This window comes from Flavobacterium sp. CYK-55 (genome assembly GCF_018413465.1).
GTDB lineage: Bacteria > Bacteroidota > Bacteroidia > Flavobacteriales > Flavobacteriaceae > Flavobacterium.
Genome location: NZ_JAHCDK010000009.1, coordinates 1 through 115,343, shown reverse-complemented (window position 1 = coordinate 115,343; position 115,343 = coordinate 1). Strand labels below are relative to the sequence as shown.

At 36.8% G+C, this 115,343-nt stretch carries 122 protein-coding genes, 1 tRNA gene and 1 other RNA gene (1 of these 124 running past the window's edge); 48 read left to right on the top strand and 76 right to left on the bottom strand.

Annotated elements, in window-relative coordinates; all coding sequences use genetic code 11:
* From KIH23_RS10630 to pyrE, 3 genes are all read right to left on the bottom strand, one after another.
* Positions 1-154, bottom strand: partial view of an ATP-binding cassette domain-containing protein gene (locus KIH23_RS10630; RefSeq protein ID WP_213213469.1) — the 5' end (the start) only. 2,261 nt of this gene lie to the left of the window's left edge; only the first 154 of its 2,415 coding nucleotides appear in the window; the start codon lies at positions 152-154; the stop codon falls past the left edge of the window.
* Between the two features lie 240 nt (positions 155-394).
* Positions 395-787, bottom strand: coding sequence for an SRPBCC family protein (locus tag KIH23_RS10625; protein ID WP_213213468.1), 393 nt, complete (start codon positions 785-787; stop codon positions 395-397).
* A gap of 26 nt (positions 788-813) precedes the next feature.
* Entirely contained in the window at positions 814-1,461 is a 648-nt protein-coding gene (gene pyrE / locus KIH23_RS10620) for an orotate phosphoribosyltransferase (protein ID WP_213213467.1), read from the bottom strand.
* Between the two features lie 8 nt (positions 1,462-1,469).
* On the opposite strand from pyrE, the gene KIH23_RS10615 reads away from it, so the two are divergent.
* Positions 1,470-2,072 (top strand): NUDIX hydrolase, encoded by a 603-nt coding sequence (locus KIH23_RS10615; RefSeq protein WP_213213466.1) that lies wholly within the window; start codon positions 1,470-1,472, stop codon positions 2,070-2,072.
* A gap of 165 nt (positions 2,073-2,237) precedes the next feature.
* Here the strand turns inward: KIH23_RS10615 and coaD are convergent, their stop codons facing one another.
* From coaD to KIH23_RS10600, 3 genes are read right to left on the bottom strand one after another with little or no spacing between them, the layout of a single operon-like run.
* Entirely contained in the window at positions 2,238-2,690 is a 453-nt protein-coding gene (coaD, locus tag KIH23_RS10610) for a pantetheine-phosphate adenylyltransferase (protein ID WP_213213465.1), read from the bottom strand.
* Entirely contained in the window at positions 2,687-3,295 is a 609-nt protein-coding gene (locus KIH23_RS10605; RefSeq protein WP_213213464.1) for a hypothetical protein, read from the bottom strand. The genes coaD and KIH23_RS10605 overlap by 4 nt, the downstream gene beginning before the upstream one ends.
* Before the next feature lie 5 nt (positions 3,296-3,300).
* Positions 3,301-4,275: a D-alanine--D-alanine ligase gene (locus KIH23_RS10600; RefSeq protein WP_213213463.1), complete on the bottom strand. Its 975-nt coding sequence runs from the start codon at positions 4,273-4,275 to the stop codon at positions 3,301-3,303.
* A gap of 261 nt (positions 4,276-4,536) precedes the next feature.
* Between KIH23_RS10600 and KIH23_RS10595 the strand changes: the two genes are divergently transcribed.
* Both KIH23_RS10595 and KIH23_RS10590 read left to right on the top strand, forming a co-directional pair.
* Complete coding sequence (locus tag KIH23_RS10595; RefSeq protein WP_213213488.1) at positions 4,537-5,157, top strand: PASTA domain-containing protein; 621 nt, start codon at positions 4,537-4,539, stop codon at positions 5,155-5,157.
* Entirely contained in the window at positions 5,150-6,187 is a 1,038-nt protein-coding gene (locus KIH23_RS10590) for an RluA family pseudouridine synthase (RefSeq protein ID WP_213213462.1), read from the top strand. The genes KIH23_RS10595 and KIH23_RS10590 overlap by 8 nt, the downstream gene beginning before the upstream one ends.
* Positions 6,188-6,200: 13 nt before the next feature.
* Here KIH23_RS10590 and KIH23_RS10585 read toward each other — a convergent pair whose 3' ends face one another.
* The 9 genes from KIH23_RS10585 to panB form a co-directional block, all read right to left on the bottom strand.
* Complete coding sequence (locus tag KIH23_RS10585; protein ID WP_213213461.1) at positions 6,201-7,070, bottom strand: neutral zinc metallopeptidase; 870 nt, start codon at positions 7,068-7,070, stop codon at positions 6,201-6,203.
* A 17-nt stretch (positions 7,071-7,087) separates the two neighbouring features.
* Positions 7,088-11,137, bottom strand: a complete 4,050-nt coding sequence (locus KIH23_RS10580) for a PAS domain S-box protein (RefSeq protein WP_213213460.1) — start codon at positions 11,135-11,137, stop codon at positions 7,088-7,090.
* Between the two features lie 108 nt (positions 11,138-11,245).
* Positions 11,246-12,037: a hypothetical protein gene (locus KIH23_RS10575; RefSeq protein ID WP_213213459.1), complete on the bottom strand. Its 792-nt coding sequence runs from the start codon at positions 12,035-12,037 to the stop codon at positions 11,246-11,248.
* Positions 12,038-12,081: 44 nt separating this feature from the next.
* The gene (locus KIH23_RS10570; protein ID WP_213213458.1) at positions 12,082-13,404 is read right to left on the bottom strand and encodes an aldehyde dehydrogenase; all 1,323 of its coding nucleotides are present in this window, start codon (positions 13,402-13,404) and stop codon (positions 12,082-12,084) included.
* 10 nt (positions 13,405-13,414) lie between these two features.
* The gene (locus KIH23_RS10565; RefSeq protein ID WP_213213457.1) at positions 13,415-14,782 is read right to left on the bottom strand and encodes a DUF5723 family protein; all 1,368 of its coding nucleotides are present in this window, start codon (positions 14,780-14,782) and stop codon (positions 13,415-13,417) included.
* A gap of 71 nt (positions 14,783-14,853) precedes the next feature.
* Entirely contained in the window at positions 14,854-15,546 is a 693-nt protein-coding gene (locus tag KIH23_RS10560; protein ID WP_213213456.1) for an RluA family pseudouridine synthase, read from the bottom strand.
* Positions 15,547-15,664: 118 nt separating this feature from the next.
* Positions 15,665-15,748, bottom strand: a complete 84-nt coding sequence (locus tag KIH23_RS13830) for a hypothetical protein (RefSeq protein ID WP_317197036.1) — start codon at positions 15,746-15,748, stop codon at positions 15,665-15,667.
* A gap of 19 nt (positions 15,749-15,767) precedes the next feature.
* Positions 15,768-15,956, bottom strand: a complete 189-nt coding sequence (locus KIH23_RS13825; RefSeq protein WP_262897469.1) for a four helix bundle protein — start codon at positions 15,954-15,956, stop codon at positions 15,768-15,770.
* A gap of 61 nt (positions 15,957-16,017) precedes the next feature.
* Entirely contained in the window at positions 16,018-16,836 is an 819-nt protein-coding gene (panB, locus tag KIH23_RS10550) for a 3-methyl-2-oxobutanoate hydroxymethyltransferase (RefSeq protein ID WP_213213455.1), read from the bottom strand.
* Positions 16,837-16,931: 95 nt separating this feature from the next.
* Between panB and KIH23_RS10545 the strand changes: the two genes are divergently transcribed.
* From KIH23_RS10545 to KIH23_RS10525, 5 genes are all read left to right on the top strand, one after another.
* Positions 16,932-17,372 carry a nuclear transport factor 2 family protein gene (locus KIH23_RS10545; RefSeq protein WP_213213454.1) on the top strand — a complete coding sequence of 147 codons (441 nt, stop codon included), beginning with the start codon at positions 16,932-16,934 and terminating at the stop codon, positions 17,370-17,372.
* A gap of 601 nt (positions 17,373-17,973) precedes the next feature.
* The gene (locus KIH23_RS10540) at positions 17,974-19,089 is read left to right on the top strand and encodes an ATP-binding protein (protein ID WP_213213453.1); all 1,116 of its coding nucleotides are present in this window, start codon (positions 17,974-17,976) and stop codon (positions 19,087-19,089) included.
* Positions 19,079-19,765 carry a response regulator gene (locus KIH23_RS10535; RefSeq protein WP_213213452.1) on the top strand — a complete coding sequence of 229 codons (687 nt, stop codon included), beginning with the start codon at positions 19,079-19,081 and terminating at the stop codon, positions 19,763-19,765. The genes KIH23_RS10540 and KIH23_RS10535 overlap by 11 nt, the downstream gene beginning before the upstream one ends.
* 87 nt (positions 19,766-19,852) lie before the next feature.
* Entirely contained in the window at positions 19,853-21,790 is a 1,938-nt protein-coding gene (locus KIH23_RS10530; protein WP_213213451.1) for a KUP/HAK/KT family potassium transporter, read from the top strand.
* Between the two features lie 11 nt (positions 21,791-21,801).
* Positions 21,802-23,157: an outer membrane beta-barrel protein gene (locus KIH23_RS10525; protein WP_213213450.1), complete on the top strand. Its 1,356-nt coding sequence runs from the start codon at positions 21,802-21,804 to the stop codon at positions 23,155-23,157.
* A 184-nt stretch (positions 23,158-23,341) separates the two neighbouring features.
* On the opposite strand, the gene bla is transcribed toward KIH23_RS10525, so the two are convergent.
* From bla to KIH23_RS10510, 3 genes are all read right to left on the bottom strand, one after another.
* Complete coding sequence (gene bla / locus KIH23_RS10520) at positions 23,342-24,055, bottom strand: BlaB/IND/MUS family subclass B1 metallo-beta-lactamase (RefSeq protein ID WP_213213449.1); 714 nt, start codon at positions 24,053-24,055, stop codon at positions 23,342-23,344.
* Between the two features lie 11 nt (positions 24,056-24,066).
* On the bottom strand, positions 24,067-24,432 hold the full coding sequence (locus KIH23_RS10515; RefSeq protein WP_213213448.1) for a DUF2809 domain-containing protein: 366 nt from the start codon (positions 24,430-24,432) through the stop codon (positions 24,067-24,069).
* A gap of 81 nt (positions 24,433-24,513) precedes the next feature.
* Positions 24,514-25,941 (bottom strand): L-serine ammonia-lyase, encoded by a 1,428-nt coding sequence (locus KIH23_RS10510; RefSeq protein ID WP_213213447.1) that lies wholly within the window; start codon positions 25,939-25,941, stop codon positions 24,514-24,516.
* 410 nt (positions 25,942-26,351) lie between these two features.
* Between KIH23_RS10510 and dnaK the strand changes: the two genes are divergently transcribed.
* Together dnaK and KIH23_RS10500 are read left to right on the top strand one after the other, a co-directional pair.
* The gene (gene dnaK / locus KIH23_RS10505; RefSeq protein WP_213213446.1) at positions 26,352-28,238 is read left to right on the top strand and encodes a molecular chaperone DnaK; all 1,887 of its coding nucleotides are present in this window, start codon (positions 26,352-26,354) and stop codon (positions 28,236-28,238) included.
* Between the two features lie 115 nt (positions 28,239-28,353).
* Positions 28,354-28,944, top strand: a complete 591-nt coding sequence (locus KIH23_RS10500) for a hypothetical protein (RefSeq protein ID WP_213213445.1) — start codon at positions 28,354-28,356, stop codon at positions 28,942-28,944.
* Between the two features lie 199 nt (positions 28,945-29,143).
* Here KIH23_RS10500 and KIH23_RS10495 read toward each other — a convergent pair whose 3' ends face one another.
* A complete protein-coding gene (locus KIH23_RS10495; protein ID WP_213213444.1) occupies positions 29,144-30,190 on the bottom strand; it encodes a glutaminyl-peptide cyclotransferase in 1,047 nt (348 codons plus the stop codon).
* Positions 30,191-30,278: 88 nt separating this feature from the next.
* On the opposite strand from KIH23_RS10495, the gene ffs reads away from it, so the two are divergent.
* From ffs to KIH23_RS10480, 3 genes are all read left to right on the top strand, one after another.
* Positions 30,279-30,377, top strand: an RNA gene (gene ffs / locus KIH23_RS10490) — signal recognition particle sRNA small type.
* Between the two features lie 354 nt (positions 30,378-30,731).
* Positions 30,732-31,133: a hypothetical protein gene (locus KIH23_RS10485; RefSeq protein WP_213213443.1), complete on the top strand. Its 402-nt coding sequence runs from the start codon at positions 30,732-30,734 to the stop codon at positions 31,131-31,133.
* A 192-nt stretch (positions 31,134-31,325) separates the two neighbouring features.
* Positions 31,326-32,129 (top strand): SDR family oxidoreductase, encoded by an 804-nt coding sequence (locus tag KIH23_RS10480; protein WP_213213442.1) that lies wholly within the window; start codon positions 31,326-31,328, stop codon positions 32,127-32,129.
* A 2-nt stretch (positions 32,130-32,131) separates the two neighbouring features.
* Here KIH23_RS10480 and KIH23_RS10475 read toward each other — a convergent pair whose 3' ends face one another.
* From KIH23_RS10475 to KIH23_RS10465, 3 genes are all read right to left on the bottom strand, one after another.
* Positions 32,132-32,545, bottom strand: coding sequence for an arsenate reductase ArsC (locus KIH23_RS10475; RefSeq protein WP_213213441.1), 414 nt, complete (start codon positions 32,543-32,545; stop codon positions 32,132-32,134).
* 118 nt (positions 32,546-32,663) lie between these two features.
* Complete coding sequence (locus KIH23_RS10470) at positions 32,664-33,122, bottom strand: DUF6428 family protein (RefSeq protein WP_213213440.1); 459 nt, start codon at positions 33,120-33,122, stop codon at positions 32,664-32,666.
* 18 nt (positions 33,123-33,140) lie between these two features.
* Positions 33,141-33,473: an ArsR/SmtB family transcription factor gene (locus tag KIH23_RS10465; protein WP_213213439.1), complete on the bottom strand. Its 333-nt coding sequence runs from the start codon at positions 33,471-33,473 to the stop codon at positions 33,141-33,143.
* 332 nt (positions 33,474-33,805) lie between these two features.
* On the opposite strand from KIH23_RS10465, the gene fsa reads away from it, so the two are divergent.
* Positions 33,806-34,462, top strand: coding sequence for a fructose-6-phosphate aldolase (gene fsa / locus KIH23_RS10460; protein ID WP_213213438.1), 657 nt, complete (start codon positions 33,806-33,808; stop codon positions 34,460-34,462).
* 188 nt (positions 34,463-34,650) lie between these two features.
* On the opposite strand, the gene KIH23_RS10455 is transcribed toward fsa, so the two are convergent.
* Entirely contained in the window at positions 34,651-36,057 is a 1,407-nt protein-coding gene (locus KIH23_RS10455) for a TlpA family protein disulfide reductase (RefSeq protein WP_213213437.1), read from the bottom strand.
* Positions 36,058-36,209: 152 nt separating this feature from the next.
* On the opposite strand from KIH23_RS10455, the gene KIH23_RS10450 reads away from it, so the two are divergent.
* From KIH23_RS10450 to KIH23_RS10380, 15 genes are all read left to right on the top strand, one after another.
* Positions 36,210-37,829, top strand: coding sequence for an ABC-F family ATP-binding cassette domain-containing protein (locus KIH23_RS10450; protein ID WP_213213436.1), 1,620 nt, complete (start codon positions 36,210-36,212; stop codon positions 37,827-37,829).
* Positions 37,830-37,916: 87 nt separating this feature from the next.
* Complete coding sequence (gene pyrR / locus KIH23_RS10445) at positions 37,917-38,471, top strand: bifunctional pyr operon transcriptional regulator/uracil phosphoribosyltransferase PyrR (RefSeq protein ID WP_213213435.1); 555 nt, start codon at positions 37,917-37,919, stop codon at positions 38,469-38,471.
* Positions 38,468-39,394, top strand: coding sequence for an aspartate carbamoyltransferase catalytic subunit (locus tag KIH23_RS10440; RefSeq protein ID WP_213213434.1), 927 nt, complete (start codon positions 38,468-38,470; stop codon positions 39,392-39,394). The genes pyrR and KIH23_RS10440 overlap by 4 nt, the downstream gene beginning before the upstream one ends.
* Positions 39,395-39,457: 63 nt before the next feature.
* The gene (locus tag KIH23_RS10435) at positions 39,458-39,790 is read left to right on the top strand and encodes a ribonuclease Z (RefSeq protein ID WP_213213433.1); all 333 of its coding nucleotides are present in this window, start codon (positions 39,458-39,460) and stop codon (positions 39,788-39,790) included.
* A 7-nt stretch (positions 39,791-39,797) separates the two neighbouring features.
* A complete protein-coding gene (locus KIH23_RS10430; RefSeq protein ID WP_213213432.1) occupies positions 39,798-40,703 on the top strand; it encodes a ribonuclease Z in 906 nt (301 codons plus the stop codon).
* Between the two features lie 26 nt (positions 40,704-40,729).
* Entirely contained in the window at positions 40,730-41,374 is a 645-nt protein-coding gene (gene pdxH, locus KIH23_RS10425) for a pyridoxamine 5'-phosphate oxidase (protein ID WP_213213431.1), read from the top strand.
* A 244-nt stretch (positions 41,375-41,618) separates the two neighbouring features.
* Positions 41,619-42,122, top strand: a complete 504-nt coding sequence (locus KIH23_RS10420; RefSeq protein ID WP_213213430.1) for a CAP domain-containing protein — start codon at positions 41,619-41,621, stop codon at positions 42,120-42,122.
* Positions 42,123-42,415: 293 nt separating this feature from the next.
* Positions 42,416-44,248 (top strand): hypothetical protein, encoded by a 1,833-nt coding sequence (locus tag KIH23_RS10415; RefSeq protein WP_213213429.1) that lies wholly within the window; start codon positions 42,416-42,418, stop codon positions 44,246-44,248.
* A 105-nt stretch (positions 44,249-44,353) separates the two neighbouring features.
* Positions 44,354-46,846, top strand: a complete 2,493-nt coding sequence (locus KIH23_RS10410; protein ID WP_213213428.1) for an endonuclease — start codon at positions 44,354-44,356, stop codon at positions 46,844-46,846.
* A 229-nt stretch (positions 46,847-47,075) separates the two neighbouring features.
* The gene (locus KIH23_RS10405) at positions 47,076-48,194 is read left to right on the top strand and encodes a T9SS type A sorting domain-containing protein (protein ID WP_213213427.1); all 1,119 of its coding nucleotides are present in this window, start codon (positions 47,076-47,078) and stop codon (positions 48,192-48,194) included.
* Positions 48,195-48,395: 201 nt separating this feature from the next.
* Entirely contained in the window at positions 48,396-49,949 is a 1,554-nt protein-coding gene (locus KIH23_RS10400; protein WP_213213426.1) for a T9SS type A sorting domain-containing protein, read from the top strand.
* A 3-nt stretch (positions 49,950-49,952) separates the two neighbouring features.
* Complete coding sequence (locus KIH23_RS10395) at positions 49,953-51,662, top strand: metallophosphoesterase family protein (RefSeq protein ID WP_213213425.1); 1,710 nt, start codon at positions 49,953-49,955, stop codon at positions 51,660-51,662.
* Positions 51,663-51,673: 11 nt separating this feature from the next.
* Positions 51,674-53,287, top strand: coding sequence for a T9SS type A sorting domain-containing protein (locus KIH23_RS10390; protein ID WP_213213424.1), 1,614 nt, complete (start codon positions 51,674-51,676; stop codon positions 53,285-53,287).
* 76 nt (positions 53,288-53,363) lie between these two features.
* Positions 53,364-54,470 carry a DUF1566 domain-containing protein gene (locus KIH23_RS10385; RefSeq protein ID WP_213213423.1) on the top strand — a complete coding sequence of 369 codons (1,107 nt, stop codon included), beginning with the start codon at positions 53,364-53,366 and terminating at the stop codon, positions 54,468-54,470.
* Between the two features lie 19 nt (positions 54,471-54,489).
* Complete coding sequence (locus KIH23_RS10380; RefSeq protein WP_213213422.1) at positions 54,490-54,888, top strand: hypothetical protein; 399 nt, start codon at positions 54,490-54,492, stop codon at positions 54,886-54,888.
* Between the two features lies 1 nt (position 54,889).
* On the opposite strand, the gene KIH23_RS10375 is transcribed toward KIH23_RS10380, so the two are convergent.
* Positions 54,890-56,806 (bottom strand): amino acid permease, encoded by a 1,917-nt coding sequence (locus KIH23_RS10375; RefSeq protein WP_213213421.1) that lies wholly within the window; start codon positions 56,804-56,806, stop codon positions 54,890-54,892.
* A 184-nt stretch (positions 56,807-56,990) separates the two neighbouring features.
* Between KIH23_RS10375 and katG the strand changes: the two genes are divergently transcribed.
* From katG to KIH23_RS10320, 11 genes are all read left to right on the top strand, one after another.
* The gene (gene katG / locus KIH23_RS10370) at positions 56,991-59,174 is read left to right on the top strand and encodes a catalase/peroxidase HPI (protein ID WP_213213420.1); all 2,184 of its coding nucleotides are present in this window, start codon (positions 56,991-56,993) and stop codon (positions 59,172-59,174) included.
* Positions 59,175-59,329: 155 nt separating this feature from the next.
* The gene (locus KIH23_RS10365) at positions 59,330-59,968 is read left to right on the top strand and encodes a peroxiredoxin (RefSeq protein ID WP_213213419.1); all 639 of its coding nucleotides are present in this window, start codon (positions 59,330-59,332) and stop codon (positions 59,966-59,968) included.
* A gap of 12 nt (positions 59,969-59,980) precedes the next feature.
* The gene (locus KIH23_RS10360) at positions 59,981-60,289 is read left to right on the top strand and encodes a thioredoxin family protein (RefSeq protein ID WP_213213418.1); all 309 of its coding nucleotides are present in this window, start codon (positions 59,981-59,983) and stop codon (positions 60,287-60,289) included.
* A gap of 35 nt (positions 60,290-60,324) precedes the next feature.
* Complete coding sequence (locus tag KIH23_RS10355) at positions 60,325-60,582, top strand: DUF6952 family protein (protein ID WP_213213417.1); 258 nt, start codon at positions 60,325-60,327, stop codon at positions 60,580-60,582.
* A 136-nt stretch (positions 60,583-60,718) separates the two neighbouring features.
* On the top strand, positions 60,719-61,216 hold the full coding sequence (gene tpx / locus KIH23_RS10350; protein ID WP_213213416.1) for a thiol peroxidase: 498 nt from the start codon (positions 60,719-60,721) through the stop codon (positions 61,214-61,216).
* Positions 61,217-61,226: 10 nt separating this feature from the next.
* A complete protein-coding gene (locus KIH23_RS10345; RefSeq protein WP_213213415.1) occupies positions 61,227-61,601 on the top strand; it encodes a diacylglycerol kinase in 375 nt (124 codons plus the stop codon).
* An 11-nt stretch (positions 61,602-61,612) separates the two neighbouring features.
* A complete protein-coding gene (locus KIH23_RS10340) occupies positions 61,613-64,087 on the top strand; it encodes a DNA translocase FtsK (RefSeq protein WP_213213414.1) in 2,475 nt (824 codons plus the stop codon).
* 1 nt (position 64,088) lies between these two features.
* Positions 64,089-64,730: a LolA family protein gene (locus KIH23_RS10335; RefSeq protein WP_213213413.1), complete on the top strand. Its 642-nt coding sequence runs from the start codon at positions 64,089-64,091 to the stop codon at positions 64,728-64,730.
* Positions 64,731-64,734: 4 nt separating this feature from the next.
* The gene (locus KIH23_RS10330; RefSeq protein ID WP_213213412.1) at positions 64,735-66,174 is read left to right on the top strand and encodes an LptF/LptG family permease; all 1,440 of its coding nucleotides are present in this window, start codon (positions 64,735-64,737) and stop codon (positions 66,172-66,174) included.
* A gap of 5 nt (positions 66,175-66,179) precedes the next feature.
* Positions 66,180-67,313, top strand: coding sequence for a 3,4-dihydroxy-2-butanone-4-phosphate synthase (ribB, locus tag KIH23_RS10325; RefSeq protein ID WP_213213411.1), 1,134 nt, complete (start codon positions 66,180-66,182; stop codon positions 67,311-67,313).
* A gap of 158 nt (positions 67,314-67,471) precedes the next feature.
* A tRNA-Ser gene (locus tag KIH23_RS10320) sits at positions 67,472-67,556 on the top strand.
* Positions 67,557-67,990: 434 nt separating this feature from the next.
* Here KIH23_RS10320 and KIH23_RS10315 read toward each other — a convergent pair.
* The 6 genes from KIH23_RS10315 to KIH23_RS10290 all read right to left on the bottom strand — a co-directional run bounded on the left by KIH23_RS10315 (position 67,991) and on the right by KIH23_RS10290 (position 71,500).
* Entirely contained in the window at positions 67,991-68,314 is a 324-nt protein-coding gene (locus tag KIH23_RS10315; RefSeq protein ID WP_213213410.1) for a type II toxin-antitoxin system PemK/MazF family toxin, read from the bottom strand.
* Positions 68,305-68,550, bottom strand: coding sequence for an AbrB/MazE/SpoVT family DNA-binding domain-containing protein (locus KIH23_RS10310; protein ID WP_213213409.1), 246 nt, complete (start codon positions 68,548-68,550; stop codon positions 68,305-68,307). The genes KIH23_RS10315 and KIH23_RS10310 overlap by 10 nt, the downstream gene beginning before the upstream one ends.
* A 206-nt stretch (positions 68,551-68,756) precedes the next feature.
* Positions 68,757-69,272 carry a hypothetical protein gene (locus KIH23_RS10305; protein ID WP_213213408.1) on the bottom strand — a complete coding sequence of 172 codons (516 nt, stop codon included), beginning with the start codon at positions 69,270-69,272 and terminating at the stop codon, positions 68,757-68,759.
* Entirely contained in the window at positions 69,269-69,865 is a 597-nt protein-coding gene (locus KIH23_RS10300) for a GyrI-like domain-containing protein (protein WP_213213407.1), read from the bottom strand. The genes KIH23_RS10305 and KIH23_RS10300 overlap by 4 nt, the downstream gene beginning before the upstream one ends.
* A gap of 563 nt (positions 69,866-70,428) precedes the next feature.
* Complete coding sequence (locus KIH23_RS10295; protein ID WP_213213406.1) at positions 70,429-70,581, bottom strand: hypothetical protein; 153 nt, start codon at positions 70,579-70,581, stop codon at positions 70,429-70,431.
* Positions 70,574-71,500 (bottom strand): IS1595 family transposase, encoded by a 927-nt coding sequence (locus tag KIH23_RS10290; protein ID WP_213213405.1) that lies wholly within the window; start codon positions 71,498-71,500, stop codon positions 70,574-70,576. The genes KIH23_RS10295 and KIH23_RS10290 overlap by 8 nt, the downstream gene beginning before the upstream one ends.
* 290 nt (positions 71,501-71,790) lie before the next feature.
* Here KIH23_RS10290 and KIH23_RS10285 point away from each other — a divergent pair, with 290 nt between their 5' ends.
* Both KIH23_RS10285 and KIH23_RS10280 read left to right on the top strand, forming a co-directional pair.
* Positions 71,791-72,441, top strand: a complete 651-nt coding sequence (locus KIH23_RS10285; protein ID WP_213213404.1) for a hypothetical protein — start codon at positions 71,791-71,793, stop codon at positions 72,439-72,441.
* 81 nt (positions 72,442-72,522) lie between these two features.
* Complete coding sequence (locus KIH23_RS10280) at positions 72,523-73,593, top strand: XRE family transcriptional regulator (protein ID WP_213213403.1); 1,071 nt, start codon at positions 72,523-72,525, stop codon at positions 73,591-73,593.
* Positions 73,594-74,274: 681 nt separating this feature from the next.
* Here the strand turns inward: KIH23_RS10280 and KIH23_RS10275 are convergent.
* From KIH23_RS10275 to KIH23_RS10150, 26 genes are all read right to left on the bottom strand, one after another.
* Positions 74,275-74,541, bottom strand: coding sequence for a zinc ribbon domain-containing protein (locus tag KIH23_RS10275; protein WP_249684893.1), 267 nt, complete (start codon positions 74,539-74,541; stop codon positions 74,275-74,277).
* A gap of 210 nt (positions 74,542-74,751) precedes the next feature.
* Entirely contained in the window at positions 74,752-75,159 is a 408-nt protein-coding gene (locus KIH23_RS10270; protein WP_213213402.1) for a hypothetical protein, read from the bottom strand.
* 174 nt (positions 75,160-75,333) lie between these two features.
* Positions 75,334-75,846, bottom strand: coding sequence for a hypothetical protein (locus KIH23_RS10265; RefSeq protein ID WP_213213401.1), 513 nt, complete (start codon positions 75,844-75,846; stop codon positions 75,334-75,336).
* Positions 75,847-76,341: 495 nt separating this feature from the next.
* Positions 76,342-77,283 (bottom strand): DNA cytosine methyltransferase, encoded by a 942-nt coding sequence (locus KIH23_RS10260; protein WP_213213400.1) that lies wholly within the window; start codon positions 77,281-77,283, stop codon positions 76,342-76,344.
* 10 nt (positions 77,284-77,293) lie between these two features.
* Positions 77,294-78,367: a HindVP family restriction endonuclease gene (locus KIH23_RS10255; protein ID WP_213213399.1), complete on the bottom strand. Its 1,074-nt coding sequence runs from the start codon at positions 78,365-78,367 to the stop codon at positions 77,294-77,296.
* Positions 78,368-78,655: 288 nt separating this feature from the next.
* Positions 78,656-79,081 (bottom strand): type II toxin-antitoxin system VapC family toxin, encoded by a 426-nt coding sequence (locus KIH23_RS10250; RefSeq protein ID WP_213213398.1) that lies wholly within the window; start codon positions 79,079-79,081, stop codon positions 78,656-78,658.
* A 3-nt stretch (positions 79,082-79,084) separates the two neighbouring features.
* Positions 79,085-79,333, bottom strand: a complete 249-nt coding sequence (locus KIH23_RS10245) for a DUF6364 family protein (RefSeq protein WP_213213397.1) — start codon at positions 79,331-79,333, stop codon at positions 79,085-79,087.
* Positions 79,334-80,181: 848 nt separating this feature from the next.
* Positions 80,182-80,637, bottom strand: coding sequence for a DUF3368 domain-containing protein (locus tag KIH23_RS10240; RefSeq protein WP_213213396.1), 456 nt, complete (start codon positions 80,635-80,637; stop codon positions 80,182-80,184).
* A complete protein-coding gene (locus KIH23_RS10235) occupies positions 80,630-80,857 on the bottom strand; it encodes a UPF0175 family protein (RefSeq protein ID WP_213213395.1) in 228 nt (75 codons plus the stop codon). The genes KIH23_RS10240 and KIH23_RS10235 overlap by 8 nt, the downstream gene beginning before the upstream one ends.
* Positions 80,858-81,080: 223 nt before the next feature.
* Entirely contained in the window at positions 81,081-82,484 is a 1,404-nt protein-coding gene (locus KIH23_RS10230; RefSeq protein ID WP_213213394.1) for a T9SS type A sorting domain-containing protein, read from the bottom strand.
* A 240-nt stretch (positions 82,485-82,724) separates the two neighbouring features.
* Positions 82,725-84,680, bottom strand: coding sequence for a hypothetical protein (locus KIH23_RS10225; protein WP_213213393.1), 1,956 nt, complete (start codon positions 84,678-84,680; stop codon positions 82,725-82,727).
* A 182-nt stretch (positions 84,681-84,862) separates the two neighbouring features.
* Positions 84,863-85,318 (bottom strand): GNAT family N-acetyltransferase, encoded by a 456-nt coding sequence (locus KIH23_RS10220; RefSeq protein WP_213213392.1) that lies wholly within the window; start codon positions 85,316-85,318, stop codon positions 84,863-84,865.
* 175 nt (positions 85,319-85,493) lie between these two features.
* Positions 85,494-85,640: a hypothetical protein gene (locus KIH23_RS10215; protein WP_213213391.1), complete on the bottom strand. Its 147-nt coding sequence runs from the start codon at positions 85,638-85,640 to the stop codon at positions 85,494-85,496.
* On the bottom strand, positions 85,627-86,211 hold the full coding sequence (locus KIH23_RS10210; protein WP_213213390.1) for a zeta toxin family protein: 585 nt from the start codon (positions 86,209-86,211) through the stop codon (positions 85,627-85,629). The genes KIH23_RS10215 and KIH23_RS10210 overlap by 14 nt, the downstream gene beginning before the upstream one ends.
* Before the next feature lie 197 nt (positions 86,212-86,408).
* Positions 86,409-86,705 carry a type II toxin-antitoxin system RelE/ParE family toxin gene (locus tag KIH23_RS10205; RefSeq protein WP_213213389.1) on the bottom strand — a complete coding sequence of 99 codons (297 nt, stop codon included), beginning with the start codon at positions 86,703-86,705 and terminating at the stop codon, positions 86,409-86,411.
* Positions 86,687-86,923, bottom strand: a complete 237-nt coding sequence (locus KIH23_RS10200) for a hypothetical protein (RefSeq protein WP_213213388.1) — start codon at positions 86,921-86,923, stop codon at positions 86,687-86,689. The genes KIH23_RS10205 and KIH23_RS10200 overlap by 19 nt, the downstream gene beginning before the upstream one ends.
* A gap of 217 nt (positions 86,924-87,140) precedes the next feature.
* Positions 87,141-87,707: a hypothetical protein gene (locus KIH23_RS10195; RefSeq protein WP_213213387.1), complete on the bottom strand. Its 567-nt coding sequence runs from the start codon at positions 87,705-87,707 to the stop codon at positions 87,141-87,143.
* Positions 87,708-87,868: 161 nt separating this feature from the next.
* Positions 87,869-88,180, bottom strand: a complete 312-nt coding sequence (locus KIH23_RS10190) for a hypothetical protein (RefSeq protein ID WP_213213386.1) — start codon at positions 88,178-88,180, stop codon at positions 87,869-87,871.
* A 144-nt stretch (positions 88,181-88,324) separates the two neighbouring features.
* Positions 88,325-88,834, bottom strand: a complete 510-nt coding sequence (locus KIH23_RS10185) for a hypothetical protein (RefSeq protein ID WP_213213385.1) — start codon at positions 88,832-88,834, stop codon at positions 88,325-88,327.
* Positions 88,835-90,356: 1,522 nt separating this feature from the next.
* On the bottom strand, positions 90,357-90,767 hold the full coding sequence (locus tag KIH23_RS10180; protein ID WP_213213384.1) for a hypothetical protein: 411 nt from the start codon (positions 90,765-90,767) through the stop codon (positions 90,357-90,359).
* A gap of 96 nt (positions 90,768-90,863) precedes the next feature.
* Complete coding sequence (locus tag KIH23_RS10175; protein ID WP_213213383.1) at positions 90,864-91,040, bottom strand: hypothetical protein; 177 nt, start codon at positions 91,038-91,040, stop codon at positions 90,864-90,866.
* A gap of 197 nt (positions 91,041-91,237) precedes the next feature.
* Complete coding sequence (locus tag KIH23_RS10170; RefSeq protein ID WP_213213382.1) at positions 91,238-91,816, bottom strand: hypothetical protein; 579 nt, start codon at positions 91,814-91,816, stop codon at positions 91,238-91,240.
* A 158-nt stretch (positions 91,817-91,974) separates the two neighbouring features.
* Positions 91,975-92,742, bottom strand: coding sequence for a hypothetical protein (locus KIH23_RS10165; protein ID WP_213213381.1), 768 nt, complete (start codon positions 92,740-92,742; stop codon positions 91,975-91,977).
* Between the two features lie 156 nt (positions 92,743-92,898).
* A complete protein-coding gene (locus KIH23_RS10160) occupies positions 92,899-93,291 on the bottom strand; it encodes a VOC family protein (RefSeq protein ID WP_213213380.1) in 393 nt (130 codons plus the stop codon).
* Between the two features lie 164 nt (positions 93,292-93,455).
* A complete protein-coding gene (locus tag KIH23_RS10155; RefSeq protein WP_213213379.1) occupies positions 93,456-93,935 on the bottom strand; it encodes an ecotin family protein in 480 nt (159 codons plus the stop codon).
* 463 nt (positions 93,936-94,398) lie between these two features.
* The gene (locus KIH23_RS10150; RefSeq protein WP_213213378.1) at positions 94,399-94,950 is read right to left on the bottom strand and encodes a hypothetical protein; all 552 of its coding nucleotides are present in this window, start codon (positions 94,948-94,950) and stop codon (positions 94,399-94,401) included.
* A gap of 566 nt (positions 94,951-95,516) precedes the next feature.
* On the opposite strand from KIH23_RS10150, the gene KIH23_RS10145 reads away from it, so the two are divergent.
* On the top strand, positions 95,517-96,437 hold the full coding sequence (locus KIH23_RS10145; protein ID WP_213213377.1) for a hypothetical protein: 921 nt from the start codon (positions 95,517-95,519) through the stop codon (positions 96,435-96,437).
* 394 nt (positions 96,438-96,831) lie between these two features.
* Here KIH23_RS10145 and KIH23_RS10140 read toward each other — a convergent pair whose 3' ends face one another.
* Together KIH23_RS10140 and KIH23_RS10135 are read right to left on the bottom strand one after the other, a co-directional pair.
* Positions 96,832-96,981 (bottom strand): hypothetical protein, encoded by a 150-nt coding sequence (locus KIH23_RS10140; RefSeq protein ID WP_213213376.1) that lies wholly within the window; start codon positions 96,979-96,981, stop codon positions 96,832-96,834.
* Complete coding sequence (locus KIH23_RS10135; protein WP_213213375.1) at positions 96,968-97,912, bottom strand: IS1595 family transposase; 945 nt, start codon at positions 97,910-97,912, stop codon at positions 96,968-96,970. The genes KIH23_RS10140 and KIH23_RS10135 overlap by 14 nt, the downstream gene beginning before the upstream one ends.
* A 104-nt stretch (positions 97,913-98,016) precedes the next feature.
* Between KIH23_RS10135 and KIH23_RS10130 the strand changes: the two genes are divergently transcribed.
* From KIH23_RS10130 to KIH23_RS10115, 4 genes are all read left to right on the top strand, one after another.
* Entirely contained in the window at positions 98,017-98,250 is a 234-nt protein-coding gene (locus KIH23_RS10130; protein WP_166337930.1) for a hypothetical protein, read from the top strand.
* A 383-nt stretch (positions 98,251-98,633) separates the two neighbouring features.
* Complete coding sequence (locus KIH23_RS10125; protein WP_213213374.1) at positions 98,634-98,861, top strand: hypothetical protein; 228 nt, start codon at positions 98,634-98,636, stop codon at positions 98,859-98,861.
* Positions 98,862-98,877: 16 nt separating this feature from the next.
* On the top strand, positions 98,878-99,288 hold the full coding sequence (locus tag KIH23_RS10120; protein WP_213213373.1) for a protein-export chaperone SecB: 411 nt from the start codon (positions 98,878-98,880) through the stop codon (positions 99,286-99,288).
* Positions 99,289-99,294: 6 nt separating this feature from the next.
* Positions 99,295-99,870: a hypothetical protein gene (locus KIH23_RS10115; RefSeq protein WP_213213372.1), complete on the top strand. Its 576-nt coding sequence runs from the start codon at positions 99,295-99,297 to the stop codon at positions 99,868-99,870.
* An 8-nt stretch (positions 99,871-99,878) separates the two neighbouring features.
* On the opposite strand, the gene KIH23_RS10110 is transcribed toward KIH23_RS10115, so the two are convergent.
* The 18 genes from KIH23_RS10110 to KIH23_RS10025 all read right to left on the bottom strand — a co-directional run bounded on the left by KIH23_RS10110 (position 99,879) and on the right by KIH23_RS10025 (position 114,588).
* A complete protein-coding gene (locus tag KIH23_RS10110) occupies positions 99,879-100,886 on the bottom strand; it encodes a P63C domain-containing protein (protein WP_213213371.1) in 1,008 nt (335 codons plus the stop codon).
* Complete coding sequence (locus tag KIH23_RS10105; protein ID WP_213213370.1) at positions 100,886-101,788, bottom strand: IS1595 family transposase; 903 nt, start codon at positions 101,786-101,788, stop codon at positions 100,886-100,888. Before KIH23_RS10105 ends, KIH23_RS10110 begins: the two co-directional genes overlap by 1 nt.
* 161 nt (positions 101,789-101,949) lie before the next feature.
* Complete coding sequence (locus tag KIH23_RS10100) at positions 101,950-102,630, bottom strand: hypothetical protein (RefSeq protein ID WP_213213369.1); 681 nt, start codon at positions 102,628-102,630, stop codon at positions 101,950-101,952.
* Between the two features lie 170 nt (positions 102,631-102,800).
* A complete protein-coding gene (locus KIH23_RS10095) occupies positions 102,801-104,294 on the bottom strand; it encodes a hypothetical protein (protein WP_213213368.1) in 1,494 nt (497 codons plus the stop codon).
* 638 nt (positions 104,295-104,932) lie between these two features.
* Positions 104,933-105,529, bottom strand: a complete 597-nt coding sequence (locus KIH23_RS10090; RefSeq protein WP_213213367.1) for a hypothetical protein — start codon at positions 105,527-105,529, stop codon at positions 104,933-104,935.
* A 188-nt stretch (positions 105,530-105,717) separates the two neighbouring features.
* Positions 105,718-106,029, bottom strand: a complete 312-nt coding sequence (locus tag KIH23_RS10085; protein ID WP_213213366.1) for a hypothetical protein — start codon at positions 106,027-106,029, stop codon at positions 105,718-105,720.
* Positions 106,030-106,077: 48 nt separating this feature from the next.
* Positions 106,078-106,572 (bottom strand): hypothetical protein, encoded by a 495-nt coding sequence (locus KIH23_RS10080; RefSeq protein ID WP_213213365.1) that lies wholly within the window; start codon positions 106,570-106,572, stop codon positions 106,078-106,080.
* 203 nt (positions 106,573-106,775) lie between these two features.
* Positions 106,776-107,234, bottom strand: coding sequence for a hypothetical protein (locus KIH23_RS10075; RefSeq protein WP_213213364.1), 459 nt, complete (start codon positions 107,232-107,234; stop codon positions 106,776-106,778).
* 152 nt (positions 107,235-107,386) lie between these two features.
* Positions 107,387-108,043, bottom strand: a complete 657-nt coding sequence (locus KIH23_RS10070) for a hypothetical protein (RefSeq protein ID WP_213213363.1) — start codon at positions 108,041-108,043, stop codon at positions 107,387-107,389.
* 230 nt (positions 108,044-108,273) lie between these two features.
* The gene (locus KIH23_RS10065; protein ID WP_249684893.1) at positions 108,274-108,540 is read right to left on the bottom strand and encodes a zinc ribbon domain-containing protein; all 267 of its coding nucleotides are present in this window, start codon (positions 108,538-108,540) and stop codon (positions 108,274-108,276) included.
* Between the two features lie 676 nt (positions 108,541-109,216).
* Complete coding sequence (locus KIH23_RS10060; protein WP_213213362.1) at positions 109,217-109,519, bottom strand: hypothetical protein; 303 nt, start codon at positions 109,517-109,519, stop codon at positions 109,217-109,219.
* A gap of 731 nt (positions 109,520-110,250) precedes the next feature.
* The gene (locus KIH23_RS10055; protein ID WP_213213361.1) at positions 110,251-110,556 is read right to left on the bottom strand and encodes a hypothetical protein; all 306 of its coding nucleotides are present in this window, start codon (positions 110,554-110,556) and stop codon (positions 110,251-110,253) included.
* A gap of 194 nt (positions 110,557-110,750) precedes the next feature.
* Positions 110,751-111,254 carry a hypothetical protein gene (locus KIH23_RS10050; RefSeq protein ID WP_213213360.1) on the bottom strand — a complete coding sequence of 168 codons (504 nt, stop codon included), beginning with the start codon at positions 111,252-111,254 and terminating at the stop codon, positions 110,751-110,753.
* A 162-nt stretch (positions 111,255-111,416) separates the two neighbouring features.
* Positions 111,417-111,917 carry a hypothetical protein gene (locus KIH23_RS10045; protein ID WP_213213359.1) on the bottom strand — a complete coding sequence of 167 codons (501 nt, stop codon included), beginning with the start codon at positions 111,915-111,917 and terminating at the stop codon, positions 111,417-111,419.
* A gap of 171 nt (positions 111,918-112,088) precedes the next feature.
* Positions 112,089-112,523, bottom strand: a complete 435-nt coding sequence (locus KIH23_RS10040) for a hypothetical protein (RefSeq protein WP_213213358.1) — start codon at positions 112,521-112,523, stop codon at positions 112,089-112,091.
* Between the two features lie 175 nt (positions 112,524-112,698).
* Positions 112,699-113,208, bottom strand: a complete 510-nt coding sequence (locus KIH23_RS10035) for a hypothetical protein (protein WP_213213357.1) — start codon at positions 113,206-113,208, stop codon at positions 112,699-112,701.
* A gap of 630 nt (positions 113,209-113,838) precedes the next feature.
* A complete protein-coding gene (locus KIH23_RS10030) occupies positions 113,839-114,180 on the bottom strand; it encodes a hypothetical protein (RefSeq protein ID WP_213213356.1) in 342 nt (113 codons plus the stop codon).
* Between the two features lie 81 nt (positions 114,181-114,261).
* Entirely contained in the window at positions 114,262-114,588 is a 327-nt protein-coding gene (locus KIH23_RS10025) for a hypothetical protein (protein WP_213213355.1), read from the bottom strand.
* A gap of 473 nt (positions 114,589-115,061) precedes the next feature.
* Between KIH23_RS10025 and KIH23_RS13820 the strand changes: the two genes are divergently transcribed.
* Positions 115,062-115,184 (top strand): hypothetical protein, encoded by a 123-nt coding sequence (locus tag KIH23_RS13820; RefSeq protein ID WP_262897467.1) that lies wholly within the window; start codon positions 115,062-115,064, stop codon positions 115,182-115,184.
* The last annotated feature ends 159 nt before the right edge of the window (positions 115,185-115,343 follow it).

The following is a 115,343-nucleotide window of genomic DNA, read 5'->3' as shown; positions in this document are numbered from 1 at the left end:
TTTTGAGGTCAGTTAAACGAGTTCCTTTTTGGTCCAAAGGAATGTTTTCTTCAATATACTTCCGTGAGATGTTCTTCTCAAAGATATTGAATACTGTCTTGACGGCACTGATACCACAGTCGTTGTTTTTGAGTTGTTGGTCTGTTTTTGGCATAGATTCGGGGTTTATCTTGTCCAGTTTGTTATTGATTAATAAATCATTATCAGATTGTTAATCAAATAATTCTTAGGCAAGATTAATTATAAACACCTAGAGATGCAAAAAAATTCTGTTATAGAACCAAAAAAAACGATGAAACGTTGAAATGTGTCGGTAATCAATTGTAAAAAGTGGTGGTTTGCTCAAGTTTGCCCTAAATAATTTTGGGGTAACCCAAACTAAAAATTGATTCATTTACAACTTAGGCATGTTTTGCGCTAGGGTTTCTAAAAATTTGCTAATCGGCCCTTTGATCATCATAGCCATCATCGCATTGAATTCGCCTTCAAAAAATAACTGTACCGCTGCTTGTGCCGGAGCCAACTCATCAATCTGAGCAGTCAACGAAAACGGAAGTTTATCACTGGCAGCACCCAAAACAACTTTGTTGGGCGCTACTTGTTCTTTAAGACGCAATTTAATTTCAGGCATTCCTTTCAAGCCAAAAACAAAAGTGTCCTCGCCGAGCAATTCAAATTTAGCGATGTTATCAGGCATCAGTTTTTCAAAGTTTTTGACATCGGTCAATTGATCAAAAAGTTCTTGTGCTGATTTTTCTACAGTTACTTTTGGGCTTTCTAGGTTCATATTATTTGGTTCTTGAATTTTATAAATTATACTTCAACACCCCAGGTTTCGGGTGCGGAACTCCATTCTTGTAAAGTGGTTTGTTCTGCTTCGGTGATGTAATTTTTAGCTACGGCCAAATTGAGCAAATGTTGGTAATTACTCAAAGTATACAACTCAACATGCGCTTGTTCGAAGTTTTCACGCGCTTGCTCAAAACCATACGTAAAAATAGCCACCATTCCTTTGACATTGGCGCCGGCTTCTTTAATAGCTTGAACCGCCATGAGACTGCTGTTTCCGGTGCTGATGAGGTCTTCAACAATAACTACATTTTGTCCTTTTTGCAAAAAGCCTTCTACTTGATTTTGACGTCCGTGTTTTTTGGGTTCTGGCCGAACATACACAAACGGAAGCCCCATATATTCAGCCACGAGCATTCCAATGCCAATGGCTCCGGTAGCTACGCCCGCAATCACGTCGGGTTTGCCAAATTGTTTTTCGATGTTTTTAGAGAATTCTTCGCGGATATAATTTCTAATCGCCGGAAACGACAAGGTGAGTCTGTTGTCACAATAAATCGGCGACTTCCAGCCAGAAGCCCATGTAAAAGGATTTTTCGGATTCAATTTAATTGCATTTATTTGCAAAAGCAATTCGGCTGTTTTTTCGGCGGTTTCTTTATTAAAAATCATAGGTACAAATGTATAAAGTTTTTGTCAACGATAAACCTTTTTTCCTCACAAATCAGATTGTTAAAGAGACCGATTTTCAGCTCTTTTTATTAGAGAGTACTGATATTAAAAAGTTGGTCATCAAGATGTTTAACAACAAAATCAAAAAGTGTTATTTGTACCATCCTGATGAAAAGGTAATGTTCAAAAAACTCAAAGAAAAAATTCCCGTTCAGCGCGCCGGTGGCGGATTGGTGTATAATGCCAAGGGCGAAGTGCTCTTTATTTTGCGCAACGGAAAATGGGATTTACCCAAAGGCGGAAAAGAAAAACGCGAAAAAATGAAACACGCCGCCATGCGAGAGGTTGAAGAAGAAACCGGCGTCAACGGCCTAGTAATTAAACGAAAACTCGCCAAAACCTATCACATTTTTAAACGCAACGGAGTCTACAAACTCAAAATTACCCATTGGTTTGAAATGCACACTGACTACCAAGGAATCCCGGTAGGGCAGGCCGAAGAAGGCATCGAGCAAGTAGCTTGGCTCAATCCGGAGCAAATCAAAGAAGCGCTTAAAAACTCCTACGAAAACATCAAATTATTGTTTGAGAACCAGACAGTTCAATCGTAAATTGAACCTATAAAAACAAAGGTTGCCCGAATCAATACCGTGCAACCTTTTTTATTTTGGGCGTGCCCCTGCGGGTCGGGCTGTTCACTCATAGTCCTCGGCGCTCATGCTTCGCGCCTGCGGGCTAACCGTTGCCATCCCTCACGCAAACGTTTAGCAGAAAAATCACAACACAACCGAATCCGGCACCAACACGGTATAATCACCGCCGTTGCGAATCACATCACGCACAATGCTTGAACTGATGTACGAAGTTTTTGAAGCCGTGAGCAAAAACACCGTTTCAATCTTTGAGAGTTTGCGGTTGGTGTGTGCAATAGCCTTTTCAAACTCAAAATCTGCCGGATTTCGCAAACCGCGCAAAATAAAATCCGCCTTCATTTTTCGGCACAAATCAATGGTCAAACCTTCGTAGGTAATTACCGAAACTTTGGGCTCGTCTTTAAAGGCTTCTTCTATAAACTTTTTGCGCTGCTCCAGAGTAAACATATATTTTTTGTCAGCGTTGACACCAATAGCTACAATCACTTCATCAAACAACGAAACCCCGCGTTTAATGATGTCATAATGGCCTAGCGTAATTGGGTCAAACGAACCCGGGAAAATGGCTTTTTTCATTCCTTTCTTTTAATTTGATAAATTACATTGTCTTCGAACATTTTTTTCAAATCTTGATGAGCGAAAACTTTATGTTCAATGTAATTATTGTCAGTATCAATATCTTTTAACTGGTTATAATCAGAAGTTTCCATGCGATTAAGAAAAACACGCACACTATCGCCATCAATTTCGTCAACTTTGTAGGTTGTATAGGTTTCGTTGTGAACATAATAAACATCACCAGTTTTGGGTTGGCTAATGAATATCTTTTCTTCATTTTTTATCTGAATTCCGGTGTATATAGCTGCCGTCAATAAACCGAACAGAATAAAAGCACCGGTGAAATGCCATAAAGGTGTTTTTACAGAGTTTTTTTTTCGTTCGTTTATAATAAATTGTTTTATCTCGGGAGTTAGTTGTTTTTGTTTAAATGTCTTTTGACAATTGTTGCAATGCACAGAAACTGATTTGCGCATCGGAGCAGTAGGTATAAAAAATATTCTTACTATTCCACCTCTAACTGCATAAAAAAGCCCATCTGTTTTTTTACAATTGGGGCAGGGTAAGTCGTTAATATTTCCTTGTTGAATATTTTTTTGGTCAATGTTATATTGAACTAGCATCTCAGTTACTTTGTAAGTGCCAACTCAATGGCATTCGTAAACAAATCTTCCAAAGAAATTCCGGCGGCGCGCGCTTGCTGCGGAATCAAACTTTCGGTGGTCAAGCCCGGAATGGTATTCATCTCAAGCATATAAGGTTCATCGTTTACAATGATGAATTCGCTTCTGGAAAAGCCTTTCATTTTGAGAATTTCATAGGCACGTTTGGCCACCGCATTAACTTTTTCGGTGAGCTCGGGTGAAATTCTCGCGGGTGTGATTTCTTGTGATTTTCCCAAATACTTGGCTTCGTAGTCAAAGAAGTCATTTTCTGAAACAATTTCGGTCATGGGCAAAACGGTGATTTTTCCGTGGTAATTGATCACGCCCACCGAAACCTCGGTTCCGTTTAAGAAACTTTCAATGATGATTTCGCTGTCTTCTTTATAGGCTACTTCAATGGCAATGGGCAATTCGGCCTCGGTTTTTACTTTTGAAATACCAAAACTTGAACCCGATTTGTTGGGTTTTACAAAACAAGGCAAACCCACTTTGGCCACAATGGCTGCGGTATCAATGACGTCGCCTTTGTTGAGATAAAATGATTCGGCGCATTTAATGCCGTAGGGTTTGAGCACCGAAAGCAAATCGCGTTTGTTAAACGTAAGCGCTGCTTGATAATAATCGCATGAAGATTGCGGCAAACCAATCAAATCAAAATAGGCTTGCATGAGTCCGTCTTCGCCGGGCGTTCCGTGAATGGCGTTGAACACCGCATCAAAAGTAATTTTCTGGCCGTTGACCGTTACGGAAAAATCATTTTTATCAATGGCGAATTCTTGGTTTTGATCATTGACATATACCCATTTTTCTTTAAAAATGTGAATGCGGTAACCCACATACCGGCTTTTGTCGAGGTATTGATAAACTACGTTGCCACTTTTGAGCGAAATTTCAAATTCGCTGGAGTAGCCGCCCATGATGATGGCTATGTGCTTCATGCTTGTTTCAGATTTTGATGATGGTTTGTTTGTGGTTCTAAAGCCCTAGCCCGGATAGAGCCGATATCCTCGCAGCGCAGCGCAGAGATAAAGGCGAAAGCCGGAAATAGCTTCAGAAAAACCTAAACAAAAGTATTGTTTTTTTTGGTTTGAACATGATGCACAGGTAAATATTCGGCGTTGATTTTTGGTGGTAAAACATTCGATTTTTGCGCTCGTTGCCTAAGGTAATTTTATATCTTTGCCGCAAATCAATAGATGATGACTTTTAAGGAATATCTCAAAACGCGAACCTTTGCTATTCAAGCCGTCATTGGCGTTTCAATTATTTTGTTGTTGGGTTATTTGTTCATGCATTGGCTGACTTTTACCACCGATCACGGTCATGAAATTACGGTGCCCGATTTGCGCAAACTCAGCGAACAAGAAGTAGAAGACAAACTCGATGAGCTCAACTTAGAATACGTTTTGCTCGATACGGTTGATTACAATCCGGGGTTTCCGAAGTTTTCAGTGGTAGAACAAGACCCGACGGCCGGCTCTAAAGTTAAAGAAGGTCGAAAAATATACATCAAGATCAATTCAGGAACTTTTGTAATGGTCAAGATGCCCAACTTGATTGAAAAAACCTATCGTCAAGCCGTGCCAACGCTCAAAGCTTTGGGCTTGCAAGAAGGCAGTATTATTTATAAACCCTACCTCGGAAAAGATATGGTTTTAGAAATGCAACTCAACGGTAAAAAACTCAAACCGGGCGATCAGGTTTTAAAATCGTCTAAGATTGATTTGGTTTTGGGAGACGGAAATGTGGGCTTTGACGACACTCAGTTAGACAGCATTCCTGCTACAGAACCTACTACAGAACCTGTCACCAATGAATGATCAAAGCCTTGAACTAGAGGACGAATTATACGAGCATCTTCGGGTTGATGTGCCCAAAGGTCAAGAGCTCTTGCGCATTGATAAGTTTTTGATGCATTTTGTGCCCAATACCACGCGCAACAAGATTCAGCAAGCTGCGAACAACGGAGATATTTATGTAAATGATGTTCCGGTAAAATCAAACTACAAAGTCAAGCCTTTTGATGTGGTGCGTGTATTGTTGCCGCATCCGCCGTTTGAAAACCGCATTGATCCCGAAAACATTCCTTTGGATATTGTGTATGAAGATGATTCGCTTTTGGTGATCAACAAACCTGCGGGACTCGTCGTGCATCCGGGCCACGGAAACTACACCGGAACCTTGGTCAATGCACTAGCATATCATTTTCAGAACTTACCGCTCAACAGCAGTGAACGCCCGGGTTTGGTGCACCGAATTGACAAAAATACTTCGGGCTTGCTCGTGATTGCCAAAACCGATGCTGCGATGGCACATTTGGCGCGTCAGTTTGAGTTTAAAACTTCTGAACGAGAATATGTGGCCATGGTTTGGGGCAATGTCAAAGAAGACGAAGGGACCATTGAAGGCAATATTGCACGCCACGTAAAAGACCGTATGCAAATGGCCGTTTTTGCCGATCCGAATATAGGCAAGCCAGCCGTTACGCATTATAAAGTTCTGGAGCGATTTGGTTATGTGACTTTGGTTTCTTGTATTTTAGAAACCGGACGAACACATCAAATTCGCGTGCACATGAAGCACATCGGGCATACGCTTTTTAACGATGAACGCTACGGCGGAAACTTAATCCTTAAAGGAACCACTTTTGCCAAATACAAACAGTTTGTTGAGAATTGCTTCAAAATTACTCCGCGTCAGGCGTTGCATGCCAAGACTTTGGGCTTTACACATCCGGTAACCGGTGAGATGATGCGATTTGATACCGAACTCCCGGATGATATGAAATTGCTGATTGAAAAATGGCGCACTTATGCCACTGCGCGCGCTGATGAAAGCGAAGAAGAATGATTTTAGCTTTTGCTTAAAGCGATACGTTCAATAATTCTTGAAAAGTGTTTCCTTGTTGCATATCACCCGATTCAAATCCACGGGTAAACCATTTCATGCGTTGTTGTGAAGTTCCGTGGGTAAAACTGTCGGGCACCACTTGACCTTGCATGCGTTTTTGTATGGCATCGTCGCCTACTGCTTGCGCTGCACTCAATGCTTCTTCAATATCTCCGGCTTCAAGAACTTGATTGTATTTTTGGTCATAGTGCGTAAAAACACCTGCATAAAAATCTGCTTGAAGTTCTAATGCTACTGAGAGTTTATTGGCTTGGGCTTCAGATTTTTGTTGTTGTTGTTGATGTGTTTTGTCTGAGGTTCCGAGTAAGTTTTGCACATGATGTCCGACTTCATGGGCGATGACATAAGCAATGGCAAAATCTCCGCCTTGCGCACCAAACCGAGTTTTGAGTTCTTCAAAAAAAGCTAAATCCATGTAGAGTTTTTGATCTGCCGGGCAGTAAAACGGTCCCGATGCTGCTGTAGCTGAACCACAACCAGTTTGAACTGCATCGGTAAACAAAACCATTTTTGGCTTTTGATATTCTAAACCGTTTTCTTGAAAAATTTTTGACCAAACGTCTTCAGTATCCGCCAAAACGGTGGCGCAAAATTCGCCCATTTCTCGATCGGCTTGTGACAGTTCTTGTGCCGGACTACTGACAGCTTGATTTTCTTTTAACTGTTCTAATACCGGTGTGAGTTGTTGGGTATTTTCACCACCCAGTAAATTGATGAGCAAGATGATAATACCAATGATTCCGCCACCGACAGCTACTTTACCGCCAGAAACTCCACGGCGATCTTCCATGTTTTCGCTTTGTCTTCTTCCGATCCATTTCATATCACTGAATTTTAGAATTAAACTTTTACCCAATGGGCTATCAAAGCTTCTAAGGTGTCTTTGATGATGGGTTTTGAAGCATAATCATCCATGCCCGCTTCAAGACATCGTTCGCGTTCACCCACTACGGTTCCGGCAGTCAAAGCTATAATAGGTGTATGCTCTTTTTGAATTTTTCGAATTTTTTGGGTGGCCTCATAACCGTTCATCACGGGCATTTGTACATCCATCAAGACCAAATCAATGGTGTTTTTGGAGAATTTTTCTACAGCTTCTTGACCATTTTCGGCTTCGATGATGTTTACTTCATGCAAAATTTGTCTGATGAGTGTTTTGGCCAAAAGCATATTGATTTTATTGTCTTCGGCAATAAGTATTGTTACAGATGCTGCAATTGGACCAGTAGATTGCTCAGGAATTTGCAATGTTGGTATTGCGATTTTAACATCAGCGGAGTCTTGAGCAATTTCTAGCTCTAGTTCAAAAAAGAACTCGCTGCCCTGTCCTTGGTTACTGATGAGTTGCAATTGACTGCCCATCAGGCCAAGCAATTGGTTCGAGATCGATAATCCTAAACCAGTTCCTCCAAATTTTTTGGTGGTTGATAGATCTTCTTGTGAAAACGCTTCAAATATTTTTTCTTGATTTTCTTTGTGAATACCAATTCCGGTGTCTTTTACGGCTAGTCGTAAGTAAGCTTTGTGATTTGATATTTTTAGGGTTTGGATATTGAAGTTGATGCTGCCTTGTTCTGTAAATTTAATGGCGTTGCTCAGTAGGTTGACTAAAATTTGTTTTAGCCTGATGTAATCAATATTAACCAGTTCAGGAACTTCAGAATCAATACTTAAATTGAGTTCTAAGTTTTTATTGTTTGATTCGTGTTGCACCAATTCAACCACTTGATGCGCCAATTCAACTAGGTTATACTTTTCAATGTTGAGTTCAAGTTTGCCCGATTCAATTTTTGAGAAATCAAGAATATTGCTGATTACCTCCATCAGCAAATTGGCTGACTGGTTAATGGTTGTCATATATTGCTTTTGAATATCTTCAAGCTTGGTATTCATGAGCAAATCTGTAAATCCGATGATGCCATTGAGTGGTGTTCTGATTTCATGACTCATATTGGCCAAAAACTCAGATTTGGCTTTGTTGGCAGCTTCGGCAATTTCTTTTTCTTTGAGAATGTTCTCGGCCAATTTACGCTCTGTAATGTCAATGAAAATTCCACCGATAAATTCAATCTCACCGTCTTTTAAAATAGGTTCTCCGAATTCTTCAACCCAAACTGCATGCCCGTCTTTGTGGATGATGCGATAAGTAACATGAATTTTTTTCTGTTCATTAAACATTACACGCGCGGTTTCGGCCAAAATCGCTACATCTTCAGGATGAACAATATCTATATAATAGAGTTCATTGTCTAAAAACTTAGATTTTGGATAACCGGTTAGTTTTTCAATTTCATCGTTAAGATAAATTTTCGACCATTTCTCGTCAAAGCGAGACAAATAAACCGTTCCGGGTATGTTGTTGGCCAAAAGCCTAAATTTTTCTTCGCTTTGCTGAATCTCAATTTCATTTTCGTTGCGTTCAATTGAGGTGGCAATATTGGTGGCCAACATCTGTAAGATATTGATTTCATCATCTGACCAATCGCGCTCTCTTGAACAATCATCTAATCCAATAAACCCTCGAAAAGCATCTTTGATAAAAACCGGTAAAATTAAAATCGATTTAATTTCATTATCAATTAGGAGTTTCTTGAAAAAGCCTTCGTTGAGTTTTCGGGTGAACGAATTAAATGGTTTACGATTTTTGACCTGACTGGTGATTTCAATAATTTGTTCGTGGGTAAATGCGCGCAATGGTGTTATTTGAAGCGGTATGCCTTCGCGTCCCCATTTGTATTTTTGGTTGATGAGTTGTGTTTTTGGGTCGTTTTCGTAATAATATAGATGATCAGCTCCGGTTACTTTTCCGATGAGCGGGTAGGTTTCTTCAAAGATTTCATGTTGGTTACGACTTTGTAAAAATTTCTCTGTACAGACCACAATAGCCGAAAGTAGTTCACTTTTATAGGCCAATCTTCGCTCAACTTCTAATCTTCGTTGAGATTCTAACCCAATAACAATTAAATCACACAAAGTTCTTGCATAAGCAATGTCTTCGTTGTCCCAGTTTATATGTTCATTGGTTGATTCAAAGCAGAGTATTCCGCGCAATTGGCCATCAATAAAAACGGGCGTATCCAGCAAAGATTTGATTTGGTATTTTTCGTTGTAGTTTTGATTGAGTTCTTGCGTAATTGGATTTTTTGAAACGTTTTCGGCAATGATTTGTAACTCTTTTTCGATGGTTTCAAAGTAAACAGGATAATCGCTGCGCTTTAGGGTGAAACCTTTTTCAAACTTGTCTTTTGATTTTTCATACAGATTAACACATTTGATTTTTTCAGGAAAGTAATCCCAATAACTAATGCGATCTAATCCAACTGTTTCAGAAGCTGCCAAAAGTAATTCACGTAAAACATCGTCAAATGATTTTTGAGAAGAATAGCTTTGAACCATAAACTTCTGTAAAGAATGGTTGTATCGTTCAATTTTTTCTTGGCGTTTTACTTTTTCTAGTTCAATGTTTTTAAGTAGTGTAATATCTCGAGCAATGGCAGTATAACCAATGATTTTTCCGGTTGAATCTTTACGGGCATTAACTTTTTGTGAAATCCAGAATTCGGTTTTATTTTTTTTTATGGCCGGAAATTCAACAGTTTTATGGCCTTCAACCTCAAAATTGGTTTTCATAAAAAAGTCAACGACCATCTCGATGTAATCCGTTTGGATGAACTGACTGTAATGTTTGCCAATAATCTCTCGGGCATGATAGCCTAAGGCTTTTTCACAGAATTCATTGACAAAAGTAAAGTAACCTCTGGCATCAGTTTCAAAGATGATATCTGTAGCGGTTTGAACCAGAGTTTCGTATTGATCTTTGGCCATAAGTTGCTCGGTAATGTCTTGTCCAATACCGATAACTAGGTTGTCATTGAATTTTTTGTCTTTCCACTGAATGTATTTGTATTGACCGTTTCTGCATTTGAGTTTGCGCACATGCAATCTATTGTCAATATAATCATTGTGGTAATCAGCGCCAACAAAGTCGGGATCTTCGGTCAAGGTCCAAAAGCCAAAACCAAGCATTTCATGAGATTTATACCCCAAAATTTCTTCAACAGAATCGCTGCAAAATGAAACTTCACCTATTTTGTTGGTTGCAATGGTCAGGGTGTTTCCTTTGTGAACAATTTCACTGGTAAATCTCAGCTTGTCTTGCGTGTTAAGCTGGCTTATATACTGAATGTAGTGTATAAATAATATCACCACACAAAAACCAGCCAACACTATAATCAAGCTTGTCGGGACTTTTGAAAATGAATATAAACTCAATAAATAAAGCCCAATTGAGCCAACAAAAAAACAATATAACTTGATTTTTTTTAAAACCTGAAACGAAAAAAAGAAACCAATAACAAAGGCAATTACAGTAATAATATCATAATCAAGGGTGATGATGTTTTTGGCGATATAAGCAAAATAAGAAACAAAAAATAGGATAAAAAAAAGGTAGTTATTTCGGTTGAAAAAGGGGTTCTTTTTGGTCAAAATATACATTATTAACGAAAAAACACCCACACAGCAATTAATGATCAGCAAATGATTTGGTCTAATCAAAAACATTTTAAAAACAATTTCAAGAATGGGTAAAAGTATCCCTAAGAACAAAAAATACAACTGATATTCTTGATCAAAAGCCTCTAATTCTTGATAATTGTCAAGGTTTTTATTGTGGAATCTTTGATTGATTTTAAAAACGTTGAACAGCAAAAGCAAAATTAAAACGCACAAAATGGGAACAATGACCCAAAGAAAATTTTTGTCAAATCCGAGGTAATCTTCCCAAACTATATTTTTGGGAAGTAACCACCAACGATGCAGACACTTTACTGTTATTTGAACCAATTGAAATGCAGTTGGTAACCCGAAATCAAAATTAAATAACGGCATAGCTCAAGATTAGGTTAGTGCGTTGTTTTCGTAATAAAAATACTTCAGAAAAGTACTAAAAATTAACAGTTTCCTCAGGATTTTATCAACCTTTTTGAGCTATTTTATTCACAGGTCAATCCCATCATTTTGAACTACTTCTTCAAGTTCAATTGGGTCGCCTATGATTTCAGCATATAGAGTGTAGTGAAATGAGTATAAAAACGGAAGTGTAAAAAATATACCAATGCATAGCCCAAAAATACCCAGTATACTAAATATGCCTGCAATTATCATCAATGCAAAAATGATTAAGAATTGTTTTGCAACAATTTGTATGCTGGCCTCAATAGCTTCAACAGCAGGTTTGTTGTCAAAAATAATAATCGGAATGGTCAAAAGTGTAATGGCCGAAATGAAAAAACTCACAATAATTCCGATGAAATTCCAGTGGGCAAAAGTCAAGGCAGTAGATATAAAATTTGAAACCCCTGAAATTAAAGCGCCAGCCATCATAATTGAACCTGTTTTTTTGTGAAAATAAAATGAAAAAACAGTACTTAAACTCAATGAATCGTCTTTTGACGCATCTTGGGCCATTTTCAAAAAACCAGCTGATAGTGGATAAAAAAAGGCCGAAAAAGTAGTCAATGCCATCCAATAAATTGCAAGTCCAATTAGGTCAAGGTTTTGAATTTCTATTGGATTTTTAGCTTTGTCAGTAAATAGACTAATGCCAATTACCGCAAAAATTATAACCCCAAAAAAAACTACCAGAAGCAAACTAATTAGTAAGAGTCCGATTCCTGATGTCAAGGCCGTTTTTTTAAAATTTTCGAGCGATTTGTTAAATACCGAGCTGAAATCAAGCTCATAACCTTGGGCTTTTAATTCTTCAATGGTTCTTTTGGCTATGTACATAATTCAAATTATTTAAAATCAATTTTACAATTAATTTGTTGGGTTTACAAATGCTTGAGTAATTTTTTTATCCAGTTAAAGTTCTCCGGATAAGGCGCATACCGAATCGGAATGTCTAACCAAGTGGCTTTTTTGACGATGGGTTTTTTATGCGAAAAAGTTTCAAAACCCCAACGCCCATGATAGGCGCCCATGCCCGATGGTCCAATGCCGCCGAACGGAAGTTTTGTATTGGCAAAATGAATCAGTGTATCGTTGATACAACCACCGCCAAATGAATATTTGTTGAGGATAGATTGACTAAAACTTTTATCTGTTGTAAAAACATACAGCGCCAAGGGTTTTGTGTGTTTTGTTAGATAAAAATCAAGTTTTTCAGCGCTCTCATATTTTATGATTGGCAAAATCGGACCAAAAATTTCTTCCTGCATGAGCGGGCTATTTTGATTTGGTTGTGCTAATAAAGTAGGAGCTAGGAACAAATCGTCACTATCTGATTGTCCGCCATAAACAATTTCGGCATTTTGTAATAAACTAATCAGCCTGTCCCAATGTTTTCTGTTGATGATCCGACAAAAATCTCTGGATTCTTGCGGGTTTTTGCCATAAGCTTTGGTGATTTCTTTTTGAAGCAACACCAAGAAAGTATCAAAAACTGATTCGTGTACCAACAGATAATCTGGAGCCAAACACGTTTGTCCAGCGTTGATGAATTTCCCCCAGACAATTCGTTTGGCAGACACCACAAGTGATGCTGAAGCATCCACGATACAAGGATTTTTTCCGCCGAGTTCTAAAGTTGTCGGTGTAATATTTTTAGCGGCAGCTTGTGCCACCAAATGCCCTACACGCGTGCTTCCGGTAAAAAAGATATAATCCCATTTTTGATTCAGCAATTCTTGACCAACATTTGCATCGCCCAAAACAACTTGAGCTTGCTCAGAAGTAAAAATGCCAGAAATGATTTTATGCAACAGGCCGGATGTATTTGGGCTGAGTTCTGAAGGTTTTAAAACTACTTGATTTCCGGCAGCAATGGCTGATACAAGCGGAACCATCGCCAATTGAAACGGATAATTCCAAGGTGAAATAATTAAAACTTTTCCGTATGGCTCGTAAATGATTTGGTCGGTCGAAGGGAAATTCAATAGTGAAGGCCATACTTTTCGGGGTTTAGCCCAGCTATCAAGTTGACTAATAACAGTTCTGATTTCAGATTGAACAACTGAAATTTCAGTGAGTACTGTTTCAAAGCCTGGTTTTTTAAAATCTTTTTGAAGTGCTTCAATAATCGCTTTTTCAGATGTAGAAATTTCATCTGAAAGCTTTTTTAACACTCGTTTTCTCTGGGCTATCTCCCAAGTCATTCTGTATGTTTTACAAGAATCCCCAACGGAAACCAAAGTTCAAATCAAACTGCTTAGCATCGTTGCTCAAAGCTGTAATGAGCGATGATGAAGCCAAATAAAATCCGCCAACTCTAAAGCCAAACCCGAAGTTGCTGCCCGAAACTTCATTTTGTGAATACGGGATAAAAGTTTCAAAATAATTCCAACAGATTCTTGGAATGATGCTGAAGTTGTTTTGCGCCGTTACTTGATTGTTGCCTTCATTGTTGCTCATTTTTTGTTGTAAATGTCCGGTAACAAAGAATTTTCCGTATACCTTGAAATCACTGTAGATTGAAAAAGTTGCCGGGAGTTTTACATTAAAATCATTGTTCTTATTTTCGGTAATCAAATAACCACTGTTAATCAATACCTGCTCAACATCGCGCAAACTCTCAAGATTGCTAAAATCATTCAAGTCTAGGAATTGTCCCTGAGGAATATTGAGTTTGTATGAGTTAGAAGCGTTCTTAGTATCGCTAAACGACATACTGCCCATATTTTTGAATGCTAAACCAGCATTGATTTTATATTTCTTGGCATTGTTCGGGTCTTTCCATTGATAATTGAACCCGATGTCAGTTCCGACGCCACCGATTTTGCCGAAAATAGATTTGGTATAATCACTTTGGTTGGTAAAACTATTGGACAAATCTCCTGAATAAGCAAAATTTAGAGCTGCTTGTGTATCGGTCAAATAGGCATTGCTGTTGCTTGGATTAGCAGCATCGTATTGCGATACAATAGTCCCGTTAAAGGCATCAACACCAGCATTTGAATATGAACCCGGAAACAATATTTTAAAAGTCAAACCGGCGCTAATGCGATGTTGATCATTTTCAAACAAATTGCGTGCGGCCGACAAACCAACTTCGCCCCAAGAAATTCCATTGAAGCGTTGGTTGTTTTTGTTGTTGATCAGCGCTGTACCGGTTTGGGTAATATCGCTCGTATTAAATAAGGCCTGTCCTAAATTCGGATCCACATCAACCAATACAAATTTTACATTGCCTTTGGTAGATAAACCAAAGCCCCATTTGTTCCATTTCATGGCAAAACCCGGAAAGAGAATTTCGGCATCAATATTCATGTTGACTGATTTTCCGCTTTTGAAAATCATGTCTTCAAAATCAGTATCAGAATTCAAATCACTCATGCTGATGATATTGTTGGATACATTCACACTGAGTCCGTTGATGTTGACTTCGTATTTTTTAGACAAATTGACCAGCTCGGCTGGGTTGAGGTTGGTATTGAGTATACCGGTTCTGTTTGAAGTGCTTATGCCAATGAAGTGTTCTTGTGATAAACCAAGTACAGGCAGTGCCAACAAGATAGGAAAAAGCCATTTTTTCATAGTTTTATTTGTTTGGTTAGTAGATATTAGTGCTGTTTGGGTTCGCACTCGGGTAAATATACAATTTTATGCTAACTAACTGCATCCCACACCGGATTATTTGGCGGAGTGGCTTTGAGGGTAAACTCAACTTTAGAAACCGGGTGAGTCAGAATGAGTTGACGCGCGTGCAAATGAATTCCGCCATCTGGATTGCTGCGGTCAAAGCCGTATTTCAAATCACCTTTAATGGGGCAACCAATCGCTGCGAGTTGTGCTCTGATTTGGTGGTGACGGCCGGTGTGCAGTTGAATTTCGAGTACAAAATATGAATCAAGTTGCCGAATGATTTTGTAATCAAGATGCGCTTTTTTACTGCCGGGAACTTCTTTTATGTGTGCTTTTGATGTGTTGTTCTTAGGGTTTCTGGTTAAAAAGTGAACAAGCGAATCTTGGGTTTTGGGCGGCGCATTTTTGACCACGGCCCAATAGGTTTTTTGGGTTTCCCGCTGACTAAACATTTCATTGAGCCTGGTGAGTGCCTTGCTGGTTCGGGCAAAGACAACGATGCCGCTGGTTGGCCTATCTAATCTGTGCACCACACCCAAAAAAACTTCGCCGGGTTTGTTGTATTTGTCTTTGATGTATTCTTTGACAATTTCAGACAGTGGCTTATCGCCGGTTTGATCACCTTGTACAATATCGCCTACGCGTTTATTGATGACAATGATGTGGTTGTCTTCGTGGAGAATTTGGAGGTTGTCTTTTGTAGAAAGTATTTTCAATTTTGAGATTTTAGGACTGTAGGATTTTGAGATTATAAGATGATTTGATTTTATTAAGTTATTTAAGTGTGAGTTGAAAATTATACATCATTTTTGTGAGTATATCAATTTTGATTACTTACGAATCTAGACATTCAGAATTGATAAACTCAAGATCTGATGAGATGAGTAATTGTGTTTCAATTTCATAAGCAGAACCTATCGCAATTTCTATAAATCTACTAAAGTCTTTTTTTGGATTTTCTAGATGAACCTTCTGCTATATTTGAAGGAATTGATACAGCAGCTCTCCTCAACTGATTGACCAAACCAAATTTTTCTTCATGAGGAAAAACACTTGTCAATTTATAAATTTGAGTACAGAACTCTCTACTTTGTTTCCAAATCTCTAATTGCTTGAATTTGTGCATATAAATAAATTTTAGGCGAATACAATTTTAATTGGTCTTATAATCTTACAGTCTTACAGTCTTAGTATTGCTCTTTCTCGTTCGGAAAATCTTTCGCCTTTACATCAGCTACATATTGCCCAATCGCGCCGGTCATTTGCTCATATAAATTGAGGTAACGGCGCAAAAAGCGCGGACTAAATTCGTTGTTCATACCCAGCATATCGTGAATCACCAAAACCTGACCATCTACACCGCCACCGGCTCCAATGCCAATCACCGGAATCGAGATGCTTTGGGCTACTTTTTCGGCCAAATGTGCCGGAATTTTCTCAAGTACAATGGCAAAACAACCCAAACTCTCGAGCAATTTAGCATCTTCCATGAGTTGTTCGGCTTCGGCTTCTTCTTTGGCACGTACGGTATAAGTTCCGAATTTGTAAATCGATTGCGGGGTCAAACCCAAATGCCCCATCACCGGAATTCCGGCATTGAGGATTTTTTTGATGCTGTCTTTGATTTCGGCACCACCTTCCATTTTCACGGCATGCGCACCGCTTTCTTTCATGATTCTGATGGCCGAACGCAGCGCTTCTTTAGAATCTGATTGATAACTACCAAAAGGCAAATCAACCACCACGAGTGCTCTTTGAACTCCACGAATCACACTCGATGCGTGGTAAATCATCTGGTCGAGCGTAATAGGCAAAGTGGTTTCATGCCCAGCCATAACGTTGCTCGCAGAATCGCCCACAAGAATCACATCAACTCCGGCCACATCTACAATATGGGCCATGGTGAAATCATAAGCGGTGAGCATCGAGATTTTCTCGCCGTTTTCTTTCATTTCAATCAGCGATTTGGTCGTGATTCTTTTGTAATCTTTTTTGGCAACTGACATACTTTGCGATTTTAGTGGATGTAAAAGTAATAAAATCATACGGTAGTTAACCGGAGCTTGTTTTTTTATCTTTGTCTTTATTCAATTGAGTTGTTATGAAAAAGATATTATTCGCAGTTTTACTCATGGGCGCACTACAAGTCAACGCACAAGATTTTGACAAACAAGAAATTCGCAACACCATCGAGACTTTTTTTGAGGGTTTTCACCACCGCGATACTGTTTTGTTGCATCAGGTTTGTGCCGATAAGTTGATTTTGCAATCCATTGAAGAAAACGCCAACGGCAACAAACTGACCGAAGAACCGCAACAATTTTTTTACCGCTCCATTGCCTCAATGCCTCAGACACTTAAATACAACGAGCAAATTTTGGGTTATACCATACAGGTTGACGGCTCTATGGGCCACGCTTGGACACCTTATGAATTCTACTTAAACGGCAAACTCAGCCACAAAGGCGTGAATGCTTTTACGTTGTTTAAAGAAAAAGACCGCTGGAAGATTGTGTATATTATTGACACCAGAAGAAAATAGGTGATTCATTTTTAGAAGCCGGGAACCTGCTGTGCGCTTTATCTTTTTTGTTCGTTCCTCTCAAAAAAGGATGCCGCTTCCATCAGGGCTAGGAGTTTTGTGTTAACTGATAAAGTTTGTTTTCAAATAAACTTAAGATACCTCAAGTCCACCGGACTTGCTCCTCTTAATATCACCCGAGGCGCAGCCGAACTGAGCGAAGCTAAATATCAGGGCTAGGAGTTTTGTGTTAACTGATAAATGCAGCACAACATTTATGAGCACGGCAAAAACTACTCTAACTTAAAAACCTTTACGTCACTTTGTGTTAACTTCTTTGAACTTTGTGCTCCACTTCTAAACCTTGTACACCAAAACTTTCCTAACTTAAAAACCTTTGCGTCACTTTGCGTTAACTTCTGTAAACTTTGTGCTTCAAAGCCCTTTTAAACTTAAAAAAACATTGTGTTACTTTGTGTTAACTTCGTGTCATTTTGTGCTCCTCAACCAAAAACTTCACTCCCAAATTATCTTTATAAAATCTTTATATCCAACCCAAAAGTTCTTATAAAATACTTACATCGCTTACCTTACCTTTGTATCGTTATTCTGAAAGTAATTTATGAATACTTCTTTAAAGCCTACTTCGCACAAAAAACAATATCTGGTCAGTTGGCTTACCATCAGTATCATTGCTGCCTTGGGTTTGCTTACCCGCGATTTGTTTGATTATAAGGTTTTGGGTTATGTACTACTCGTGGCGGTATCTATTTTGGCCATTTTTCTCGACATGTGGCCGGTGCTTTTTGCGGCTTTATACAGCGCGCTGATTCTCGACTTTTTGTTCATCCAACCCTATTATACGCTACACATCAACAGCACCGAAGATTTTTTGTTGTTGCTTTTGTTTTTTGTGATTGCGCTGGTCAATGCCGTGCTGACTTTTAAAATCCGCAAAGCCGAACAATTGGCCCGGGTACGCGAAGCCAAAATCAGCACTATGAAACTCTATAATACTTTGCTCGATTCGCTTTCGCACGAACTCAGAACGCCCATTGCCACCATCATGGGCGGAATCGGGATGTTGCAAGAACAGACCGGTAAAATTAGCGAGGAGAACAAAAACAAACTTCTGTTTGAAATGGACAAAGCATCCATGCGACTCAATCATCAGGTAGAGAATTTGCTCAATATGTCGCGTTTAGAATCGGGTTATATTCAGCCGCATTATGATTGGTGCGATATGAGCGAGTTGGTCTACAACGTGCTCGATAGCTTAAAAGACGATTTGCCATTTCACCGGGTTCAAGTCAAAAAGAACGATTATTTGCCGTTGTTCAAACTCGATTATGGTTTGACTGAGCAAATTCTGTATAACTTGGTTTACAACGCATCGCTTTACACGCCTAAAGGAGCCGCGATTCAAATAGCCATTGAGTATATGCCCGAAGCCGATTTTGAATATCATCCGCAAAATCCCATGACTTGTCAGCTCACCATTGCCGATGACGGGCCGGGTTTTCAGCCTGATGAAATCGAACACGCTTTTGACAAGTTTTATCGACCTCAAAATGCAAAAACCGGCGGAACTGGTTTGGGTTTATCCATCGTCCGTGGTTTTACCGAAGCCCAAAACGGAACCATCACTTTGCAAAATGCTGAAGCAGGCGGAGCGGTTTTCACCGTTCAATTTCCGGCAGCGGTCATGCATCTCAAAGACATCAGCCATGAATCATAAATCGCTTATATTGATCATTGACGATGAGCCGCAAATTCGCAAGCTACTCGAAATTACCCTAGAATCTGAAGGTTATAAAACCCTTATGGCTGCCACTGCCCATGAAGGAATGGCTTTGGCCGCCGGACATCAGCCCGATATGATTTTGCTTGATTTAGGTTTGCCTGATTTAGATGGTCAAGAAGTGCTCAAACGCCTGCGCGAATGGTACGCAGCTCCGATCATTATGCTGACGGTCAAAAATACAGAGAGCGATATTGTCACTGCTCTAGACCACGGCGCCAATGATTACATGACCAAACCTTTTCGCACGCAAGAATTGTTGGCCAGAATTCGTACCGGTTTGCGCAATGTGGTGACTAAAACAGCGCAACCCTTGATTGTTTTTGGCGATTGCTCGATTGATGTGCAAGCGCGCGTGGTCAAAAAAGCAGAACAAATCATCAAACTCACCGCTACCGAATATGCGCTTTTGGTTTTGCTCGCTCAAAATGAAGGCAGCGTGCTCACGCATCAGTATTTACTCAAAGAAGTTTGGGGCAACGCTTATGCCGATCAAACCCAATATTTGCGGGTGTTTGTGGCTCAATTGCGCAAAAAAATTGAAGCCGATGCCAATCATCCCAAATACATTATTACCGAGTCGGGCATAGGCTACCGATTCAACACCGGATAATCATTAACTACATATCGCACTCACTATGCATTGCTTGTCATTACAGGCGATACAGACTTTTTATTTCTATTTTTTTAAACTCTTACCATGAAATCACCTGATTTATCAAAAGTTTCCGCGGCCTCATTGTTGGTGGCTTTGGGCATTATTTATGGCGACATCGGCACCAGCCCGTTGTATGTGATGAAGGCCATTGTTGGCGATCGCCCGATTACTGAATTACTCGTCTATGGCGGGGTTTCTTGCGTTTTTTGGACGCTCACTTTCCAGACCACATTTAAGTATATTTTCTTGACGCTTTCGGCCGACAATCATGGCGAAGGCGGTGTTTTCTCATTGTATGCGCTCGTCAAACGATTCGGCAAAGGCAAACTGGTCATTCCAACAATTCTCGGTGCAACCACTTTGCTAGCCGACGGCATCATCACACCACCGATTTCAGTGGCCTCAGCTGTTGAAGGCTTAGAAGTGCTCGTGCCGCATTTACCGACCATTCCGATTGTCATTGCCATTCTCTCGAGTTTGTTTTTCTTTCAGCGCTTCGGAACCCAAAAAGTAGGTTCGCTCTTCGGGCCGATTATGGCGCTTTGGTTCGGGATGTTGTTGGTTATGGGCGCGAGTCAAATTATCCATCACCCTGAGATTTTCAAGGCGCTCAATCCGGTTTATGCTTATGAATTACTCGTTGAATATCCAAAAGGTTTTTGGTTGCTCGGTGCTGTGTTTTTGTGTACCACCGGAGCCGAAGCTTTGTATTCAGATTTAGGTCATTGCGGCAAAAAGAACATCCGCATTACTTGGGTATATGTCAAAATTGCTTTGGTCGTAAACTATCTTGGTCAAGCCGCTTGGCTGATGACACAAGGTAATCCATCGTTGGGTGACCGCAATCCGTTTTACGCCATCATGCCCGAGTGGTTTTTGCTCACCGGAATCATCATTGCTACCATGGCCGCAATCATTGCCTCGCAAGCGCTCATCAGCGGTTCGTATACTTTGATCAACGAAGCCATTTCGCTCAACTTTTGGCCACGCGTTGCCCTCAAAAACCCGACGGACCTCAAAGGGCAAATCTACATTCCATCGATCAATACTATTTTGTGGGTGGGCTGCGTACTGATGATTTTATACTTTAAAAATTCAACTCATATGGAAGCTGCTTATGGCTTCTCCATCACGATTGCCATGATGATGACCAGTTTGCTTTTGGGTTATTATTTGGTGTTTATCAAGAAGATGAAAGCGCTCTGGGTTTCAATCATTATGCTGGTTTTTTGTGTCATTGAACTCTCGTTTTTTGCTGCGAATATTGTCAAAATCAAAGAACGTTGGATGTTCTTGTTTTTTGAATTGTTCATTTTTATGGTGATGTATGTTTGGTATTACGCGCGTAAAATCAACAACCGATTCATCAAATTCACCAATTTGGCCGAAGAAGTCCCGCTGTTGGAACAACTGAGTCAAGACCAGCAAATTCCCCTTTTTGCAACACATTTGATCTATTTATCCAAAGCCGACAAAAATTATGAAATCGAAGAAAAAATCATCAAATCAATTTTTGCCAAAAAGCCCAAACGCGCCGATGTTTATTGGTTTTTCCACATCAACCGCGTCAATGATCCGTATACACTGAATTATGAAGTAATTGAACTTTCAGACCGCGTTATCAAAATAGTGCTCAACATTGGATTCCGCGTACAACCGCGCGTTGAGTTGTACTTCAAAAAAATAGCTTCAGAATGGTCAGCACAGCGCGCACAACCTTTTGCACCGTCGGTAGATGCTACTTCGCGCTATCATTGCGAGCCCGATTATCAGTTTGTGATTCTTGAAAAATTCCTTTCGGTCGAGAATGAATTTGCTGTGCGCGATGGATTGCTTTTACGTGCTTATTATTGGCTCAAAGTACTATCTATTTCTGATACCAAAGCCTTCGGACTCGACAAAAGCGACGTCACCATTGAAGAATTACCCATTGTATATCAACCGATTACGCAACTCATTCTAGAAAAAAAATCAAACTAATCTCATCATTTATGAAAACTATTTTTATTTGGGCTTTTATTGCTTTTTCACTCATCAGCTCGGCACAAATTGATTCCACCCAAGTCAAGACGCCTTTTGCCGGCATGGATCAATCATGGCAAAATGGCTCTGACCGCAGAACTTCTCCACCGGTTTTGGCTACGAAATATTTTACCGGCAGTGTGATGATTGATGTCAATTATACGCATTCGTTCAACAACCCGAAAGACAACACCGTCGTAGGTTCCACAGCCTTGGCGCGCAACAATGAGTTTCAACTTTCAAGTGCTAATTTGGGCGGAGATTTTAATTATCAAAACGCGCGCGGTCGCATCATGATGCAATTCGGAACGCGTTCAACAGTGGTTCCGCGCAATGATTACAGCGTGTATCGCGGGCAATATCAACTCGACAATGTGTATCGATATTTGTCAGAAGCCTATGCGGGTTATCATTTTGATAAATGGCACGGCATCAATGTCGATGCGGGGATGTTTATGTCCTACATTGGTTTGAATTCGTATTATCAGGTTGAAAACTGGGAATATCAAGCCTCGTTTACCTCTGACAACACACCTTGGTTTTTCAACGGATTGCGCGTGCAAATCTTCCCGACCAACAAACTTAAAATTGAAGGTTGGCTCATCAACGGTTGGCAGAGTTACGGCAAATTCAACAGTATGCCCGGTTTGGGCGGCAACCTCACTTGGTGTCCGAACGAAGCCGTCAAATTGCTCACCAACGATTATTTCGGAACCGATGCCGCAGGCTTGCCCAACCGCAAACGCTTTCATTCTGACAACAGTTTGCAGGTGCGCTATTTCAATCAGCCCAATAGCAAAGGTTTGAGCAAAGCCGCTTTTTCAATTACAGCCGATGTTGGTTTTGAAACCGGCGATGGCGTGGGCGGCTTCAACGGAAATGCGCAAAACCCGTCACAATATTTTTTGAGTGGGATGGTCTATCACCGCATGTGGTTCAACCGCGATCGTATGGCTTGGACCATCGGCGGCGGCGCAATGACCAACCCCGGACGCTATTTGGTGTTGTATCCAACCGGCGATGCGAGCCCGCTGCCGAATCCTAATAACCCAACGCAAACCATCGGAACACATCCGTTTTCGGCCAACCCCGGCGATGAATTCAAAGGTTGGGATGCCTCGACCAATTTTGATTATATGCCCAATCAAAGCATTACTTTTCGGATTGAGTTCGCGCATCGCGAGGCCAATGTGCCGTATTTTGCCGGAAGCGGAGGCGTGACTTCACCGACAGGTTATACGACCACCCCTTTACCGTCTGAATGGAAACCCGATTTGGTCAAAGTTGAGAACCGATTAATTTTTGCAGTTTTGTTTAGAATTTAGAAGCTTATCCGGCTTTCCCTTACAAAAAAATCGCGTCAGACCACAACGGTAAAACGGGACAAGAGCTTCCTTCGGTCGCTTTGTCCCGTCACCTTTTGTAGGGTCTGACGCGATTTTGTTTTTCAGTACAATCCGGGCTAGGGCTTTCGACACCTATTCGGCATAAATCTAAAAATCTAGAACCTCAATTCTGTTCAAGCAATTTTAAGGTATGCTCTAGACTTTTATTATTCGTCCAGCTTTGATGGCCGGGAATGATGAATTGTCGCTGCGGGAATTTTTTGATGAGTTTCCGCATCGATTTCGGCCAGGCTTTTAGATCGGCATCGGCAATATTGCCCAAGCCAGCGCTTTGGGTACTTTTGACGAAACAGCCGCCGTATAAGACTTTATCCTGTTCAAACCAAATGATAATGTTGTCTTGCGTGTGGCCTTTTCCGGGATAGAATGTTTGGATTTTGTTGCCACCAACATTAAAAACCGTATCATTTTTGAAACTGAATTCCGCTTGTTTTTCATGATGCTTTTTACATAAATCGAGCGTTTGCTTTGAGGTATAGGTTCGAATCCCTTTCGAGCGGAAGTATTCGAGTCCGGCTGTGCGGTCGTCGTGGGAATGCGTCGCAATGCAAAGTACCGGTTTTGCGTGGTGACGCTTCAGAATCGAGTCGAGTAGCGGCTGGAATTGCGTTTCATCCCAAGGTGTATCAATCAAGACCACTCCATTGCCCGTTACCAGATACAAACCATTTGAAGGAAACGGTCTGCCGCCGATGTCTTTATAAGTCGTATAGACATAGAAGTTTCCCGTGAGATGTGTAATATCAAGTTTTTGGGAGAAGCCACTTTCAAAGCAACCCAGTAAAATAACGACCAACCAATATTTTATAATTCTCATTATCTAAAATCTTAAAATCTTACAGTCTTATAATCCAATAGGAAACCGATTCCAACGCCAACAGCATAGCAAACCAAATCACTCCACAGAAAACCCTGACCCAAGGCATAATGCCCCAAAGTCGTATTGCGTATTGACACGAGCCACGATGCATCCGACAATTGCTGCAGTTCGATTAAGTAGCAAATCACCAACGGCACTATGATTTTCTTTGAATGAACAAAATGGACGAAAAGCACACGACATCCAAAATACACCATCACGGCATATAAAACATCTCCGATAAACAAAGGGATAGAATCAATTTTTCGGGATAAAATCCCAATAAGCACTACAAATAAAGTGATTAAGAAATAAAAACTTCGATTGCGCCTCATAATTTATTCAGTAGGTTCAACAAAGTTCGATTACATATAAGATTCTCATTCAACATTTAACATACAGCATACAACATAAAACTAACAATCCGCCATGTTGACTGTAATAGCCAAGCCGCCCTCAGAGGTTTCTTTGTATTTTGAATTCATGTCTTGGGCCGTTTTCCACATGGTGTCAATGACTTTATCCAGCGGCACTTTGGCATTTTTGGCATCGGTTTCCATAGCGAGTTCAGCCGCGTTGATGGCTTTGATGGCGCCCATTGTATTGCGCTCAATACACGGAACTTGCACCAATCCGCCAATCGGATCACAGGTAAGCCCTAAGTGGTGTTCCATGGCAATTTCGGCGGCCATCAAAACTTGATCAGCAGTGCCGCCCATGACTTCGCATAAAGCAGCCGCAGCCATGGCTGATGATACGCCAATTTCGGCCTGGCAACCGCCCATAGCGGCTGAAATGGTAGAACCTTTTTTAAAGATGCTGCCAATTTCGCCGGCCACCATCAAAAATTGTTTGATTTCTTTTTCGCCGGCTTGGTGGTTTTCAATCACCATATAATACATGAGCACCGCCGGAATCACACCCGCACTTCCGTTGGTGGGCGCTGTTACTACTCGGCCCAAGGCTGCATTGACCTCGTTGACGGCCAAGGCAAAACACGAAACCCATTTGAGGATTTGGCGGAATTTAACTTCGGTTTTTCGAATGACTTCGAGCCATTCTTGCGGATTGTTATATGGCAATTCGCCGATGAGGTTTTGGTGCATATCAAAAGCGCGACGACGCACATTGAGCCCGCCGGGCAAAACGCCTTCGGTATGGCAACCAATATACATACATTCGAGCATGGTGTTCCAAACGCGCATGAGTTCTGAGCTGATTTCGGCTTCAGAGCGCATTGATTTTTCATTTTCTAAAACTATCTCAGAAATACTTTTGTTTTGGGTTTGGGTATATTTTAAAAGCTCGTCGGCATTTTGAATCGGAAACGGAAATGTGCGTTTGATTTCGACTTTCTTTTTGGCATTTGGACGGTCTTCTTTGACTACAAAACCGCCACCAATCGAGTAAAAGGTAGAGCTGTAGTTTTTTTCGTCTGAAAAATAAGCTGTAAATGTGAGCGCATTGGCATGAAACGGCAAAAAGTTTTTGTTGAATATGATGTTCTGTTCCGGGTTAAAATCAATATGGATTTCACCGCCCAAATGCAGTTGATGCTGGGTTTTGATGTGCGTAATAATGCCATCTATATTTTGCACCGGAATATATTCTGGGTCTTGACCGCTGAGTCCGAGCATGACGGCCAAATCTGTGGCGTGGCCTTTACCGGTGAGCGAAAGCGAGCCATACAAATCAACCTGAACTTTTTGGGTATGACTCAGTTGGTTTTGCTCGCGCAGTTCGCTCAAGAAACGTTCGGCGGCGCGCCAGGGCCCGAGGGTGTGTGAACTCGATGGTCCGACGCCAATTTTGAGCATGTCAAAAACTGAGATACATTCTTCCATAAAAAAGACGGTTTTGTTGGGTTGCGCTTGTGCGCCTTGTGCAAATATAATTGAATGCTTGAATAATGCGCAGAAACAATGTTGTGAAATTAAAGGATTTTGAATAGCGGTTTGGTTTTTTTGCTGATTTGATAATGCTTGAGCGTTGGCGTTGTGCGCGTTAGGGATGGCAGCCGGGTGCCGTGCACCGCGAACAGCCCGACCCGCAGCTGAAGGTTGTTGCTGTCAAATGGGTGGTTGGCGCGTAGGGGAACGCCCAAAAATGTCAAAAAAAATGACAGCTTGTCAGAGTTATGCATCAAAAACTGACAATCAAATAACGTCTGACCTCGTGGCATAAAGATTGACAACGGCGACTCAAGTTTTTAAAAAAACGAAACAAAAAGAACAAAAAATTAATACTATAAGAAATGGGTAAAATTATTGGAATTGACTTAGGAACCACCAACTCTTGTGTTTCTGTAATGGAAGGTAGCGAGGCAGTAGTGATTCCGAATTCAGAAGGAAAAAGAACCACACCGTCTATTATTGGTTTTGTAGAAGGTGGTGAAATTAAAGTGGGTGATCCGGCCAAAAGACAGGCAGTGACCAACCCAACCAAAACCATCGCATCAATCAAACGTTTTATGGGCCACAGTTTTGATGAAACCAAAGGTGAGGCAACGCGTGTTCCGTATAGCGTGGTTAAAGGCGACAACAACACACCGCGTGTAGATATTGACGGTCGTTTGTATACACCGCAAGAACTCTCTGCGATGACGTTGCAAAAAATGAAAAAAACGGCCGAAGACTATTTGGGTCAAAGCGTAACCGAAGCGGTCATTACCGTGCCGGCGTATTTTAACGATGCACAGCGTCAAGCTACTAAAGAAGCCGGAGAAATTGCAGGCTTAAAAGTGATGCGTATCATCAACGAGCCAACAGCTGCTGCGCTTGCTTATGGTTTGGACAAACAAGGTAAAGACCAAAAAATTGCTGTATACGATTTGGGTGGAGGTACGTTTGATATCTCAATCTTAGAATTGGGCGATGGTGTTTTTGAAGTATTGTCAACCAACGGTGACACGCACTTAGGGGGTGATGATTTTGACCAAACCGTTATTGATTGGTTGGCTGATGAATTCAAAGCCGAAGAGGGTATTGATTTGCGTCAAGATCCGATGTCGTTGCAACGTATTAAAGAAGCGGCTGAAAAAGCGAAGATTGAGTTGTCATCATCGGCTGAAACCGAAATCAACTTGCCTTATATTACGGCTACGGCTTCAGGACCCAAACACTTGGTGAAAAAATTGAGCCGTGCCAAATTTGAGCAATTGTCAGATGCACTCATCAAACGCTCGATGGAGCCGGTGGCTAAAGCTTTGCAAGATGCCGGTTTGTCAAAATCAGATATTGATGAAATCATCTTGGTAGGTGGTTCAACCCGTATGCCGCGTATTGCTGAAGAAGTTGAAAAGTTCTTTGGTAAAAAAGCTTCTAAAGGTGTAAACCCTGATGAGGTGGTAGCGATTGGTGCAGCCATTCAAGGTGGTGTATTGTCAGGCGATGTAAAAGATGTATTGCTTTTGGATGTAACGCCGCTTTCATTAGGTATTGAAACCATGGGCGGAGTGATGACCAAACTCATCGATGCCAACACGACCATTCCGACCAAAAAATCACAAGTATTCTCAACCGCTGTTGATTCGCAACCAAGCGTGGAGATTCACGTGTTGCAAGGTGAGCGCTCTATGGCCAATGACAACAAAACCATCGGACGTTTTCACTTAGACGGAATTCCGCCGGCCCCGAGAGGTGTTCCGCAAATTGAGGTAACTTTTGATATTGATGCCAATGGTATCATCAAAGTTTCGGCTACTGATAAAGGAACCGGAAAATCACATGACATTCGTATTGAAGCTTCTTCAGGATTGACTCCGGATGAAATTGAAAGAATGAAAAAAGAAGCCGAAGCCAATGCCGACAGCGATCGTATTGCGCGTGAAAAAGCCGAAAAACTCAACGAGGCGGATAGTATGATTTTCCAAACCGAGAATCAGCTTAAAGAATTAGGCGAGAAAATGCCCGCTGAGCACAAAGCATCGATTGAAGCGGCTTTAGAAGAGCTCAAAACAGCACACCAAAGCCAAGATTTAGCGGCGATTCAAAATGCATTAGACAAAATCAATGCGGCTTGGAAAACCGCTAGTGAGAATATGTATGCACAAGGCGCGCAAGGCGAACCGCAAGCAGCACAACCGCAGGCCGAAAACCAAGGTGATCAAGTGCAGGATGTAGATTACGAAGAAGTCAAGTAAGGCTTTTAGATTTATAAATACTAAAACCGGTTAAGAGATTATCCGGTTTTTTTATGATGCATCCCGAACCAGTGAAACTTTATTTTTTGTACTTTCCCGATTCAAAAATATTCTTATGAAAAAAGTATTGTTCTTCGTTTTGTGCGCTCTATTCGCACTTCCGCTGTCGGCACAGAAAAAAAAACCCGCCACAGCTAAATCAACGGCTGCCTTGGCCAAAGCTGAAAACTTGACGGTTGAGTTTATCAAAAATGAGCTTTATTTGTTTGTCAACGGAAAAGGGAAAAAAGACACCATCAAACTAAAATCGTATACCGAACCCGCCAAACCGGCCACGGCTTCGATTACCGCTTTTACGGCTAAAGGCGTCAAATTGCATTGCATTAGTTGGACCGAAAATACCTTGATACAAACCTCGGAACGCACCGAAGATAAAACAACGACCTATACCGAAATTTACAATTTAGCCAGCAAAGGCAAGGCGTTTTCAAATGCGCAAACCACCACCAAAATCAAAGAAATTCAGTATTTAGACAAACTCAAAAATGCCTCGCAAACCGTTGAGAAAAACCGCAGTGAAGGTTTGGCTTTTGCGTTGAACCCCAATGGCGATGTGAGTTTGAAAAACAAAAAAGAAGACAGAACGCTGATTTATAACGCATCGAGCAATATCTATCAGGACAGTAAAGATTTGAAGAAAAAGTAGTTGGGACACGCTGTGCTATAGACACGCTAACGCTCAGGACACGCTTTGCTACAGACACGGCTAACGCCTATAGATTGACAGATATTAAAATAAAAAAGAGGTTTCATAACGAAGCCTCTTTTTTAATTTATACGCAAACCATCTAAAGCCCGAAGGGCGTTTCTATAGCTCGCAGAGCGTGTCTGTAGCGCAGCGTGTCTTACTTCACCGTTATCTCAAAAATTTTATCCCAGTTTTTACCGGTTACAAAAATGGTTTTGGTTTTGGGGTTGTAGGCAATTCCGTTGAGCACTTCGGCTTCTTGGTTCTTGACTTGATTCCGCAAATCGGCTAAGTTCAAAACACCTTCAACCGCGCCGGTAGTTGGGTTGATCACCGCAATAGCATCTTTTTGCCAAATGTTGCCGTAGATTTTTCCGCCAATCCATTCGAGTTCGTTGATGCTTTTAATTTTGCTTGAATTAGTATAAACGTTGATGTAATCGGTCATCTTTTGCGTGGCCGGATCCATCTTCCAGATTTTTTCGGTTCCGTCTGATTGATAAATCATTTTGCCGTCATTGGTCATGCCCCAACCTTCAATCTTTTTGTCATAGGCAAATGATTTGAGTTGTTTGAGCGAGTTGGCATCGTAAATAAAACCAATGCCTGACTGCCAAGTCAACTGAAAAATCTGGTTGTTGATCACCGTAATACCTTCGCCAAAATATTGATTGTCCATATTGACTTGCTTGTAGATTTTGCCGGTTTTGTAGTCGTACTTTCTAAAATGCGACAAACCTTTTTGTCCGGTGCTCTCGAGCAAAGTATCGCGGTAAAATTCAAAACCTTCGGTAAAAGCCAATGTGTCGTGCGGATAAGTGCGCACCAATGAATAACTCAAAAGCTTGGGTTCAACGCCTGACATAAGCTCAACACGCGCGGTGGTTTCAGTATTTTCACCTTCAAAATAAATAGACGCTTTCAAGTTCTGGTAACCGAGTTTTCCGCCGCCCAAAGCCACCGACATTTTTTCGGAACCTTTTTTTGAACCTACTTTTATATCGTTGACATAATAAATAATACTGTCAATTTTTTTGTTTTGTGCATTGACAATCTCGAGCGATACTTGTTCGCCGGGCTGATAAGCCTCTTTAAAATTCTTGGTTTCAAATGAAAACAAACTTTCGTTGTTATTTTCTGAACCTTTACAGGCTACCAATAAAGCGCCTAACAAAATGGCTGGGAGCAGATTACGTTTTTTCATGAATTTAATTTAATCGCGAGCAAATATATTAATGATTTTTCAAGAGTTTTATTGCTTGCAAAAATATAAAAAGATTGTATATTTGCGGCGGCAAGTCCTACACGACCAGCTCCTGCAAAATCCTCCAGGATGGGAACATAGCAAAGGTATGCGGTTGTAGCGGTGCGATGTAGGTCGCTTGCCATTTTTTTATAAAAAAAAACAAAGGCTTCCTCAGGGAAGTTTTTTTATTTTTGGCAGGAGCTCATCCCGCTTTTCGCCTTTATCTTTTGCTTGCTCGCGCGCAAAAGGATATCGTCTTCAATCGGGGCTAGGGCAGTAGTTGAGATTTTAAGACTGTAGGACAATCAGACAGTAAGATTTTAAGAGAAAAGATGATTTGAAGATTTGAAGATTTGGAAATTTGAAAATTTGAAAATGAGATGATTCAACAAACAGAATGTTTCAACTAAACTTTTTAAACCTTTTCAACTTCCTAAACTTCCTTTCCAATCCACTACAAAAAATCCTATATTTACGCTCCGAATTCAAAAATAAAACTATGAAATCTATCCTAATCGCATTGCTGTTTACCGCAGCATCAACCATCGCTCAAACGGCTGATAAAGCCGCTTATCCTGAATTCAAAAAAGAGTTTGAAGCCTACCGCGATAATCCCGAAGTAGCCTCAGAAAACAGTACTTTAAAACCGGGTCCGTGTGGTCAGTACAATTTGCAGTATATGGTTACCACGCGTGGTGCTGAAGAACTCGTCAATACACCGCCACAAAAAAAGTTGTGTGCTGATATGAACCGTTTTGACAAAAGCAAAAACCCGAATGCACCTGCTGATTGGGAATATGAAATTAAACCCGTTGGCAGTAAATACTACACCATCACGGCCAGCAAAAAAGGCGCTGACGGAAAAGAAGTGTATTATTACGTTCGCAAAGAAGTTAAGTAGTTAAACAGCTGCTTTGTCTGTAGACCGCTGCGCTGTTAGACACGGCTGCGCTTATAGACCGTAAAAAGAATTTGAAAATGAGATAATTTGGAAATTTGGAAATTTGAAAATGAGATTATTCAACGAACAGAATGTTTCAACTAAACTTTTTAAACCTTTTACACTTCTTAAACTTTCATAAACAACCAAATTATGAGCAAAGTGGTTCTCATCACCGGCGCATCTTCCGGAATCGGTAAATCAATCGGTGCATTTTTGCACGAAAAAGGTTTTACCGTGTACGGCACCAGTCGCAAGCCTGAGCAAGTTTCAGGTTCGGTTTTCCCGTTGTTGGAACTTGATGTCACAAAGCCAGAATCCATAAGTGCTGCCGTGGCTTCGGTCATAGAGCGCTGCGGCCGATTAGATGTTTTGATCAACAACGCGGGTGTGGGCATTACCGGACCGCTTGAAGAAATCCCGACCCAAGAACTCAAAGCCCATTTTGATACTAATTTTTTTGGCCCGATTGAAGTAATGCGCGCCGTATTGCCGCAGATGCGCGCTCAAAAATCAGGGCTCATCATCAATATTACCTCGATTGCCGGATATATGGGCTTGCCGTATCGCAGCGCTTATTCGGCCTCTAAAGGCGCGTTGTATTTAATCACCGAAGCTTTGCGCATGGAAGTCAAAGCTTTTGGAATTCAAATTACCGATGTAGCCCCGGGTGATTTTGCCACCAATATTGCTGCCGGGCGCTATCATGCGCCGCTAGTGGCCGGTTCAGCCTATGAACAAAGCTACGGACAAACGCTGCAGATGATGAACGAGCATGTAGACCAAGGCAGCGATCCGCGTGAAATGGCCGTGGCTATTTATGAAATCATCCAGCAAAAACAACCCAAAGTGCATTACAAAGTGGGCGCTTTTATGCAGAAATTCTCTATTGTGCTCAAACGCATTTTGCCCGATACGGTTTATGAAAAACTACTCATGAACCATTATAAGCTATAATTTTAAAGGTTATTTTCTACAAAATTGCGGCAGTATTCTTTGATCTGATTCCGAACGGTTCTGAATTGATTTAAAATTTCATCTTCGGTTCCGGTGGCTTTGGCCGGATCCGCAAAATTGTGGTGAAGCTTGATGGCTTTACTTGGTATTATCGGACAACTTTCTCGGGCGTGATCGCAAACGGTAATAATCCAGTCAAAATTAATTTGAGCGTATTCATCTACATGATTTGAAGTATGCATAGAGATATCAACACCATCTTCAGCCATCACCAAAATAGCTTTCGGATTGACTCCGTGGGTTTGAATTCCGGCGCTGTAAATGTTGGCTTTGTTGCCCGCAAAATAACGAAGATAACCTTCGGCTATTTGACTTCGGCAACTGTTTCCGGTGCAGAGAACTAAAATATTTTTCATTTATACCAATAGCCAAATTATATTCATCAGACAAAATTTAGGGTCAAACCCAAAGATAAGTTGCAAGACAACCACCGCCATTGTGATGATGATTGCCTTTTTGTATTGCTGAAAAAACTTAACAACAAGCTGCATCTGGCGAACAACATGAAGTTTTAACTTTGGTTTCAGGCATTTGTTCGGCAGAAATTCCGCAATGATCTTGGGCCAAACAAGCCGTGTTTTTGGGTTGTAAGATAAATGTACCGCCCGCAAAATCTAAATCATAGCGACCGATGGTATCTGATTGATATTCGACTTCAACTGATGCGTCTTCAAGCGATAAAGCTTTTTCTGACAATGAAATAATGTCTTTCATTTTTTGTGGTTTGAGTCGATGATCAAAATCACGCGCGGTCCATAGTTGGAAGTTGATGATTTTTTCTTCGCGGATGGTTCCGCCGCAATCGATGAATTTTTTGGTAATCGCTCCAATTTCGGTAATGTGAAAATGTTCGGGAACCTTTGTTCCATCGGTCAATTCAAAATGAACTTGTTCAACTGAATCGAGTATTTGTTTTACTTGTGATAGTTTCATGATAATCTATAATTTATATTAACAACAATTATTTTTCTTTTGTTCGAGTTGCTGGCTTACGGCCGCAAAATAGTTCTGCAAAACTTCGAGCGCCGGCTCGTTGATGCAATAACAAATAGCGGTTCCTTCAATACTTCCTTTGATGAGGCCGGCTGTTTTGAGTTCTTTGAGGTGTTGCGAAACCGTAGGCTGGGCAAGGGGCAATACATTGACAATGTCACCGCAAATACAGGTGTTCACACTCATCAGATATTCAATAATGGCCACACGCGCCGGATGCGCTAAGGCTTTGGCCAATGCGGCTATTTGATTTTGACGTTCGGTAAAATGTTCGGTTTTGGACGCGCCCATGATTTGTATTTTAATATTGCAATATTACGATAAATAGAATAGCCGCTCGTTTTTTGAATGTTAAATTTTTGAATAAAACAGACAACGATTAATTTGAGACATTTTAAACACAGATATCTTTTTAAAAATCTGTTGGCAGCACGATACAATTGAGTATTTTTGTGGCGCGTTAAGGACAGCAGCGGATATCCTTTTGAGCGACGAGCGAAAAAGATAGCAGCGTATGGCCTGACCCGCAGCCCATCGAGTAGTTCGAGCATTTACCAAAACGAATGAGTGCCGAGATGGCGCAGGGAAACGCCCAAAAACAAAAGACTTTTAAAACTAAGCATATGAAATTTTTTATTGACACGGCCAATTTGAACGACATTCGCGAGGCAGAAGCGCTCGGAATTTTAGACGGAGTGACCACCAATCCGTCGCTGATGGCCAAAGAGGGAATTACCGGTAAAAACAATATTTTGAAGCATTATGTAGACATCTGTAATATTGTAACAGGCGATGTAAGCGCTGAAGTAATTGCGACTGATTTGGAAGGAATGATCCGCGAAGGCGAGGAATTGGCTGATTTGCACGAGCAAATTGTGGTGAAATTGCCGATGACCAAGGAAGGCGTAAAAGCATGTAAATATTTTTCAGATAAAGGCATCAAAACCAATGTAACTTTGGTGTTTTCGGCAGGTCAGGCTTTGTTGGCTGCCAAAGCCGGAGCTACTTATGTTTCGCCGTTTATTGGTCGTTTAGATGATGTGTCTACCGATGGTATGGCGCTCATTGAAGAAATCAGATTGATTTATGACAACTACGGTTTTGAAACCGAAATTTTGGCGGCATCGGTGCGTCATACGATGCATATTGTGAATTGTGCTAAGTTGGGTGCTGATGTGATGACCGGACCGCTTTCGGCGATTTTAGGTTTGCTCAAACATCCGCTGACTGATAATGGTTTGGCGCAGTTCTTGGCTGATTATGCCAAAGGAAATCAATAAGAATAATGATTGAAAATATAAAACGGCTTCCAGAAAAGGAGCCGTTTTTTTATTGAAGTTTAAAAAGTTTAAGAAGTTGAAAAGGTTTAAGAAGTTTAGTTGAAGCATTCTGTTATATGCATCTCATTTCCAAATTTTCAAATCATCTCATTTTCAAATTCTCTTTTGTCTAACAGCGCAGCGGTCTTTTAAAGTTCTTTCTCAAAATTTACATCAAACAAATTGGTAAATGCATTTTTGATTTTACCGTTTTGATCGAGCACAATGGTGCGATGCACTTTCATGATGGCCCATTTTGATTTAAGGTCTTCAAAGTTGGCGGCGCGCAGTTCAATAACGCCATTGAATTTGTTTTTTTCGAGCAGTGATTTCCAGCGCTTGTGGTCTTTGTCAAGGCAAATTCCGATGAATTGATAATCAGGATGGGCTGCTTTGAGCGTTGCTATTTTTTTGTGCACTGCGCTCATGTGTGATGACAAATGTTCTGTCCACAAAAACACCACACTTTTTTGTTTCGGGAAACTTTCAGGTAAAACCAATTTATCGTTTTGGTCAATCAAATCAACATTGGGCAGCGCGTTGCCTAATTTGAGCGTTTGAATGGCGTTGCCGATTTTGAGGATTTCGTTTTTCTTACTTTTATCTGTAGAATATTTGTGATAAGTATCTAAAAATATTTTGTTGTTGACCATGTTTTGATCTTCAAGCAAATAGGTAAAAGCAATGTTGTTTAAAACCGTGTTTTTGACTGTTTTATTTTTGATGAGCGTATCGGCAATATTGAGTTTGTTGATGTTGGTGCGTAAAGCCATATCTACCGGCGTATAGTGATTGTGGTAATGAATGGCCGAAACATTGTTGAGCATGTGTGTTAAGTAATTGACGAAAGGCGAATAAGTAGTCAGTTTTTCGTCGTTGAAGTTGATCTGCTTTCGATAGCTGTAGAAATCTTTGGGTAATTTTTCAACGATGTCTTCACCGGTTCTGAATTGATGTGCCATCGGATAGATTTCTTTTTTGGAATAATGAAAGAAATCAAGTGCGGCTTGGGCATACACATCAAAATCATCGCTCCATTTAATAGCTCCTTTCTTGGTTTGATAAAAGCGTTTTTTGGCTTGATAGGATGAATCTATATTTTTTTCAAAAGCCGGAATATCATAATCAAAAACGTCAAAAAGCTTTCCGCGGTCTTCTTCGTTTTTGACATACATTTCCATCAAAAAGTTGTTTTTTTGATCACCACGTCCACAGAAAATAATCGAGTTGTCAAAATCCTGAGCATTCATGCGCACCATGATGCTGTCGTTTTTATCAAAGTAAACGTATTGATATTCGGGTTCGTTTTTGAAGGTATATAAACCCGGAGCAAGTGAATCAAATTTAATAAAGAAACGATTGTTTTTGTCAATTTTGACGCTGTCAATCACTTCGTTGTCTTTGCAGAACAATACATACGGATTACTGGGATTGGTTACTTCTCCACCAAAATAGGCTGTAAAATTATCTTCTTTGAATTGCTTGTTGCATGAATACAGCAGAGCCACTAATGATGAAGAAACTAGTACTAAAGTATGTATTTTTTTCAGACGCATCTAATGAAAACTAGTCGACAAAAATATTTAGTTGGGCTGAGTTTTACTGTTAAGGCATCGTTAAATAAGAATCGTTTAATTTATTGGTCATAAGCCTAAGAAATGCCTAGATTTTTTTATACTTTTGCGCAAATTTTTTAAAACCAGAATTCATGTTAACAGTTAATAATTTATCGGTTCAATTCGGTAAAAGAGTTTTGTTTGACGAGGTAAATACAACCTTCTCACACGGAAACATCTACGGAGTGATCGGTGCCAACGGAGCCGGAAAATCTACTTTCCTCAAAATCATTTCAGGCGAGATGGATGCAACTTCAGGCCATGTTCACCTAGAGCCGGGAAAACGCATGTCCGTGCTCAACCAAAACCACAACATGTTTGATGAATTCACGGTTTTAGAAACGGTCATGATGGGCAACAAAGTCCTCTATGCCGTGAAAAAAGAAATGGACGCTTTGTATTTAGATTACAACGATTCAAACGCCGACAGAATTGGTGAACTTCAGGTGCAATTTGAAGAAATGAACGGATGGAACGCCGATTCAGAAGCGGCAGCCTTGTTATCAAACTTAGGCATTACCGAAGATTTGCACTATATGAACATGAGCGACTTAGATGGTAAGCTTAAAGTTCGCGTATTGTTAGCACAAGCTTTGTTCGGAAATCCGGATGTATTGATTATGGATGAGCCGACCAATGATTTGGATTTAGAAACTATTACTTGGCTTGAAAACTTTTTGGCCAATTATGAGAATACCGTGATTGTGGTATCGCACGACCGTCACTTTTTGGATGCGGTTTGTACACACATTTCAGATATTGACTTCGGAAAAATCAACCACTATTCTGGGAACTACACTTTTTGGTATGAATCCAGCCAACTAGCAGCCAAACAGCGCGCGCAACAAAACAAAAAAGCCGAAGAGAAAAAAGCCGAACTCGAAGAATTCATCCGTCGTTTTAGCGCCAACGTAGCCAAATCTAAGCAAGCTACCTCGCGTAAAAAAATGATTGAAAAACTCAACATAGCCGATATCAAACCGTCATCGCGCAGATATCCGGCCATTATTTTTGACCAAGAACGCGAAGCTGGTGATCAGATTTTGAACATTTCAGGATTGGCAGCATCTATTGAAGGTGATACTTTGTTTACCAACGTTGATTTGAATATGAACAAAGGCGACAAGATTGTTTTGTTTTCAAAAGACTCGCGTGCAACCACTGCTTTTTATGAAATCCTCAACGGAAGACAAACCGCCGATGCCGGAAAATTTGACTGGGGCATCACGACCAATCAAGCTTATTTGCCGGTAGAGAACCACGAATATTTCGAGAATGATTTATCGCTTGTAGATTGGTTGCGCCAATGGGCCAAAACCGAAGAAGAGCGCGAAGAAGTAAACATCCGCGGCTTTTTAGGCAAGATGATTTTCTCGGGCGAAGAAGCGCTCAAAACCGCACGCGTACTTTCGGGTGGTGAAAAAGTGCGTTGTATGTTATCGCGCATGATGATGGAGCGCGCCAATGTATTGATGTTGGATGAACCCACGAATCACCTCGATTTGGAATCCATCACGGCGTTCAATAACTCACTCAAAAACTTCAAAGGTTCGGTGATTTTTACCACGCATGACCACGAGTTTGCACAAACGGTCGGCAATAGAGTAGTAGAGCTTACGCCAACAGGGGTAATTGATCGCTACATGACTTTTGACGATTATTTAGATGATGATAAAATTCAAGAACTCAGAAAGAAAATGTATACCGTATAATATGAAGCTCCCGTTTTTTAGCGGGAGTTTTTATTTTAATTCGATGGATAAAAATTGTACTTTTACACGCGCAACAACACAACAACCATGAGTCAAAAACTTTTGCTCAGCCCGCGCGAGGTTAACATTATCTTGCATCGATTGGCCTGTCAGCTTATCGAGAATCACCTTGATTTTTCGCAGACAGTTTTGGTCGGGATTCAGCCACGCGGTATTTATTTGGCTGAGCGTCTCAAAAAATTATTGCAATCTGAATACGGAATCAAAAAGGTTCCTTTGGGGTATTTGGACATTACTTTTTTTAGAGATGATTTTCGTCAACATGCGCCATCTTTTGAGGCTAGTGAAACCCGCATTGATTTTTTGGTCGATGACAAAAAAGTAGTTTTTATTGATGATGTGTTGTACACCGGACGAAGCATTCGCTCGGCACTCACAGCTATTCAATCATTCGGGCGTCCGACTGCGATAGAACTTTTGGTGCTGATTGATCGTCGATTTAGTCGTCATTTGCCTATTCAACCTGATTATTATGGTCGTCAGGTAGATGCCATCAATGATGAAAAAGTGCGCGTTCATTGGCAAGAAGTGCAAAATGAAGATGCCGTTTACCTCATTTCTAAAAACAATCCGCAGCCATGAGTGAATTAAGTGTCCAACATTTATTGGGAATCAAGTATCTGCAACCTTCAGATATAGAACTTATTTTTGAAACGGCTGCTCACTTTAAAGAAGTCATCAATCGTCCGATTAAAAAAGTACCTTCATTACGTGATACCACTATTGCCAACATCTTTTTTGAAAACAGTACGCGTACAAAATTGTCGTTTGAACTCGCCCAGAAAAGGCTTTCGGCGGATGTGATTAGTTTTTCGGCGGCACAATCATCCGTTAAAAAAGGCGAAACATTAATCGATACGGTCAACAATATTTTGGCGATGAAAGTTGATATGGTTGTGATGCGACATGCACATCCGGGCGCCGCTTTGTTTTTGTCTCAAAACGTCAAAGCCAGTATCATCAATGCCGGTGACGGAGCGCACGAGCACCCAACGCAAGGTTTACTCGACAGTTTTACACTTAGAGAAAAACTCGGAGATTTGGCTGGGAAGAAAGTGGTCATTGTTGGCGATATTTTGCATTCAAGAGTGGCGTTGTCTAATATTTATGCATTGCAGATGTTGGGCGCTGAAGTTAAAGTTTGCGGACCCAAAACACTTATTCCGCGCTATGTTGCATCTTTAGGTGTTCAGGTAGAATCTGATCTACGAAAAGCACTCAATTGGTGTGATGCGGCCAATATGTTGCGTGTGCAAAATGAGCGTATGGATGTGAGTTATTTTCCGTCAACGCGTGAATACGTGCAGCGTTATGGTGTTGATAAGTCATTACTCGAATCACTCGACAAAGAAATTGTCATCATGCATCCGGGGCCGATTAATCGTGGGGTTGAAATTACTAGTGAAGTGGCCGATTCGCATCAGTCGGTGATTTTGGATCAGGTTGAAAATGGCGTCGCGATTCGCATGGCCGTGATCTATTTGTTGGCTGCTAAAATTCAGTGATTCACCTGTAAAAAATCCTCCGAAAAACTGTACCTTAGCCATCGATTTTAATTTCTATTTCTTATGAAAGTCGATCAAAAAGGCCACACTACAATCATCAAAGATACCCAGGGTGATTTGACTTCTTTTTTGGCCAAAGTAACGCACGAGCACAAAAGTTTTGAAAAGCAAAATATCATTCTTGATTTATTGGCTTACACCAATTTGGCAGTAGCCCGTGTGAATGATTTTGCCGATTTGTCCAAGTTGCATCTCAAAGGAAAAAAATCATTTGTTGTCGTGGCCGATTGCGATGATTTTAACGCCGTCAAAAATAAACTCACGGTCGTTCCTACTTTGCTCGAAGCGCATGATATGATTGAAATGGAAGAAATTGAGCGCGATTTAGGCTTTTAAAATGTCAATGAATCTAACCATATTGGGCTGTTATGCGGCCACCCCGCGCACGTTGACGCATCCGACTTCGCAAGTTTTAGAAATGCGCAATGAGCTTTTTTTGATCGATTGCGGCGAAGGAACACAAGTTGAATTGCGCAGACATAAAATCAAGTTTTCTAAAATCAACCATATTTTTATTTCGCATTTGCACGGTGACCATTTTTATGGATTGATTGGCTTGATATCCACTTTTATGTTGTTCAATCGCGTAAATGATTTGCACATCTACGGCCCAAAAGGCATTAAAGAAGTGATTGTGCTTCAGTTGCGGTTGTCGAATTCATGGGTGAGTTATGGTTTGTTTTTTCATGAATTAGAATCAAATCAAAGCGAATTGATTTTTGAAGATGATAAAGTTACAGTACATACTATTCCGCTCAAACATCGCGTGTATACCAACGGATTTTTATTCCGCGAAAAGCCCGCTGAACGCAAACTTAATTTTGAGGCGGTCAAAGAACATCGTATAGAGACTTGTTATTTTCAGAAAATCAAAAACGGTCATGATTTGACTTTAGACGACGGCACAGTATTGCGCAATGAGACTTTGACTTTTGATCCGCCGGCGCCCAAGAGCTATGCTTTTTGTTCAGATACGGTTTATGACGAAGATTTAATTACTTATGTAAAAGGTGTTGATGTGTTGTATCACGAATCAACTTTTTTGAACTCGGAAGAAGAATTAGGTGCTAAAACCATGCACAGTACGGCGGCTCAGGCGGCTCAAATAGCTCAAGCAGCGGGTGTAGGACAACTGGTTTTAGGGCATTATTCAACGCGTTATGAAAGTATTGAGCGTTTTAAAGATGAGGCGAAACCTATTTTTGAAAATGTTTTGTTGGGTGATGATGGCGTTTTTTTTGAATTTTAATTTTCTTTTGATCTAAATATTTTGTTATGAATGATTTGAGTGATTTTCGAAAATCGTATGAGAAAAGTGAATTGTTAGAGCACATGATTCCGGAAGATCCGATGAATTTGTTTCACCGATGGTTTTGTGAAGTCAAAGATTTCGGTGGAGTAGATGAAGTCAATGCAATGACGGTTTCAACAATCGGATTGGATGGTTTTCCGAAAGCGCGTGTGGTTTTGCTCAAACAATACAACGAAGAAGGTTTTATTTTTTATACCAACTATCATTCAGAAAAGGGTAGGGCTATAGCCAAAAATCCGCAGTTGTGTCTTTCTTTTTTCTGGCCATCCATAGAACGCCAAATCATTATAAAAGGAATGGCTGAGCCAACTTCAAAAGATGTTTCAGACAATTATTTCGCATCACGCCCTAAAGGAAGTCAGCTGGGCGCAGTGGTTTCAGATCAGTCTGAGGTGATTCCAAATCGGAATTATTTAGAAAATAAGTTGCATCAGCTTGAAATTGATACTGAAAACACAGAAGTGAATCGTCCGGAGCATTGGGGCGGATATTTAGTCAAGCCCATTTCGGTTGAATTCTGGCAAGGTCGACCGAATCGTTTGCATGACCGAATAAGATATAACTTACAAGATGAATATTCATGGGCGATTGACCGATTGGCACCTTAGAAATAGGCACAAATTTTTTATAAGATCACTTAGTTGGTCTTTTTTTATTCTTAAATTCAATTATTGTAAGAAAAATACATATTAAAAATTCAATATTGTGTATTTCATCGATTTTATTTGTTACTTAAACGATGTTTGATGTAGTATTGCTGAACCAAATCTAACGAACACGTTCTTAATAACAAAAAAACATATTTAAAGAAGTTTGCCCCACAATCTACTTTAAACTTAAAACCTACTAGTCATGAAAACATCTCTACTCAGAGCATTGGTGCCGGTGGCATTCATGTTCACAATGATTTCTTGCTCTTCAAACGATTCTGAAGATAGCTCTGCTGTTGCCAAACCTGAATTGGTTCAGAGCTATGACTACAATGTTGACGAATTAGAGTTAGCTGATTTAATCAATCAGCACCGCGTTAGCATAGGTTTAAACCCGCTTGAATTAATTAACCACGTTTCTTACAAATCTGAAGAACACACTCAGTATATGATTGCTAAAAAAGTAGTTAATCATGATTTATTTGCTGCCCGTTCTGAAAACATTATTGAAGTTTTAGGCGCTGTGAAAGTGAATGAAAATGTGGCTTACAATTTTATGTCTCCAGCTGGGGCACTCAACGCATGGCTAAGAAGCCCTGGGCACAAAGCCAACATTGAAGGCAGTTTCACACATTTTGGCATAGCCATCAAAGAAGATCCAACTACCGGTAGAAAATACTATACTAATATTTTCATTAAAAAATAAATTAAAATTGAGTTTAATTTAATTATGTTTTGTTTTGACACTAAAGCCACCTTCACGGGTGGTTTTTTTATTTTATCTCATTTTTAGAATTGAACTTGTTTGTTATTGGCATCTATACGAGCAGTTATATTGATTAATATAGTTAGTTGGATCATATTTAAAATCAATTGGAGTCTTGAGCTGTAACAAAGTTTACTATATCATTAAAATCGTCTGTTGTCATTTCAGTCTTTTTCTTTTATATCAATTCAATAAACTTAACTTTGGAATGTTTTTAATTTGTAAACCTAATTATGAAGTTTCATCGCTTGTTTTTTTTAGTTGTTATATCCATGATGTCTTTTCAAACTTTATGTGCGCAACAAAATAAAACACAGAAAGATACCGCCAAGGTATACAGAGCCATTGAGCAATATTCTAAAAAGCGAAAGTTTACCAGTTATTTGCATCGACTAATTTTTGAGCCATTGTCAAAGCCAAAAGTTAAATCAACCAGCAAACCAATCAAGAAACAAAACCTTAAAAAACTTGAAGGAAAAATAATTAGAAAGATATACATTAAAACCTTGGATCCATTTGGTTATTCAGTGAGTGATACAGCACAAAAGCCGCGTAAAAGAATACTCAAAGCAGGAAACGCTTTACACATGAAAACGCGTGATTTTGCTATTCATAATTTATTGATGATTAAAGAAAATGAACCGCTTGATTCTTTGCTTTTAAGAGAATCTGAGCGATTGATTCGTCGTCAAAGATATATTCGAAGTGTAGCTGTTATTGTGCAACGGGTTTCTAAAAAGTCGGATTCAGTTGATGTTTATATTAGAGCCCTTGATGCATGGAGTTTAGTTCCAGAAATGAATTTGACAACTTCAAAGTCTGTTTTTACCGTCAAAGAGCGAAATTTTTTAGGAACCGGACATGAGTTTTCTAATACTTATACCAAAGATTTAACAAGTAGTAATGATGGTTTTGGAGCAAGTTATACAGTTCCGAATATTAAAAATACTTTTATTACAACAACAGTTAAGTATGATCTTGATTTAAAACGAAATTATATCAAGTCAATCAATGTTGAAAGACCATTTTATTCACCTTTTGCTCGCTGGGCAGCCGGTGTATATTTAGATCAAAAGTTTGAGCGAATTTTACCAGTTGATACACCAACAGCTACAGAAGCTATAGGCTCAAAATATGAATCACAAGATGTATGGGCCGGTCACTCAACGCCCATATTTACTGAGAATACTGATCATAATAGGAATACAAACATCATTGCCACGGCGCGTTTTTTTAATAGGAAATATTCAGAAAAACCAGTGATCGGTCAAGATGTTTTAGGTGTATATTCGGCAGAGAAACTCTATTTATTTAGTCTTGGAATCTCTTCGCGAAAATACCTTCAAGAAAAGTATGTATTTAATTTTGATGTGGTTGAAGACATTGCCACCGGTTTTGTCTATTCAGTAACCAGCGGATTGCAAAATAAGAACGCTCAAGATCGGATTTATTTCGGAGCTAAAATTGCTTTCGGAAATTATTATAGTTTTGGTTATATAGCTACTGATTTTGAGTATGGTACATTTATTAATAAACACGTTACCGAACAGAGTGCCTATAATTTTAGTGTAACCTATTTTACGAATTTGATTGATTCAAGACGTTGGAAGTTTCGTCAGTTTGTTAGGCCGCGCGCAGTGATTGGAACCAAACGAATTGACTCAAATACCGATAGATTATCGCTCAACGGTGAAACTGGAATTTCAGGATTTAACAGCAATCAACTATACGGAACCAAAAAGCTATTGCTTACTTTTCAGATGCAAGGTTATTCGCCTTGGCAATTGGTTGGTTTTCGCTTGAACCCTTATTTGAGTTATACCATGGGAATGCTTGGACAAGCTGACACAGGGTTTAGTAGAAGTCAGTTGTTTTCTGAATTTGGTGTGGGGTTGATTATTAGTAATGATTATTGGGTGTTCAGTAATTTTCAGGTTTCATTTTCCTATTTTCCGACTTTACCCGATGATATGACAGCACCATTCAAAACAAATTCATTGCGCACGTATAATTTTGGATTGCAAGACTTTGAAATGAACAAACCTAATTTGGTTAATTATCAGTAGATATTTATGGACATTTATTTAGATAATCCAATAGGGTTAATGCTATTGGTAATTGTTTTTAACTAGACAATTTTTTTATTCTACTTTTACAGCGTTTTTTTTAATATGAATAGTAGTTACAGATTATATTTTAGTTTACTGTTTTTAGTATTACTATCACAGTTATCATGGTCTCAGATTCCTTCGGGTTATTATGATAGTGCTAATGGGCTTAGTGGTGAAACCTTGCGAACTGAACTTAAGACCATCATTAGTAATGGCCATATAAAATTGCCTTATACCAGTACCAGTTTTGATACTTGGGATGCGTATCAATATACTGATGTTCGACCTGCATCTCCAAACATTATTTGGGATATGTACAGCGATAGACCAAGTAGTTCACCAGCCTATACTTATACTTTGTTTACATCGCAATGCGGAACATCAGCAGCCGAAGGCGATTGTTATTCAAGAGAACATTGTTTTCCTAAGTCGTGGTGGGGTGGAGCTGATAATGCGACCAATCCACAGTATACTGATTTGCATCATTTATTTCCGGCAGATCAGTATGTGAACAACAAAAAAAATAATTATCCCATTGGCAAAGTAAACCCTACAGCCGTTTCTTGGACATCAACCAACGGAAGCAAAGTTGGTAATTGTGGAATTACAGGATATACGGGTTTTGTCTTTGAACCCATCGATGAATACAAGGGTGATTTTGCCCGAGCTTATTTGTATATTATTACTCGTTATAAGGATCAGGTTAGCAGTTGGGTGTCGGCTAATTCAACTATGCAAATAGCTGATTTAATAACCGGTAATCAGTATAAATCATGGTTTTTAAATATGCTCATAGATTGGAGTACCAACGACCCGGTTAGTGCCAAAGAGATATCCCGTAACAATGCAATATATTATCAAACGCCGCAACACAATCGAAATCCTTTTGTAGACCATCCTGAATATGTATCAGCTATTTGGGGTACACCTTTATCTGTATCTGCTCCTGTGGCTACAGCAGCTACAAGCGTTAGTTCTTCTGCTTTTACAGCAAATTGGAATACGGTTGCAAATGCTACTGATGGATATTTACTAGATGTGAGTACCCATCCAAATTTTTCGATTGCCAACCCTCAGTTTACCAATGATTTGCTTTTTTCTGAGTATGTTGAAGGCTCAGGCTCTAATAAGTATATTGAAATTTACAACGGAACAGGCGCTTCGGTAAACTTAAGTGATTATAGATTGCAACTTTTTCTCAACGGTGCCACAAATGCTTCTTTTTCAAATCAGTTGAGTGGGACATTACCACACGGTTCAACGGTTGTTTATAAAAACATCAATACCAATCTATATACAGGTCAGACAACAGGATTAAGCAATTTTGATTTTAATGGCGATGACGCAATTGCTTTGTACAAGATTTCTACAGCTTCGTATGTTGATATTTTTGGTAGAATTGGCGAAGACCCCGGAACTGCATGGACCAGTAGCACATTTACAACTTTAGATAAAACGCTCACCCGTTTGCCATCAATAACTTCAGGAATAACTGTTAATCCCACAACTGGTTTCCCAAGCTTATCAACCCAATGGCTAGTTTCGGATGTTGATGATGTTTCTGATTTGGGAACACATTCGTTCAATAATAACAATTTGATTGATTCATTTGTACCCGGTTATCAAGGAAAAGTTATATCAGGACAAGCGACCAACAATACAATCGTTTCAGGATTAGCTCCGAGTACTATTTATTATTATCGCTTACGTGCCAAGAATGGTTCAACAATCTCGGCCAATTCAAATATCATTGCAACATCATGCTCTTCATTGATTACACCAACTTTTGATCAAGTAGCTGTAAGTTGTTCTGGTTCGACTATAGCTGCTTTGCCAACCACATCTCTGAACGGCTTTAGCGGAACCTGGTCACCGCCAATTAATAATACTGTTACAACAACTTACACGTTTACGCCTAATGTTGGTCAATGCGCGAGTTCAACAACAATGACAATAACAATTGGCTGTGGCGCACTAGTGAATTTAAAAGTTGATATACAAGGTTACTATAATGTAAACACAAATTTAATGGACCCTGTTTTATTAAATCAAAATGTCAGTTCTAATAATACAGATGTTGCTCAGATTGAAGTTTCATTATTTAGTCCGATTAATTTTAGTAAAGTTGATACCTGTATTGCAACCTTAAAAACCGACGGAACCGCTGTTTGTACATTTAATACAGCACCTAGCGGATCTTATTATATTGTTATTGAAGGAAATAACTTTATCAGAACATGGAGTGCTAGTCCGCAATTGATTGGCAACACACCGTTAAATTATGATTTTACCGCTTCAAGTTCAATGGCATTTGGCAACAATATGGCAGAAGTTCAATCAGGAATTTGGGCTTTATATTCAGGAGATATCAACCAAGACTCAGTTATCGATTCAACTGATTATGTTTTATGGGAAACCAGATACAATGATTTCGCATTTGGTCAAGAAGATGCTGATATCAGTGGTGACGGTATAGTTGATTCAAGTGACTATGTTATTTGGGAAACCAACTACATGGATTTTATAATGGAAATAATTCCTGACGGGTTTTAATCAAAATATCTTCTTTTTTAATTTTCTTGAGGCCCTATTATATGCAGTTTTTGCCAATTTCTATCAAATAACCCTATTATATTTCTGTAAGATTATTTTTATAAGCAAAATTACTTCATCGAGCTTTTGCAGCACCACAACGAATAGGTAAACTTTTGTGTCAGCTATGTTTAATGCTTGACTTACGTTTGTCATGTAAATACTAGAAACCCCAAAACTACTACTTTACATGAAAAAACTATTTGCTTACATATTAGCCAGTGGCTTATCTTGTGCGATGAATGCACAAACAATTTCAATTCCTGATGCGAATTTTAAAAATCGCTTACTTGAGAATGGTCTTATTGACCTTGATGGTGACGGTGAAATTCAGCTTGAAGAAGCTCTGTACATTCAGTATCTCGATTTGTCAAATGCCAATATTCAATCGCTTGAAGGTATCCAGCAATTCATTAATCTAAGAGAACTCAATTGTGAAAACAACCAAATAGATCAGCTACCGCTTACTACTTTAGGTTATTTGAAGCGTTTGAATTGTAATAACAACAACATCAGTTCTCTTGATTTTGATACATCAACACTTCAGGAATTGCGTTGTGCGCACAATCAAATCTCTGCTGTAAATGTAGGCACGGGAACTTTAGAATTAGATTTGTCTTATAATCAAATTACTCAGCTTAATCTTCCCGCTACAGCAAATTATGCTTATTTAAATATCTCCGGAAATTTATATTCAACACTACAAATTCAGCAACTTAGGTTAGAAAATTTCTATTGTGAAGATACACAATTAACAGCATTAGACTTATCGCAAACTTTGCAATTGGGTGAGACTATTTCAATCAGAAACAATCCAAATTTACAGTCGCTTAATATTAAAAATAATCGATTTGATTTTTGTGATGTTATGGGCGGCGGATGCCATTTTTACTTGGCTTTAACCGGAAATCCTTCACTGACCAATGTTTGTTTAGATACTTTTGAACACGATGGAGTTAGCGGATTAAACGAACTCGATTTTTTTCAAACACAATACAACTTGGTGAATGTTAGCTTTAATGAAAATTGCGGCGGAAGCCCATCGCCGGAGCTTACCATTAATGATTTGACCAAAAATATTCAATGGTATCCTAATCCGGTGCAAAACATCTTAAATATTGAATCAAAAAATAACGCTTCATTATTTTCGGTTCAAGTATATAATTTAATGGGGCAAAAAGTATTAGTGCAAAACTTAAACATGTCTGATAAATCTACTATTGATTTTTCTTCATTAAACACGGGAACTTATTTGCTTGAAATTGTTTCTGAACAAGGAACTACAACTAGTAAAATCATCAAACTTTAAAAATACAAAACATTTTCGGGGGAAAATGGGAACCACTTCGGCAACGGGGTGGTTTTTTATTTTAAACCCTTTTAAAAAACAAAAGTCTATGAACAGAATTAACCGCTAGCTCTCTTAATTATGACCTTTAAACCGTTCTTTTTAAATCTGTTTTTTGTTCTTTTAACAACCCTCACAAAAGCGCAAGAAAAATCAATTATCTTGGGAAAACCCACCAACAATTCAGTAACTGCGAGTATTCTTTTTGATCAGAATGTTGATTTTTATCTTGAATACGGCACACAAAGTACCCAATACAATCTCGTAACCAATCAGCAATCAAATCTGGCCAACGTGCCTGACGAAATTGAGCTGAACAATCTCAATCCGAATACGCGTTATTTCTACCGAATGAAATACAAACCAACGAGTAGTTCAACTTTTTTCAATACTCCCGAATATACTTTTCATACCCAACGAGCGCCGGGTAGTAATTTTACCTTTACAATTGAAGCTGACGAACACTTATATGACATCAAAGGAAATCGCGATATGTATCAAGTTACCTTAGCCAATGAGCTGGCGGACCAACCTGATTTTATGCTTTCATTAGGCGATATTTTTGGCGATGATCATACGCCCACAACCACAACGAGCGCTGATATGGATGCCTTACACAAAGATTACCGACAATACTTGGGGCAAATATGTCATTCTGTTCCGTTTTATGTATGCCTCGGAAACCACGAAGGCGAAAATGATTATTATATGGCGCAAACACCACCCAACAATATAGCCGTTTGGGGCACTTTATGGCGTAAATATTATTATCCAAATCCGAGCCCAAATAGCTTTTATTCTGGGAATACGACTATTGAAAACTTTGGGATAGAAAGTCCTGAAAACTATTATGCTTGGCAATGGGGCGATGCTTTGTTTGTGGTTTTAGATGTTTACCGAACCTCTTCTTATACTACTTTGAGTGATAAACCGCAAAATTGGAATTGGACGCTGGGATATCAGCAATATCTCTGGATGCGCAATGTATTAGAGAATTCAACAGCCACCCACAAATTTGTTTTTGCGCATCACACCCGCGGACAAGGACGTGGAGGCATCGCAACAGCCACTCAATTTGAATGGGGCGGATATCAAGGCACCGGTAATAATTACCAGTTTGATGCCAACAGACCCGGTTGGGGCAAACCGATTCAGAAAGTTTTTGAAGATAGCGGAGTAGATATTTTCTTTCAAGGACATGATCATTTATTTGCCAAAGAAGTGCTCAATAATGTGGTTTATCAAGAAGTTCCGATGCCCAGCGACATCACTTATCAAATTGGGTATACTGCCAACGCCGACGCCTACACAGATGTGGTTTTAGACGGAACAGGACACATTCGCGTGCAAGTAACTCCTGATTGCGTAACCGTTGATTATGTTAAAGCCTATATACCGGGAACAACAGGTTCTGCTGGTCATACCAATGGTGAAATTGGTTATTCTTACAGCCTAGGCAATTGTGCGCTGGCCAACAACACTTTTGAATCAGAAAAAAATTGGACGGTTTATCCGAATCCGGCTAATAATTTCATCAACATATCAACAAATCAAAATACCCAAACGCATCTATATTCATTGTATAATATGGTCGGACAAAAAGTAGCTGCGTTCGATACCAATACATTTGAAACTTCACATTTGCCCAATGGCGTTTATTTCTTAAAAGCAGATGATACAAAGTTTGAAACCCAAAAAATAATCATCAAACATTAAGAAATGAGATTCATAAACTATTTTTTTCTTGGATTGGTGTTTACAAAATCGTTCGGACAAAATATCACACAATCTGAAATTTTAGGGTGCCCAACTGACAACAGCATTACGGTACAAGCTTTTTTTGATGCAGATGTAGAAATGCGCGTTCAATACGGACTCGCTTCAGGAGTTTACTCTTTTCAAACCAATTGGCAGCTTTTTTTGGCCAACGAACCTGCAGAATTAACCCTTCAAAACCTGTCATCTAATACTGCTTATTACTATCAGCTACAGTATCGATTGCCCGGAGGTTCAATTTTGAGCCAGCCTGAACACACCTTTCACACGCAGCGCGATGTGGATACAGGTTTTACTTTTGTGGTACAAGCCGATCCGCATTTAGACGAACAAAGCAATCCTGTTTTGTATCAAAGATGCTTACAAAATCAGCTCGAAGATCACCCGGATTTCATGATTGATTTAGGCGATTTTTTAATGACCGACAAACTCAAAAACTTGACTACCAATAGTATTCCGCACGACACTATTCCGTATAGATGTAAATTATTGAGAAGTTATTATGAAAAAATAGCACATTCAGTTCCGTTATATATTGCCCTAGGAAACCACGAAGGCGAATGTGGTTGGAACTTGAACAACACGCCCAACAACATTGCAGTTTGGAGCACATTGGAAAGAAAAAAATACTTTATGAATCCTTATCCGGATGGTGGTTTTTACACTGGCGATACTACCCAACACGACTATGTTGGACAACGCGAAAACTATTACGCCTGGCAATGGGGTAATGCTTTGTTTGTGGTTTTAGATCCTTATTGGTATACTTCGCCCAAACCAACGGCAACTACCGGTTGGCGCTGGACTTTAGGTGCTTCGCAATACAATTGGCTTAAAAATACTTTAGCCAACAGTACGGCCGAATATAAATTTGTTTTTTCACATCAAATGGTCGGAGGCGATGCTGACGGACGCGGCGGTATTGAATTTGCCAATTTATATGAATGGGGCGGACAAAACCTCGACGGAACCAATGGATGGGCAGCGAATCGCCCCACTTGGGATATGCCCATCAAAGATTTACTGACCCAAAATAAAGTCAATATTTTCTTTCACGGACACGATCATTTTTTCGGAAAACAAGAAAAAGACTGCCTTATTTATCAAGAAACACCGCAACCGAGTCATCCGAACTTTAACGGTGTTGCGTATGCCACTACTTACGGATATCTTGAAGGTCAAATTTTGCCCAATTCAGGACATATTCGCGTTACTGTTTCAGCAGCAGGCATCTTGGTTGAATATGTGCGAGCCTATTTACCTGAGAGCGAAAACAACATTCGTCACAACAAAGATGTATCAGCAAGTTATTTTATTCCTGCGGAGAATTGTTATACGCTTGGTACGCATCCGAGTATGATGTGGAATGCTGATTATCCAGAAGATATTGTATATCCGAATCCGTTTTCAACTGAAACGACCCTTGCTTTTTCACTTGAAAAACCAGCGTATGTATCGGTTGAAATTTATAACATCCATGGACAACTCATCAAAACGTTAATCCCGGCACACACCATCAATTCCGGAAATTACAAAGTGGTTTGGGACGGGCAAAATAATGACGGTAATCAAGCTGCCAACGGTGTTTATTTATATCAAATCAAACATGAATCAGGCAAAACTGAAAGCGGGAAAATCATCCTCAAACGATAAAAATATTTTTTATGAAAAAAGCAATTTTAATACTACTCGCCTTTGTTGGTTTGACAGCTCAAGCGCATGACTTGCATCCGGGGCAATTCCCTCTGCATCATTGGGCTAATCAGCAAAATAAAATAATAGCTGACGGAACTTTTTATATGCTCAAAAACGATTGTGTATATCTGGAAGATGCGCATTTGAATTTGGTTAAAATACCGCTTAAAAATCTTTCAAAAGAAGACCAACAATATGCATTGGCCAAAAACCACAGAGTGCAAGAATTAAATCAGAATCCTTTTGATGAAGCGCCTTCAAAAGAGAATCGCAGTCAAAACTTTTTAGTTGAGAAAATTCAATTCATCGGGTTTATTTCAGCCGCTTTTTTACTCTGTATGATGCTGTTTATCAATAGACAAAAAGCACGCTATTTAAAACCTCTTTTGATGGTGGCGCTAGCTACTTTAACTTTTGGATTTACGGCTCAATTAACCATAACCGACCCGGATTTTATCAATTCCGCTTTTGCACCGTTTTCATCTACGGTAAGTACCAGTTGGGACAACACCTATTTTTATGTACACTCCAAAGGAATACCCAATCACCCGATGATGGTTGGAATTTCAAATCACGGTTGGCAACAACAAGTTCCCATTCCTCAGTGTTATATCAACAACAATGCATGGAGCATTCCGCTCAATCCGGTGATGGCTGCTTCGCCAATTCCGATTGACGAAATACATTTTACCCGCGGAGCAATTGGAATTGCAGCCAATGGTGTTCCTATTTTTAATTATCACACCAATACAGGCGTTGATTCTTATCTTGATGGTCAACTTGACAACTATGGCGGACACTGTGGTCGGGGCGATGATTATCATTACCATATAGCGCCCTTGCATTTATATACTTTGGGTCAGACGCAGACTTCTTTGCCTTGTGCCTTTGGTTTTGATGGTTATGCGGTTTATGGAAGCGTTGAACCCGACGGAAGCCCAATGAATCCGCTGGATAGCAATCACGGTCATATCGGGACCAACGGCGTTTATCACTACCACGGAACTTCAACCGCTCCGTATATGATTGGTAATTTTGTAGGACAAGTAACTGAAGATGCTACGCATCAATTGATTCCGCAAGCAGCTGCTCATCCGGTGCGAAACGAAAATTGGACCCCGCTCAACGGAGCATTAATAACTACTTGCACACCCAACACAAACAACAACGGATATAATTTATCTTACACACTCAACGGAACTGCCGGTTATGCAACTAATTTTAGTTGGAACGGAACCAGTTATACTTTTAATTATGTAACTCCTTCAGGAACTACAACCACCAATTACAATGGTTTTTCACAATGCACAGTTCCTAACTTAGCACAAAGTACTTTTAGCCAAAGCCCGGAGCTTATCATCTCACCTAATCCTGCTCAAAATTGGGTGCAAATAGAACTTAAAAATAAACAGCTCAAAGCCGATATCCGCGAAGTTGTCATTTATAATGCGCAAGGCAAAAAAGTTTTTTCATCTCCTCGATTTACCTCACCAATCAATGTACAAGGGTTTTCAAACGGAATGTATTGGATAAAAATAGAAACCAACAGTAGTTCAATTACACAAAAATTAATGGTAGAATAAGACGATGAAAAAAATGCGATGGCTCTTATTTTGTGTTTGCTGGATAAAACTTAGCGGACAAACGGTTCAAAAAACAATGGCATTATTGCCTGATACCGGTCAGACCAACAACTATACTTCAACCTTTGGTGAAGACAGTGATTATAGTATTAATCCACCTCAATATGTTTTGAATAATGATGGAACACTGACCGATGTAAACACGGGTTTGATATGGGCCATACAAGACGGAGGCGAAATGACTTTTGAGTCAGCTCAGATGTATTGCGATCAACTCAACTTGGCCGGTTACACCGATTGGCGATTGCCCAGTCCGATTGAAGGTTTTTCGATTTTGAATCACCAACGAAACAATCCGGCGCTCGATACCAACTACTTTGCAACCACGAGTGCAGAATATTGGTGGACGAGTAAAACACAATTGGGTGATGCCAACAAAGTTTGGTGTACCAATGCCGGTGGAGGAATTGGCAACCATCCTAAATCTGAAACCATCAGTGCCGGTGGCAGTAAAAAATTTCACGTCAGAGCCGTGAGACAAACGAGTCCAACTATTGAGTTGACCGAGCGCTTTATGGATAACGCTGATGGAACGGTTACGGATTTATTGACGCAATTAACTTGGCAGAAAGCGCCCAATACTACCGGCATGACTTGGGAGCAAGCACTCAGTTATGCCGAACAATTAACCTTGGCGGGCAACAGTCAGTGGCGATTACCCAACATCAAAGAATTGCAATCGCTGCACGATCCGGAGTTGGTTAACCCAGCCATTGGAAGTGTTTTTAATAATGTAGGTGTTAGAAATTATTGGTCTTCGACAACTTTATCGAACCAAAATCTTAAAGCTTGGTATTGGAATACACAATTTGGAATCACAACCTATGATTTAAAAACCAACAGTAATTATGTGATCTGTGTTTCAGGTGAGTCTAGTCTGAACAATCAGAATCAAGATTTTAAAAGCTATACGATATACCCCAATCCGGCTGATGCTTATTTTCAGATTTATACGAACAAATCAACAGAGACTCATCGGTTTTCACTTTACAACTCATTGTGGCAAAAGGTTGCTGAATTTAGCTCTTATCATATGAACACTAGTCTTCTGCCTAATGGAATCTATTTTTTGAAAGTTGATGAAGGTACATTGATAACTCAAAAAATAATGATAAGTCATTAATCATTTAAATCAATTATTAATGAGAAAAAAACTTATTACCGGAAGTATTCAAAAAAGGCTATTAGTCAACTTGATATTTATGTACTTGATTTTAGCGTGTAATCAAAATCAGAAAAAAAGAGAGCTTGTATTGGATTGCTTTATTGAAAAACAAAAAAAAGACTTAGTACTTAATCAAAAACAAAAACAAACGCTCATCGCTAAAGAAATTGAGTTAGCAAATAAAGAAAGGCACTTGGTCAATGTGATTGAAGAATATCGGAAAAACTTATACCAAGAGATTTGTTCTGAAAAACCAAATGAAATATTAATCCAAGATTTAACAAGGCAAATTGCGGATGAACAATATCATTTGCAAATTATTTACAACTCAAGATTGTCTGAATTTATGAAAATGAAAGCTGCTAATAAAAACTAGATTAATGGTTCAGTTTACTATTCTTATAACTAAATCCAAAGTAAATACTGAGTCCGATCAATAGCCAAATGGTAAAATAAATCCAGTTCCATACGCTGAGTTCGGCCATCATGTATAAGCACGAAACCAAGCCCAAAAGCGGAATCAAAGATAAGTTTGATCGATAAGCCCAAAGCACCAATCCAACCAAAACAAACATAAAAATCCACATCGGAATTTTGTGCTGAAACAGTGCAAATCCGCTTTGGTATTTCTGATTTTCAGCAATCGGAAGTTCATCAACTAAAGTTTTATAGGTAGTTTCATCGTTGTGATAATCGCTCAATAATGCTTCAAGATCGGCATTTTCAGCATGCTTCGGATTTTTGGCAATCATAAAATCAGTCACCAATTTGGTTTGATTAGCATCGAGTGAAGTCACAATATCTTCGGGCGCATTGATTTGTTTTTCATTGGTCATAAAGTTCATCGTTGCTTGCTTGTTGTACGTAAAAGCAAAGACCAAACCGGCCATAAATAAAATAGGCGCTACAAACTTGGCATTGATGTAGGGCGTTTTGAATTTACCACGCGGAATATCGGGCTTGTTTTGCAATACCAAAACTCCGGCACAAACCAATACAAAAGCAAATAAAGTTCCGATGCTGCACAAATCAGTTACCATCGTTAAATTCAAGAATAAAGCCGGAACTGCTACCACAAAACCGGTAACAATAGTGGCGTATGAAGGCGTTTTATATTTCGGATGTACGCGTGCATAACGTTTGGGTAATAATCCGTCGCGGCTCATGCTCATCCAAATGCGTGGTTGTCCCATCTGAAAAACCAAAAGCACACTCGCCATCGCTACTACGGCGCTCACAGCTATGATTCCGGACATCCATTTGAGGTTGAGTTTATCAAAAACAAAAGCCAACGGATCGCCCACATTAAGGTCACTGTATGAAACCATTCCGGTCAATACAAGTGCGATAACAATGTATAAAATGGTACAAATAATAATCGCCCACATCATACCGCGCGGCAAATCGCGTTGCGGGTTTTTGCATTCTTCAGCAGTTGTTGAAATCGCATCAAAACCAATATAGGCAAAGAAAACCGCCGACACACCTTTGAGGACACCGCCAATTCCGTTGGGAGCAAAAGGATGCCAATTTTCGGTATCGACATAAAAAATCCCAACCGCAATCACCAAAAGAATAATGCACAATTTAACCACAACCATCAAGTTACTGGCGTTGCGTGATTCTTTCATACCGCGATAAACCAAAGCTGTGATGATGATGATGATGAGCAAAGCCGGTAAATCAGCCACCAAGTGAAACGAACCAATCGTCGGTGCCGAAGTCCAAGCTGTGTATGCATGTTGCAAGCCTTCATCTAAATTTTCAAAAACTTTTCCGCCTTGCATCAGCGCGGTGGCATCTTTAAAACCGTTGGATGCCGTAAGATAATCCATCTGGATATATTGTGGCAAATGAATGTTCATGCTTTCGAGCAAACCGGTAAAATAATCACTCCACGAAATGGCCACAGTAATGTTGCCAATGGCGTATTCCATAATCAGCGCCCAACCAATAATCCAAGCGATGATTTCGCCAAAAGCCACGTATGAATAGGTGTAAGCACTTCCTGAAACCGGAACCATCGAGGCAAATTCTGCATAAGCAAAGGCTGCAAAACCACAAGCCAAGGCCGTAAACAAAAACAAGAAAATTACCGCCGGACCGCCATCAGCACTGGCTTTACCAATGGTGCTAAAAATCCCCGCACCAATAATTGCGGCAATGCCAAAGGCAGTTAAATCGCGCGCTGTAAGATGTTTTCCGAGTGAATGATGTCCGTCAGACTCATTTTTTTCAACTTGTTTTAAAATATCGTGAACTGATTTTTTGCGGAATAAATTTGAAAACGACATGCTTTTCTTTTTATGAACAAACAAATATATGATTATTCGCTTACCATTGAAAAATCTGCTTAAGAATAACCTCAGACTATTTTAAAATAAAAACAAATAATTAAAAACAATAATTCAGATTGATTAAGAAACTACTTTTGAATCAATTCATTTTTAAAATTATTAACCTGAAAAACAATTCAATATGGAACATTCAAACGAAGCTAAATGCCCTTTTCACCACAAATCACCCAATACTGGAACAGGCAATCAAGATTGGTGGCCCAACCGATTAAACCTCAATATTCTTCGTCAGCACAGCCAGTTATCAAACCCAATGGATGCTGATTTTAATTATGCCGAAGCCTTTAAATCACTTGATTTAGCAGCTGTAAAAAAAGATATTTATGATTTGATGACCGATTCTCAAGATTGGTGGCCGGCTGATTACGGACATTACGGCCCGCTGTTTATCAGAATGACTTGGCACAGCGCCGGAACGTATAGAATATCTGATGGTCGCGGTGGCGGCGGAACCGGAAATCAACGTTTTGCACCCATCAACAGTTGGCCTGACAACGGAAACTTAGATAAAGCGAGAATGCTTCTTTGGCCTATTAAAAAAAAATACGGCAAGAAATTATCATGGGCTGATTTGATGATTTTGGCCGGAAACTGTGCGCTTGAATCTATGGGCTTCAAAACTTTTGGATTTGCGGGTGGGCGTGAAGACATCTGGGAACCAGAGCAAGATATTTATTGGGGAACTGAAACAGAATGGTTGGGAGACAAACGTTATGCCGGCGACAGAGAGCTTGAAGATCCGCTCGCAGCGGTTCAAATGGGATTGATTTATGTAAACCCTGAAGGCCCGAACGGTGTACCTGACCCGATAGCTTCTGCCAAAGATGTTCGAGAAACTTTTGCGCGCATGGCTATGAATGATGAAGAAACCGTTGCACTAATTGCTGGAGGTCATACCTTTGGCAAAGCGCACGGAGCCGGTGATGCAGCTTTAGTAGGTCGCGAACCTGAAGGTGCCGAAATAGAACATATGGGCATGGGTTGGATCAGCAAACACGGTTCCGGAAAAGGCGGCGATGCCATTACCAGCGGAATCGAAGGGGCATGGAAACCCAATCCAACTACTTGGGACAACGGCTATTTAGAAACTTTATTCAAATACGATTGGAAATTAGTCAAAAGCCCGGCGGGTGCTTTTCAGTGGATTCCCACAGATGAATCAGCAGCAACAACCGTTGAAGATGCTCATGACCCGAATAAAAAACATGCGCCGATTATGACTACGGCTGATTTGGCTTTGAAAATGGATCCGGCGTATGAAAAAATATCACGTCATTTTTTAGAGAATTTTGCAGCTTTTGAAGATGCTTTTGCCAGAGCTTGGTTCAAACTGACTCATCGAGATATGGGCCCACGCTCAAGATATTTAGGAAGTGAAGTTCCAAAAGAAGAACTTATTTGGCAAGATCCGATTCCGGCTGTTGACCATGAATTGATCAATCAAGAAGATCAGACAAAACTCAAAGCTGAAATACTTAAAAGTGGTTTGAGTGTTTCTGAATTGACAGCAACAGCTTGGGCTTCGGCGGCTTCTTTTAGAGGTTCTGACAAACGCGGCGGAGCCAACGGAGGTCGCATCAGATTAGAACCACAAATCAATTGGGAAGCCAACAATCCTGCAAGAACTAAAAAAGTGTTAGCTGTTTTGGAACAAATTCAAAAAGCTTTCAATCATCAACAATCGAATAAAAAAGTATCCATTGCTGATTTGATTATTTTGGCTGGAAATGCAGCCATTGAAAAAGCGGCTCATGACGGTGGATACCATGTTGTAGTTCCTTTTCATGCCGGAAGAACCGATGCATCTATCGAACAAACCGATATTGAATCATTCAAAGTTTTAGAACCCAAAGCGGATGGTTTCAGAAATTACAAAGCCACTTCATGTTATTCAACTACTGAAGCCTTATTGGTTGACAAAGCCCAATTGCTAGAATTAACCGCGCCAGAAATGACCGTTTTGGTGGGCGGATTACGCGTTTTGAATGCTAATTACAACCATTCAGCGCACGGAGTATTAACGCAAAATCCGGGTGTTTTGAGCAACGATTTCTTTGTTCATTTGTTGGATTTAAATACCCAATGGACAGCGACAGATGAAAAAGGCGAATACTTTGAAGGTAAAGACCGAAAAACACAAGTCAAAAAATGGACAGCAACCCGAGCTGACTTAATTTTTGGGTCGCATTCTGAACTCAGAGCCATCTCAGAAGTTTATGCCGAAAGCGGAAATGAAAATAAATTTATAAACGACTTTGTTTTAGCATGGAATAAAGTTATGAATTTAGATCGTTTTGAATTGTAAACCAGTTGCTTAATATTGATTATTTTAAAAAGCGTTTCAAATAAAAAGGAACGCTTTTTTTATGTTTAAAACTGACAAAAATCATATGGAAATTCTACAGTTAATGCTTAACTTCGCGCCGTAAAATTGATTAAACCTTTTTAAATTATATTACCATGTCATTAGTAGGAAAAAAATTCCCGAACATTACCGTAGACGCCATCTCTTTCATGGGCGATAACCTTAGAATTAATGTGCTAGATGAAGCCGTTGAAAACAAGAAAAAAGTAATTCTTTTTTGGTATCCCAAAGATTTTACTTTTGTTTGTCCGACTGAATTGCACGCATTTCAAGCTGCTTTGCAAGAGTTTGAAAAAAGAAATACTATGGTTATTGGCGCTTCATGTGATACCAATGAGGTACATTTTGCTTGGTTGAATACACCTAAAAATGCGGGAGGAATTGAAGGTGTAACTTATCCTATTTTAGCAGATACCAACAGAAATTTATCAACTGTTTTGGGTATTTTGGATATTGAATCTAGCGAATACAACGAAGAAACCGACAGTGTTATTCTAGAAGGTTCAAACGTAACTTTCCGCGCTACTTATTTGATTGACGAAGACGGAAAAATTTTCCACGAAAGTGTAAACGATATGCCACTTGGAAGAAACGTTAACGAATATTTGCGATTGATTGACGCCTACACACACGTACAAACCAAAGGTGAAGTTTGCCCGGCCAATTGGGAAGAAGGTAAAGATGCCATGAATGCTGATCGAAATAGCACGGCTCAATATTTATCATCACACTAAAAGATTTGCAAAATGTTTGTAGAACTCAATCAGGATAATTTAGCTGAAATAGTACAGCAGAATTCAAAAGTAGCTGTTCAATTCTCTGCTTCTTGGTGTGGCAATTGTCGTATTATGAAGCCCAAGTTTAAAAAACATGCAGATGAAAATCCAGACATGACTTTTGTGTTGGCTGATGCTGAACTTTATCCTCAATCAAGACAATTGGCGAATGTTTCAAATTTACCAACTTTTGCTATCTTTGATCAAGGTCAATTGGTTAATGAAGCGCAAACCAACAAAGCTGAAGTTCTAGAGGCTTTAATTAAAGAATTACAATAATTACCTGCCAAAAGCGTTAAAAAAATCAAAGTGCTATGAAATTGCCCATCATCAGACACCTCACTCAGTTCATTGAAGATAATGATCAAGATTATTTGGTTGAAACCATTGAAGTTCTTGAATCACTTACTGAAGTTTCTTCTTTAAGTGATGAAGAATTAGATGTATTAGGCGAGCTTATTTCAAATTTATACGGTGCTATTGAAGTTCATAAAATGATTCGTCAAGGAGCCGAAAAAAAAGAAGCGCTTAATTCCTTTATGAAAAGGGTCACAGGATCAATTGACAAATAACCTACACAATTATTGGGTAAGCCCGCAACGTATGCTGTAACAGGTTTATGTTGCGGGTTTTTTATTGTTTAAAGCCTCAAAAAAACACACCTATAAATCGAAATAATTTTTTACTTTTGAAACCTAAAATAAAGCCATGTCAACAATCACATTAGGAGGGAACCCTGTAAACACCTCTGGAGAAATTCCTAAAGCAGGAACCCAAGCCCCGAATTTTGAATTAGTAAAAAATGATTTATCAACGGTAACTCTGAGTGACTTTGCAGGAAGCCGGTTAATCCTCAACATTTTTCCGAGTATTGATACTGGAATTTGTGCAACTTCTGTTCGAAAATTCAATGAAATGGCTGCCGGTTTGAATAATACAAAAGTTTTGTGTATTTCTAGAGATTTGCCTTTTGCGCAGAAGCGTTTTTGCGGGACAGAAGGAATAGAAAACGCTATGACGCTTTCTGATTTTAAAAGCGGAAGTTTTGGTAAAAACTACGGATTAGAAATGACAGACGGAAACCTTAATGGTCTTCATGCACGTGCTGTAATTGTCTTAGATGAAAATGCACAAGTTATCTATACTGAATTGGTTCCTGAAATTGCTTCAGAGCCTAATTACAATTTGGCTATAGCTGTTTTATAAATTATTGATTATGGAATTTCAAAAAGACAATACTTTTTTTACAGGAAGACTCAAAAGTGTGGGTTTTGCGCTCAAAGGCATGATTAAACTTATCACAACCGAACACAGTATTATGGTGCAGACTTCAATTGGAGTTCTCATGATTATTGGTGGTTTTTATTTTGATATTTCAACAACAGAGTGGGTGATGCAAACGTTTGCAATTGGCATGGTACTTAGTATTGAAGGACTCAATACCGCTGTTGAAAAAATAGCTGACTTTATTCATCCCGAATATCACGAAAAAATAGGTTTTATCAAAGATATAGCTGCTGGTTCAGTTTTTTTTGCTGCACTCACGGCTATTGCTGTTGGTTGTTTGATATATATTCCTAAGTTTTTATAAGCTAAAATTAAATGGCTAAAACCAAAAAAGAAACACAGCCGGCTACCGAAAAAAAGCCATGGAAATTCAATAGAAAATACCAAATGCTGTTGGGTAGTGTTTTGGTTTTGTTTTCAATAGCCTTATTGGTTGCTTTTATTTCTTTTTTTATCCATGGTCATGAAGATCAGAGCACACTAAATATGCTTGCTGACCGAGGTGAAAAAGCTCATAATTGGTTGGGTAAATTTGGCGCTTTATTATCAGATGTCTTTATTTATAAAGGTTTTGGAGTTGCTTCATTTTTGTTTGTTAAATTATTTTTCTTGACCGGAGCTTTTATTGCTTTAGACATTTCGTTTAAAAAACTCAAAAATGTTTGGTTTTGGGATTTGTTTGCAATCATACTGATTTCGGTTCTTTTCGGATTTTTTGCCAATTCTTTGCCAGAACTGGGTGGAACTATTGGTTATGAAATGAATCTCTTTATTCAAGATTACATTGGCCGAATCGGAACATTATTGGTGTTGGTTTTGGGGATTGTAGTTTACTTGATTTTCAAAATAAAAATATCTCCAGAGGCAGTCAAGTCATTTTTTGAGCGCAACAAAAAAGAGATGGATGATGAATTTCAGAATGCTGCCGCGTTGAACCATAGTGATAAAACTTCAGAAACAACTGCATACAACCTTGAAGAATATGCTGTTGATGAAATTCCTGAACAGAACATTCAACCTGAGCCGGTAAAAGCATCCACTTTTGAAATCAACAAAGAATCACTCAAACCCACCATCGAACATCCCTCTGAAATTCACTTAGATCATCGCGCCAAGCCTATCATTATTGAAGAAGACGAAGAAGATATTCCTGAGCCGGTTCTGAAAACAGCTTCGGCAACCATCGTATCTGAAGACGAATCATTTGTGATAGAACAAGCGCCTGAAGAAGACATTATTGAAGAAAATCTAGCCGATAAACTCGTAGCTGATTTTGGTTTATTTGATCCAACACTAGAGCTTTCTAACTATAAATTTCCGACACTTGATTTGCTCAAAGAATATTCCGGAGGTGGTATTACCATCAACCAAGCCGAGCTTGAAGAAAATAAAAACACCATCGTTGAAACCCTGCGCAATTACAAAATTGAGATTGCTCAAATTAAAGCAACGGTAGGCCCGTCGGTAACTTTGTATGAAATTGTTCCTGAAGCGGGTATTAGAATTTCTAAAATCAAAAGTTTAGAAGATGATATAGCGTTGTCACTTTCGGCTTTAGGCATTCGGATCATCGCGCCGATTCCCGGAAAAGGAACCATAGGTATTGAAGTTCCGAACAAAAACCCTACAACCGTTTCAATGAAAACCGTGATTGGTTCAGCGAAGTTTCAAGAAGCCGAGATGGAATTGCCGATTGCTTTAGGAAAAACCATTTCTAATGAAACCTTTGTGGTTGATTTGGCCAAAATGCCACACTTGCTTATGGCGGGTGCTACCGGTCAAGGTAAATCCGTTGGTCTCAATGCCGTTTTGACGTCGTTGTTGTATAAAAAACATCCGGCCGAAGTAAAGTTTGTTTTGGTGGATCCTAAAAAAGTGGAACTTACCTTATTTAACAAAATCGAACGTCATTATTTGGCCAAGTTGCCTGATTCCGGTGATGCCATCATTACTGATAATACCAAGGTCATCAATACACTCAACTCATTGTGTGTTGAAATGGACAACCGTTATTCTTTGCTCAAAGATGCCATGGTGCGTAACATCAAAGAATACAACGAAAAGTTCAAATCGCGCAGATTGAATCCTGAAAACGGACATCGTTTCTTGCCTTATATTGTATTGGTGGTTGATGAGTTCGCCGATTTGATCATGACTGCAGGTAAAGAAGTTGAAACCCCGATTGCTCGTTTGGCTCAATTGGCGCGTGCCATCGGAATTCACTTGATCATTGCCACGCAACGTCCGTCGGTTAACGTAATTACGGGTATTATTAAAGCCAACTTTCCGGCGCGTATTGCTTTTAGAGTAACTTCAAAAATTGACTCACGTACTATTTTGGATACACAAGGTGCTGATCAGCTTATTGGTCGCGGAGATTTATTGTACACCAACGGCAATGACCTCATTCGTGTGCAATGTGCTTTTGTGGATACGCCAGAAGTTGAAAAAATCACAGAGTTTATAGGTTCGCAAAAAGGATATTCAGATGCCTATTTATTGCCGGAATTTGTGGGTGAAGACAGCGGAATCAATCTCGATTTTGATATTTCTGAAAGAGATTCACTTTTTAGAGAAGCCGCAGAAATTATCGTGACCTCACAACAAGGTTCAGCATCATTGCTGCAACGAAAACTAAAGTTAGGCTACAACCGCGCCGGCCGTCTTATTGACCAACTCGAAGCTGCGGGTATTGTTGGTCCGTTTGAAGGCAGCAAGGCCCGAAGTGTGAACATTACTGATTTAAGCGCGCTTGAACAATTTTTTAACAACGAACAAAACGATCATTAATATGAAAAAAGTTGCCTCAATTTTATTTGTCTATTTCATTTGCTTTTCGGCATGTGCTCAAGACAAAAAGGCAAAAGAATTACTCGATCAGGTAACTGCTAAGGTAAAAAGTTATGACAACATTGTTATTGACTTTAAATATGCGTTGAATAATCAAAAAGAAAACGTCAACCAAGAAAGCAAAGGAAATGTAGCTATGAAAGGCAATATGTATGTCTTAAATCTCATGGGTGTTACCAAGCTTTTTGACGGTAAAAAAGTCTACACTATTAATCCGGAAGATGAAGAAATTACCATTTCTAAACTCAACGAAAAAGATGAAAATGCTGTAACGCCATCAAAGATGCTTACCTTTTACAACAGCGGTTACAAATACACTTGGGACATTGTTCAGAATATAAAAGGGCGCAAAATACAATATGTTAAGTTAGTTCCGACTTCTTCTAAAGACAAACGAAAAGAAATTTTGCTCGGAATTGATCAACAAACTAAAAACATCTACACTGTTATTGAAGTTGGTAAAAACGGAACCAAAACTACACTTACAGTTCTTTCGTTTAAAACCAATCAAACTTTGCCAAAAAATCAATTTACCTTTGAGCAAGCCAAATATCCAAAATATTACATCAATAAGTTAGACTAAGCCGGTGAAAATTCTTGACCGATATATTCTAAAGTCATTTCTGACCACATTTACCAGCGTATTTGTTATTCTGCTGCTGATTTTTATTCTGCAAACGGTTTGGTTGTTTATTGCTGAATTGGCCGGAAAAGACTTAGATTTTGTATTAATTGTCAAGTTTTTACTATTCAAAATGCCTAGCTTGGTGCCACTTGTGCTGCCGCTTTCAGTGTTGTTGGCATCAATTATGACTTTTGGATCATTGGCAGAAAACTATGAATTTGCCGCCATGAAATCTGCCGGAATTTCTTTACAAAGAAGTATGCGGGGGCTCACGTTTTTTATTATTTTATTGAGTTTTTGTGCTTTCTTTTTTGCCAACAATGTGATTCCATATGCCGAATATAAATTCATCAATTTTCGCAGAAGTATCGCCCAAATGAAACCTGCAATGGCCATAGCTGAAGGGCAATTCAGCGATGTTGGTTTGTATAATATTAAAGTTGAAAAGAAATCCGGACCCAACGGAAATTTCTTGACTGGTGTTACCATCCACAAAAAAGTTAATGATTATGACGGAAGCAAAAACGTTATCAAAGCTAAAACGGGTGAATTGGTAAGCAGTGAAAATTCAAATATACTTCAGTTAATTCTTAGAGACGGATTTTATTATGAGGATATTATCCCGAAAAAATATGAAGACCGAAATAAAATGCCTTTTGCCAAAAGTTCATTTAAGCGGTATGTGATCAACATTGATTTAACCAAACTTAAAAGCGCTGATTCAGACGAGGATTTGGTTAAAGATACCGATAAAATGCTCAATATTAAAGAGTTGCTTATCACTATTGATTCGCTCAATACCGATTACCAAAAAGACGTTACATCTATTGCTGACAACTCATTTGTTAGAAACGGATTAGCTTTTAATGCCTCAAAACCAGCAGATGAAAGCAAAAAGTTCAAGCAAAATATCCTTTCAAATTATAGCGTACAAGAACAAGCCAATTTATTACGTGTGGCCAGTAGCAGTATTACGAGCTATAATTTTTCTGTTGAAAGTTACAAAAACGAACTTTTTGGTAAAACCGAAAATATCAATGAGCATTGGATTGCTGTTTATGACAAGCTGGTTATTGCTTTTGCTTGTTTACTCATGTTTTTTATTGGAGCACCACTAGGAGCAATTATCAGAAAAGGTGGTTTAGGCCTGCCCATTGTATTTGCCGTGACTATTTTTATATTGTTTCATTTCATCAATACTTTTGGTAAAAAAGTCGCTCAAGAAAACGAAATAACACCGTTTATGGGTTGTTGGTTATCATCAATGGTATTGTTGCCTTTAGCCATTTTGCTTACTTACAGAGCCACTAATGATATTGGATTGATTAACCTTGACAACATAACTGTACCTATTCAAAAATTATTTCAGAAAATACTTCCTACTAAATCAGAAGAAAACTAAAGCTCATGGAGGCTCAAAAAATACAACTCAACACCATTGAAGAAGCCATTGAAGATATTCGTCAAGGCAAAATTATTATTGTAGTAGATGATGAAGATCGTGAAAATGAAGGTGATTTTGTGGCTGCTGCCGATAAGGTAACGCCTGAAATGATCAACTTTATGGCCATGCATGGACGAGGACTTATTTGTGCTCCACTAACTGAGAATCGATGCAAAGAACTTGGATTGCATGCCATGGTCAACAATAATACTGATCCGATGGAAACAGCTTTTACGGTATCAGTTGATTTGCGTGGACATGGAGTAACTACCGGTATTTCAGCTTCTGATAGAGCTAAGACAATCCAAGCATTAATCAATACAGATACTAAAGCACATGAATTAGCTAAGCCAGGTCACATTTTTCCGCTCATAGCCAAACAAGGCGGTGTGCTCAGACGAACAGGTCATACTGAAGCGGCCATCGATTTTGCTCGTTTGGCCGGATTCAAACCAGCCGGTGTTATTGTTGAAATTATGAATGAAGACGGTTCTATGGCACGTTTGCCAGAACTTATTGAAGTAGCTAAAAAATTCAATTTAAAATTAGTTTCTATTGAAGATTTGGTAGCCTACCGCATGCAACACGACAGTTTGATTGTCAAAAAGGAGGACTTTGACATTACGACTCGTTTTGGTGAATATAGACTCAGAGCTTATCAGCAAACGACCAACAAACAAGTGCATATTGCCTTAACGAAAGGTACTTGGAATAAGGGGGAAGCTGTGCTCACACGCATCAATTCAACACAAGTAAACAATGATATTCTAGGCACGCTTACAACGAATGCTGACAAAAAATTAGATGTGATGTTTCAAATGATTAACGAAGCAGGTAAAGGAGCCATTTTATTTATCAATCAAGAATACCACAATACTGATTTACTTAATCGAATTAACGAATTAAAAGTGCTTCAAGCCAGTGGTGAATTCAAAGCACCACAAATCAAAATGGATACAAAAGATTTTGGGATTGGTGCACAAATTTTGCACGATCTAGATATTTGTAAAATAAAATTGTTGACTAATTCTGAACAAACTAAACGCGTTGGAATGATTGGCTATGGTCTTGAAATTACTGATTATGTTGCGTTTTAAGCATTTTTTTAGAAGAATTTGAAACAGTAAATTAATGCAAATGAATGAATTAAAAAAAACGCTTTAAAATTATTTAAATTTTGTTTTAATACTTTTTGCAAAACAGAAAAAGGTTTCTATATTTGCAACCGCATTGAGCAATTGGTGCAAAACATATTGGAGAAATGGCAGAGTGGTCGATTGCGGCAGTCTTGAAAACTGTTGACTGTAACAGGTCCGGGGGTTCGAATCCCTCTTTCTCCGCGAAAAGCACCTCAAAAGGGTGCTTTTTACTTTTAAGTACTTTCCTTTTTTATACAACCCTATATTTTACGGCACCTAAGAGTTATTTAGGATAAAGAAGTTCAGAAATGAGTTATCTCATTTTATACTTTATATCTCATTCGACAGGTATCCTATTTGGTCCCCTGCGTTTTTGATAAATTCTTTAGGTTACCAAAAGTTGCCTATTGTTGTAAGCTGTTTTCATAACACAATTTTAAGTAGATTTTTGTCTTAAAAATTGCGTTAGATTCTTGAGTCTGCGTCAAAATCGCCTATAACGTTTTGCGGCCATGTCTTGTGGCGGAAAAGCGAGCCGCGTACGCTCCGCTAAACTAAATAAAAAACGTGAAAACCAAACATAAAGCAAAGAAAATCCAGCCATAAGTTATGACCGCTGTTACCAGATGTTGCTTTTAGTCAACGTAGGTTTCTTTCATAATTTCCTTAACCTTTTGAATTTCTTGTTCAGTCAAACTTTCAAAAGTTTTAGTAATTCGAATTCTGTCAACAGTTCTGATTTGATCAAGCACAATCCAACCTTTGGTTTTGTTGTGATGAACTTCAATTCTTGTTGGATAATTTTTAGAACTGCTCGTCATTGGCGCAACAACGATTGTCTGTAAATATTTGTTCATTTCGTTTGGTGAAATAATTACGCACGGTCTAGTTTTTTTTATTTCACTTCCGATTGTTGGGTCAAGATTGACCAAAACTATTTGATATTGTTTTAATTCCATTCTTCAAAATTTTCATCTTCAAATACATCGTCAATCATGAGTTTATCGTCTCCGTTTTGATGCATCTTTTTGAATGATTTTTCCCAACCACTTCTAGGCTCTGATTTTGGTTTAAGAATGATATATCCTTTTTCAAGAATTAGTTCAACCTTGTCAGTTATATTATATTTCTCCAGAAGAGTTTTTGACAAACGAATGCCTTTTGAGTTGCCGATAGGAATAACAGAAATATCCATTTTGTTTTTATTTTTGTACGCACAAAGTTATTACTTAAAATGAATTATCCAATTTTTACCACGATTTTTTTTGCAATATCTGGTAACGTTCTCTTGCTAGGCGAACGTTGCGGAAAAGAGAGCCGAGTACGCTCCGCTAAGATAGAATTTTCTCGTGAGAAACAAGCTTAAAGCCAACAAAATCAAGCAATGGCGCTTAGCAAGGGTTAGCGGCTGGCATTTTGTAGTTTTTTGATTCTTGCATTTAATGAGGCTACGTTTTCTTTTCCAATTTCAGAAAGCGTCAAATTAAAGTCCTGCGATAATGAGGGGTTTTGTTGCAACAAATTGAATAGTCCCTGAATTGAGTTTACTCTCACTATTTTACTTTCTTTTCTGTCACTTGCCCATTTGGTCAATAAGTCCCACGTATTTCCTAATTCTTTCTGTGTCAAATTTAGCCGTGAAACAAGCAATGCCAAATGCCATTTCAGTTCTATGTCTTTTGCACTTTGGCATAGGTTCAGTAATTCTATTTTATGTTTTTGTAAATAGTCTGATTTTCTTAATGTAATTTTTTCAATAGCGTCTGCCGTACGCATTACAACTTTCCTGTCCGAATAAGTCAGACCTTCAAACAATTCATCAAACGCTGTCTGGTTATTTACCATTGCAACGATTTTATTGGCTTTGCCAATGGAACGAAGGTCACCACCTTTTAATATGTCTTGAAATTTGTTCACTTTACAGGTTGTCTCAAAATGGTTCTTAATTTGTCCGGCTCAGTTTTGTTGGGGTCCGAGAGATATATTTCGTGGTGAAGCCCGTTTTTTGTCAGTTTATGAGCTGTGATAAAGTCATCCATTTGTCTGATGCTTTCAGGTTCAGTTTTATAAGAACCAACGTGCAGGATACTAACCAAATCACCTTCATCAATAATTTCAAATTTTACTTCGGATGCGGTTTCTGTCTTCTTTTTTACAACTTCATCAATTGCTTTTTCAACCATTTTTTCTGTGACAAAATCAGGCATTCTGATAAGAAGTTTCCAATGCCATTCTGAACGTGGAACTTCCAACGCAGGTCGTTTGTCGTTCACCCACCAAAGTCCTTCCAATTTAGGAACTCCAAAGTCCTGAATAGTCTCTTTACAGATTTTCTTAACTCCGTAAGCAACAGGATAAATTGCACCTGCTTTTTCGGAAAATTCTTTTCCTGCTGGTTCGCCTTTGCCTAAAATAGTCAAGTAAGGAATTTGTCCAAACGATACTTTTTCTGCACTTGACTTGGCAGAATAGTATTCTTTGTATGTTTTTGCTAAATCTAATTTTTCCATTGGTGTCTGTCTTTTTATGCTTGCCGCTAACGTTCTCTTGCTAGGCGCGCGTTGCGGAAAAGCGAGCCGAGTAAGCTCCGCTAAGATAAAGTGGCAATTATATACTTGTGTAACCCAATCTTAGCGTTTTTTCCGTCCTGCCAATTTAAGCTATTTTCGGCAGGATAAAAAATTAGCTAAAATGTTTTGACAAACTCGGTAAAATCGTTTGTCGGTTTCTCGGGTTCCCCTTTACTTTTCATATCGCACGTTTACAGTTCGTGAGACAGAGTTTTTTCAAAAGCGCGAGACTTTGCGTTTTGTTTTCAGAATCGATGAAAATTTGGCAACTATATGCGCCCTACGATAAATTCGATTCCTTTTTAGCGTTATAGACTTCCTGCAACAAATACACCTTTCCTGACACTCCGGTAAACTCTAATTCGCTTTTTTTCTCGAAGCTCCGTCGCATAGTGTGATAAGGCGCTGCATTAGGCTCTATTTTCGCCAACGCGTCTGCAAACTCTTTCAAGTTGGTTGAGAACAACACAACTCGGTTATTAGTGTTTGCGGTGTATAGTTTACTAATTGCCTGAATCGTCATTTGATTTAGGTTTTTTAGTATGAGTTTTTACAAATGCAGAAAGAGCCGCATTAAATTTTGGCTCTGTTTTGTCAATTCTTACGTCCTTTTCGGGGCGCGGTATGTCGTTTTCTCTTTTCGGTTTTTTATCCATTGATTAGGGTTTTATAGTCCAATCTTTTGTTAGTTCCGTTTGCCAAAGCTACATCAAATTTGCTTCCCTCTGACAAATCGCGGTTATTAAAACGGAACGTGAACTCATTTACATAACGGCCTAAATGTTTGTCGCTAACTTGGTGGTAAATTCCGTCAAGACCTCTTTTAAGCAATGACCAAAAATTTTCAATTCCGTTAGTGTGAACACTACCTGAAACATATTCATTTGCAGAGTGACACACAAAAGAGTGATTGAAATCTTTTTTCAATGGTTTGTATGCTTTCCATTCGTCGGTGTAAATTGTTGCTCCGGCCTCAACAGTTTCTACCATAATAGGCAAAAGTTGTTTTGCGCTTTTGTTTTTAACCGGAACAGCAAATACTTTTCCGTCACGCTCTAAAATACCCAGCACCGGAACTTTTGTACCAACGTAAGGATTTTTAGCTTTTTTGCTTGCGTGTTTGTTGGTCTCTTTTCCACCGATGTAAGTTTCGTCGATCTCAACAGTTCCGGTGAACGGTTCTGCATCTACATTGTAAGTCTCACGGATTCTCTGTAATACAAACCAAGCGGCTTTTTGAGTAATTTTTAAATCACGTGATAACTGACATGATGAAATACCCTTTTTGTGAGCAGTAACCAAATAAATAGCTACAAACCATTTGCGTAAAGATATTTTTGAATCATGGAATATTGTACCCACTTTAACGCCAAATTGTTTTCTACATCCATAGCATTTGTAACGTTGGGTTTTACCTTTCAAAGTGTTTACTTTGGTTGATTCGCAATAAGGGCAAGCAGGTTCACCATTCCAACGGATAACCGCTAAATGTTCCTCGCAAATTTCTTCAGTAGTGAAGTAGTCTAGAAGTTGGAATAAACTATCGAAATCTCTTAAATCTTTAGCGGTTTTCATATTGTTGTTATTTGATGATGTAAATATAAAGCGATAAAATTACATAAACAAATATTTTTGTAATTATTTAGTGATATATGTACAAACAACAATTGGTTATAATTGCTTAACGCCTCAAAAGTAATAATTTAAAGTAATTAACTTGTAATGTTAATAAAATTTTATTTAAAAAAATTATGTTAAAAAATTTTCATTATCTTAGCACAAACAAAAAATCCCTTTCTGGCGGGAAAGGGAATGTTCTTTGAAATAGTGAGGTCTATTATTGAGACTTAATTTTAAGTAAAATTATGAAAAATTATTTTCATGAGCAAGGAATCGATGAAGATTTAGTATATCGATTCTTTAACATAGCAAAAAATGCTGTTGTAGCCGGAGTTAATGGCTCCAAAAGAGAATTTGAAAGTGATGTCGAACAATATTCTTATCGATGCGGAAAACCAGTGTGGAGAAATTCTCACATCAAAAAGAAATGGAAAGAGATGTATATAGATGAGATCGGGCGAAATATAAATCATTTGAAATCACACGGAGTAGACTATTATATGCTTGACGGAAAAGCCTTGTTTTGTTTCAAGGAGATGAACTCAAAGAGCATGGTTAGAGGTGTGGAGTCAAAGCGATTTAAAGACGCAATGTCTGGCAATCTTTCAAAATATAGCACTTCTATGCTAGAAACATTAGCAAAAATGGGTATTTTAAAACCTTTGCCGATATTCTACATAGGATATATTTTAGATTTTAAAGGGTCTTTGAGTGATGTGCGCGTGGCGCATTATAAGGACGGGGGGATTGATTTTATCATGAGCCTGATGAACCTAGACGAGCAAAACTTGTTTTCGATTCTTAACCAAGATGACGATTTACCAGTTAAGCCGAAAATTGAATTTATTAATAAGAAAAAAGGCCGTTCAAAAAAGGACGGTAGCACCCAAAAATAATTATTAACCTACCCAATAATAGACCTCACTTCAAAGAAATAAAAATCAAATTTAAGCAACTTGAGATAAACGAATCACACTATGGCACCAATATTAGACAACGAATTACTTAGATTGGCTAGAACCTATAAAGGTAAGAGCCAAAAAGATTTTTCGGAAGATTTAGGAGTTTCACAGTCTTTAATCAGCGGCATTGAAAAAAGCACAAAGCCTTTGAGTGAAGATATTGTGTCTAAACTTCAATCAGAATTTGGTCAGAACTTTTTCAAACAAAAGTTACACTACCCCCAATTAAAAGTTTATTACAGAGCTAGCGCAAACATCCCAAAAAAATATACAGACCTTTTTGAGTCAAGATTACAAATTATTGCTAATCATATCTCTATTTTATTAGAAGCCGTAGAAATACCCGAAAACAAAATACCTTTAATTGATTTGGAAGATTTCAACAACGATGCAGAGTATTTAGCTAACGAAATTAGAGATTATTTTGGCTTAGGTAGAAAGCCTATTGAAGATATTGTTAGGCTTTTAGAAAAAAGCGGGGTTGTTATATTTTTCTATGATTTTGATTTCATATCTTCTCAAAATAAACATTTTGACGGAGTAAGTTTTTACGTAAACGGAGTCCCTGTGATTTTAATAAATGATAAAATACAAAATGCGAGAAAGGTTTTCACAATTTGTCATGAGTTACTACATTTAATTGCTCACAATCACTCACAGGCTTTTTTATCCAAAGAAAGAGATATTGAAAAAGAAGCTAATCAATTCGCGTCTGAGTTTATCGCTCCGAAATCAGCATTAAGAGGTGAGTTTACTAGACTTTCTTTTGATAAATTATTTGAGTTAAAGGCTTACTGGAAAATATCAATAGGTGCATTATTATATAAAGCGAAAGAGACTGTTTTAACTGCTGAGCAATACAAAAGATGGGCTACTGCTTTCTCAAGATATAGAAAAAATGAGCCGAACGATTTTGAAATATCAAAACCTGTTTTACTAAAAAAGATGTTTGATTGTTTTGAGTCCACATTAGATGAAAACGAAGACTTTCACGATGAACTTTATATATCAAAAAAGGTATTTGATGATATTTACGGCACTTTAAATGATGGAAAATCAAAAGCAAAAATGAGAATAGTTATGTAAAAAAATAAAGCGCCTAAAAAGGCGCTTGTAAATTAACCAATCCCCACATTAGAGGGATTATATACGATGGTTGCTTCTCATTAGAGCTACGGTCTACTAAACCAAAACCTGATAATAAAAAGGGGTGTTCGCAGCATCCCTTTTTTCATTTAGCTAATTTAGAAAATTTATTATAAATAATAATTATAACCTATCCATTTTAAGACAAAAGCCTTGTTTTTTTGACTATTTTTGTTTTGTTCTGCGCAGAACATTTTTGTTAAACTCTAAATTTTACAATTATGTTAAGAACAACGAAAAGGAATTCAGAAACACACGTTTCAATTCCAATCGAAACAATCCCTTTTGCGCTTCAATTTTGCCTAGTGTTAGGCATTTTTTGTTACTCATTAGGGAAAATCAAATAAAGGTATGCGCCCTTGTTTGAATGTGCCTCCGCCTTGTGTAAGGTTGGAGGTTTTTTTACGTTTGTCTTAATATGGATAGGCTCTTAATAATTTAATTTTAATCTTTTCGCTTTTGGGTTACACAGATATATAATTGCCGATAAAGTTTTTACGTGAAAAACAAGCGCAAAGCCAACAAAATCAAGCAATGGCGCTTAGCAAGTGTTAGCCGCTGGCTTTTTTACGCGAAAGAAAATCAGTCCAATTTTGAACAGCCCGTAACTTGAATGAACTGCTAAACGTTGTTTTTCCATCTGGTTAACCTCCGCATTCCTCTTGTAAATAGCCAAGAAATAAATCTTGAATGTCCACCTTCAATCATTTTTTGCTTACAATATTCTTGAAACTCGTTCACATCATTTCCTTTGTAAATAAACTCGCCATTTTCAAAGCAGTAAGAACAATACATTTTACTAATGCTTCCGTCAGCATTTGTACCACCCTTTTTTTCATCTCGTTTTAGCGGCATTCCGCAAGATTGGCAATTCCTATAATCTGTCATGTTGTTTATTTTTAATTCAAAGATAAAGTTTCAAAGTTTATGTTTCACAGAAGAACTCGGATTGTCACGTTGTTTAAGCTTGCGGCTAACGTGTTGCGCATAGGCGAACGTTGCGGAACAGCGATCCGCGTATGCTCCGCTAAGATAAAATTTTTACGTGAAAACCAAACATAAAGCCAACAAAATCCAGCAATGGCGCTTCATGCGCGGTTATCTTTTCTTTTTTCTAATTTGTTCGATTTTTTGTTCTAAAATTTTATTCAAATCTTTGATAAGCATATCTTGAGATCCAACAACAGCTTTGTGTGACTTTTTTTGGGTTTCAATTGTGATTATTCTAATTGGAAACTCATTTGAATGCGGTCTGATTTTTACTTTGTCAAAATTTGAGATATTGATTACTCTATTTATTGAATCCCAAAATTCAGGTTTAGTTTTTTCATGACATGAAAATATTTTTTTGCCTTGAATTTTTGACTCATAAATAATTGAATCTTCCGAAATATCTAATTTTTCATAAATATTATTTTCACCGCCTTTATATAATAAAGAAACTTTGTTTATTTGTTCTGATTGGCTACTGAATATTGTAAATAATACTAGAACTATTAATCTCATAAGATATTCTTTACACGCGATTTATAATAACTTGCTGGTAACGTTTTGCGGCCATGTCTTGTGGCGGAAAAGCGAGCCGCGTACGCTCCGCTAAGATAGAATTTTGTTCGTGAAAAATAGGCTAGAAGCTTGAAAAATCAAGCCATAAGTCATGACCGCTGTTACCAGCTGTTTCTATTTATCTGTTTGTTTATTAATCAATTTCACAATTGCAGTACTATTTGTAATCAAAATATAACCAATTAGTGAATTGATGAATTGAAAAATCATCCAAGGAATATTTGGATAGTTTCTCAATATTTCTTTTTGTTGGAAAAATTCAAATAGTTCTTTAATGAAATTTGGGAAACTATTTATCAAAGTTATTCCGCCAATTAATATTACAATAATTTTTAATACTGTATTTGTTGAAACTGATATGTCAATTCTGGTTTCTGTGAAATGTTTTTCTAATCCTAATTTGGTTATTAAAAATGTTGTTTTAAATAGAAATAAGCAAGCAATAGTAAAGTAAACTATTAGTGCAATTACTCCAAAAACTAATTCAGGAATTGATGAATTCCAACCTTGCATAAATTGACTTGTCCATATTGTTATTGCAACTTGAGGAAAAATATATAGTGAATTGATTAATAACCATAATCCAATTCCTTTTAAAATAATATTCCAGAAAGTTTTGATTTCCATGTTTATATTTTTAGTTGTTGCTCGTGAAATAGCTGGTAACGTTTTGCGGCCATATCTTGTGGCGGTAAAGCGAGCCGCGTACGCTCCGCTAAACTAAATAAAAAACGTGAAAACCAAACATGAAGCTAAGAAAATCCAGCCATAAGTTATGACCGCTGTTAGTGTTTCGGCAAAATTATGCGCAATTTTGGTTCGCAAACAAAATCAAAATGTTTCCGATTTGAGTAATTTTTCGGTTGAGATTTACGAACTGATTTTTACACAAAGTTTTTAAAAATGATTATCGAAAAAGCCCGAAACTTTTGTGTTTTCGCAGATTTTAAACTTGCTGAACACTAACGGTTTCTGGCTAGATTTCGTGGCGGCTTGGTTACCGAGTTTTCTCCGCTAGCACAAAACGAAAATAGAAAAATAAAACGAACAATTTACCGAAAAACAGCCATGGAATTTAGCCAGTGTTATAGGCTGCCCTTGTTAAATTTAGTTAGTAGACTATTAAATTTCTTGAAGATTTTGATTTATAAAATTCTCTATCCTATTTGCTTGCTCTCGATATGTCATAATACAATTGCCGACATATGTCGCTAAATTTACAGGAACAGCATTTCCAATTATTTGTTCTAGAGTTGTTTTGTTTAAACCATTCCAATTAAATGTTCTAGGAAAGGTTTGTATATACGATCTTTCTAATGAAGTTAAAGGCCTTACGAATTCTAAATCTCTTGTAGAATCTCCGGGATGTGATACATATTTTGGTGGAATTGGTCTATTTACTCCTCGAACAGTTGGGCTAGGTTCGTCAATACTAAAAATACCTCGACGAGCGTAACTCCTTGCATGTCGATAATAATGTTCAATTTCAAGATGCTCGCCCAAATAATCTCTAATAGTCATACTGTTTCTAGATTGACCTTGTAATAATGTTTCTGCTAAAAAATTGTCAACAGCTCCAAGTTGGCCAATCAAAAACATTCTTTTTCTTTTTTGAGGCACGCCACATTTACTTGCGTCAAGAACCATTTCAGTGAAACCATAACCAGCTTCTTTTAGAAGCCTTTTTGCTTCAACAAAAATCTCTGTTTTATTGATTCTGTCAACATTTTCCATAAGAAACCATTCAGGCATAACTCCTGTAATGATTTGTGCATATGAAATAGTTAAATCCCCGCGAGTTCCATTTTCGTTTCTTTTTCCAGCGCTTGAAAAATCTTGACAAGGCGGTCCACCAACAATAATGTCAGGATTAAATTGATTGATATGATTAATTGCACCATTAACATCAGACAGGTCAAATTCAAAAACGGGATGATTAAAGTTTTGTTGATAGATACTCACAGCAGCATTCCAATTTTCATAGGCTGCCAAAACATTAAATCCAGCGTTCTCTAATCCTAAAGAAAGTCCGCCACATCCAGAAAATAAATCAACTGTCCTCATAGTTTACAATTTAAAATAAATCAGCAGAATTTGCTAATACCGCGTCAAAACGTCTTTCTGGAGAAAGCAGCATTTGACCACCACCTAAAATTATATTTTTTATCTCTTGTTTTGTTATCCTCGGCCTAACAAGTTCTTCACAATTCATCAACACATTAGTTTTTCTTCCAGATACTGAAAAAGCCTTATCATTTTTAACTGTATAGGTTAACTTTTGAAAAATATCTTTAGAATCAAAATTCCCTCTGATATAGAATTCATTGAGCATAAAGAACAATTGTATTAGTGCTCTTGTTGGCCTATTTACAGGAACAGTTGGGTCTAATGGAACTGTAGCTGATTCGGTCATAAATAGTTTAGTAAAGGCAAGGTCAGACCAAACAAATACATCTAAACAGTTGTCAGCTAAAACAGGTCTTTTGCCTAATGTTTTCCATATAGGTTGGATAATTGCAGGTTTTTGTTTGTCGAGATTATCAGTTATCAAGTTGTTCATGATTGACCAAATTTCTCCAATTTTTGGGTTAACTTGAGCTGCTTCAGTATAACTTGCAATGTTTCCAAAACCATTTTGACCGAAGTATTTTTTTAAATCTTTTCGATTCTCTTTGTAAATTGAAGCTAGACTACAAGCTAAAAAATGTATCGAAGGCATTCTGATAACAATTTCACTACCATATTTTTCTTCTGAAAGATTGTGTGTACTTTCATCTGGCAATGTGGTCAATTTTACTTCATAACCTGCTAAAATTTCTGAAGTTTTATGATTCATTAGCATTAAATCTACACTTGGAGGATTGTTCAAGGTTAAAGTTTGGAATGGAGTAAATGAAGATTCAAATGAATAATAAAGAGATTCATCTAAAGGATTTAGTACAAAAAGTTCTTCACCTGAAATATATTTATGTTCAATAGAATTATTTGCTCCCATTTTTAAATAAACAGGGCTTTTCCCAACACTATCCATATATGCTATTAAGGCAGCTGGAAAAGTTGAATTGAATTTATTTTTTCCCCAACTATCAGGTTTTGATATATCCCTGTTTGAATGTTTTATTCCGAATAATGCTGGCTTTTGTTCCATTAACCTATTGCGTTTCTTTTAAAGAATTTAAATTTTCAAATCACCGCAAATATATGTTTTTTGGATCAAGAAAGGCTAAATAAAAGAGAAGCTTTAATAGCCTTTTTAAGTCGGAAATTAATTCACGTTTGTTTTTTACGCTCGATTTTTTTTAGGGTTGCCTATAACGTGTTGCGCATAGGCGAACGTTGCGGAACAGCGAGCCGCGTATGCTCCGCTAAGATAAAATTTTTACGTGAAAACCAAACATAAAGCCAACAAAATCCAGCAATGGCGCTTCATGCGCGGTTAGTGGCTGGCAGTCTTAATTTTCATGTAATTATCCGGAGTCATTACAGCCAATAAGCTATTTTTGAAATCTTTCGTATTTCTAGTTAGAATCAAATCTATTTCTTTGTCCAATTCAGCTGAATAGTTTTGTAGAGCATCTTCAAAATCTTTAAAATCTGAGTTCAGCGCCCGGACAATTACATCTTTATCCATTATTAATACTTCCGTAATTGAAACTAGTAATTTTAGTTTCTCGATTACTTTTTCATGCTTCGCTGTTTGTCTAAGTAAATAGTAAACATTGCTTATAATTACTGGAGTTACAAAACCTTTTATTTCTTTTGATTCGCATAATGATAAAATTTTAGCTGCATTTTCTGCGAACGGTTGTCTATCAAAAAAGAAATCAAGAATTATATCAGTGTCAATTAGTATCCTTGTCATTGATTATAGATATTTCTCAGATAGTCGATTAGATAATTCTTTTTTGTAGTCAAAATCTTTTGGAGCTGTAAAAGAACCTTTAAGAGATTTCACAATTGGCGTTAACTCGATTTCACTAGGATTATTTTCTTTTGTGAGAGCCTTGAGATAATTTTCAATTAAGCTTGACAAACTACGCTCTTTATCTTTTGCATATCTTTTCGCTTTTTCAATCACGCTTTGCTCTATTGTCAAAGTTAACTTGGTATTCATGATTCTGAATTTTAAAATTATCAGGCAAATATATTTAGATATTTTTTTACGTGCAAATATTTTTTGAAAAGCACGTGTTTCTAGTTTGTTGCTTTCTGCTTGCCACTAACGTTTTGCGGCCATATCTTGTGGCGGAAAGGCGACCCGCGTACGCTCCGCTAAGCTAAATAAAAAACGTGAAAGCTAAACATAAAGCTAAGAAAATCCAGCCATAAGTTATGACCGCTGTTATTGCTTGACAAAATTATACGCAATTTATGTCAGCGCAGACAAAATCAAAACATTCAAAATTGAGAAAACATTCGGTTGAAAAATCTCGAACCAATTTTCACACAAAGTTTTTTAAAAATGATTATCGAAAAAGCCCAAAACTTTTGTGTTGACTTCCGATTCAAAATTGTTAAGCAATAACGTTTTGCGGCCATATCTTGTGGCGAAAAAGCGAGCCGCGTACGCTCCGCTAAGCTAAATAAAAAACGTGAAAACCAAACATAAAGCAAAGAAAATCCAGCCATAAGTTATGACCGCTGTTAGTGTTTCGGCAAAATTATGCGCAATTTTGGTTCGCAAACAAAGTCAAAATGTTTCCGATTTGAGTAATTTTTCGGTTGAGATTTACGAACTGATTTTCACACAAAGTTTTTAAAAATGATTATCGAAAAAGCCCGAAACTTTTGTGTTTTCGCAGATTTTAAACTTGCTGAACACTAACCTGATGCGCATAGGCGAACGTTGCGGAACAGCGAGCAGCGTATGCTCCGCTAAGATAAAATTTTTACGTGAAAACCAAGCATAAAGCTAACAAAATCCAGCAATGGCGCTTCATGCGCGGTTAGTGGCTGGCAATCTTATTCATTGTTAAGTTTCAGGATCTCATTTACAACTTCGCTTGATATTCGAAAATTTGTTGACAGTAATTTCTCAATTAAGGGTTTCACTTTCGGAATAATTGACTGCTCTTTAGCCTTGTGAATAATTCCTAGTGTTCCGGTTGTCTTGAACATTAATTTTGATGCCAATTTTCGTGCTTTTAAATCATCTAACAATAAAAGCACATCTTCAAGTTCAGCTGCTAATGCTAATGCACTAGCTTCACCTCGATCTACTTGTGTTTCAAGAAATTTTTGGTATTTGGTATCTTTTACGGATTGTACAGCAATCCATTCAGGTAATTCTTCTCCGAATTCTTCAGCGATTTCTGGCGTGGTAGTTAATTGTCCGTAAACTTTTTCTAAAAGATCAAACTCATTAATCTTAGAAAATAAAATTAAAGTGCTCGTATCAGATATTACTATTTTATGCATTTGCTATATCTCTACGTAAATCTTCTATTGAATTGCTGAATATTGAAACACCGTATCTTCCTAATATTTCTAAAAATGCTCTCTTAGTAAGTCCGGCTATTTCTGCAGCTTGACCAGCGGATAGTTTAGCATCTTCGTAGAGTTTAGCTGCTATTATCATAGAAAAATCATAATCTTTCAACTCGACACTATCAGGTATATTTAATTGAACTACTCTCATTTTTTTTCTTTTTTTCAAATGTACAAAATCAATATTCTAGATTTTCGGTTTTGTGTTTTTTTTTTTGCTTGCCACTAACGGTTTGCGGCCATATCTCGTGGCGAAAAAGCGAACCGCGTACGCTCCGCTAAGATAGAATTTCTACGTGAAAAACAAGCGTAATGCTAAGAAAATCAAGCCATGAGTTATGACCGCGGTTATGGGCAGGTTTGTTATCTTTCTTTTACTCAAGAATAATCTTTCCAGTCTTTAAAACTTTTGATTCTTTGTTTAGTTGATAAAAATAAACGCCGGAACTTAATCCTTCAAGTTGAATAATAGTTTTAGAGGAATTAACTGTAGTCTCTTTTACTAGTTTTCCATGAACATTAGTAATTGATAATTTTAAATTTTCAGATAAATCATATCCTGAAAAATCAAAGTTCACGACATCTTTTGTCGGATTTGGATATATAGAAATTTTATTGGCAGAAAAATCACTTTTTGTCCCTAATGTAACTTCGCATAAATTTATTACTTGTACAGGATTGGTTTTAAGTTCGGTTGTTCCGTCTCCCAATTGTCCAGTGCCATTGTAGCCACATGCCCATACTGTCCCATCGTTTTTTAGAAATAATGAATGATTTCCTGCAGCTGCAACGGCGGTAATGCCTGAAAGGGTAGTTATCCGATTGGGAGAATGCCTATCAATTGTTGTCCCAATGCCTAGTTGACCTGCGTCATTGATGCCACACGCCCACACCGTCCCATCGTTTTTTAGAAATAAAGAATGATCTATTGCAGCTGAAATACTCGAAATATTGGAAAGCGAGCTTATCTGAACTGGGGTATACCTATTATAAGTTGTGCCGTCACCCAATTCCCCTCGACCATTCCATCCGCAAGCCCAAACGGTACCATCATTTTTTCGGAATAAAGAGTGATTTTCACCTGCTGCAATAGCTGTAATACCTGAAAGCGCAGTAATTTGAATAGGCGTATACCTGTTTATGTTTGATCCGTCACCTAATTGTCCCCAAGTATTGTTTCCACACGCCCAAACTGTACCGTCATTTTTTAAAAAGAGTGAATAATTACCTAAAGTTGCGATGGCTGTAATATTTGAAACAATACTCACCTGAACAGGTGTGTGTATTTCTTCAGTTGAACCATCACCTAATTGGCCATAATTATTGCTGCCACAAGACCACACCGTGCCATCGTTCTTCAGAAAGAGTGAATGATTACCTGCAGCTGCAATGGCAATAATTCCTGAAAGAGAATTTATTTGAACGGGGGAAAGTTTACTTATATTAGTATTATCACCCAATTGTCCAGAACTATTATATCCACAAGCCCAAACTGTACCATCATTCATCAAAAACAGTGAGCTGCCATTTTCCCCAGCAGAAACGGCTTTAATGTCGGAAAGAGAACTCATTTGTACAGATATAAGATTATTATCAAGACTTGTTTGACCTAATTGTCCAGATATATTACTTCCGCACCCCATTACAGTACGATCATTACAGAGAAATAAAGAATGTGCCCCTCCAGCAGAAATGGATTGAGAATTTGCAAATGGGCTCAATAAATATAAAGTGGAAAGAATTGCAACAGAGATTGATTTTAGTAATAGTTTTTTCATTTTGTATATTTTATAACTTGGTTAATTGATGTTGTAGTTGAATAAAGATAAGAAAAACTTAATTAAAGTATTTCTATTCGTTTAAAGTAAACTTGCCCATAACGGTTTGCGGCCATATCTCGTGGCGGAAAAGCGAGCCGCGTACGCTCCGCTAAGCTAAACAAAAAACGTGAAAACGAAACTTCCGGTTAAGAAATTCAAGCCATGAGTTATGACCGCGGTTAGCAGTTCGCCCATTTATTAGCCATTTTTTGTAGCTTTTGAAATGATCAAGTCATCTTCTATTTTCAACATTGCTAGGAATAATAATTTCAAATATGTAAAATATGAGTATTCATGTTTTTCTAATTCCTCTGGGTTTGCTTGTGTACCGTGCAGATAACTATTTCTTAAATCTAAACCATTAGTAAATTCACTTTTGTTCAAGAAATAATTAAAATATGCTTGCTCTGGTTTTGAAAATAACGAACTCTCTAATAAAATAATATTTTCATTTTCCATTTTTTTGACTTCCTGTCGAAGTTCTAATGAATAACGATAAAATGAGGCAACCTCATTAGTATATAAATCTTTCAAAATTATTAACCTAGCTGGATTATTAATTTGTATAAAATCATCACTGTCAACTGAGATAAATCCTTTGTCTATTAGATAGTTTAATTTTGGTTTTTGATATTCTTCATAATTACCAAATTTTACTTGTTCATGTGCGAGTAAATCAAAAAAGGTATGATATTTTTTTTCTTTGAATGGCTCAACATAAGCAAGTAGGGTTTGATCTGAGAAAAATAAATTTGAACAACCAACCATTTCTTTGTTGTTTTCATTAAAATAAATATACTTGTTTTGGTTTAGGCTTGGAATATCTTTTATTGTAGATGGTGAAGATGATATTTGTAAAAGTTCAAAATCAATATTTCCATCTTCAACAAATAGCTTAAATTGTTTTAATGCTGATTCAAATTCAGGAGCTAATAATCTTACTTTTTCAAAGTATGATTTAGCCGAAGGAATTGAAAAACGTGCGTTTTCTGCAAATTCATATTTTTCTTGAAATGCGCTAGTAAAAACGTGATGTAAAATATTTTCTAATGAGTTGCCCAAATCATTAACCACTTTATTATATGCTACAATTTGGACATGTGATGTCATTTCTAACAAACTAAATGAAGTACCACCTCGATATTCATTTTGGGAATGAATACCCATGATTCTTTCAAATACGCCCATTTGATTTTTCTTGCTGACAAGATTTATTCGGTTCTGAATGTCAAGATACTCAAATAAAGTTTTGAAATTTTTAAATAGTGAATATGGATTATTGTTTTGCTTTATAAAATCTAAACTGTATGAATAATTTGCAATAAAGTCATCATCAATAAATCCTTCTTTTAGTTTAGTAGCATTCTCAGGAAAACTAATTGAAACGCCATATTTCATCCCGCCTTTTTCTGCAAAAAACTTTTCCGTTTCACTTTTGTGTAAACGTTTTGCTTTTAACCTTGTTTTGTCGGAAATTTTAAAATCATTTCGATTCCTTACATTTTGTATTAGTCCAAGATAATTATAATTCGCATCGCTAGAATCTATATAATTTGAGATTATATTTTCCTTATCTTCAACAGTTAAGCTTTTGGGAACGAACTTCTGAGTCTTATTGAAATCTTCTTCAACCTCATAAATTGAAAGCAAGATTTCAGCAGATTGGGGATAGGTTAACAAGAAATTTTTTAGTTCAATGTTATAGTGTTCAACAATACTTTTGTGAGTTAGAATATTATGTATTAAGTGAGGTTCTTTTGAGAGAATGTTATTAAAATTAGTTTTTGAGATTCGCTTAAATACACTTTGATTGCTAACTAACTCCCATAGTGAACTCATATATTCTCTAGTCGTCTTTTCATAAATATCGATAACATTATCATCATTAACATTAGACAAAAATTGCCCAATTACTTTTCCATATTCAGTTGCTTTTTGTTTGAAATTAGTAATATCTTCTTGTGTCCATCCTAACAAATAAAGCTCATTATCGATATACTTTTTTATATTGTATAGTTCTAAAATATCATTAATATCAGTGTAGTTTGATTTTGTAGGATTTCTTAAAATATTTTCTCCCTTTTTCAATTGCATACTACCAGCCATATCTTCTTTTGAATAAAACACCACTTTGTTTAAATCACTTTTTCGCATATACGTTTGATTTGTTATGTTGACTGAGTTCTTGGGTGACTGCTAACGGTTTGCGGCCATATCTCGTGGCGGAAAAGCGAACCGAGTTTTCTCCACTAAGATAGAAAGTTCTTCGTGAAAATAAAGCTTCCGGCTAAGAAAATCAAGCCATGAGTTATGACCGCGGTTAGCGGTTCGTTGTTTTATTTATCTAATTTTTTTCCAAAGCAAATAGCTTTTTCATTGCCAATATATTTTCCAAAGTTGGGTATTTGTTTATAGTCGTTTTTTAAGTAGAAATCACAAGCCTCTAGATTTAATTTTCTCGTTTCAAGCCATATTTCTTTGTAATCTAACTCTTTTGCTTTATTTTCAAGATAGCCTAAAACACTTTTGCCAATACCTTTCCTATTATACTTAGAGTACATTCTTTTCAACTCAGCTATTTCGTTTGAGATTGGTCTGATTGCTCCACAACCAACCGCTTCATTTTCAAATATGGCCTTTACGAAAACTGATTTTGGGTTTTCTTCGTCCCATTCTTGAAATGAATTTTTTCCAGTATCTCCAAATCGTTTTCCAAGTTCAGTTGAAAGATTTTCTATTAGAGGCTTTATTTCAGAGTCTGTTGGTTTTGTTTCTATAAGTTGAATTAACATAACTTTTAATCAATAATTATTTTTCGATTTACAATGACCGCTAACGTTTTGCGGCCATGTCTTGTGGCGGAAGAGCGAGCCGCGTACGCTCCGCTAAGCTAAACAAAAAACGTGAAAACCGAACATAAATCCAACAAAATCAAGCCATAAGTCATGACCGCGGTTATGAGAAGTGCTAAGGTTTTACCCTCGTGATTTGATTATCTTTTAAAATCACAAGTTCACTGTTCATTTTCTTTTTGAACTCAATTAGTTTATCATAAACTTTGTCCATTCCTTCCAAAATTTTAGCTTGGTTCGGTGTCATTTTATGCGTTTCCATGATAATAATTTTTGAGTTTAGTGAATTTATTTTCATTAAAAATATCAATCTCTGTTTCTAAAGTTTTTTTAGCAATTAAGTCATGCTTTCCTTCAGAATTGTCGAATATCATAATTTCGTCAGCAATTGGCAAATAAATATCAAATAGATTTTTTATCCCATTGATATATCTACGTTTTATAACATCTGTTTCAATATTATGGCCGCCTTCGAGAACTCTCGTTTTGACGCGCTCAATTGCTAACTCAACATTTTGCAGCCAAAAGAATAAAAGAGTTACATTATAATTTTTATTTTTTGCTTCGATAATCTTCGACTTATAACTTTTAGTTGCCAATGTTGTTTCAAAAGCAAAATTTTCATTTGTTTCTAGTAGCTCATTTATTCTCTTAAGCATTATTTTTCCAGCTTCAAAAGAAACTTTCTCTGGTTGAAATGGCGATAATCCTTTCGCAATTTCATCAGCGTTTACAAACTCTTTACAATCTAAAATTTCAGGTAAAATAGTAAATGAAGCTGTGGTTTTTCCAGCACCATTACAACCTGCGATTATGTAAAGATTTTTTTTCATGCCCAAAGATATCAATTTGATTTTACAATTTGATTCTGGACGCTCTCAAATAGCATTTCTCATAACGTTTTGCGGCCATGTCTTGTGGCGGAAAAGCGAGCCGCGTACGCTCCGCTAAGATAGAATTTTGTTCGTGAAAAATAGGCTAGAAGCTTGAAAAATCAAGCCATAAGTCATGACCGCTGTTACTGGAAGCCTTACTTTTTTAAATTATCAGGATTTCTACGACTATCAAATATTGTGAGAATTACAATGACAGTTTTATGAACTTCATAAATAATAAGATAATCTCTAACAATTTTTATTCTAGCCTTTTTGTCTTCAGTCAATTTTCCGACAGTTGGATATTCAGAAATAAACTTTACAGCGTCTTTGAATAAGCTATTGAGTTTTCGACTGTACAGAACAGATTTGTTGTTTTCAATCCAAAACTCAAGAATTTTAATTCTATCATTTTTGGCTTTGAGTGACCAAATTATTTCTCTTTTAGCCATTCCTCAATTTCATTATTTACTTGATCGTTGGTCATGTATTGGCCATTTTTGATTTGTTCACGAGCTTCGGCAATGGCTTCCTTTTGAACCTTTGTTAATTTAAAAAGATTCGCATCATTATCATGATTTAGAAAATTATACATTTCTTCAAGTAAATTCTTATTACTTGAAAGATTTATTTCTTCAATCAATCTTTTTCTTATCTCAACAGTTCTCATAGAAATCAATTTATTTGTTGCTAATATAGTAAAATAAGTTTTGATTTTTTTATTCGGTTTTTGCGCGAAGCAAGCTTTCCAGTAACGTTCTCTTGCTAGGCGAACGTTGCGGAACAGCGAGCAGAGTTTGCTCCGCTAAGATAGAATTTTCTCGTGAAAAACAAGCGCAAAGCCAACAAAATCAAGCAATGGCGCTTAGCAAGTGTTAGCAGATGTTTTACTTTTCACAGCCATATTTTCCGCCAAAATAATTCTCTACAAAATATCTTAAGTGAATTTTTGAATTTTCTCTAAAATTACTAAAGCTTCTCAAACTTTTATTTATCTCTACACTACAAATATATTGTTTGGGATTCGGACCACTAGTATTTATGATACCAAAAGATTTAACAAACCATTCCTTTTTGTAAACCAAATCTAGGTATAATATATCGGGACTAAAATCAGTATTTCTTTGGATTATCCTAAAACCTTTTTCGTTTGATTGAATATTATTAGCTTCTAAATATATGTTCTCAATTTTAGGACTTGTAATTACGAAACTACTATCTCTAAAACAATCAATAGTACATATTTTTGACTTTTTAGAATTGTAAATAATACAAATATTTTTTAAAGATTTTATTTTCGAATCATTTTCTACTAATAATGTTTCAGTAATTGAGTCGCCTAAAACATCGAAATAATATTTTTCACTTTTATCAGTTTTAATCGTCCTATTTTTGTTTTCGCAAGAAGCGAGAACTATTAATAAGCTGAACAATAAAGTTAAATATATTTTCATTTGTCTCAATTTACCACTTTAGTTCTAAAAATATCTGCTAACGTGTTGCGCATAGGCGAACGTTGCGGAACAGCGAGCAGCGTATGCTCGGCTAAGATAAAATTTTTACGTGAAAACCAAACATAAAGTCAACAAAATCAAGCAATGGCGTTTATGCGCTGTTATACGACGCTTTTCATTTTAGTAAGTTGTATTTCAATAGCTTTCCACATTTTAATCAATATTCGAGTTTCGTTTTGCGCTTCTAAGTAAATAATTTTTCCGGTTTCGGTTAATGAAAACTTTTTTGATTTTTTTAAAACAAGATTATTTTGGATTAGCCAAGTTATAGATTCTTGTAATTCATTTTGAGTCGGAATAGAATGATTTATTCCATCCGCAATTTGTGAAATTTCAGCAAAGTTTGTTGGAGCTTTTTCGGATGAAATTGCTAAAGCTAAAAAAATCCATGATGTCGTTTCCAGTTTCGTCATAAAGTGTCGTATAACGTTTTGCGGCCATGTCTTGTGGCGAAAAAGCGAGCCGCGTACGCTCCGCTAAGATAGAATTTCTACGTGAAAAATAGGCGAGAAGCTAAGAAAATAAAGCCATAAGTCATGACCGCGGTTAGCAGAGGTTTAAACACTCTCAACTCGAATTTTTTCGCTATCTAATCTTATATCTAAAAAGAATCTAACTAAAGGATGTAAATTTTGGTCGTTAAGTTTAAGTAATCGTCTTTTACCTAACCTTTTGTCTAAAACAGCTAACATATTTATAATTGGACTTTCATGAAGTAAGCATTCTTCGATATTCATTTCTAAATATGCATAACAGCAGTTGGTTAAATCATATTTCGAAAATTCTCCTTTTTCGATTAGTTTTCCAGACGTTCTTTCGTTATGAATTTTTTCCAAAGTAACGCAATTCGTTGGCGTAGTATCGTGATATACTAATCTGTTTATATGAAATGAACCTAAAGTAGAAAAATCTACGACTTCCTCACCATCAACGGTTATCCATCCGCGATTAGCGATTTCTCCTGCATACCAATCTTTTGTATATGTTGTAGTGTAGAGTTGAATTCTTCCTTTTAACCTTTCGGCAAAATGATTTTCAACATTTTTCTTTATTTTGCTCCACATCATAATGTTCTTGTTTATTTCAAAAGTTGAATAAATCTCTGCTAACGTTTTGCGGCCATATCTTGTGGCGGTAAAGCGAGCCGCGTACGCTCCGCTAAACTAAATAAAAAACGTGAAAACCAAACATGAAGCTAAGAAAATCCAGCCATAAGTTATGACCGCTGTTAGTGTTTCGGCAAAATTATGCGCAATTTTGGTTCGCAAACAAAATCAAAATGTTTCCGATTTGAGTAATTTTTCGGTTGAGATTTACGAACTGATTTTTACACAAAGTTTTTAAAAATGATTATCGAAAAAGCCCGAAACTTTTGTGTTTTCGCAGATTTTAAACTTGCTGAACACTAACGTTTTGCGGCCATATCTTGTGGCGGAAAAGCGAGCCGCGTACGCTCCGCTAAGCTAAATAAAAAACGTGAAATCTGAACATAAAGCAAAGAAAATCCAGCCATAAGTTATGACCGCTGTTATTGCTTGACGCTTTTAAGTTCAAAGTTTGCGACCAGTTTTCACGCACAGTTTTGTTTCGCCGGAATTGCTTCAACGCAAAGCTTTAAAAAAATAAAAACATGTTGCGAAGCAAATTAATTTTTAGCGCTGTTGACACGCAAAGTTTTCGTTCCGATTTTCACGCAAAGTTTTGCCAGCGTTTTCTCCAAATTGAAAAATGAAAAAGGCGAGAAGTTGGTTTCCAAAATTCGCGACAAAGTTGATTAAGATTTTCAACAGCGCGATTTAAAAGTTCAAATTGGCAATTGCGGAAGTTCGTTTTTTGCGGCTCGAAAATGCGTTTAGCAATAACGGTTGCGGGTTTGCTCAGTCACGGTAATTTGGAACAGAGTATAATCCGTTAGATGAAACAAACATATGGAAAATATATCTTTCTTGAACACTGATGCAGTTATTGTGCAAACCTGCTGTTGTGCGGAGTTGACACTACAAATCCCTAATAAAAAAATCTAGTTACCGTATTGTTTAACAATGAGATAGGTCATTCTTCTCAACGTAGTTGCCAGTAAAAACGTTAGATAAATGATTTCAAATTATTTGTTTTATGTCTGATAAATCACAGTAATTTCAAATCTCATTGGTTGTTTTTTTTGCTTTGCTGCGTTAAAAGAAATTTAGTTTATCCGACAACAAACGTTTAATGTCTTTTAAGTTCACCAGTAGACTTGATACTCAATTTTATTTCTTTTAACTTCGCCAAGCTTTTGTCTAGCGCTAGCTATGAAAATGCAATTTTCAGCTATCTCATAGCCAAAAGCTTGAGCTGGAAAATCAAACAATCTTTTCCACCGCAAAGCAAAAAAAGCGGCCAATATTTATCAACGTTTTTGCTGAGCAATTGCGCACAACGTTTGGCGGCCATGTCTTGTGGCGGAAAAGCGAGCCGCGTACGCTCCGCTAAGATAGAATTTTATTCGTGAAAATAGGCTAGAAGCTAAGAAAATAAAGCCATAAGTCATGACCGCGGTTACCAGATGTCGTAGTTTATTCAAAGGCAATTATATATCTGTTTAAGCCATTAACCTAAATATTTTGTAAGATAGATTAAGATAATGCCAGCTATAACCGCCACGACGATTTCAACAATGTAAGTTTTTGTCTTTGATTCTTTAGATTCAATTATTTTGACCTCTTTTACTTTTTTAGGTTTTTTGGGCTTCCTGATTTTCTTTTGCTCTTTCTCATCAAGAAATCTATAATCAAACCAGCCGCCTATATTTTTTACCCGCTCTCCAAACGGAGTTAATTTAATCGTATTAAAATCATTGTCTTTCAATTCTATTAAACCTAATGCCTTTGCCTCGTTTAAAGCGGTAAATATGTCAATAGGGATAAATCCATTTTTTCGTGCATAAGCTTGAACATCAACAGTTCTAAATTCTGAATTGAAACTATTTACGATCATGTTAATAAAATCATCTTCTCTCATAATTTTCTGACTTTGATTGTCAAATGTAATGAAAAGTCATGACCAATAATCAGGGTTAATTTTTGGTTATACTAGTATATCATAGCCTATTCAAAACTATTCAGTATCAGTTTTACTCTTTCTGATTTGAATAATTCCGGCAGCTATGAACGCAATTCCAGCTATTATTTTTACGTAGTCTACAGTTGACCATTCGTCTGTATCTAAAATTCTGATTATTATAAAAATGATTCCTATTAAAATCAGCGGTATTCCTCTCTTATTTTCTTTCATAATTGATTTAGTATTTTTTAGATTTAGTTGATTCTGTCCTATGTTTTTTAACGATATCTGGTAACGTTTGGCGGCCATGTCTTGTGGCGAACAAGCGAGCCGAGTACGCTCCGCTAAGATAGAATTTCTACGTGAAAAATAGACTTGAAACTAAGAAAATAAAGCCATAAGTCATGACCGCGGTTGGCAGTAGTACTTTATCTTATTCGGTTTGTATTTTCTCTTTCTGAATCAATAAATTTTGTTTGAATTATATTTTTTAAAAAATTAGTATTTGCATTTTCATTAAGCACCAAAATTTTTAGTTCACCAGAATAGTGAATATAAAATAAGTAATTCTCATTTTCATCAATAAAATTAAAGTCAAAAAATCCTCCGTCGCATTCAGTAACAATTTGAAAATTTCTAATGAAATTCTCCATTTCCTTGTTTTCAACTTTTACGCCTCCATTAAATCTTTTTTCAATTTTATGGCTTTTGAAATATTCAACAGCTTTTATTAATGGTTTGTAATCTTTTCTCGATTCTGTCAACTTCGAAATCCAAGGTTTATTCATTGCGCCCAAAAAGATGAGTTTGTCAATATTTAGATTTCTTGTAAGTAAAATAATTTGACTCGGTAATTTTTTCTCAAATTCTTTTTGCAATTTCAACCAATAAAAAGAATGTATTTCAGGATAATAATATACGTTACTGTTAGTTACTTTTTCGTATTCACAAAGCGGTAACTTTCGATATTTTATTATGCAGATATCTCTTGAAATTTTTTCTATCATCGTTTTTTTGTAGTATTACTGCCAACGTTTTGCGGCCATGTCTTGTGGCGGAAAAGCGAGCCGCGTACGCTCCGCTAAGATAGAATTTTGTTCGTGAAAAATAGGCGAGAAGCCAAGAAAATATAGCCATAAGTCATGACCGCGGTTACCAGAAGTGTTTACTTTAATTCATAAAGTTTGTTTTTAAAATCTTCTAGTATATATACTTTATCAAATTCTGTTTCGATTTCAAATTTCAAGCTTTTGTCCATATCGAATGAACTATTTCCTGTGCTTCCAATAACCAATAGTAACCATTGTATATTTCCCGAGTTTTTCTTGTAATTGGATATTTTACTTTCTTTTTTTCTTATTGCTTTCTCGATTGATTCTATATCAATTTGTTTTACCCAATATGCGCCTAAATTTACTTCAATATTTTTAAGTGTATGCGGATACTTCGATATACTTTCAATTAATTCGTTTTCAATAAAGTTATTGTTTACGACATATTCTTTTACAATCTTTTTTACAGTTTCAATTAATTGATTCTTGTTTTCTAATTTAAATTCAATATTTGGATGTAAATAGCAATTAGCTAAAAAATTTGGTATTTCTGGATCATTCTGTAAATCTGATTCAGCTCGGAGGAAAATGTTTTCGAAGAAGCCTTCTTTTTCTTTTGCAATTTCATCTATTACTATTTGATGTTCGAGTCCAATTTTTTGAGAATTATGGCTCAATATAAAATCTGGAATTTCTGTTGTTTTGTCAATATGAATTTCGTTGTTAAAGAATAATAGAAACTTTCCAACATGACATATTTCCAAAATTTTTTGATGATTTTTGTATTGATTATTGATAAGAGATTCAAGATGACTGTTGATTTTGTCTCCTAATAATTTTAAATTTTCGTCTAAAGATTTATTATTCTCGATTTCTCTCATAACATTTCTGGTAACGGTTTGCGGCCATGTCTTGTGGCGGACGAGCGAGCCGCGTACGCTCCGCTAAGATAGAATTTTGTTCGTGAAAATAGGCTAGAAGCTTGAAAAATAAAGCCATAAGTCATGACCGTGGTTAGCTGGAGCCCGACTTATTTATTATAGTTTTTCCGCAAATGCAATTACATGTCCATCCATGTCTGAAAAATAACAAACTTTATCGCCCCAATCTCTATTTTGAATTGAGCTAATTAATTTCGCTCCACTTTTGATTGCATTTTCAAATTCAAGCTCAATATTTTCAACATACAAATATAGTTCACATCTAGGAATTCCATTTCCAAGTTCAGGATTTGGCAATTTGTCCATTAATATTTTAGCGATACTTTTATTAGGCATTAAACCTAATTTGCAATTTTCAGCAATTACAAATTCAGTCATTCCAGGAACATTTAAATCTGGATTTTTTCGAAATATATTTTGATAAAATTCAGCACTTTTTTGCTGATCGTTTACGTAGAAAATAGTTTCGACAAGTTTGATATGTTTCATTGCGTTTCGGTTTTTCACGGGTTGCAGCTAACGTGTTGCGCATAGGCGAACGTTGCGGAACAGCGAGTTGCGTATGCTCCGCGAAGATAGATTTTTTACGTGAAAACCAAGCATAAAGTCAACAAAATCAAGCAATGGCGCTTCATGCGCGGTTACCAGCAGTATTAATTTTTTACAGTTATATATTTATCATCCGCTTTCCATATTCTATATTCCACTGACCAACTTTCAGGAATATAAAATGGTCTTGCATAATAACTTTGATATTCGATAAAAATATCTTGGCTACTTATTATTTTTCGCTTTACTTTTTTTTCACTTTTACAATCCGAGCTCATTCCTTCAAAAATTTCTGCGGCATCACTTTCTATAACGTAATATGGATATCTTGAATTTTGAGGAATTCCATATTCTTCTTTTAAGTTTTTTCTGTTAAAGCTAAAACTTGCATTTGAACATTCTCCAACATTTGCTTCAAATGAAAATTTCACTTGTATTTTACAATCTTTTGAATTTTCTATTTTTGGAAGAAGTAAGTCAACTCTTTTAAAACCTTCTTTCGGTAGTGGATAAGTTGGAGTATTTTGAGCATTTAGTTTTACGCTAAAAATAAGTATTATTAAAAAAGTCTGTATTCTCTTCATAAGTTGTTGTTTTTAAGTTTGATGTGAAAATATTGCTGGTAACGTGTTGCGTATAGGCGAACGTCGCGGAACAGCGAATCGCGTACGCTCCGCTAAGATAATTTTTTTCGTGAAAATAATACATAAAGCTAACAAAATCAAGCGATGGCGCTTATACGCTGTTGGTGGTCAGGCAAAATATTATGCGCAATTTAGGTTCGCATACAAAGTCAAAATGTTTCCGATTTGAATAATTTTTCAGTTGATATTTTCGAACTAATTTTCACACAAAGTTTTTAAAAATCATTATCGAAAAAGCCCGAAACTTTTGTGTTGACTTACGATTCAAAATTGCTTGCCACCAACGTTTTGCGGCCATATCTTGTGGCGGAAAAGCGAGCCGCGTACGCTCCGCTAAGCTAAATAAAAAACGTGAAAACCAAACATAAAGCAAAGAAAATCCAGCCATAAGTTATGACCGCTGTTAGCAGCTGGCTTTTATTATTTCCAGAATTCTTTTTTCATTTTCATTATTTTCTCCGCTTGATATTACAAAAACGTTTCCTTTCTTTAGATCAAAAATACTTCTATATAATATTTTATTAAGTTTTAAAAAAACAAATATTTTTTCACCACCACTTTTTGAAATGAAAACTTTTCCACTAGAAAATGGTCGATTAGTATTAATTACCATAGCGTTTTTTTCAACTAATTCAATTTTCCAATCTTTTTGTTTAGCAAGTTCAGTAATTTTTTCAAAAACAGTTAAATCATTTTGCTCTGTTCTTATTGAAATAAGTTTCAGTCTACTTTTTTGATACAAGAAGCTTATTAAACTTAAAAAAGCAAAGATTATACAGATAATAACATTCGTTGATTCAAGTTCAGAAAAAGTAAATGTTTTCAGACCATTTGTGAAGCTAATCGCAAATACAATAAATAATAAAATCGAAACTCTGTAATGCTCTATACTTTGAAATAAACTCAGATGAATTTTTTCGTTTGAAATTGATTTTAATATTTGATAGTTGTTCATTTATGCAGTTTTTTTAAGCTTGCTGCTAACGTTTGGCGGCCATGTCTTGTGGCGGAAAAGCGAACCGCGTACGCTCCGCTAAGATAGAATGGTAACTATATACTTGTTTGCAGTAACGGCTAAACATTTATCTCGATGCTAATATACATCTTTTTTTTAGCCGCTAATTCAGTTTTGACCGATACGAAATTCAATCAGTCGGGGGTTGCTGCTTTACTGTTTTACCCGTGCGTTTACATTGCGCAAGGGAGTATTGAAGTAAAGCACTAAAAGCGATTAAATTTTGGCAACATTGCGCCTGACGGTATGTTCGCTTTGAAAGTGTAAATTTATTTAAAAAATATACATAAATGTTTTTTTTGCGATATCATTACAAAATATTTTTGGCAATAACTAAGAATTGTAACCCACTACTTTGAAACTTTTAAGCCGTCCTAATTGGGCGGTTTTTTTATTTCAGAATGCTTCGTTTTTGCTGCGGAAGTACAGCGTTTCTATGATTCAAAGATAGTTATTTTTTGAGTTCATATAATTTGTTTACATTAGTTTCGTAAACCAAATTATTAATGGACTTAAAGAGCCAATACGAAGCCTATGAAAATTCTAAACGGATTAAGCATATAGCCGATGAAGAAACGGCTAAAAGACTGAGTATTCCTGTTGGTTCAGAATATACTACATTTCCACCGCCAACTACGAAAGAAGAAGCGTTTGAAAGGCTTGAAAAATACACAGGGCTAATACATCTTGATTCACACATTAGAGGCTTCAAAACTTTTTTTCCAATCAATCAAAGAACACTTAATGATGAGTTGAAAAAACTGAATCAATTTATTGACAAAGCCGATAAGATTAACGTTACAGAAGCATTTACAAAGCGTGGAAGCAATCAATTAGAAACTCAATATTTTGAATACCTAAAATGGAAATATGATTTTTATAAAAATGAAACCTTTGATAATTTAGAAAGCTATTTTAATTTTTTTCCTACCGAGTTAGTGTTTGTTTATGGAAAGTACTTTTTGTATAAAAATTGGATTGAAGACCAAATCAAAAATATAAATCCAATTCAAGATACATCTAAAACTGAAAATGATTTAAAAGTAACTGCTATAGGGTCTAATGAAAATCCAGAGAAGTTAGAGAATAAATCACAGTATTTAGATATTATACAAGACCATTTAGAAGAAAATGACTTCGTTAATGACGGCAGTTATCAAAATTTAGTTAATGCTTTAGATGTATATTTTGATTTGGGAGTTTTCCCTCAGCCTACCATACAAATAAAGTTCAGCAGGGTAGCTAAGATAAAAATAGGTTGGGCATTAAACAACATTCATAGAGAAGCTAAACCAAATGAAGCACTATCTTATGAATACTTGAAATATGCAAAAGAAAATTTAAGCATTTTTAAGGAATATCCTTTAGAGGAAATGAATTTCAGAAAATCCAATTTATATAAAATGTTTACCCAAAAACCCAAGTAAAATAAAGCTGTCCAACAAATCCAACAAATCCAACTTTCTGCCCAATATTTCCAATTTTAGACCAACAAAACTATTCCCGTAATTTGTCTTGTTAAATAGATGAACTAAGGAAATTCCATTATTAATTTCTTCGGAAACGGTCACAAACAAAAAATCCCAAGTGCGGACACACTCAGGATTTTGTCTTAATGATTCACCTTGTAAACCAAATCATTATCTTATGTATTTCAAAAAATTCTTTCTAAGAATAACCTTTATAAAGATTTGCATCAACCGCCGTAAGTCTTCACATTAGAGAGCAGGCATTCTCGGGAAAAGGTCTCATTAGCCCTGCTAATGCTACCGAGTCTTAAAATTGGGAACGTGACAGCGTTCCCTTTTTCATTATACAAATTTAATATTTTTTCTTTTTACTTACTTCGTTTGGATCAACTTTTTTCTTAATCATTGCCGAAAGCGTATCATTAAAACGAGGTTTGTCAACCTTAATGTCTTCGGTCGGTTTTGGTATTTCCTCGTTTCCTTTGTTCTTATTTTTTGCCATGCACTAGGGTTTTATAGTCCAATCTTTTATTAGTTCCATTAGCCAAAGCTAAATCGAATAATGACCCGCAAGATAATGAACGGTTGTTATATCTGAAAGATGTTTCGTGTAAATAACGACCTAAGTGTTTGCGGCTCACTTGGTGATATGTACCAACGATAGTTCTTTTAACGTGTGACCAATAGTTCTCAAGGTTATTGGTGTGCGCATTCCCTTTCACATATTCCTCAACTTTGTGACAAACAAACTCATGTACATAGTCAGATTTTAACGCTCTGTAAGGTTTGTACTCGTCAGAGTAAATAGTGTTTCCGACTGCAACCTTTGAACGCATAATAGGCAAGACAACCGCGCCAGTTGTATTTACTACTGGAGTAGCGAACACTTTTCCGTCACGCTCCAAAATACCGATAACAGCAGCTTTAGTTTTTGTAGAACGACCTTGATTGTTTGGGGTTCTTTTATTCGCGTGTTTGTTTTGCTCAATTCCACCGATAAAAGTTTCGTCAACTTCAACTGGTTTAGTAAAAACAGGCGTTTCAACGTTGTATGATTCGCGGATTCTATGCAAGATAAACCAAGCTGTTGTTTGGCTTACTTTGATATTTTTAGCCAACGCGTATGAACTTGAACCTTTTTTATCCCCTGATGTTACCAAGTAAATAGCAAAAAACCATTTTTTCAAAGATATATTTGAATCCTGAAATATTGTACCTACTTTGATTCCAAACTGTTTACGACAACCATAACATTTGTAACGTTTTGTTTTACCTTTTAAAGTGTTTACTTTTTCAGATTCACAGTAAGGGCAAACTGGCACACCGTTCCAACGCAATAACTCAAAATGAGCCTCGCATTTAGCTTCTGTATCGAAATACTCTACTAATTCAATTAAACTGTCGAAATCTCTTATATCTTTTGTGGTTGCCATAACTTGTTTAGTTTGATGATGTAAATATACTACACTTTATTTACACTAACAAACATTTTTCGAGTTATTTTGTAATTATTATTAACTTTATTTACATTTGTCGAATGAGAGCGAACGTTTTTACAGTAACAAAAGACAACAAAGTGCTTTTTGTTGAATCAAATCTGAAAGACTTTTTAAAAGGTTTTGGATTGATTGAGCCTAACGCGCCTCATTACAATACGTTATACAAAAACTTTGCCATTAGCAACGTTTATGAAAAAGACGGATATTGTTTTCAAAAATTTACCGTAGAACAGATAAACGAGTTTGTTTCGAGTTCTGCAAACCCAAAATAAATTAGGCTGTTTTGCCCTCAAAAATTGAGAAAAAAGGCAAACTGAAAAACTTAATTAAAAATTGGGTTACAATTCTTAGTTATTGCCATATTTTTTATTTTGCGTGTAACATGAATAAAATAAATGCATGTATTTGTCAACATTTTTTAACAAAATGTAAGTTAAAACTTAAAAAAAAGTAAATTTACGGGACAAAAAATGGATTTTTTTACATTAAAATGTAAGCAAATACTTATTTATAGTGTTAAAATATACGCAAACACTTTAAGTTATCAACATTACTGCGTATATTTGTTGACGTAAATATACTTTTGCAACTAGAAAAAATAAGCATTTAGCGAGAAAGCAACGGTTATTTCGTTTAATTTAAAAAGTAGGAAGTTATGAACAATATTTTGGAGGACTTGAAAAGTTATTTCCGAGAAACTCCTCGAGAGAAAGTATTGAAAGACTGGAATGGCCTAGATTATTTGGATGAAGTTGGTCCAACAGTTGACGAGTTTTTAGAGATATCTAAAATTCTTTACGAGTACAGAGGACATTTTTGGAAAGAAGAAGAAAATTGTAATATATTAGCAAACCCGAAGTTTAACCTTCGGGTTTCTTTTTAAAACTTAAATTTAAAATATGAGCGAAAGGGCTGTATTCCAATTGAATAAATACTACTTTAATTCAGTTAAAATAGATTTAGACGAGAAAAAATCAAAAGACGTGAACGTTGAATTCAATCCTTCTGGCGTCTTCAATACTGAAAAATCTGAATACGAATTAAAAATTACTTTCTCAGCATATTCAGGAGAAAATAAAAACGAGTTTATTAGAATAGTTTGTATTGCTATATTTGGTTTTGATAATGTATCAAAATTAGAAGAAGTGCCGTCTTTTTTTTATAGAAATTCAATAGCAATACTGTTTCCATACCTAAGAGCGTTTGTTAGTACTGTAACACTTCAAGCAAATATACCTCCTATGGTATTGCCTACCTATAATTTATCAGAACTCGAAAAGCCTTTAAAAGAAAATACAATATCCAAATAATTAGATTTGAGCCGTAAAGTTTCAATTTTTCAAACTCTTGAAAATAGAGATAATCCTGACTATGTTGAGTACAATGGTCCTTTTATCTGTAAATGGACAAACGCTTGGCTAGGTACTGGGTATTATTTTTGGGAAGCTTTTGTAGAAAATGCTCATTGGTGGGGAAAGTCGCACCTAAATGGAAATTATATGATTTGCGAAGCAAATTGTTGTTTAAATGAAAATGAATATTTCGATTTAGTTGGAGATACAACTCACATGAAATTTTTTCATGAAACAGTATTAGAAATGAAAAAACAAGGCTTGATAAATAAAAAAACAACAGTGTCTAAAATATTACAACACATGAGAGATGTGTCTAAAGTTCTTAAAGTTGATGCGGTTAGAGCTTTTGGAATACATTCAATTAGTGAGCATTTGCACCCAAAAAATATATTTAGAATGCTGTTTGAACCAAATAAAAAACAGTACTTAGATTTTAAACCACCAATACAAATTTGTTTTTTTAAAAAAAGCGGTTTGAATATGTGTGGATATAGGGTTATTTATCCAGACGAATTTAATAATAATTATGTAGTATAATAAAGCCCTCAATTAGAGGGCTTTTCTTTTTGTTTATTCGGAACAAAATTTAATGCTGTTTTTAGGTCTTTATTGAAGTTAGATAGTTGCGGCAAATCAACACTTACGGTTTTGCTTACTTCTTGCTCAATTTTATCAAAGTCAAGTTCCGTTTGACCGTTTGCTCTATCAACCATGCGATTGAAGTTGCTTTTAAATTCATCCCAAGTCCTAGATATTTCCATTATACCAACAACCTTGTAAATTTGAGCGGTCAAAGCGGGGTGACCAATATCTGGAGTTAAACTTTGAAAAAATCTAGCCGTGTAGTTTCCTTCATCGCTTTTTGGAGTTCTGGACTTCAATTCGTCTAAAACTCCCTTTGGCAACTGATTATATATAAGTTCATTCGTCCATTTACCAATAACCCCAGGTCTTTTCTTAATTCCACTAACTGTATAATCCCAACCGTTAAGCCTGAATATATTATAATAAAATTGGTCAGGAAACATCTTTTGCCACTTTAGCAGCTCTTGTGAAATATAGGCTTTTAAAACAACTTGTAGCGCATCTTTTTCACGTTCGTATTGATATCCGGTTGCCTCATCAACCAAAGCGATAATACCAACCTTTGAAAGGGCTAATAATAGTATTTCAGAAGCCCTTGCTAGCGGTATTTGTTGCGTGGCAAGTTTTCCGGCAGCACGAGCATCTAAGTAGACTTTGGATAATAATGGTAAAATTTCAGCATTATAACCTTCTGCTTTATTTCCTTTTTTGTCAGTATAAATGATGGTATTGAGCACCCTATCTAAGTCCTCGCCAATAAAGGGCTGAACGTTCTTAGCATCCACAAAAGCGGGTCTGTTGAGCACCCTTAAATCTTCTTTTGCGCGACCTCTTTTTGTTCTGCCAAATGCCTTAAAGACAGCCGATTGAGTTATTATTCTAGTTCCGTCCTCTAAAACCGCTACATTTAATTCATTTTCGCCAATAGGAAGTTTTCCTTCATGCGTTGCTTTTAGTAGTTTTGCCATTATCCAATCAATTCTTTATAAGTTAAACGATTTTCCATATTCCCTAACATCAAATCAAATCTGTTTTCTGATGTAATATTACGGCTATTGTATCTGAAAACAAACTCATCAACGTAAAGTTGTAAGTGTTTTTTAGATGTAAAGTGATAGATTCCGAAAATACCTCGTTTTAAAAGCGACCAGAAGCCCTCAATTGTGTTTGTGTGGATTCTACCATCAACGTATTGGTGTGCGTTGTGCTTAACTACGCTATGGTCGTAAATACGTCTTAATTTGTTGTAGCCTAACCATTCATCAGAGTAAACAGTAGAACCTGACTTAACAACTGATACTATTTCAGCGGTCAAAGTTTTAACCGTTCTATTATCAACGTGTTTTGCATTTACTTTGCCACCGCGCTCAATCATTCCCATAACCACGGCTTTATCTCCTGCGTGTGGGTTGTCAGATTTTTTGTCAGCGTGTTTATTGGTTTCTTTACCACCTACGAATGTTTCGTCAACTTCAACCTCGTTTTCTAATTGGTTGTCGTTTTCAATACCAAAGCATTGACGGATTCTTTGAAGCATAAACCAAGCTGATTTTTGAGTTATATCTAAATCTCGGCTAAGTTGTAAAGATGAAATACCTTTTTTGTGTGAAGTAACAATCCAAATAGCTAAGAACCATTTAACCAAAGGGAGTTTTGTATTATCAAAAATAGTGTTGGTTCTAACATTGAAGTTTTTACCCGTATTTTTGCATTGATAACCAGTTTTGGTTTTGTAAACCTTTGACGAAGCATCAAACGGACTAACAACGTTTCCGTTCCAACGTAATTTTTCTAAATGCTCAATACATGCTTGCTCATTTGGGAACGCTTGGATAAGGTCTAAAACTGATTTTACTTCTTTATTAAACATGGTTCTGTGTTTTTGATGAACCAAAGATAAGAAGTTATTTGCAGTAAACAAAATTATTTACTGCAAAATTGTATATAATTACCGATAGAATTTCTACGTGAAAAATAGGCGAGAAGCTAAGAAAATATAGCCATAAGTCATGACCGCGGTTGTAGGCAGTTTTAATAATTAACTAAAACTTCTTCCATTCTCTTTCTATATTCTCTAAACAATTTATATATAATTACAGACGAGTAAAACATACTCAATGTATAATTGATTTTATTTAAGATTGTAAAATGTGGCATATTATTTCCGCCACCTAAATATAATATTGACGAAAGTCCATTTTCTTTTTCTTCAAAATGATTATTTAAGTTTTGATAAAAACCACTAAAATGGACAAATTCACAATACTGTTTATAGGTTTCTAAAAAATTATGTTCAGGCCATTTTTTGTCTATTTCTTTTGCCAAATATGAATCATAAAGTTTATTCCCATTATTCCCTGTTAAGTTTTTATATTCTTCACCATTGATAAATTTCTCTAAACAATTAGGCATATCATCCATTATTGTAAAACCAAATAATCTTAAGCAATTTTCAATTTGTAACCTTAATAATGAAATAGCGGAAATATAATTTTTACAAGAAAATAAAGTGATAAATCCGTTATTCAATTCAACAGTTCTGTTTACTAAAGAATAATTAATACTAGTAAGTTTGAATAAAACATTTTTGTTGGTTTCCGCTTTATGTAAAATTTGTATTTCTTCATTAAGTCGCTCATTTACTTCAAGAAGTTTTTTCTGCAACATTTCTAATGTTTCTTCATTAACAGGATATAATTCTTCTGAGCTCATATTTTCAATTTACCGGTTTCCAAAAATTGCCTACAACGTTTTGCGGCCATGTCTTGTGGCGGACAAGCGAGCCGCGTACGCTCCGCTAAGCTAAACAAAAAACGTGAAAACCGAACATAAAGCAAGGAAAATCAAGCCATAAGTCATGACCGCTGTTAGCTGGAGGGCATTTACGCTTTTGGAATAAATTCATTAATGTTTCTACTTGGAAAGCCTAAAGTGTAATAATCTATATAATCTCCATCATACGATAAAATTTTTAAAATAATTCTATTAAAAAGCGATTCATATGCATGTGTCAAATGTATAGTCTTTATGATTTCTTCGTCTGAGATATCTCCAAATGATGTATGTGCCATTTTATTTCTAGCTTTAATAGCTTCTTTTTCTATCTCACCAACTGGCAATTCAAGTATTTCAAACATCATAAATAATTTTTCGTTCGCGCCTCGTTGTGAAGAACCTTTAATCTTATTAAGAATTATCTCTCGATGAGTTGGGTCTTCTAATTTGATTGTGTCAATTTTCTTTGAAATTGATTCTAGTTCATCTTTAATTAGTTTTGTGAACTTTGATTGTTCAATGTAGTATTGCTTTTTCTCAGGATGAAGTTTTAGAATCTGTGCAGCAAGACTTTCTACAGAACTAGAAAGAATAGGTAAATTTGCTCCAAGTGGAGAATATTTTGCTAACCAAAACTTTGTTAATGCACCATTCAATTTGAGTTTGTCACGTGATTTTAAATATTCAGGCAACAGCCTATTTATTAGAATTTCAACGTTGTTGTATCTATGAAAATCATGAATATTAACTGGAGTAAATCCCATCTTTTTACAGATATTAACTACATTCATTCCATTTGGATTTTGATAATGTTGCTCCGTAAAGTAATATGAATCGCTATATGATGCTTCTCCAATTTTAAATAATTGATGTCCAAAGATAAAACCTACTAATTCTGAAATAGCTTCTCGAATTTGTTTGTCAGGAATTGGTTTTAATGCTTCACGATATTCAAATACTAAATTGAAAGACCAATTTGGGCCAAAAATTTCAGGAACTTTTCCAACAAGAACTGAGATATTTTCTGTTTCAATAAGAAAGAAATCGTTTCCGCCACCTTGGCTTTGCGAAGTTTTAAAATCATTCTCATCATCAATTGATAATCTTGTTCTAGTATGCTTTTTTTCAATTTTTCTATTTGTGCCTCTTGGAAAATACATTTCTGGCTTGCCGCATAAATACCATTCATGAATTATTGAAGTTTTATTATGGTTATCAAGACGAACTTTTTCTATTGAATTAAAAATCACATCAGACTTTATCGTTGTTGTGTTTGATTCGAAATTATGATTGGTAGACGCACCGCTTAATACTACACCATTGATTCTATATTTAATTTTTTTATCTCTTGAATAACCGATAAGATTTTCATTTTCTACAATGCTACCTAGCTCACCATGATTACGATTAATTTCTGCAAATGCATTCAAATTTTGCAAAGTTGCAACTAACTTATATTGTAAATCTCTTGAAAATACAATTGTTGCTTCTGGATTGACTTTATAATGTTCATTTTCAAATACAATTTCAGAAATTTCATCAGTTTCGTTTATAACTTCCCATTCAATATATTCCTGATATTGTTCCGTAAATTTTTTCATTATTTCTAATTTAGTGTATGGTGGCTTTTTGCCTTGCAGCTAACGGTCTGCGTATAGGCGAACGTCGCGGAACAGCGAATCGCGTACGCTCCGCTAAGATAATTTTTTTTCGTGAACGCCAAACATAAAGCTAACAAAATCAAGCGATGGCGCTTATACGCTGTTGGCAGGTTGGCGCTTTTAAGTTCAAAGTTTGCGCACAGTTTTCACGCACAGAATTGTTTAGCCGGAATTGCTTCAACGTAAAGTTTGGAAAAAAATAAAAACTTGTTGCGCAGCAATTTTTTAGCGCTGTTGACACGCAAAGTTTACGTTCTGTTTTTACATTTCGTTTTTCACGCAAAGTTTTACGAAATGATTTCAGAAAGCAGCGAAATCTCCGTTTTGAAAAAGCTTGAAAAATTCACGACAAAGTTGATCAAGATTTTCAACAGCGCGATTTAGAAAATCAGATTAGCAATTACGGAAGTTCGTTTTTTGCGGCTCGAAAATGCGCTTGCTGCCAACGTGTTGCGCATAGGCGAACGTTGCGGAACAGCGAGCAGCGTATGCTCCGCTAAGATAAAATTTTTACGTGAAAACCAAGCATAAAGTCAACAAAATCAAGCAATGGCGCTTCATGCGCTGTTGTGGGCTGGCTAAATTTTGCGCTTATATTCGCAAGCTATATTGGATTTCTTTGTATCTCCAATAATCACTAAGATTGCACCGTAAAGAAAATATGAATTATAAAGAATCAAATTCTTACTATTGTTTAAGCCAATTTTTGTTCTATTCAATTCAAAGTTGCCAGCTATAATTGGAACACCAAATGTTTTAAAGTTTTTATTTTTCAAATAGACAAATCCATCTTTTAATTTAAATTTCATTTTGCTACTGTCAATCAACTTTTCATTTTTGAGTAAAGCAAAAAATATCGTATTCTTATTTTTCACTTCAATTTTGACATGGTAGCTTTCTATATTATTTTTTATATCTTCTCTTAACTCTTGATTTGTTTCTTTTAGAATTTCATACAACCCTAATCTATTAATTGAATCTTTTTCAATAGTCACAGGCTTTAAATTTTCAAATTTTGTTATTGCTTTTGTAATTCCGATCTCATAAGTTCCATTTAGTTGTTTGATTGATTCTTCATTTATGATAGCGTTATTTTCAAATGCTACTTTTTTAGAAAATGAAGCACAACCAATTATCAAATTGAATATTGTAAAAAGTATAACGAATCGTTTCATGTTACCGGTTTTTTCATAGCTTGCCCACAACGTGTTGCGCATAGGCGAACGTTGCGGAACAGCGAACAGCGTATGCTCCGCTAAGATAAAATTTTTACGTGAAAACCAAGCATAAAGCCAACAAAATCAAGCAATGGCGCTTCATGCGCGGTTAGCGGTTCGTGCTTTATGCATTATTATTAAAATATTTAGTTTTCAGAAATCTCCTTTTTTAGCTTTAAAATTTCCTCTAAAATATCATCTGCATAATTGTTTCCAACTATTCTTGTAAGTACAATTTTTCCATCAATGTTTATATATTGAGAAACTAAAAAAACTTTGTTGTTTATTTGTTCAATTTTTGGTGAGTTTGGTAAACCTGAATCAAATGTTCCGTGTATTTGCATATTTGTAATTTCTATTAAGTTTTCTTCAATCACAAAGTTTAATTGTACTTCAATTGCGCCTTCACTATAGTTTTTTTGAAATCTTTTATGAATAATTTTCTGATTATTTATCATATTTTTCAATTTTAAAATTGCAATAATATTTTTTTTAATTAATTAATTTTAGAAAGTTTCACCAGTTAATTTTCCTCCATTTAAGTTAACTAAATGTGTAAAGGCTTTTTTTAATCTTTCAGGTAGTTGATCATTTTGAAATTGTAGACCAAACATTATCACAGTATTACTGGAATTATTAATGAATTTATATTCGCTAAAATTTTCACCAACATATTCTCCTGTTTTAATACATTTCCCATTTGCACAAATTAAAGTCATTTTGTAACCATCATCTAGTTTTTGAATTTTAATTTTTCCTAATGATTTTAGAGGAATTATACTTTCATATAAATTTTTTGAAAGCCAAGGCTGTTCAATAATTAAATTCCCGTTACTGAAATAAACTTCATAGTTATGATATGCATTGAATCGATATTCTACATCTTCAATAATTGATTTAATCCACTCTTCAGAATCTTTTTTTGATTGTGCAATTATATTCGGAGTTGTAAAAATGAATGAAATAATAATTATAATTTTTTTTGATAATGAAGTTTTCATATTGATTTGAGATTAAATATTTTGTTGAATTATTTTTAAATCGTTATTATGTTTTAGCATGACCGCTAACGTGTTGCGCATAGGCGAACGTTGCGGAACAGCGAAAAGCGTATGCTCCGCTAAGATAGATTTTTTACGTGAAAACCAAGCATAAAGCTAACAAAATCAAGCAATGGCGCTTCATGCGCGGTTATAGGCAGATTTTATTTCTTGCTCCATTCGTCCCAATAGTTTTTACATATTTCTCCGAACTGTTCTATTGTTAATTCGTTTTTATTTTGGTCAAACACTTTTATTGTCTGGCAACTAATTGTCAAGTTACCACCGCAATAGTCAAAGCTTGTGTCGTGTTGGTTGCATGTTATCACTACAACGTCATCTTTGATGTCTGCTGAAAGTATTTCAAGTTCCGCTTTAAAAATGTCTGCATAGTTGGTCTTTACAATAGTTGGAAGGTCAATCGGATTTGTCCACGGGTCAAGTTCTAATTTGAACACATTGATTAGCTCCACGTAAAACTTGTCAAATGACTTATCTATTCGTTCCGCCAAATATTCACAGTCAACCGTCACAGTCAACAAGTTTTTGTCTCCCGTCCACGCAGAAATTGTCCCATCGTGTAGGATTGAAAAAATATCTCTTATGTCTTCGGTTGCTGTCATTCTAAATTTGCCTATAACGTGTTGCGTATAGGCGAACGTCGCGGAACGTCGAATCGCGTACGCTCCGCTAAGATAATTTTTTTTCGTGAACACCAAACATAAAGTCAACAAAATCAAGCGATGGCGCTTATACGCTGTTAGGCGGAGGCATTTTAATAAACCCAATTCAGTCTTATTTCGTGACTTTCATTATAATTTTGAATTTTTGAGATTATCGATTTGCGATGTGCATGGCCAATCATGAAAATCGCTTTTTTATATTGATGATTCTTACTGAAATCATAAATATTTTGAAGCATAAAATTTTCTCGTTTTTCATTTACATTTTTCCAGCAACTTAGTATTTCATCTAAATCTTTATCTTTTAATTGTTGGACCTCATTTTCAATCGCCTCATAAATTCCATTGTTGATTTCCATACAATTATCGCTATTGATAAAATTGAATCCGTATAAGTTTGTATAGATTTTTTTCTGATAAATAAGTCTTCTAAAATTAAAGCCGTTTATGTTAGTGCGCCCTTCTACTTTACTAATTAGTTTTTTATAATTGTGAAAAAATGTTTCGTTTGGAATATCATCCGAATCTACTTGTACCTGTTTTATTTCGCTAGCTTCCAAATACATTTTGATTGCGTTTGTCTCTAAATTGCTATGGCTTTTTTCTATGTAAAATTTCTCGTAAAAAGAAGGAGGAAGTTCTTCAAATATTACTTCTGGTTCAATTTGCTTAAAAAGCTTGAACAATTCAATCGAATTGCACATTCCATTATCTGCGTGACTCGTACAAATTAAATGAATTGTATACATAAGATCGATTTTGAGACGATTTTTTTATGCTTGCGCCTAACGTTCTCTTGCTAGGCGCGCGTTGCGGAAAAGCGAGCCGAGTAAGCTCCGCTAAGATAAAGTTTTTACGTGAAAAACAAGCGCAAAGCCAACAAAATCAAGCAATGGCGCTTAGCAAGTGTTAGCCGCTGGCTTTTTTACGCGAAAGAAAATCAGTCCAATTTTGAACAGCCCGTAACTTGAATGAACTGCTAAACGTTGTTTTTCCATCTGGTTAACCTCCGCATTCCTCTTGTAAATAGCCAAGAAATAAATCTTGAATGTCCACCTTCAATCATTTTTTGCTTACAATATTCTTGAAACTCGTTCACATCATTTCCTTTGTAAATAAACTCGCCATTTTCAAAGCAGTAAGAACAATACATTTTACTAATGCTTCCGTCAGCATTTGTACCACCCTTTTTTTCATCTCGTTTTAGCGGCATTCCGCAAGATTGGCAATTCCTATAATCTGTCATGTTGTTTATTTTAATTCAAAGATAAAGTTTCAAAGTTTATGTTTCACAGAAGAACTCGGATTGTCACGTTGTTTAAGCTTGCGGCTAACGGTTTGCGGCCATATCTTGTGGCGGAAAAGCGAGCCGCGTACGCTCCGCTAAGCTAAATAAAAAACGTGAAAGCTGAACATAAAGATAACAAAATCCAGCTATAAGTTATGACCGCTGTTATTGCTTGACGCTTTTAAGTTCAAAGTTTGCGACCAGTTTTCACGCACAGATTTGTTTCGCCGGAATTGCTTCAACGTAAAGTTTGGAAAAAAATAAAAACTTGTTGCGAAGCAAATTTTTTAAGCGCTGTTGACACACAAAGTTTTCGTTCCGATTTTCACGCAAAGTTTTGCCAGCGTTTTCTCCAAATTGAAAAATGAAAAAGGCGAGAAGTTGGTTTCCAAAATCACGACAAAGTTGATCAAGAATTTCAACAGCGCGATTTAAAAGTTCAGATTAGCAATTGCGGAAGTTCGTTTTTTTTGCGGCTCGAAAATGCGTTTAGCAATAACGTGTTGCGCATAGGCGAACGTTGCGGAACAGCGAGCAGCGTATGCTCCGCTAAGATAAAATTTTTACGTGAAAAACTGATATAAAGCCAACAAAATCAAGCAATGGCGCTTCATGCGCGGTTATGCGACGTTTACTAATAAGCGATTCTTCTTACAGTTAATTCATTTTCAGTTAGCTTTAGAATCAACAGTTTTTCACCTTTTTTTCTCCATGAAATTGTAATAACTGAATCTGAAATTCTTTTCCATTTTCCATTTATTTTCTCAAAATTGATTTTATCATTTCCAGTTGGACACCAACTTTCATTTTCTTTCAATATCAATTTACCATTCGGCATAAATTGCAAACCGTAATTGTTTTCAAATTCTTTAGCTGACTTATATGTTCTTTCTTTAATGTTTTTTATGTCGAATTTACTTAAAACCCATGTTTTCATGAGCAATTTATTTTGTTCTCTTTGGAAAGATGAAAACGAAGTATTTATAACTACAAATAAAATTAATACCAAGAGTTTATTCATAATTTATCCGATTGTAATTAAATGTCGCATAACGTTTTGCGGCCATATCTTGTGGCGGAAACGCGAGCCGCGTACGCTCCGCTAAGCTAAACAAAAAACGTGAAAACTAAACATAAAGCTAAGAAAATCCAGCCATAAGTTATGACCGCTGTTATTGCTTGACGCTTTTAAGTTCAAAGTTTGCGACCAGTTTTCACGCACAGTTTTGTTTCACCGGAATTGCTTCAACGCAAAGCTTGAAAAAAATAAAAACTTGTTGCGAAGCAAACTAATTTTAGCGCTGTTGACACACAAAGTTTTCGGTCTAATTTTCACGCAAAGTTTTGCCAGCGTTTTCTCCAAATTGAAAAATGAAAAAGGCGAAAAGTTGGTTTCAAAAAATTCACGACAAAGTTGAGCAAGAATTTCAACAGCGCGATTTAAAAAGTCAGATTGGCAATTGCGGAAGTTCGTTTTTTTGAGGCTCGAAAATGCGTTTAGCAATAACGTTTTGCGGCCATATCTTGTGGCGGAAAAGCGAGCCGCGTACGCTCCGCTAAGCTAAATAAAAAACGTGAAAGCTGAACATAAAGCCAAGAAAATCCAGCCATAAGTTATGACCGCTGTTGGCGGCTGGCATTCTTTTTATAAACTTTTTAAAAATTTCACTAGAAAAATATTAAACAAAATGGATATAAAATTAGAATTGCCAATGCTATCGAAATAGTAATTGCTGCATTCTGATATCCATTTTTACAGAGTTTATTAGTTAAAAAAACATTACCAATTAATATCAATGGATAAATTATCTCTAATGTTAAAATAATCCATTTGTATTTAATATCACTATCTAGGAAATCGTCAACTTGAAAAAATAAAAAAGGCCAAACTAAAATAGGAAATAAGGTTAATATATTCAATATTCTTAGCCAAGTTGGAACAGAAGCAATTTCAATTTTTTGATCCTCATCCATATATCTATATTTTATTATTTAGCAAATTGTTCAAGCTAAGCAGGATTTATGCTTGCCGCCAACGTTTTGCGGCCATGTCTTGTGGCGGAAAGGCGAGCCGCGTACGCTCCGCTAAGATAGAATTTTGTTCGTAAAAAATAGGCTAGAAGCTTGAAAAATAAAGCCATAAGTCATGACCGCTGTTACCAGCAGGTTTACATTACTTTCAAAGTTTTCTGCTTTCTATAATCTTTAACTGATATAACAACAAAAATAGCGGTCAATAAAAGCAGTAAATATTTTGAAGGCATTGATGTCTGTAAATTGTATACTATTTCATTTTCAATTTCAACTTGTGATGGATTTGTATCTACAAAGCCTTTAGTATAAATAGTAAATTTTTTACCTACATTTTTTGGATTCCCTAATTCTTCCCAGTATTTATCATATTGTTCAGTGAAAGTCCATTTTCTGCCGTTTTGCATAGTGATTACCAATTCTACATCTTCCAATGTTGTAAATCCTTTTTCTCTTTTTATTGTATTAAATTTTGAGCTTTCAAAAAACTCAACACTCTTTGTGTAATCATCTAAATCATTTGACAGATTGGGAATTATAAAAATAATTGAACTAATTACAAGAAATACTGTTACGATACGAAACATTCTACGCTTAGTTTCAGTGTATGATTTGTAATGTTCATTTTCTCTATTTATCATAGTGCTTTTAAAACTTGCTGGTAACGGTTGCTAGCTACGCGACTGCGCGGAAAATGCGAACCGAGTATTCTCCGCTAAGATAGAATTTCTTCGTGAAAACCAAGCGTGAAGTTAGGAAAAACCAGCGTTGCTCGCGTAGGTAGGGTTATGTGACGTAGCATTTTATTCTAATTGCCAATTTTCTAACACCAAAGTAATAATTGAATGTGGCCACATTTCATAATTTTGCAGGTTTGGTCTAATTGGAATAATTGATGTCGGTTTCCATTGTTGACTTATTGGTGTAAACATTAAAGCTCCATATCGTAGAGTTCTTGCAAAAGGATTTTTTACATTTAAATCAGTTCGAATCTCTTTTCTATTTTCCGAATCTTGAGTAAATTCAATTATAATTGTTTTTTCTGGATTGAGATTTTTCTCAACAACTTTCATTTTGCTTATTGAATCACCTTGGATTTCACATTCGACAAAAACTTTTTCATTACAATAAATTTGAAGAATTTTTTCTTTTACAAAATATGGACTTTCTTCCACATCCATCGCGTATTGTTGAGTTTCGTTGGCTGCTATCTCTAGTTTGTATGATTTTCTCTTTGGTTTGTCATTTTGCGAGTATATTGACAAGCTAAATATCGATAATGTAATGATTATAAATGTTTTCATATTTTGTTTTTTATGCGGTTTTCAAGCTATGTCACATAACGTGTTGCGCATAGGCGAACGTTGCGGAACAGCGAGCAGCGTATGCTCCGCTAAGATAGAATTTTTACGTGAAAACCAAGCATGAAGTCAACAAAATCAAGCAATGGCGCTTCATGCGCGGTTACCGGCAGTTTATTTTTTAAATATCGAATTTATTTCAATCTCTGCTTCCTCTCTCATTTTAGCTTTATCAGTTTGATTGAGCATTTTCGATATCTTTTCAAAACCGAAATCGGAACAGCCACTACAAAATTCAACTTCTGTATCTGAATTATAAAGCTCTGAAATTCTGTTTAAATCTTTTTGAGAAAGAACTATCAATTTCTTTTTTTTCAATATTTCTGATACAACTACGCCAAGAAAATTTTCTGCTGAGTTTTTTGAATAGAGCATTTCAATAAACTTACTATACTTCTTTGTGTTTAGTAATGAGTAAGTTTTTTTTATTATTGGTGTTGACGAGCCAGCACCTCCGCAGGCAAATCCAATTGTATTATTATAATCTGAAAATTGTGAATAGCAACAAATCGACAGTAGGAGTGAAGTTAATAATATATATTTCCTCATTTAATTTATTTTTAAATTGCGTTAGATTCTTGAGTCTGCGTTTAAATTGCCGGTAACGTTTGGCGGCCATGTCTTGTGGCGGACAAGCGAGCCGAGTACGCTCCGCTAAGATAGAATTTCTACGTGAAAAATAGACTTGAAACTAAGAAAATAAAGCCATAAGTCATGACCGCGGTTATGAGCAGCTTTTGTTTTTTATTTGCTTGTGAAAATTGAAAACTTTCCAGAATACATCTTCATTTTTACCATCAACTAAACTTATATTAGTTTTCATTGAGGTTCCAGTTAATAAAGTTTCAAATCTAAATAATAAACTTTGTATTGGATTTTCAATCTGCTTATAGAAAATTGAATTGTCGCTTAAATCCAACGATAAGAAAGACCACATTCCTAAATTAATTGTGCCAACACTTATAACATTGCTCCAAGGAATTTTCACACCATTAAGATTATCTATATAAAATTCTTCTGTTAGTTCAATTGCAGGTAATTTATTTAAGCTTCTAATAAAACTTTTAATAAACATATAGATTGATGAACCGAAAATTAGAAGCAATATAGTCGTAAAAATTACACTTGCAGGTTTAGGAGATTTAATCATTACAATTGTAAGTGGAATAATGAAGAATATAACTATTCCACTAAAATTTGTCCAAACATTTTTATAATTATAGTCTACTTTCATTATCGTTTGTTTCTTTCAAAGTTGCTCATAACGTTTTGCGGCCATATCTTGTGGCGAAAAAGCGAGCCGCGTACGCTCCGCTAAGCTAAACAAAAAACGTGAAAACCAAACATGAAGCTAAGAAAATCCAGCCATAAGTTATGACCGCTGTTATAGCCCAGACGCTTTTAAGTTCAAAGTTTGCGCACAGTATTCACGCACAGATTTGTTTCGCCGGAATTGCTTCAACGCAAAGCTTAAAAAAATAAAAACTTGTTGCGAAGCAAATTAATTTAAGCGCTGTTGACACACAAAGTTTGCGTTTCGTTTTCGTCTCGTTTTTCAAGTAAAGTTTTTACGAAATGATTACAGAAAGCAGCGAAATCTCCGTTTTGAAAATGCTTGAAAAATTCACGACAAAGTTGAGCAAGATTTTCAACAGCGCGATTTAAAAGTTCAGACTTGCAATTACGGAAGTTCGTTTTTTTGCGGCTCGAAAATGCGTTTGGCTATAACGGTTTGCGGCCATATCTCGTGGCGGAGAAGCGAGCCGCGTACTCTCCGCTAAGATAGAATTTCTGCGTGAAAAACAAACGTAAAGCTAAGAAAATCAAGCCATGAGTTATGACCGCGGTTAGCGATAGTCTTTCTTTAATAAGTATATATTTCGATTAGTCCAAATTCAGCAGCCGCTCCATAAAGTTTTATGCATTTTGAAGCTTCGGTTATTTTTAATTTTTTAATTTCTGATTTACTAATATTAAGTTTATCAAAGTTTGGCATGCAATAATGAAATTTTACACTACTGTCTATAATCACCATTGGTCTGCCGCCCAAAGTTCCATTTTTTTGATTTTCATAAATTATGTTGAGCAAATAAAATTTGTCTTCAGTTGAGTCATTCAATGAATAAATTCTTTCCATTTTGGCAGAACTTGTTTTACAACTTGAAATTACTCCAAAAAACAGAAAAACTATCACTAAATTCTTCATATCTATTTACGGTCGTTAAAGATTATCGCTAACGTTTTGCGGCCATATCTTGTGGCGGAAAAGCGAGCCGCGTACGCTCCGCTAAGCTAAATAAAAAACGTGAAAGCTGAACATAAAGCTAAGAAAATCCAGCCATAAGTTATGACCGCTGTTATTGCTTGACGCTTTTAAGTTCAAAGTTTGCGACCAGTTTTCACGCACAGTTTTGTTTCGCCGGAATTGCTTCAACGCAAAGCTTGAAAAAAATAAAAACTTGTTGCGAAGCAATTTTTTTTTAGCGCTGTTGACACACAAAGTTTTCGTTCCGATTTTCACGCAAAGTTTTTCCAGCGTTTTCTCCAAATTGAAAAATGAAATAGGCGAGAAGTTGGTTTCCAAAATCACGACAAAGTCGAGCAAGATTTTCAACAGCGCGATTTAAAAGTTCAGATTGGCAATTTCGGAAGTTCGTTTTTTTGCGGCTCGAAAATGCGTTTAGCAATAACGTTCTCTTGCTAGGCGAACGTTGCGGAACAGCGAGCAGAGTTCGCTCCGCTAAGATAGAATTTTCTCGTAAAAAACAAGCTTAAAGCCAACAAAGTCAAGCAATGGCGCTTAGCAAGTGTTATGTGGGGTGCTTTGTTTAAGTGTTTGGTTTATATTTAGTTATCAAAGTTGCCATGATAATGCTTACAGTAAAAAGAATAGAAAAACTCAATCCTCCGTAATTTTTATTTGGATTATAGCTTTCTTTTCCAAATACGACTAAACATGAAATTAGCATTAGAATGATAGCTAAAACCGAAAAAATATATTTACTTTTTTGATTAAAGTTACTTTTCATTTTTCTATATATCAACATCATTATAATGTAAGTTGGTAAAGAAAAAACTACGCAATACATGAAAATAAAAATTAGAGAAGACAAAAAATCGTCTTCAAAATTTCCTGCCAAAATGAATGAACTCAAACAAAATAAAACTACAGCTATGCATATTGTTTTTAGCCAAAGTTTAAATGGATAATTTATCATTTCTACGTTTTTTTTAGCATCGCACATAACGGTTGCGGGTTTGCTCAGTCACGGTAATTTGGAACAGAGTATAATCCGTTAGATGAAACAAACATATGGAAAATATATCTTTCTTGAACACTGATGCAGTTATTGTGCAAACCTGCTGTTG

Coding starts and splice junctions, on each gene's coding strand:
- KIH23_RS10480 (WP_213213442.1), top strand. CDS start 31,326: ATGAGCAAAGTGGTTCTCATCACCGGCGCATCTTCCGGAATCGGTAAA.
- KIH23_RS10290 (WP_213213405.1), bottom strand. CDS start 71,500: ATGAAAACCGCTAAAGATTTAAGAGATTTCGATAGTTTATTCCAACTT.
- KIH23_RS10565 (WP_213213457.1), bottom strand. CDS start 14,782: ATGAAAAAATGGCTTTTTCCTATCTTGTTGGCACTGCCTGTACTTGGT.
- KIH23_RS10595 (WP_213213488.1), top strand. CDS start 4,537: ATGACTTTTAAGGAATATCTCAAAACGCGAACCTTTGCTATTCAAGCC.
- KIH23_RS10295 (WP_213213406.1), bottom strand. CDS start 70,581: ATGGATAAAAAACCGAAAAGAGAAAACGACATACCGCGCCCCGAAAAG.
- coaD (WP_213213465.1), bottom strand. CDS start 2,690: ATGAAAAAAGCCATTTTCCCGGGTTCGTTTGACCCAATTACGCTAGGC.
- KIH23_RS10405 (WP_213213427.1), top strand. CDS start 47,076: ATGAAAAAACTATTTGCTTACATATTAGCCAGTGGCTTATCTTGTGCG.
- KIH23_RS10145 (WP_213213377.1), top strand. CDS start 95,517: ATGGACTTAAAGAGCCAATACGAAGCCTATGAAAATTCTAAACGGATT.
- pyrR (WP_213213435.1), top strand. CDS start 37,917: ATGAGTCAAAAACTTTTGCTCAGCCCGCGCGAGGTTAACATTATCTTG.
- katG (WP_213213420.1), top strand. CDS start 56,991: ATGGAACATTCAAACGAAGCTAAATGCCCTTTTCACCACAAATCACCC.
- KIH23_RS10165 (WP_213213381.1), bottom strand. CDS start 92,742: ATGAGAGAAATCGAGAATAATAAATCTTTAGACGAAAATTTAAAATTA.
- KIH23_RS10605 (WP_213213464.1), bottom strand. CDS start 3,295: ATGCTAGTTCAATATAACATTGACCAAAAAAATATTCAACAAGGAAAT.
- KIH23_RS10510 (WP_213213447.1), bottom strand. CDS start 25,941: ATGGAAGAATGTATCTCAGTTTTTGACATGCTCAAAATTGGCGTCGGA.
- KIH23_RS10570 (WP_213213458.1), bottom strand. CDS start 13,404: ATGACTTGGGAGATAGCCCAGAGAAAACGAGTGTTAAAAAAGCTTTCA.
- KIH23_RS10075 (WP_213213364.1), bottom strand. CDS start 107,234: ATGACAGCAACCGAAGACATAAGAGATATTTTTTCAATCCTACACGAT.
- KIH23_RS10195 (WP_213213387.1), bottom strand. CDS start 87,707: ATGAAAATATATTTAACTTTATTGTTCAGCTTATTAATAGTTCTCGCT.
- fsa (WP_213213438.1), top strand. CDS start 33,806: ATGAAATTTTTTATTGACACGGCCAATTTGAACGACATTCGCGAGGCA.
- KIH23_RS10395 (WP_213213425.1), top strand. CDS start 49,953: ATGAGATTCATAAACTATTTTTTTCTTGGATTGGTGTTTACAAAATCG.
- KIH23_RS10360 (WP_213213418.1), top strand. CDS start 59,981: ATGTTTGTAGAACTCAATCAGGATAATTTAGCTGAAATAGTACAGCAG.
- panB (WP_213213455.1), bottom strand. CDS start 16,836: ATGTCAGTTGCCAAAAAAGATTACAAAAGAATCACGACCAAATCGCTG.
- KIH23_RS10240 (WP_213213396.1), bottom strand. CDS start 80,637: ATGCATAAAATAGTAATATCTGATACGAGCACTTTAATTTTATTTTCT.
- KIH23_RS10225 (WP_213213393.1), bottom strand. CDS start 84,680: ATGCGAAAAAGTGATTTAAACAAAGTGGTGTTTTATTCAAAAGAAGAT.
- KIH23_RS10525 (WP_213213450.1), top strand. CDS start 21,802: ATGAAAACTATTTTTATTTGGGCTTTTATTGCTTTTTCACTCATCAGC.
- KIH23_RS10585 (WP_213213461.1), bottom strand. CDS start 7,070: ATGAAATGGATCGGAAGAAGACAAAGCGAAAACATGGAAGATCGCCGT.
- KIH23_RS10055 (WP_213213361.1), bottom strand. CDS start 110,556: ATGGATGAGGATCAAAAAATTGAAATTGCTTCTGTTCCAACTTGGCTA.
- KIH23_RS10105 (WP_213213370.1), bottom strand. CDS start 101,788: ATGTTTAATAAAGAAGTAAAATCAGTTTTAGACCTTATCCAAGCGTTC.
- KIH23_RS10580 (WP_213213460.1), bottom strand. CDS start 11,137: ATGCCGTTATTTAATTTTGATTTCGGGTTACCAACTGCATTTCAATTG.
- KIH23_RS10410 (WP_213213428.1), top strand. CDS start 44,354: ATGAATAGTAGTTACAGATTATATTTTAGTTTACTGTTTTTAGTATTA.
- KIH23_RS10315 (WP_213213410.1), bottom strand. CDS start 68,314: ATGGAATTAAAACAATATCAAATAGTTTTGGTCAATCTTGACCCAACA.
- tpx (WP_213213416.1), top strand. CDS start 60,719: ATGTCAACAATCACATTAGGAGGGAACCCTGTAAACACCTCTGGAGAA.
- KIH23_RS10470 (WP_213213440.1), bottom strand. CDS start 33,122: ATGAAACTATCACAAGTAAAACAAATACTCGATTCAGTTGAACAAGTT.
- KIH23_RS10455 (WP_213213437.1), bottom strand. CDS start 36,057: ATGCGTCTGAAAAAAATACATACTTTAGTACTAGTTTCTTCATCATTA.
- KIH23_RS10045 (WP_213213359.1), bottom strand. CDS start 111,917: ATGAAAACATTTATAATCATTACATTATCGATATTTAGCTTGTCAATA.
- KIH23_RS10615 (WP_213213466.1), top strand. CDS start 1,470: ATGTATAAAGTTTTTGTCAACGATAAACCTTTTTTCCTCACAAATCAG.
- KIH23_RS10090 (WP_213213367.1), bottom strand. CDS start 105,529: ATGAAACGATTCGTTATACTTTTTACAATATTCAATTTGATAATTGGT.
- KIH23_RS10085 (WP_213213366.1), bottom strand. CDS start 106,029: ATGATAAATAATCAGAAAATTATTCATAAAAGATTTCAAAAAAACTAT.
- KIH23_RS10415 (WP_213213429.1), top strand. CDS start 42,416: ATGAAGTTTCATCGCTTGTTTTTTTTAGTTGTTATATCCATGATGTCT.
- KIH23_RS10340 (WP_213213414.1), top strand. CDS start 61,613: ATGGCTAAAACCAAAAAAGAAACACAGCCGGCTACCGAAAAAAAGCCA.
- KIH23_RS10215 (WP_213213391.1), bottom strand. CDS start 85,640: ATGGAAACGCATAAAATGACACCGAACCAAGCTAAAATTTTGGAAGGA.
- KIH23_RS10205 (WP_213213389.1), bottom strand. CDS start 86,705: ATGGCTAAAAGAGAAATAATTTGGTCACTCAAAGCCAAAAATGATAGA.
- KIH23_RS10440 (WP_213213434.1), top strand. CDS start 38,468: ATGAGTGAATTAAGTGTCCAACATTTATTGGGAATCAAGTATCTGCAA.
- KIH23_RS10250 (WP_213213398.1), bottom strand. CDS start 79,081: ATGACAAGGATACTAATTGACACTGATATAATTCTTGATTTCTTTTTT.
- KIH23_RS10380 (WP_213213422.1), top strand. CDS start 54,490: ATGAGAAAAAAACTTATTACCGGAAGTATTCAAAAAAGGCTATTAGTC.
- KIH23_RS10065 (WP_249684893.1), bottom strand. CDS start 108,540: ATGACAGATTATAGGAATTGCCAATCTTGCGGAATGCCGCTAAAACGA.
- KIH23_RS10275 (WP_249684893.1), bottom strand. CDS start 74,541: ATGACAGATTATAGGAATTGCCAATCTTGCGGAATGCCGCTAAAACGA.
- KIH23_RS10230 (WP_213213394.1), bottom strand. CDS start 82,484: ATGAAAAAACTATTACTAAAATCAATCTCTGTTGCAATTCTTTCCACT.
- KIH23_RS10345 (WP_213213415.1), top strand. CDS start 61,227: ATGGAATTTCAAAAAGACAATACTTTTTTTACAGGAAGACTCAAAAGT.
- KIH23_RS10060 (WP_213213362.1), bottom strand. CDS start 109,519: ATGAAAACATGGGTTTTAAGTAAATTCGACATAAAAAACATTAAAGAA.
- KIH23_RS10535 (WP_213213452.1), top strand. CDS start 19,079: ATGAATCATAAATCGCTTATATTGATCATTGACGATGAGCCGCAAATT.
- KIH23_RS10255 (WP_213213399.1), bottom strand. CDS start 78,367: ATGGAACAAAAGCCAGCATTATTCGGAATAAAACATTCAAACAGGGAT.
- bla (WP_213213449.1), bottom strand. CDS start 24,055: ATGAGAATTATAAAATATTGGTTGGTCGTTATTTTACTGGGTTGCTTT.
- KIH23_RS10190 (WP_213213386.1), bottom strand. CDS start 88,180: ATGACGAAACTGGAAACGACATCATGGATTTTTTTAGCTTTAGCAATT.
- KIH23_RS10335 (WP_213213413.1), top strand. CDS start 64,089: ATGAAAAAAGTTGCCTCAATTTTATTTGTCTATTTCATTTGCTTTTCG.
- KIH23_RS10040 (WP_213213358.1), bottom strand. CDS start 112,523: ATGAGGAAATATATATTATTAACTTCACTCCTACTGTCGATTTGTTGC.
- KIH23_RS10265 (WP_213213401.1), bottom strand. CDS start 75,846: ATGGAAATCAAAACTTTCTGGAATATTATTTTAAAAGGAATTGGATTA.
- KIH23_RS10530 (WP_213213451.1), top strand. CDS start 19,853: ATGAAATCACCTGATTTATCAAAAGTTTCCGCGGCCTCATTGTTGGTG.
- KIH23_RS10270 (WP_213213402.1), bottom strand. CDS start 75,159: ATGAGATTAATAGTTCTAGTATTATTTACAATATTCAGTAGCCAATCA.
- KIH23_RS10210 (WP_213213390.1), bottom strand. CDS start 86,211: ATGAAAAAAAATCTTTACATAATCGCAGGTTGTAATGGTGCTGGAAAA.
- KIH23_RS10430 (WP_213213432.1), top strand. CDS start 39,798: ATGAATCTAACCATATTGGGCTGTTATGCGGCCACCCCGCGCACGTTG.
- KIH23_RS10125 (WP_213213374.1), top strand. CDS start 98,634: ATGAACAATATTTTGGAGGACTTGAAAAGTTATTTCCGAGAAACTCCT.
- KIH23_RS10390 (WP_213213424.1), top strand. CDS start 51,674: ATGAAAAAAGCAATTTTAATACTACTCGCCTTTGTTGGTTTGACAGCT.
- KIH23_RS10465 (WP_213213439.1), bottom strand. CDS start 33,473: ATGGGCGCGTCCAAAACCGAACATTTTACCGAACGTCAAAATCAAATA.
- KIH23_RS10285 (WP_213213404.1), top strand. CDS start 71,791: ATGAAAAATTATTTTCATGAGCAAGGAATCGATGAAGATTTAGTATAT.
- KIH23_RS10070 (WP_213213363.1), bottom strand. CDS start 108,043: ATGTATACAATTCATTTAATTTGTACGAGTCACGCAGATAATGGAATG.
- KIH23_RS10130 (WP_166337930.1), top strand. CDS start 98,017: ATGAGAGCGAACGTTTTTACAGTAACAAAAGACAACAAAGTGCTTTTT.
- dnaK (WP_213213446.1), top strand. CDS start 26,352: ATGGGTAAAATTATTGGAATTGACTTAGGAACCACCAACTCTTGTGTT.
- KIH23_RS10300 (WP_213213407.1), bottom strand. CDS start 69,865: ATGGAAAAATTAGATTTAGCAAAAACATACAAAGAATACTATTCTGCC.
- KIH23_RS10035 (WP_213213357.1), bottom strand. CDS start 113,208: ATGAAAGTAGACTATAATTATAAAAATGTTTGGACAAATTTTAGTGGA.
- KIH23_RS10475 (WP_213213441.1), bottom strand. CDS start 32,545: ATGAAAAATATTTTAGTTCTCTGCACCGGAAACAGTTGCCGAAGTCAA.
- KIH23_RS10590 (WP_213213462.1), top strand. CDS start 5,150: ATGAATGATCAAAGCCTTGAACTAGAGGACGAATTATACGAGCATCTT.
- KIH23_RS10260 (WP_213213400.1), bottom strand. CDS start 77,283: ATGAGGACAGTTGATTTATTTTCTGGATGTGGCGGACTTTCTTTAGGA.
- KIH23_RS10080 (WP_213213365.1), bottom strand. CDS start 106,572: ATGAAAACTTCATTATCAAAAAAAATTATAATTATTATTTCATTCATT.
- KIH23_RS10180 (WP_213213384.1), bottom strand. CDS start 90,767: ATGAGAGAAGATGATTTTATTAACATGATCGTAAATAGTTTCAATTCA.
- KIH23_RS10625 (WP_213213468.1), bottom strand. CDS start 787: ATGAACCTAGAAAGCCCAAAAGTAACTGTAGAAAAATCAGCACAAGAA.
- KIH23_RS10355 (WP_213213417.1), top strand. CDS start 60,325: ATGAAATTGCCCATCATCAGACACCTCACTCAGTTCATTGAAGATAAT.
- KIH23_RS10110 (WP_213213371.1), bottom strand. CDS start 100,886: ATGGCAAAACTACTAAAAGCAACGCATGAAGGAAAACTTCCTATTGGC.
- KIH23_RS10435 (WP_213213433.1), top strand. CDS start 39,458: ATGAAAGTCGATCAAAAAGGCCACACTACAATCATCAAAGATACCCAG.
- KIH23_RS10515 (WP_213213448.1), bottom strand. CDS start 24,432: ATGAGGCGCAATCGAAGTTTTTATTTCTTAATCACTTTATTTGTAGTG.
- KIH23_RS10135 (WP_213213375.1), bottom strand. CDS start 97,912: ATGGCAACCACAAAAGATATAAGAGATTTCGACAGTTTAATTGAATTA.
- KIH23_RS10540 (WP_213213453.1), top strand. CDS start 17,974: ATGAATACTTCTTTAAAGCCTACTTCGCACAAAAAACAATATCTGGTC.
- ribB (WP_213213411.1), top strand. CDS start 66,180: ATGGAGGCTCAAAAAATACAACTCAACACCATTGAAGAAGCCATTGAA.
- KIH23_RS10575 (WP_213213459.1), bottom strand. CDS start 12,037: ATGTACATAGCCAAAAGAACCATTGAAGAATTAAAAGCCCAAGGTTAT.
- KIH23_RS10155 (WP_213213379.1), bottom strand. CDS start 93,935: ATGAAGAGAATACAGACTTTTTTAATAATACTTATTTTTAGCGTAAAA.
- KIH23_RS10150 (WP_213213378.1), bottom strand. CDS start 94,950: ATGAACAACTATCAAATATTAAAATCAATTTCAAACGAAAAAATTCAT.
- KIH23_RS10385 (WP_213213423.1), top strand. CDS start 53,364: ATGGCATTATTGCCTGATACCGGTCAGACCAACAACTATACTTCAACC.
- KIH23_RS10485 (WP_213213443.1), top strand. CDS start 30,732: ATGAAATCTATCCTAATCGCATTGCTGTTTACCGCAGCATCAACCATC.
- KIH23_RS13825 (WP_262897469.1), bottom strand. CDS start 15,956: ATGCACAAATTCAAGCAATTAGAGATTTGGAAACAAAGTAGAGAGTTC.
- KIH23_RS10245 (WP_213213397.1), bottom strand. CDS start 79,333: ATGAATACCAAGTTAACTTTGACAATAGAGCAAAGCGTGATTGAAAAA.
- KIH23_RS13820 (WP_262897467.1), top strand. CDS start 115,062: ATGAAAATAAAAATTAGAGAAGACAAAAAATCGTCTTCAAAATTTCCT.
- KIH23_RS10450 (WP_213213436.1), top strand. CDS start 36,210: ATGTTAACAGTTAATAATTTATCGGTTCAATTCGGTAAAAGAGTTTTG.
- KIH23_RS10185 (WP_213213385.1), bottom strand. CDS start 88,834: ATGATGTGGAGCAAAATAAAGAAAAATGTTGAAAATCATTTTGCCGAA.
- KIH23_RS10170 (WP_213213382.1), bottom strand. CDS start 91,816: ATGATAGAAAAAATTTCAAGAGATATCTGCATAATAAAATATCGAAAG.
- pdxH (WP_213213431.1), top strand. CDS start 40,730: ATGAATGATTTGAGTGATTTTCGAAAATCGTATGAGAAAAGTGAATTG.
- KIH23_RS10420 (WP_213213430.1), top strand. CDS start 41,619: ATGAAAACATCTCTACTCAGAGCATTGGTGCCGGTGGCATTCATGTTC.
- KIH23_RS10160 (WP_213213380.1), bottom strand. CDS start 93,291: ATGAAACATATCAAACTTGTCGAAACTATTTTCTACGTAAACGATCAG.
- KIH23_RS10200 (WP_213213388.1), bottom strand. CDS start 86,923: ATGAGAACTGTTGAGATAAGAAAAAGATTGATTGAAGAAATAAATCTT.
- KIH23_RS10310 (WP_213213409.1), bottom strand. CDS start 68,550: ATGGATATTTCTGTTATTCCTATCGGCAACTCAAAAGGCATTCGTTTG.
- KIH23_RS10280 (WP_213213403.1), top strand. CDS start 72,523: ATGGCACCAATATTAGACAACGAATTACTTAGATTGGCTAGAACCTAT.
- pyrE (WP_213213467.1), bottom strand. CDS start 1,461: ATGATTTTTAATAAAGAAACCGCCGAAAAAACAGCCGAATTGCTTTTG.
- KIH23_RS10095 (WP_213213368.1), bottom strand. CDS start 104,294: ATGAAAAAATTTACGGAACAATATCAGGAATATATTGAATGGGAAGTT.
- KIH23_RS10375 (WP_213213421.1), bottom strand. CDS start 56,806: ATGTCGTTTTCAAATTTATTCCGCAAAAAATCAGTTCACGATATTTTA.
- KIH23_RS10220 (WP_213213392.1), bottom strand. CDS start 85,318: ATGTTAATTCAACTTATAGAAACAAAACCAACAGACTCTGAAATAAAG.
- KIH23_RS10140 (WP_213213376.1), bottom strand. CDS start 96,981: ATGGCAAAAAATAAGAACAAAGGAAACGAGGAAATACCAAAACCGACC.
- KIH23_RS10495 (WP_213213444.1), bottom strand. CDS start 30,190: ATGAAAAAACGTAATCTGCTCCCAGCCATTTTGTTAGGCGCTTTATTG.
- KIH23_RS10100 (WP_213213369.1), bottom strand. CDS start 102,630: ATGAGCTCAGAAGAATTATATCCTGTTAATGAAGAAACATTAGAAATG.
- KIH23_RS10030 (WP_213213356.1), bottom strand. CDS start 114,180: ATGAAGAATTTAGTGATAGTTTTTCTGTTTTTTGGAGTAATTTCAAGT.
- KIH23_RS10050 (WP_213213360.1), bottom strand. CDS start 111,254: ATGATAAATAGAGAAAATGAACATTACAAATCATACACTGAAACTAAG.
- KIH23_RS10120 (WP_213213373.1), top strand. CDS start 98,878: ATGAGCGAAAGGGCTGTATTCCAATTGAATAAATACTACTTTAATTCA.
- KIH23_RS10600 (WP_213213463.1), bottom strand. CDS start 4,275: ATGAAGCACATAGCCATCATCATGGGCGGCTACTCCAGCGAATTTGAA.
- KIH23_RS10500 (WP_213213445.1), top strand. CDS start 28,354: ATGAAAAAAGTATTGTTCTTCGTTTTGTGCGCTCTATTCGCACTTCCG.
- KIH23_RS10235 (WP_213213395.1), bottom strand. CDS start 80,857: ATGAGAGTAGTTCAATTAAATATACCTGATAGTGTCGAGTTGAAAGAT.
- KIH23_RS10365 (WP_213213419.1), top strand. CDS start 59,330: ATGTCATTAGTAGGAAAAAAATTCCCGAACATTACCGTAGACGCCATC.
- KIH23_RS10175 (WP_213213383.1), bottom strand. CDS start 91,040: ATGAAAGAAAATAAGAGAGGAATACCGCTGATTTTAATAGGAATCATT.
- KIH23_RS10545 (WP_213213454.1), top strand. CDS start 16,932: ATGAAAAAGATATTATTCGCAGTTTTACTCATGGGCGCACTACAAGTC.